69 protein-coding genes and 1 pseudogene (1 of these 70 running past the window's edge) are annotated in these 115343 nt (G+C 39.6%); 41 read left to right on the plus strand and 29 right to left on the minus strand.

Annotated features, from left to right (window positions below):
• Both F580_RS23735 and F580_RS0101955 read left to right on the plus strand, forming a co-directional pair.
• Nucleotides 1-9848, plus strand: a 9848-nt coding sequence (locus F580_RS23735; RefSeq protein WP_019026013.1) for a carboxypeptidase regulatory-like domain-containing protein, incomplete at its 5' end; no start/stop codon positions are given.
• Nucleotides 9849-10363: 515 nt separating this feature from the next.
• Complete coding sequence (locus tag F580_RS0101955) at nucleotides 10364-10624, plus strand: hypothetical protein (RefSeq protein ID WP_157442958.1); 261 nt, start codon at nucleotides 10364-10366, stop codon at nucleotides 10622-10624.
• A 732-nt stretch (nucleotides 10625-11356) separates the two neighbouring features.
• Here F580_RS0101955 and lldD read toward each other — a convergent pair.
• A complete protein-coding gene (gene lldD, locus F580_RS0101965; RefSeq protein WP_019026016.1) occupies nucleotides 11357-12493 on the minus strand; it encodes an FMN-dependent L-lactate dehydrogenase LldD in 1137 nt (378 codons plus the stop codon).
• Nucleotides 12494-12576: 83 nt separating this feature from the next.
• Here lldD and F580_RS0101970 point away from each other — a divergent pair, with 83 nt between their 5' ends.
• Nucleotides 12577-13509, plus strand: a complete 933-nt coding sequence (locus tag F580_RS0101970) for a LysR family transcriptional regulator (RefSeq protein ID WP_019026017.1) — start codon at nucleotides 12577-12579, stop codon at nucleotides 13507-13509.
• 327 nt (nucleotides 13510-13836) lie between these two features.
• Here the strand turns inward: F580_RS0101970 and F580_RS26250 are convergent.
• Nucleotides 13837-13980: pseudogene (locus F580_RS26250) on the minus strand (IS30 family transposase); the annotation flags it as partial.
• A gap of 15 nt (nucleotides 13981-13995) precedes the next feature.
• Nucleotides 13996-15069 (minus strand): ABC transporter substrate-binding protein, encoded by a 1074-nt coding sequence (locus F580_RS0101975; RefSeq protein WP_169338288.1) that lies wholly within the window; start codon nucleotides 15067-15069, stop codon nucleotides 13996-13998.
• Nucleotides 15070-15263: 194 nt separating this feature from the next.
• Between F580_RS0101975 and F580_RS0101980 the strand changes: the two genes are divergently transcribed.
• From F580_RS0101980 to htpX, 3 genes are all read left to right on the plus strand, one after another.
• On the plus strand, nucleotides 15264-17162 hold the full coding sequence (locus tag F580_RS0101980) for an ATP-binding protein (protein WP_019026019.1): 1899 nt from the start codon (nucleotides 15264-15266) through the stop codon (nucleotides 17160-17162).
• A gap of 393 nt (nucleotides 17163-17555) precedes the next feature.
• On the plus strand, nucleotides 17556-17789 hold the full coding sequence (locus tag F580_RS25840) for an aldose epimerase family protein (protein WP_083926926.1): 234 nt from the start codon (nucleotides 17556-17558) through the stop codon (nucleotides 17787-17789).
• Between the two features lie 225 nt (nucleotides 17790-18014).
• Nucleotides 18015-18911, plus strand: a complete 897-nt coding sequence (gene htpX / locus F580_RS0101985) for a protease HtpX (protein ID WP_019026020.1) — start codon at nucleotides 18015-18017, stop codon at nucleotides 18909-18911.
• A gap of 229 nt (nucleotides 18912-19140) precedes the next feature.
• On the opposite strand, the gene F580_RS0101990 is transcribed toward htpX, so the two are convergent.
• Nucleotides 19141-19857, minus strand: coding sequence for a hypothetical protein (locus F580_RS0101990; protein ID WP_019026021.1), 717 nt, complete (start codon nucleotides 19855-19857; stop codon nucleotides 19141-19143).
• A 173-nt stretch (nucleotides 19858-20030) separates the two neighbouring features.
• Complete coding sequence (locus F580_RS0101995; protein WP_019026022.1) at nucleotides 20031-23507, minus strand: DEAD/DEAH box helicase; 3477 nt, start codon at nucleotides 23505-23507, stop codon at nucleotides 20031-20033.
• Nucleotides 23508-24018: 511 nt separating this feature from the next.
• Here F580_RS0101995 and F580_RS0102000 point away from each other — a divergent pair.
• Nucleotides 24019-24900, plus strand: a complete 882-nt coding sequence (locus tag F580_RS0102000) for a DMT family transporter (RefSeq protein ID WP_019026023.1) — start codon at nucleotides 24019-24021, stop codon at nucleotides 24898-24900.
• Between the two features lie 171 nt (nucleotides 24901-25071).
• Here the strand turns inward: F580_RS0102000 and F580_RS0102005 are convergent, their stop codons facing one another.
• Nucleotides 25072-25446, minus strand: a complete 375-nt coding sequence (locus tag F580_RS0102005) for a hypothetical protein (protein ID WP_019026024.1) — start codon at nucleotides 25444-25446, stop codon at nucleotides 25072-25074.
• Nucleotides 25443-27176, minus strand: a complete 1734-nt coding sequence (locus F580_RS23740) for a S41 family peptidase (RefSeq protein ID WP_019026025.1) — start codon at nucleotides 27174-27176, stop codon at nucleotides 25443-25445. The genes F580_RS0102005 and F580_RS23740 overlap by 4 nt, the downstream gene beginning before the upstream one ends.
• Nucleotides 27177-27739: 563 nt before the next feature.
• Between F580_RS23740 and F580_RS23745 the strand changes: the two genes are divergently transcribed.
• Entirely contained in the window at nucleotides 27740-28507 is a 768-nt protein-coding gene (locus F580_RS23745) for an alpha/beta hydrolase (protein ID WP_019026026.1), read from the plus strand.
• Nucleotides 28508-28713: 206 nt separating this feature from the next.
• Here the strand turns inward: F580_RS23745 and F580_RS0102020 are convergent, their stop codons facing one another.
• Nucleotides 28714-29517: a Crp/Fnr family transcriptional regulator gene (locus F580_RS0102020; protein WP_083926927.1), complete on the minus strand. Its 804-nt coding sequence runs from the start codon at nucleotides 29515-29517 to the stop codon at nucleotides 28714-28716.
• Here F580_RS0102020 and F580_RS0102025 point away from each other — a divergent pair.
• Together F580_RS0102025 and F580_RS0102030 are read left to right on the plus strand one after the other, a co-directional pair.
• A complete protein-coding gene (locus tag F580_RS0102025; RefSeq protein WP_019026028.1) occupies nucleotides 29510-29947 on the plus strand; it encodes a hypothetical protein in 438 nt (145 codons plus the stop codon). The two genes, F580_RS0102020 and F580_RS0102025, sit on opposite strands and share 8 nt — an antisense overlap.
• Nucleotides 29947-30156 carry a hypothetical protein gene (locus F580_RS0102030; RefSeq protein WP_019026029.1) on the plus strand — a complete coding sequence of 70 codons (210 nt, stop codon included), beginning with the start codon at nucleotides 29947-29949 and terminating at the stop codon, nucleotides 30154-30156. Before F580_RS0102025 ends, F580_RS0102030 begins: the two co-directional genes overlap by 1 nt.
• A gap of 536 nt (nucleotides 30157-30692) precedes the next feature.
• Here F580_RS0102030 and F580_RS0102035 read toward each other — a convergent pair.
• Both F580_RS0102035 and F580_RS0102040 read right to left on the minus strand, forming a co-directional pair.
• A complete protein-coding gene (locus tag F580_RS0102035) occupies nucleotides 30693-31673 on the minus strand; it encodes a YecA family protein (protein ID WP_019026030.1) in 981 nt (326 codons plus the stop codon).
• Nucleotides 31666-31857, minus strand: coding sequence for a hypothetical protein (locus F580_RS0102040; protein WP_019026031.1), 192 nt, complete (start codon nucleotides 31855-31857; stop codon nucleotides 31666-31668). Before F580_RS0102040 ends, F580_RS0102035 begins: the two co-directional genes overlap by 8 nt.
• Nucleotides 31858-32159: 302 nt before the next feature.
• Between F580_RS0102040 and F580_RS0102045 the strand changes: the two genes are divergently transcribed.
• From F580_RS0102045 to F580_RS0102110, 14 genes are all read left to right on the plus strand, one after another.
• Nucleotides 32160-33338 carry an MFS transporter gene (locus F580_RS0102045; RefSeq protein ID WP_019026032.1) on the plus strand — a complete coding sequence of 393 codons (1179 nt, stop codon included), beginning with the start codon at nucleotides 32160-32162 and terminating at the stop codon, nucleotides 33336-33338.
• Between the two features lie 75 nt (nucleotides 33339-33413).
• Nucleotides 33414-34256 carry a putative selenate ABC transporter substrate-binding protein gene (locus tag F580_RS0102050; protein WP_019026033.1) on the plus strand — a complete coding sequence of 281 codons (843 nt, stop codon included), beginning with the start codon at nucleotides 33414-33416 and terminating at the stop codon, nucleotides 34254-34256.
• On the plus strand, nucleotides 34253-34939 hold the full coding sequence (locus F580_RS0102055; protein ID WP_019026034.1) for an ATP-binding cassette domain-containing protein: 687 nt from the start codon (nucleotides 34253-34255) through the stop codon (nucleotides 34937-34939). Before F580_RS0102050 ends, F580_RS0102055 begins: the two co-directional genes overlap by 4 nt.
• On the plus strand, nucleotides 34932-36422 hold the full coding sequence (locus tag F580_RS0102060) for a PhnE/PtxC family ABC transporter permease (protein WP_019026035.1): 1491 nt from the start codon (nucleotides 34932-34934) through the stop codon (nucleotides 36420-36422). The genes F580_RS0102055 and F580_RS0102060 overlap by 8 nt, the downstream gene beginning before the upstream one ends.
• A gap of 745 nt (nucleotides 36423-37167) precedes the next feature.
• Nucleotides 37168-37473 carry a UxaA family hydrolase gene (locus F580_RS0102065; protein ID WP_019026036.1) on the plus strand — a complete coding sequence of 102 codons (306 nt, stop codon included), beginning with the start codon at nucleotides 37168-37170 and terminating at the stop codon, nucleotides 37471-37473.
• Nucleotides 37470-38663, plus strand: a complete 1194-nt coding sequence (locus F580_RS0102070; protein WP_019026037.1) for a UxaA family hydrolase — start codon at nucleotides 37470-37472, stop codon at nucleotides 38661-38663. Before F580_RS0102065 ends, F580_RS0102070 begins: the two co-directional genes overlap by 4 nt.
• Before the next feature lie 14 nt (nucleotides 38664-38677).
• Nucleotides 38678-39706, plus strand: a complete 1029-nt coding sequence (locus tag F580_RS0102075) for an aldo/keto reductase (protein WP_019026038.1) — start codon at nucleotides 38678-38680, stop codon at nucleotides 39704-39706.
• A gap of 3 nt (nucleotides 39707-39709) precedes the next feature.
• On the plus strand, nucleotides 39710-40537 hold the full coding sequence (locus F580_RS0102080; RefSeq protein ID WP_019026039.1) for an amidohydrolase family protein: 828 nt from the start codon (nucleotides 39710-39712) through the stop codon (nucleotides 40535-40537).
• A 28-nt stretch (nucleotides 40538-40565) separates the two neighbouring features.
• Nucleotides 40566-41354 (plus strand): SDR family NAD(P)-dependent oxidoreductase, encoded by a 789-nt coding sequence (locus tag F580_RS0102085; protein ID WP_019026040.1) that lies wholly within the window; start codon nucleotides 40566-40568, stop codon nucleotides 41352-41354.
• Nucleotides 41355-41418: 64 nt separating this feature from the next.
• Nucleotides 41419-42897 carry an L-fucose:H+ symporter permease gene (fucP, locus tag F580_RS0102090; protein WP_019026041.1) on the plus strand — a complete coding sequence of 493 codons (1479 nt, stop codon included), beginning with the start codon at nucleotides 41419-41421 and terminating at the stop codon, nucleotides 42895-42897.
• 161 nt (nucleotides 42898-43058) lie between these two features.
• Nucleotides 43059-43421 (plus strand): L-rhamnose mutarotase, encoded by a 363-nt coding sequence (locus F580_RS0102095; RefSeq protein WP_019026042.1) that lies wholly within the window; start codon nucleotides 43059-43061, stop codon nucleotides 43419-43421.
• Nucleotides 43422-43860: 439 nt separating this feature from the next.
• Nucleotides 43861-45243 (plus strand): SEL1-like repeat protein, encoded by a 1383-nt coding sequence (locus tag F580_RS0102100; RefSeq protein WP_019026043.1) that lies wholly within the window; start codon nucleotides 43861-43863, stop codon nucleotides 45241-45243.
• 57 nt (nucleotides 45244-45300) lie between these two features.
• On the plus strand, nucleotides 45301-45483 hold the full coding sequence (locus F580_RS25295) for a type 2 periplasmic-binding domain-containing protein (protein WP_026301197.1): 183 nt from the start codon (nucleotides 45301-45303) through the stop codon (nucleotides 45481-45483).
• Between the two features lie 214 nt (nucleotides 45484-45697).
• Entirely contained in the window at nucleotides 45698-47092 is a 1395-nt protein-coding gene (locus F580_RS0102110; protein WP_019026044.1) for an ATP-binding cassette domain-containing protein, read from the plus strand.
• Between the two features lie 88 nt (nucleotides 47093-47180).
• Here F580_RS0102110 and F580_RS0102115 read toward each other — a convergent pair whose 3' ends face one another.
• A complete protein-coding gene (locus F580_RS0102115; protein WP_245560576.1) occupies nucleotides 47181-48086 on the minus strand; it encodes a GntR family transcriptional regulator in 906 nt (301 codons plus the stop codon).
• A 336-nt stretch (nucleotides 48087-48422) separates the two neighbouring features.
• Between F580_RS0102115 and F580_RS0102120 the strand changes: the two genes are divergently transcribed.
• The 6 genes from F580_RS0102120 to F580_RS25305 all read left to right on the plus strand — a co-directional run bounded on the left by F580_RS0102120 (nucleotide 48423) and on the right by F580_RS25305 (nucleotide 66030).
• The gene (locus F580_RS0102120; RefSeq protein WP_019026046.1) at nucleotides 48423-51590 is read left to right on the plus strand and encodes a TonB-dependent receptor; all 3168 of its coding nucleotides are present in this window, start codon (nucleotides 48423-48425) and stop codon (nucleotides 51588-51590) included.
• A gap of 162 nt (nucleotides 51591-51752) precedes the next feature.
• Nucleotides 51753-55025 (plus strand): putative Ig domain-containing protein, encoded by a 3273-nt coding sequence (locus F580_RS0102125; protein WP_019026047.1) that lies wholly within the window; start codon nucleotides 51753-51755, stop codon nucleotides 55023-55025.
• On the plus strand, nucleotides 55025-55696 hold the full coding sequence (locus F580_RS0102130; RefSeq protein ID WP_019026048.1) for an outer membrane beta-barrel protein: 672 nt from the start codon (nucleotides 55025-55027) through the stop codon (nucleotides 55694-55696). The genes F580_RS0102125 and F580_RS0102130 overlap by 1 nt, the downstream gene beginning before the upstream one ends.
• 137 nt (nucleotides 55697-55833) lie before the next feature.
• Nucleotides 55834-60429 carry a hypothetical protein gene (locus tag F580_RS25300; protein WP_019026049.1) on the plus strand — a complete coding sequence of 1532 codons (4596 nt, stop codon included), beginning with the start codon at nucleotides 55834-55836 and terminating at the stop codon, nucleotides 60427-60429.
• Nucleotides 60430-60795: 366 nt separating this feature from the next.
• Complete coding sequence (locus F580_RS0102140; RefSeq protein ID WP_019026050.1) at nucleotides 60796-61038, plus strand: hypothetical protein; 243 nt, start codon at nucleotides 60796-60798, stop codon at nucleotides 61036-61038.
• 123 nt (nucleotides 61039-61161) lie between these two features.
• Nucleotides 61162-66030, plus strand: a complete 4869-nt coding sequence (locus F580_RS25305; RefSeq protein WP_019026051.1) for an immunoglobulin-like domain-containing protein — start codon at nucleotides 61162-61164, stop codon at nucleotides 66028-66030.
• A 247-nt stretch (nucleotides 66031-66277) separates the two neighbouring features.
• On the opposite strand, the gene F580_RS0102150 is transcribed toward F580_RS25305, so the two are convergent.
• The 5 genes from F580_RS0102150 to F580_RS23765 form a co-directional block, all read right to left on the minus strand.
• Nucleotides 66278-66499, minus strand: coding sequence for a TIGR02922 family protein (locus tag F580_RS0102150; protein WP_019026052.1), 222 nt, complete (start codon nucleotides 66497-66499; stop codon nucleotides 66278-66280).
• Nucleotides 66500-67226: 727 nt separating this feature from the next.
• Entirely contained in the window at nucleotides 67227-67445 is a 219-nt protein-coding gene (locus F580_RS0102155; RefSeq protein WP_019026053.1) for a hypothetical protein, read from the minus strand.
• Nucleotides 67446-67574: 129 nt separating this feature from the next.
• Complete coding sequence (locus F580_RS0102160) at nucleotides 67575-70331, minus strand: PKD domain-containing protein (protein WP_019026054.1); 2757 nt, start codon at nucleotides 70329-70331, stop codon at nucleotides 67575-67577.
• Between the two features lie 125 nt (nucleotides 70332-70456).
• Entirely contained in the window at nucleotides 70457-71920 is a 1464-nt protein-coding gene (locus F580_RS0102165) for a sulfatase-like hydrolase/transferase (protein WP_019026055.1), read from the minus strand.
• Nucleotide 71921: 1 nt separating this feature from the next.
• On the minus strand, nucleotides 71922-73628 hold the full coding sequence (locus tag F580_RS23765; RefSeq protein ID WP_019026056.1) for a sulfatase family protein: 1707 nt from the start codon (nucleotides 73626-73628) through the stop codon (nucleotides 71922-71924).
• Nucleotides 73629-73938: 310 nt separating this feature from the next.
• Between F580_RS23765 and F580_RS0102175 the strand changes: the two genes are divergently transcribed.
• Complete coding sequence (locus F580_RS0102175) at nucleotides 73939-75447, plus strand: sulfatase family protein (protein WP_169338290.1); 1509 nt, start codon at nucleotides 73939-73941, stop codon at nucleotides 75445-75447.
• 433 nt (nucleotides 75448-75880) lie between these two features.
• Here F580_RS0102175 and F580_RS23770 read toward each other — a convergent pair whose 3' ends face one another.
• Both F580_RS23770 and F580_RS0102185 read right to left on the minus strand, forming a co-directional pair.
• Nucleotides 75881-77395 (minus strand): alpha-L-fucosidase, encoded by a 1515-nt coding sequence (locus F580_RS23770; RefSeq protein ID WP_019026058.1) that lies wholly within the window; start codon nucleotides 77393-77395, stop codon nucleotides 75881-75883.
• Between the two features lie 45 nt (nucleotides 77396-77440).
• Entirely contained in the window at nucleotides 77441-79318 is a 1878-nt protein-coding gene (locus tag F580_RS0102185) for an alpha-L-fucosidase (RefSeq protein WP_019026059.1), read from the minus strand.
• Nucleotides 79319-79483: 165 nt separating this feature from the next.
• Here F580_RS0102185 and F580_RS0102190 point away from each other — a divergent pair, with 165 nt between their 5' ends.
• The 8 genes from F580_RS0102190 (at nucleotide 79484) to F580_RS23785 (ending at nucleotide 94100) form a co-directional block, all read left to right on the plus strand.
• The gene (locus F580_RS0102190; protein ID WP_019026060.1) at nucleotides 79484-81052 is read left to right on the plus strand and encodes a sulfatase family protein; all 1569 of its coding nucleotides are present in this window, start codon (nucleotides 79484-79486) and stop codon (nucleotides 81050-81052) included.
• 25 nt (nucleotides 81053-81077) lie between these two features.
• On the plus strand, nucleotides 81078-83039 hold the full coding sequence (locus tag F580_RS23775) for a sulfatase-like hydrolase/transferase (RefSeq protein ID WP_019026061.1): 1962 nt from the start codon (nucleotides 81078-81080) through the stop codon (nucleotides 83037-83039).
• Nucleotides 83040-83391: 352 nt separating this feature from the next.
• The gene (locus tag F580_RS0102200; RefSeq protein WP_019026062.1) at nucleotides 83392-84849 is read left to right on the plus strand and encodes a sulfatase family protein; all 1458 of its coding nucleotides are present in this window, start codon (nucleotides 83392-83394) and stop codon (nucleotides 84847-84849) included.
• Nucleotides 84850-85148: 299 nt separating this feature from the next.
• Entirely contained in the window at nucleotides 85149-86378 is a 1230-nt protein-coding gene (locus F580_RS0102205) for an alpha-L-fucosidase (protein ID WP_019026063.1), read from the plus strand.
• A gap of 126 nt (nucleotides 86379-86504) precedes the next feature.
• The gene (locus tag F580_RS0102210; protein WP_019026064.1) at nucleotides 86505-87344 is read left to right on the plus strand and encodes a fumarylacetoacetate hydrolase family protein; all 840 of its coding nucleotides are present in this window, start codon (nucleotides 86505-86507) and stop codon (nucleotides 87342-87344) included.
• Nucleotides 87345-87664: 320 nt separating this feature from the next.
• Nucleotides 87665-89800 carry an alpha-L-fucosidase gene (locus F580_RS25310; RefSeq protein ID WP_019026065.1) on the plus strand — a complete coding sequence of 712 codons (2136 nt, stop codon included), beginning with the start codon at nucleotides 87665-87667 and terminating at the stop codon, nucleotides 89798-89800.
• A 21-nt stretch (nucleotides 89801-89821) separates the two neighbouring features.
• Entirely contained in the window at nucleotides 89822-92500 is a 2679-nt protein-coding gene (locus tag F580_RS0102220; protein WP_019026066.1) for a DUF1565 domain-containing protein, read from the plus strand.
• 88 nt (nucleotides 92501-92588) lie between these two features.
• Nucleotides 92589-94100: an alpha-L-fucosidase gene (locus F580_RS23785; protein WP_019026067.1), complete on the plus strand. Its 1512-nt coding sequence runs from the start codon at nucleotides 92589-92591 to the stop codon at nucleotides 94098-94100.
• Between the two features lie 176 nt (nucleotides 94101-94276).
• Here F580_RS23785 and F580_RS0102230 read toward each other — a convergent pair whose 3' ends face one another.
• The 3 genes from F580_RS0102230 to F580_RS0102240 all read right to left on the minus strand — a co-directional run bounded on the left by F580_RS0102230 (nucleotide 94277) and on the right by F580_RS0102240 (nucleotide 98408).
• Nucleotides 94277-95026 (minus strand): SGNH/GDSL hydrolase family protein, encoded by a 750-nt coding sequence (locus F580_RS0102230; protein WP_019026068.1) that lies wholly within the window; start codon nucleotides 95024-95026, stop codon nucleotides 94277-94279.
• 228 nt (nucleotides 95027-95254) lie between these two features.
• Complete coding sequence (locus F580_RS0102235) at nucleotides 95255-96793, minus strand: sulfatase family protein (protein ID WP_019026069.1); 1539 nt, start codon at nucleotides 96791-96793, stop codon at nucleotides 95255-95257.
• Nucleotides 96794-96881: 88 nt separating this feature from the next.
• Nucleotides 96882-98408: an alpha-L-fucosidase gene (locus tag F580_RS0102240; RefSeq protein WP_019026070.1), complete on the minus strand. Its 1527-nt coding sequence runs from the start codon at nucleotides 98406-98408 to the stop codon at nucleotides 96882-96884.
• A gap of 106 nt (nucleotides 98409-98514) precedes the next feature.
• Between F580_RS0102240 and F580_RS25315 the strand changes: the two genes are divergently transcribed.
• Together F580_RS25315 and F580_RS0102250 are read left to right on the plus strand one after the other, a co-directional pair.
• Entirely contained in the window at nucleotides 98515-100410 is a 1896-nt protein-coding gene (locus F580_RS25315) for an alpha-L-fucosidase (RefSeq protein WP_019026071.1), read from the plus strand.
• A gap of 292 nt (nucleotides 100411-100702) precedes the next feature.
• Nucleotides 100703-102934 carry a multiheme c-type cytochrome gene (locus F580_RS0102250; RefSeq protein ID WP_019026072.1) on the plus strand — a complete coding sequence of 744 codons (2232 nt, stop codon included), beginning with the start codon at nucleotides 100703-100705 and terminating at the stop codon, nucleotides 102932-102934.
• 1089 nt (nucleotides 102935-104023) lie between these two features.
• On the opposite strand, the gene F580_RS0102255 is transcribed toward F580_RS0102250, so the two are convergent.
• From F580_RS0102255 to F580_RS0102290, 8 genes are all read right to left on the minus strand, one after another.
• Complete coding sequence (locus tag F580_RS0102255) at nucleotides 104024-107206, minus strand: efflux RND transporter permease subunit (protein WP_019026073.1); 3183 nt, start codon at nucleotides 107204-107206, stop codon at nucleotides 104024-104026.
• On the minus strand, nucleotides 107196-108527 hold the full coding sequence (locus F580_RS0102260) for an efflux RND transporter periplasmic adaptor subunit (RefSeq protein WP_019026074.1): 1332 nt from the start codon (nucleotides 108525-108527) through the stop codon (nucleotides 107196-107198). The genes F580_RS0102255 and F580_RS0102260 overlap by 11 nt, the downstream gene beginning before the upstream one ends.
• The gene (locus F580_RS0102265; protein ID WP_019026075.1) at nucleotides 108520-109980 is read right to left on the minus strand and encodes a TolC family protein; all 1461 of its coding nucleotides are present in this window, start codon (nucleotides 109978-109980) and stop codon (nucleotides 108520-108522) included. Before F580_RS0102265 ends, F580_RS0102260 begins: the two co-directional genes overlap by 8 nt.
• Nucleotides 109981-110806: 826 nt before the next feature.
• Entirely contained in the window at nucleotides 110807-111160 is a 354-nt protein-coding gene (locus F580_RS0102270) for an L-rhamnose mutarotase (protein WP_019026076.1), read from the minus strand.
• Nucleotides 111161-111351: 191 nt separating this feature from the next.
• Nucleotides 111352-112365 carry a sugar kinase gene (locus tag F580_RS23795; RefSeq protein WP_083926929.1) on the minus strand — a complete coding sequence of 338 codons (1014 nt, stop codon included), beginning with the start codon at nucleotides 112363-112365 and terminating at the stop codon, nucleotides 111352-111354.
• Complete coding sequence (gene eda, locus F580_RS0102280; RefSeq protein ID WP_019026078.1) at nucleotides 112362-113012, minus strand: bifunctional 4-hydroxy-2-oxoglutarate aldolase/2-dehydro-3-deoxy-phosphogluconate aldolase; 651 nt, start codon at nucleotides 113010-113012, stop codon at nucleotides 112362-112364. The genes F580_RS23795 and eda overlap by 4 nt, the downstream gene beginning before the upstream one ends.
• Nucleotides 113006-114520: a mannitol dehydrogenase family protein gene (locus F580_RS0102285; protein WP_019026079.1), complete on the minus strand. Its 1515-nt coding sequence runs from the start codon at nucleotides 114518-114520 to the stop codon at nucleotides 113006-113008. The genes eda and F580_RS0102285 overlap by 7 nt, the downstream gene beginning before the upstream one ends.
• A gap of 21 nt (nucleotides 114521-114541) precedes the next feature.
• A protein-coding gene (locus F580_RS0102290; RefSeq protein ID WP_019026080.1) for a UxaA family hydrolase crosses the window boundary here: on the minus strand, nucleotides 114542-115343 show its 3' portion. Its footprint extends 713 nt past the window's final position; 802 of the gene's 1515 nt are visible here — the last part of the coding sequence; the start codon falls outside the window, past its right edge; the stop codon is at nucleotides 114542-114544.

Here is a 115343-nt window from a genome sequence, read left to right on the forward strand (position 1 = left end):
CAGATGGTAGCGATGGCTCAAATGGCACAGATGGTAGCGATGGCTCAAATGGCACAGATGGTAGCGATGGCTCAAATGGCTCAGATGGTAGCGATGGAACAAATGGCTCAAATGGTTCAGATGGTAGCGATGGAACAAATGGCTCAGATGGTGTCTCAAGTTTAATTAATATTACAGATGAACCTGCCGGTAATATATGTTCTGACGGCGGCATTCACATCAACGTTGGCTTAGATACCAATAATAACAATACGCTTGACCTTGATGAAGTCACACAATCAGCAACTGTTTGTTTCCCTCCCTTACCTGATACTACAGAAGAGATTGGTAATCCCGCTCTTGCAACTATTAAAGGTAATATTTCTAATACTCCTTTAATTATACAAGCAATGGCTTTTTCAAAGAATTCACTTAAGATTAGCCGAAGTAAAATTACCAGTGAAACCATAACATTAGTTCTTGCGCCGTCAACACTAGCCGCTAGTGCAACTACTGAGAGTGTCGATGCTACAACTGTAATTAGTGAACCTATAGTTGTACCGGTAGATGCCGAAGGAAATTATGAAGTTGAAGTGCCTGCAGGTACTGATTATTCTTTAATCGTTAATAATACCGGTAGTGGAACGGGGTCAAAAATTGATGATATTTCAGTTAGCCCAGGAGAGGTGCTAATACAAGATATAACAGCAGCAGAGCAAACATTAACAGGTGGTGCTACCTTAAGAATTTCAAGTTTGTTAACAGGAAATGCTTTAGAAGGAGCAACAGTAACTCTCTTAGAATTATCTTCCGAGCAACAAACAAACGTAGAGGGTATCGCAAACTTTACTGATTTACCGGCAGGTATATACCATATCATTGTAAGCCACAGCGATTATGTGAATAAATACCTAGCTTTTTCAGTTGTTTCAAATCAAGTCACTGATTTACAAACTATCGAATTGAACAATCAAAAAGGCAGTGCGGTTGGCCAAATATCATCCGATTCTACTGCTGAATTAGCTAATATTCTTGTTTATGTAAGATCAACAGATAACAGCGTATATTCAACCATTACTAACGCTAGTGGTACCTTTACATTCCCCGCTTTACCAGTAGCAGAAGGTTATCGCTTTATTATCGTTTCAAACCTCTTTGATAGCGCCAAAAGTGATGAAGTTTCAGTTTTAAAAAATCAAACCACGATTGTAGAAACGATAGAGTTAACGGAGCGAACCGATAATTTAGGTACCCTTACGGGCTATGTTAAATTTGCGGAGAAAACAGAATTACAAGAGCACGCCGGCATCCTGATTTCTATTGAAGGAACCGACAAAGAAGCGATTAGCTCGCGCGATGGTTCATTTATTATTAATGGCCTTGCAGCTGGAACATATCAGTTTAATTTTACCGAAGCTAATCACCAATCGACTAGCCAAAGTATTGAGATTACTGCTGACACAACAGTGAATTTAGAACTTGTTGAATTAACTAGTTTAAACGGAAATTTAACCGGCAGGATTATTGATAATAACGCACAACCTTTAGCAAATGTGAGTGTACTTATTCATGAAACGGGTGAAGTTACTATAACGGATAGTAGTGGTAACTTCATATTTAGTGATCATCCTATTGGTACTTATACTTTGATAACTAATAATCAAGGTTATGGCGCTATACAAATTGAAATCACTATCAGTCAAGCAAATACAACAACATTGGATATTATAGAATTAACACCATTTGTATTCAGCGGGAAAATTAGTTTAGGTAACCAACAAGCAGATCATAGCGGTGTTTCAATTACGCTTTCAGGTACAGGTTTAACAGAGCAAACTAATGACGATGGTTCGTTCGCTTTTTATGCAGTTGAACAAGGTAATTATCAATTACAAATATCACGAGCTGGTTATCAATCACAAGCTATCAGCATTGCAATTTCAGCAGACAGTAGTGAGTTAGGTTACACCATTAATATGGTGCCTATGGTAGGTATTGTCGCTGGCCAAGTGTCACTAAATAACCGTATCGACCATTCAGGTATTGAAGTTAAATTAATCGATACTGAATATAGTGCCTTCACCGACAGTACAGGTAAATGGTCTCTTAGCTTACCATTAGGTAATTTCAGCAATGGCATTAGCTATAATAAAGGTTTTTACCTACAGCAAATTAATAGCCAAACCATTACCATTACTGAAAATGGTCAGTTTATCCTTTCACCTGTTAAGTTAGTGCAAAATAATGCTAATGTTGCTTTTAATGTCAGTGCTGCGAATACTTGTTCGGGTAATTTAATTGTTTCAGCACTAGGTTTGTCTGGCCTAGCCGAGGGTTATTCCGGTAATTTATCAGTAGATGAAAGCGGTGCAATTTCTCAAGCGCTACCCTTAGGTGAATATCAGTTTACAACTTCGTGCAGTGACAGTGGCTGGGAAACCAGTATTTTCAACCTAACTTTATCCGATACTCAAGACAGCTATCAGCTCGAGGGTATTAACTTACGTCAAAGCTTTTTGATAATTAACGATGGTGCCGACTATACCAACGACCATACAGTAACCCTCGCGCTGGGAAATACCGACGCAGTACAAATGAGAATCGTTGATGGTATCAACGACAGTGGTTGGATAACTTTTGCCGCAAATTATAATCATACTCTGTCGATAGGTGATGGCCTCAAAACGGTGACCGTTAAGTTTAAAGATATTGGTGGGGTTGAGCTTTCTTCCGTTAGCGATACTATTCAATTAGACACCTTCTTAAATATTGCCTATTTCAATCAAAGTGGCGCGAGCACTAAAGGTGATTTACTACATCTAGAATTAAGCTTGTCGCAAGAGTTAGGAGCCACGGTTACCGTAACAATTTCAGGTATTGTGCAAGCGTTACCTTTATTAGATAACGGTTTTGGTGGTGACACAGTGCCTAACGATGGCATATACGAACGTGATTTTTATATTGATACGCCAATCGATGTCAATTTGCCAATAGTTGCGACGATTACCGACTTGTCAGGTAACTCTTCAACGGTAGAATCGGCGACTAACTTAGTATTGAATACCGCACCCACCATTAAAAATTTAACCAATAGCTCTAATATTGCTGCGGGTGTAATGACGCTTAATTTCTCAACCGATGAGCCGGCAACCGCGAGTCTTGTATATGGAGATAATTTAGCTAACTTAACCAACGAAGTTGAAATTAGCAATAATTTAACTAAAACTCATACTGTGCAACTTAATGGTTTATCTGCCAATAGCATGACTTATTATCGTATAACAGTAGCTGATAGCGCCAACAATAAGACTGAGCTTGAAGGGCAAGGCAAACTGGCACCAGCAGCTGTTACCGGTTTAGCCGCTTATGCGGGTAATAATGAAGTAGGGCTTATTTGGGATGTAAATGTACATGCCACAGGCTACCGAATTTATCGTTCAACCGACGGCGGCAATGTCTTTACTGTGATCAACGCGAGCGAGTTAATTAGTGAGCGTTTTTATGTTGATGCCTTAGCCACTAATGATACCGAATTGCATTATCGTGTTACTGCGGTTGATGGTGATAACAATGAGAGTGAAGAAGGTGACAGTGTTAAGGTTAAGCCAGAAGTTTCATTAGCAGGTCCAACTGAAATTGCCGGCGGCTTAATTGATGTAAATACCGTGTGGTTAAAGTCGCGCTCACCTTATAATATTTCAGCCAATATTAAAGTTAAAAAAGATATTGAGTTGTTACTACTGCCAGGTACTGCAGTTGCCTTTACCCAAGCCAATTTAAGTATTTATTTAGCAGGTACTATCTCAGCATTAGGCCAAGTAGATAATTTAGTTAAAATCAGTGCGTTTGACTCGGGTAGCTCAAACTATTCAGGTGCGATAATTTATGAACAAGGTAATAACCTTAAAAGTCAGTTTACTTTCTCCGAGTTAAATTATCTTAAAGCGTATTATGATTATGAAAGTGTTTATGACCGTAAAAATTATTTGGTGCCACTTTCATTAGAATATAGCGTAGTAAATATTTTTGTAAACTATAGTTTTTCCGATTTTTATATCAAAAGTATCAGCGATTCTACGGTTAATTTATTGGGGCAAGGATATAATGATAGCTATTACGCAAGTAAGATAAATACCGTTAAAAATGTAGTTTTCACCAGTTCTGGTTATGGCGATGAAGGTGAAGTCATCGCCGATGTTCAAAATAGTGTCCATATAGTAAATGCAGTTGACGCGACTTTTGGTAATATAGCCCTTTATTCTGATTATGGCTCAATTGATAATAGCCAATTTACCAATGCGACCATCAACAGTGCATCTTCTTTAACCAATAGCACATTAACCAATAGCGTAATTTTAGGTAGCAACTCACTGCGCGCCCATGCCAATACATTGACTAACACTCAAGTAAACCTAAGTGGCGACAATACCAAGCTAACCATGCATTACAGCACCTTAGACAGTACCTCAACGGTCAGTGCTAAATTACTTGATGTTTCCCATAACTATTGGGGCACAACTGATCTCACGACCATCATCAATAAAACCGGTTATAGCCCAGATCAAAGTAAAAACACCCACTTATATCCAATCATCACAACGAGCAGTTTATACGAGGCAGACTGGGATAATGACAGCATTCCTGATTATCTCGATTATGATAACGACAACGATGGCTATAGTGACCTGCAAGAAGATTGGCAGTCAGATCCCTTGTTTGGCAGCATCTACAATCCACTTGATGCTGAATCACATCCTGCAACCGACAAAGACAACGATATGGATGGGATCGCTGATACTGATGATCTTGATGACGATAATGACGGCTTACTAGATAGCGATGAATTAATTCGTTTAACCGATAAGTTTTTAGCCGACAGTGACGGTGATGGCATTAACGATGGTGACGAAGTGAGTTACAAATACAACCCGCTCGATAAAGCGAACTTTCCGTTGATGGGTAATATAAGCGGTAAAACCATTAATAACAGCAATGTAAACAGTGAAGGCGTGGTCTATATTGTCGGTTATAAGCAATCTAATAACAACGGCGAGGAATGGACAGAAACAGTTAGCTTAACCAATGTCACTGTCGCAGCTGGCACAGCATTGATGATTGAAAAAGATACTCACGTCAATTTTAACGATAGTGTGATTGCTGGTGACAAAGCCAACGTAGTAACAATACGATCAACGGGAGCGGGTGATGGCTCTATTATCTTTAACAATACCAAAGTTAAATTTGCAAACATTAAGGTTGCAATCAATTTAAATGTTTATGACAGTTCAGTAATTAAGAATAGTGATTTATTTTTATCTGCGGGATTATACAATTCTGGTTTGATCCAAAATAGTGCTATTACATCTACAGATTATTGGAATAATACAGGTACTATTGATGCCAGTTTTATTTCGGGAGGCTACCTTGCGAACCAAGGAGCTATCACTAAAAGTTATATCAACTCCAATCACGTATCTAATGAATCAGACATTAGCCAAAGTTATATTAATACGGTAAACGCTAATAATAACTCTCAAATTAATGGCTCTGTAATCGATTACTTATCTGCTTATAATGACGCTTCAAGAATTTCAAATTCAGATATTCACCTTGAATATGGTGACACAATGAATATCTTCTTTGATGACGTATATTTATCACTTGGTTATGAAAATAGCACCTACGCGGGTTACGGCGATCCCCTTGACCAAATTGGTGATGGTGTAGCCGAAACTGTATTTTCTGTTGACATAAGTGATGGTGGTAGTGGCATGTATACACAAACGTGGACTATTGATGGAATCAATAACCCACGTTCAACACCAAACTTCCCTGATGTAGTATTCAAACCTTACCTTGAAGCCAATGGCATTTGGTCACCTAAAAATGTTGGTGCTTGGTGGGACATGAATAACGCCAATATTTTCCCTGATAGCGACCCTTCAACCAATATGGGCACTATTTCGGGTCAAGTACAGTTAGAAGGTTTTACCAATCACTCGGGCGTAAACGTTGAAATAATGAATACCTCGTTATCAACCGTAACCGATGCTGAAGGCAATTGGTCAATTCGAGTACCAGCACGCGACTATTCAAATGGTATCAGTTTTACAAAAGCACACATTCAAACCATTACTAAAAATCGTTCTTATACTGTAGTTGCATTGCAAGATAGCGATATTGGTATTCTAGATATGAGCCAAGCCACTGCAACGGTAACAGGCGCGTTAGCTATTGATGAAGCCACTGACTATACCCTTGCCACAATTACTGCGAGTAAAAATGGCCAAAGTACGGTAATTAATCCAAGTACATCAGGTGAGTTTAAATTTGATGCTTTAATACTTGGTGACTACAGCTTTGCCATTACCTACCCTAATGGCAGCTGGGAAACGGTTAATCATGCATTAACGCTCAGTGCGGGTGATACAGAATATACCTTGCCTGTAACACGGGTGCGTAACAGCTTTGTTTACATTAACGATGGCTCAGCTTATACAAATTCAACCGTAGTAAGTCTTGCTATTACCAATGCGAACGCAACGAATATGGTTGTTACTGAAAATTCAGTCGCTTTACCACCTGAAGTATTTAGTGCAACTAAAGCGATTACCTTAAGTACTGGTGACGGTGAAAAAACAGTTCAGGTTGATTTTACCGACATTGACAGCAATGCCTTAACACAAGCGGTAACTACTATTATTCTTGATACCCAAGTGTCATTAACTAACTTAACGCTCTCAACCGTTACAACGATGGGCGATACACTTCATATCGCTTTAACGGCTAACGAAACCAGTGGTTTAGCAACAGTAACCATACCTGGATTATTCACTGATTTAGCACTTTATGATAACGGTACTCATGGAGATATAACCGCTGATGACGGTGTTTACGAGACTGATTACTTAATTACCTCAGCTGAAGATATAACGGCAACCGCTACAGCTAATTTTGTTGATAGAGCATCGAACGTTGCTACGATTGATAGTGCAACAGACATAGCCATTGCTACTTCACCAACCATTAGTGATTTATTAGTACAATCAAGTAATGGCAAGTTAGTGATCAGCTTTAATACTAACGAACTGGTTACCGCAACGATAAATTATGGCACCAGTAGCGACAACTTAGATCAATCAATGACAATCTCAGCAAGCGAGCAACTTGAGCACATTATTGAGTTAGCTGCAGTAGAAGGGCAAAGCATTTACTTTACGGTGACTACTGACGATGGTGTGACTTCGGTAACCGAATTTACCAGTGCAGGCTTATTAGCTGAAGCAGCGGTGACTGGTTTAAATATTTCAGCGGGTAATGGTGAGGTTGGTTTAGTTTGGTCTAAGCAAGACAATGCAACTGCCTACCGTATTTACCGCTCTGATGATTCAAACAGCTTTACTGAACTAGCAGAAATAACGGCTGCTACACCTTATTATGTTGATACCAGCGTGTATAACGAACAGGCATATAACTATCGTATTACTTGGGTAGATGTTGATGGCGCTGAAAGCGATCAAAGTAACTCTGTCATAGCAACGGCATCAATTGATAACGCTGGCGCTACCGAACTGAATGGTGGTGTAATAGCGGTCAATGAAATTTGGTTAGCATCACGTTCACCTTACATAATTACCGGTAATATGCTGATTAAAGATGCCGCAACACTAAGCTTAATGCCGGGCACTGAAATAGAGTTCAATGGTGCTAAGCGTCATATTATGGTGCAAGGTAATATCATGGCTTATGGTAGTGCTGATGCTTTAGTGAAAATATCTACTGACCCAGTATACAACTACAGTGGTGGTGAGAACGGCGAACAGTCAGCCATTATTTATGATACCGCTAACAATACTGCCAGTGAGTTTAATTACACTGAGCTGAATTATTTAGAGATATATAAAGATTATACAGAGTTCAGTGATCGCCATTATAACCCAGTAAATATTGCATTAAATGATAGTGTTGTTAATGGCTATTTCGGCTATTATTCGAGTTTTTATATCAACTCGATGAAAAACTCTACCTTTAATGAATTTGGAGAAGGTAATCCTTATACATATACCTCGTATGGTTTAAGCAGAATTGTCCATGTAGATAATGTGACTTTCAATAAGTTAGATAGCTACAGTGGAGAACCCTCTGCAACATCAAGGTATATAGCTCGAATTGATAATGCCAACAACTCAACCTTCAATGGTGCTAAGTTTTATTTTCAAAACGGCTCAATTGACAACAGTACCTTTAATAATTCGACAGCTGAACGTGCCGGCACTATTACTAATACTACCTTCACCAATAGTAAAGTTACTGGTGAAAACTCATTACGCTTAACTGAAAGTAACCTAATAAACACTGATGTTATTTTAACAGGTGATACTCGCCGATTAACGATGCATTACTCTGTGTTAGATGCTGACTCTTCAGTGAGCGCGAGTTTGTTAGATATTTCGTATAACTACTGGGGCAGTACTGATTTAACCGCTATTGCACAGCAAACGGGTTATAGCCCAGACAAAGCAAACGATACTCACCTGTACCCTATTATCACCAGTAGCTCTTTATATCTGGCTGACTGGGATAATGATTCTATCCCTGATTATCTAGATTATGATAACGATAATGATGGTTATAGTGATTTACAGGAAGATTGGGAATCTGACCCTGTCTATGGCGCAATCTTTAATCCATTAGATGATACCTCATACCCAAGTGTAGCTACCGATAATGATATGGATGGCCTAACTGATGATGATGATCTTGATGATGATAACGATGGTTTATTAGATACTGACGAAGTAGGCTACGGCACAGATCCATTTTTAGCTGACAGCGATGGCGATGGTGTTAACGATGGCGATGAAGTGCGTTATAACTATAATCCGCTAGATAAAACTAACTTCCCACTAATGGGGAATATCAGTGGCAAGACTATTGATAACAGTAATGCCAGCAGTGATGGTGTGGTTTATTTGGTAGGCTATGAATATAGTGACGGTATGTCTGTTCAGCCAGTACAGTTAACTAATGTTACCGTTAGTGCGGGTACCTCAATTATGATCAACAAAGATACCCCTGTATATTTTAACGATAGTGTTATTGCAGGTGATGCCGACAATATAGTAATCATTCGTAGCTCGGGCGCTGGTAATGGTTCTTTCAACCTAAGAAATACTCAAGTGAATTTTGCTAATATCAAGTTAGCGATAAGCTGGAATATTGATAGTGGCTCTGTTGTTGAACGTAGCGATTTAAGCTTGAATACAGATGGATATAATAACGGCACTATCACTAATAGTTTTATTACCACGAGTTCTTCTTGGTCTAATAATGGTGTAATAGCCCATAGTTATATTTCCGGGTCATATTTTTACAATCAAAATCAAGGGGTTATTCAATTCAGTATCATTAATTTAAGTACAAATGAATATATGAATAACTACGGCTCAATTAATAATAGCTATATTAGTAATAGGACATATCAGCGGAGTAGCAGTACCATTACTGATTCCATTATTGATAAGCTGTGGAGTGGCTCTGATAACAGCCAAGTCATTAACTCTGACATCCAGTTTTATTCAACGAATGGTAATTTCCCTATGTTCCTTGACAATAGTTTTATCGCCGATCCAAGCGGTAGTAACTTCTATGACGGTTATGGTAGTCCTGTTGATCAATTAGGTGATGGTGTAGCTGAAACGGTATTTAACTTAAATGGTTATAACTACACTGTAGATGGTATCAACAACCCTCGAAGCACTAAAAACTTCCCTAATGGTGTTGATGACATTTGGATACCTGAAGGTGTTGGTGCGCTATGGGATAAAGATGCCGCGGATCTAACAGTCTTTCCAGAGCCTACTCCGTAAAAGTGACGGGTAAAAGTTGAGATAAAATGACAAAAGGGTTGCAAGCTAAGCAACCCTTTTATGTTTACAGTTACTTAGTGGTGAGTGTTTTGGTGTGAATAATACAGCTTCATTAATACAGTCTTAGATTTTGATTTACTAATTCAACTAATGCAGATAACTTCAAAAAAACCAATAGAACTTATGAGTTGATATTTGATTTTGTAATTAAGGGTAGTAAGTGGGTGGCATATAAAATTATTTTAAATTATTTTAAATTAATTTTACGTTTCTACAGGGTGACTTTTACTTAATGTACCAATGGATGTACCAGAGTACATGTGTGTATTTTATTAATTGACGATATATCAAAGGTTTGATTCTTTTTATTGAGTCAGGGAAGGTCTCTATCGAGTCAAAAGCAGCATTTAGGCTCATTAGAAGCATTCTAACTTGTTATATGTTCAGAGCTTAGTGCTGATATGACTTACGAAGGTAAATATTTTTCATATGACTTACCTATTTGGGAATGGCTAATGGATAATGATATTTTGTATATCAAAGCTGAACCATCATCTATGATTGAAACAGATTCTGATTTACTAGCTGATACAATTGGTTCTGTTATGGCTTCTATATTTCGCATTTCAGATGGTGGGGAGTTTGCTCGGATATTTCGTTGTAAACCAGAATATCGTAATAACCTTTTAAAAATGATGCGAGGGGATAAGGCTGAAGAAGTTGATATGGATATGTTTAATACTCCCGTTGAAGACACATTTGGCGCGCGTCCCTGAAGTAGTCAAGTTAGAACTTGATCACGTATATGTAGCGTATTGTTCTATTTTGCAATCCGCTATTTCAGCCAAGTTAAAGTAAATAAATTTAGATGACTTTGTACTGATGTAACACAGGATGTAACACTTTTATTTTATTTATCTAACTTATTCGTTGTTTAACAGTTTGTTACGGTGTGTTATTGAGTCCCCCCATCCGCACCACTAGATTTATATGAATAATTAAAAAGCCGATACTTAATGTATCGGCTTTTTTGCGTTTGCTTACTAATTGCTTGCTACTTATTCCTAAGTAGTTTGGCGAACTCGGTAGTTATTTGCCTGAAATTAATATTATGTTTGTATTGAAGTACGATAAAATTTTTTCCTTTGAGGTAATAACCATTTTTATTATTCTTTATCATCCAAACCATCAAATAAATGTACTTAAGCTAAATAATGCACACTTGCTCTTAATATTCGGGGAAGTATCTAAGAATCGTTGTTGAGAGTGTTGTGATAGGCAGGGTTTAGTTAATTTAAGAATGCCAGTATTGTGCGCTTTATAGTTGACGGAAACTGTTAGTTGTTCTTCAGGTCAACTGCTTGATAAAACAGACACTGACATAGCTAAATATGTAGCGGCAGCCTATCTGCAGTATTGAACTTTGAACTTTGAACTTTGAACTTTGAACTTTGAAAATAGCGGTCGTTGATTTAACGGCCGCTACTATTCTGTTAACGGTTAACCAACTATATATTCGCCAGAGAATCTAGCGTTAAGTCCTTAATACATTTAGCGCCTGTTAATGTCATGGCGACACGCATTTCTTGTTCGTATAGATCAAGTAAATTCTCGACGCCTTGCTGTCCTTGAGCAGCTAGGGCATAGATATAGGAACGACCAAGTAAAGTACAGTCAGCACCTAAAGCCAACATTCTTACTACGTCTAAGCCTGAACGAATACCTGAGTCGGCAAATATCTTTATATCGCCTTTGACGGCATCAGCAATACTAGGCAGTGCTTTAGCAGAGGATAAAACACCATCAAGTTGACGGCCACCGTGATTAGATACCACAATACCATCAGCGCCAAAACTTACCGCATCTTTAGCATCTTGTTGATCAAGAATGCCTTTAATGACTATGGGTCCCTCCCAAAAATCTCTAACCCACTCAAGATCTTTCCAAGAAATAGATTGATCAAAGTTTTCCCCTAACCAGCCAATGTAGTCTGCTAACTTAGTTGGCTCACCTCGATATGTTGAAATATTACCTAGATCATGTGGTTTACCAAAAACACCGACATTAAATGCCCAGTGTGGGTGGCGCATCGCTTGAAATACTCGGCGAACGGCGGAATAAGGGCCACTCATGCCTGAATGCATGTCACGATAGCGGGCGCCCGGTACGGGCATATCTACTGTAAAAACTAGGGTGGTAACACCTGCGGCTTTTGCGCGCTCAAGCACGTTTTTCATAAAACCACGATCTTTAAGTACATAAAGTTGAAACCACATCGGTCGTTCAATTGCCGGAACAACTTCTTCTATTGGACAAACAGAAACGGTTGACATGATAAATGGCAGGCCTTTATTATCAGCTGCTTTCGCCGCTTGAACTTCGCCACGCCGAGCATACATGCCGGTAAGTCCCACAGGTGCAAGGGCGATAGGCAAGGCCATTTTTTCACCAAAAATTTCCGTGCTTAAGTCCAGATCAGACATATTATTTAAAACACGCTGTCTTAACGCTAATTCAGCCAAATCTTCGGTATTTTTTCTCAGGGTATGCTCACCATAGGAGCCGCCATCAATATAGTGAAATAAAAAGGGAGGAAGCTTAGCTTTTGCTGCCTTCCGGTAATCTGTTGGCGCAGAGATAATCATAGTGCAAATCCTGTTTTGTATAGTATTTATATTTTTAAACTATCGCTAGTTTACCCTTTATATTTTTACGATAAATAGAGATAATGAAAAACATTATTTCCAAAAGTTTAATAATTATGCTGGCAAATGATTTAATTTTGTTTTCACAAGTGGTAAACCTCGGTAGTTTCAGTAAGGTGGCTGAGGTTAATAATTTAACTAATTCTGTTATTAGCAAGCATATAGCTCGATTAGAAAAAGAGCTCGGCGTGCAATTATTGTATAGAACCACGCGGAGTTTAACACTGACGGAGGCTGGTAAAATACTTGCGCAACGAGCCAAAATGGTTAGTCAAATAACTTCAGAGGCTATCGACTCGGTATCGGGTTTTGGTGAGAAAATGACTGGCCATATTCGTATGACAGTACCTACTATTTCTGGTGAGTTATTTTTAGCGCAATGTATTGCTGAATTTAGTCAGCGTAACCCAGGTATTTCAGTAGAGGTACGTTTAGAGAATGACTTTGTTGACTTAGTAAAAGAAGGGATTGATCTTGCAATTAGAACTGGGGTTCTTGATGACTCCAGTTTGATTGCACAGCCATTAATAACGTCTCATTGGCTGGTATGTTGTTCACCTAAGTACATAGAGTTACATGGTCAACCGACAACTCCTGATGATTTATTGCAACATAATTGTTTAGCATATACGTATCAGCGCCAAGGTGGTCATGAGTGGCGGTTTAGTCAAGGTAATACTGAGCAGAGCATTAAAATATCGGGCAGCTTTGCCACCAATAATTCACAAGCATTACGCAAAGCCGCACTTGGTGGTTATGGTATTGCTTATATTCCCAAATGCAGTGTTTATGAAGATATTCAACAAGGTGACTTAATAGAGCTACTATCTGACTATAAAGCTAGAGAGCTTGGTGTGTATGCCGTATACCCATTTACCAAGCATTTACCCAATAAGGTTAAGCTGTTAATTGAACACATCAAACAAGGCTATGAAAATTTACATCATTACTTTTAGATATTCTCTAATGACTCTTACGTTAACTAGCATTTATACCAAGCGGACTAATTAATCGATCACAGCATGCCTTTTTCCCTTTGCCCCAATGATGACTTATGGCATTTACTACCAACTGACAGCAAAATTAATAATCAAAAAAGTGATCTATTACCAACAGAGCACAAGCTGAAACAGGTAAAATAATTCAACATGGTGGCAAATGGCTTGGCTTGATTATCAGTCTTCAGCTTCTCTTCTAATAGTAGAGCCTTCAGCGTTTTAAAGAATGAGCAGAGCAAACAATTTTTTGCAAAGGCGAATATTGCTTTTCGCCTAGTTAAGTCGAGGCCTAAAGCCACCAGTTTTGTAGATAACACCTAAAATAGAAGAATGGTAGCGGTCAAGTTGTCTAGCTATATCGTGGGCTGTATCACCACGTTTATAACGGTAGCCTATTAATGTTCTTTGTTCCGCATTATAGAAAATCATTTAAATTTTTTATAGTTAATTAAAACAAATTGAGTTGGGGTAATTTTTACAATCAAAACGGTAGAGTTCATGAAGATCTTCAGCAAACGTTGCTTGGTTGTGAATATTTTCAGGAAGTATTATTCCCCACCGCTTAAGTTGTGTACGACTAAAAATATACTCTCCTTTTTGATAATTTACGGGATATATCTCTATAGGCTTTTTGCCATTTTCAAGTATATCTTTAACAATGTCCGCGGCAGCTAAACCAATACCATAGCCAGACAGTACCCATCCACCAGCAGAAAGCTGTGGGCCGATAGAGTCTTCATAAAAACTAAACATCGGCAGTTCCGAGTTTTTTGCCATCCATTTGACCACACCGGCTTCTGGTTCTACATAGGTGCCGTTTTTATCAAATAGCAGATAACGTGAATCGAATATAATTGCATCGTAGCCAGAAGACTTGGCATCAATTACAGTTTGTTGCCATTTTTCCCATTGGCTTATAATTTTTAATTCAATGATGACATTACCAACCTTGGTTGTGGTATTACCCTTAAAAATGCTACTTATGTTGGTAACACTTGCGCCATTTTGCTCAACATCATTTAAAAATAATACCCGGTCTGCATCCACAGGCAATAGTTTAACTATGTGCCGTAGAGCACGTTCATACAGAGGGCGCTCAATTACCCCGGTAATATTACTAGGTATTACGGTGCCGATTAATGAACGAGGATTATTGTTAATTCCTAGATATACTACTGGAAGTTTATTGGCAAACCGCAACCCCATTTGGTCAAGAGCAGCATCATCACCAAGAATCACTAAGCTAGGCTCGAGTGATTGAAATAAATCCCAAGCCTTATTGCTGTTTATTTTTAATTGCTCAGGAGTAATTCGCATGGCATCAAGATCATAACGAACTAGCTGGTATTTATTTGAAAGTTTATCGTGCAACGCTTTTCCCCATAACCTATCCCAAAGAATATCATGCCAACTATGAATAACTAAAATAGTTGGCTTATTCTCAGCTATTTGGCCAAAAGTGTAAGCCGAACATAATAATAAAATGATGGTAATTGAACAATTAAAAATTAAGCGCATGAAATTATTCATTATTTTTATAGGGTAGTTTATCTATATTAAATAAAGCCTAGTATATAAACGTTCTTTTTCAACACACGCCAAATTAAATCAATTTAACTAAGTGGCAATATATTAATTTTCCATAACCCTTCTATTGAACTAATATTAAGCCAATAAAATATGATTTAAACCTTTTCGGAGACATAGCAACTGTGTTTTTTGATAAACGTGAAAAACTCTCCATGCGGTTATTATTTTGGATCCTTTTACTGAGTTCCATTTTTACTGTAATGGCAACTATGATCCAGATATATACAGATTATCGAGAATCAAGGCAAGCTTTGGAGATATCTTTAGAGAAAGTTCAAGAAACTGTCTTACCATCAATTTCGGTAGCAATGTGGAAATTAGACAAGGAAGTCATGGAGAGTATTCTTAATGGTTTATTAACTCAACGAGATACTATTTATGTTGAAATAATTGATACCTATGCAAACCCTATCATTCAAATGGGTGAAACAAGTTCAAATGATTATTTTGAACGAATTTATCCTATTATGTTTACCGATAAGTTTGAACAGCAGATAGAAATTGGTAAATTAAAGATAATTGTTACGCTCTCTGAGATTTACCGACAATTAATGGATAAAGTCTTGGTGATTTTGATGACCCAAGGGGTTAAAACATTCATCATGTCAATTTGCATTGTAATACTAATAGACTTGTTAGTGATCCGGCATTTGAATCATTTAGCCGATTGGGCTTTTAAAGTTGAGCTATTTGATCAGGATCAATTATTAACATTAAATCGAAAACAATTGGCAAAAGGCGATGTTTTAGATAGGGTGGTAAGTGGTATAAACACCATGCAATTTAACCTAATTAAAGCACTAGCAAAGCGAGAACAAGCTGAACGTCTTATTAATTCCATTGTTGAAAACTCCCCTTCATTAATTTGTTCAAAAGATGTCGATGGATATTACACCTTAGTTAATCAAAAATTTCTTAGCGTATTCAATTTAGAGCGTGGGCAAGTTATAGGGCATAATGACTCAGAGATATTCTCACAATCACAAACTTATTTATTACAAAAGTACGAACTTATTGTTAAAGAAAAAGCTAAGCCAGTGACTTTTGAGCAAGAGATAGAACGTAATGGACAACTTAAGTATTATGTTTCTTTAAAATTCCCCATTTTTGACGACAAAGGAGCGCTGCTCTATATGGGAGGGATCTCTACAGATATAACGGATAGACGCCATAAAGAGCAACAAATACTTGAGCTGAATGAAGAGTTAGAAAATAAAGTGACTATAAGAACTGAAGAGTTAAAAATTTCACTGACTAACTTACAAGAAGCTCAAAGCAAGTTGGTAGAATCAGAAAAAATGTCCGCTTTAGGTGGCTTAGTTGCGGGTGTTGCTCACGAAATCAATACACCATTAGGGGTAATAGTAACCGCATCCTCTCATATATCAGATATTATTATTGCATTTGAAAAACAATATGAAAGTAACCATCTAAGTCGATCTGCGATTACAGAATTGATCACCAATATGCAAGACTCTTCAACAATATTGATTCGAAATTTACTTCGAGTTACTAAGTTAATTCATAACTTTAAACAAATTGCTGTCGATCAAAGTAGTGAACACAAGCGACAATTTGAACTTAAAGCCTACCTTGAAGAAGTTATTCAAAGTTTAACCCCCCTGTTAAGAGAAGGCCAACACACAATAATGGTCGAATCTGATCAAGAAATAATGTTAATTAGTTTTCCTGGGGCTATTGCAAAAATTATGACTAATTTAATAATAAACTCAGTGAAGCACGGTTTTAAGGAGATGACAAAAGGCGATATTCACATCAATCTGACATTGAAAAATGAAGAAGTGCATATAGATTATAAAGACAATGGTTCTGGCCTAGATTCGGCACAAAGGAAAAAAGTATTTGACCCCTTTTACACTACCGCACGTTTCACCGGAGGATGCGGCTTAGGGATGTCAATTAGTTATAATTTAGTTACCGCTAAATTTAAAGGTCAAATAAGTTGTATTGAATCATTAAATGGGGCACATTTTAAAATCAGGTTTCCTGTTATCACTTGATATCAAAAATTAGTTTGTATTGCGTTATCATTCTTGCAGTTTTCTAAATATTTAAAATATGTTTGTGAAAGACTTAATTAAAGCCTTTAGTATTGGCATGTAAATGACTGTTGCTAAATTTGAACACTATCTAGCAACTTACTTATAACTTAAATATCACCTCCTATCGTATCAGAACGCAGACATAAGTATGAAATAGTGATTTATGTCTACAGTGTGCTGAATATTCATAACATCTCAATAAATAAAACCGATTAAATCATCTACTCAAAAGGTCACGTAACATCATGTATTGTATTATTTACAAATAATTGAGGTAACCTAGCGTCTGCTTTCAGATCATATGATCACTGTTTTGTTTTGGATAACGCGCCGTTTGAGTAACCTAAAGCAATACTTACTTCATTAAAAAATCAATTAAGTTTGTCTGTTTATACCGACCAAGCAGCAATACAGCTTTATACGGGGTCTTACTTAAGTGGCAAGTTTGGTTCATACCAAGGTTTGTGTTTAGAAGCGCAAAATTATACCGATGCGGACAATCATAATCATTTCCCCAGTAACGTATTGCAGACAAACCAGCAATATCAGCGAAAAATCGTTTATAAATTTGAGTCGATAACTTAACCAATGCTCGGTTGCTAATTCAGAGGTAAGTTATTGCTCTCAAATGACTGGAACGGGTCTCACTGAAAATAAAGTTTGCCATGGTCACGAATGCACACATTTAAGTAACTGTTGAACACATAAGCTTTTGAAAAAACTTTATACAATAACATTACTTTCAGGCTAAGGTGTTTAGCATTAACTTAACTTCTTAATTTTTACTTTAGCAATACACAAGGAAAACCAATGAAACGAATCATTCTTTTTTTAATGACCAATATTGCTATTATGCTGGTCTTGAGTATCACACTAAGTCTTTTAGGTGTTGATAGCATATTGGCGGAAAATGGCTCTGACTTAAATATTCAGTCTCTAGTGATACTTTCCGGTGTTATTGGTTTTGGTGGTTCGTTTATTTCTTTGTTTATCTCTAAATGGATGGCAAAACGCATGACAGGTGCGGTTGTAATTAAACAGCCGGCAACGAAAACCGAAAAGTGGTTAATTCATACGGTAGAAAAACAAGCCAAAATTGTTGGCATAAAAATGCCGGAAGTAGCTATTTTTCCTTCAGAAGAAATGAATGCCTTTGCAACGGGGGCAAGTAAAAATAATGCTTTAGTTGCCGTTTCTCAAGGATTACTTAATAACATGGCACAAGGCGAAATTGAAGCCGTTCTTGGCCATGAAATGAGTCATATTGCCAATGGTGATATGGTGACCTTGACACTTATTCAAGGTGTGGTAAATACCTTTGTGGTATTTTTGTCACGCATTGTTGGCCATATTGTTGACCGAGTGATACTCAAAAATGATCGAGGTCATGGCATTGGCTATTTTGTTACCGTAATGATTTCACAAGTGGTTTTATCCATTCTTGCTAGTACTATTGTCATGTATTTCTCTAGAAAGCGTGAGTATGTAGCGGATACTGGCGGTGCTGATTTAGCGGGCCATCAAAATATGATCAGTGCGTTAAAACGTTTAGCTCAAAAAGAACCAGAAGCACTGCCTGAGCAATTGGCTGCCTTTGGTATTGGTGAAAAAACTAAAAAAGGATTTTCTCATTTATGGGCTTCACACCCACCCATTGAGTCTCGAATTGAAGCACTAGAAGCGCGTGCTAGAAACAAAAATCGGTAACCGCTTAGCTTGCTTGCACTGAATGGAATTACTGCCTTGTTTATTCGGTTCAAGTTTTAGTTTAATTATTTCAAGGCAGTGTTTCGTTAGTTCAAGCTAGTGTATTATCGGTTTCAGCGTGTTTTTCATTCGTTCAGGGTATAACTTTATTCGTTTCGAATATACTCTGATCGATTTCACTCACTTAACCGAGCATAAATACGCTAAAAGATGGGCTATTTTTTTAGCTTTATGACTTATCTAAGACTGCTTTATCCGTTTTTATTTGCTCAGTATCGGGCTTCGTTTTAACGTCCTTGTTCATTTCGATAATAGGGATGAGCGCGGCAATATTATTTTGTGGAATAATAAGTAACTTATCTTGCTTGTTATCGTAAACGAATAAGTTTCGTGCCGTGGAAGTCACTATTTGTACTTCTACTAAAAGCGTTAGTTTATTTTGCTGAATAGGCTCATTTAGCGATAGGGAGTAGTTCTGCGTTATTTTATTTTTAATTTTTTTGCTATCCGACACCGCCAAGGAAAAAGAGAAAATACACAATACCAAAAATAAGAGACTGAAAATGCTATAAATAGGATTTAATAAATAAATTGGATAATTAATACTGTGATAAATTTTTAGCCAAAGCGTAGGCTTTTTAGGGTCAGGAATTCGTTTTAATTCTATAGCATAAGCAATAGCAACAAGCATTATGAAACCCGTATAGGTTAAAACAAGGACAGGGTGTGATAGCAACGCTAATAAAAAGTCGGTTAGCTCAATATGTTGAAATACATTAACTGAAAAATTGTTGAGTAAAGTCGCTAAATAGATAACGCCGGCAATACTTCCTAATAAATACAGTATGGTAATGAATACTGCGACATTGTTTTTTATATAGTGTTGCATGACGAGTAAATCTTCATGTAACTTTGAATAATACTTATGAGCAGCTTCTAATATCATATTTATTCCCTTGCAAAAATCGCTGAAACCATAGCTTAAGCAAATACTATAGTAAAGGCTAATGCATTGAAAAAAATGGCTTTAGTGTGGTTTTATATAATTATGGAAAAACCTCATGCACCACGGCTATTAAGTCATGTGGACTCCCGAGCAGTACCCTCGGAAATGACGAATTAACTTAGCGGTGCCAGCAGCGTTCCTAAAATATCATCGGTTAGACTCAATTTTTTATCACTCACTTCTTCAGATAACAACGCATTGGCTAGATCGGCTTTGTTTTGCTGGATTTTCAGAATTTTCTCTTCAATTGAATTTTCAATAATATATTTGTAAACAAATACCGGTTTATCTTGGCCAATACGATAAGCCCTATCTGTGGCTTGGTTTTCTACCGCGGGGTTCCACCAAGGGTCAAAATGAATTACCGTGTCGGCTGCGGTTAAGTTCAAACCGACACCACCTGCGCGCAAGCTAATTAAAAATACCGGTACGTCACCGCGTTGAAACTTATCAACTACCTCTTGTCGCTTAGTGGTGGCGCCGGTTAATTTAACAAAACCAATATCCGCTGCCACCAGTTCAATCTCTATCAACGCAAGCATGCTGGTGAACTGGGAAAAGATTAATATTCTACGGCCTTCATCAATTTGCTCAGGCAGGGTTTCCATTAAATAATCAAGCTTAGCGGATTTGTTTATTTTTTTAGCCCCTTCAAGTGATAATAACTTAGGGTGATTACATACCTGTCTTAACTTTAATAACGCATCTAAAACTTCTATCTGACTACGTTTTAAGCCTTTTTCAGCAATAATATTCTTTAAGCGACTATCCATGGCTAAACGCACTGACTCATACAGCTCAGCTTGTTGACCTTCAATACGCAGAGTTTGAATTATTATCGTTTTTGGCGGTAGCTCAGTGGCTATTTTGTCTTTGGTTCTACGTAAAATAAACGGCTTAATGCGCTGATTTAACAATTTTTTACGCTCTTGATCACCATTTTTTTCTATCGGTGTTCTAAACAGTTTGGAAAATTGCCTTTGTCCGCCTAAAAATCCAGGCAGTAAAAAATTAAATTGCGCCCAAAACTCACCTAAATGATTCTCCATCGGCGTACCTGTTAAGCACAATTTATGCTGCGCTTTAAGTGACATAAACGCTTGGTATAATTTAGTTTTTGGATTTTTTATATAGTGAGCTTCATCAAGAATAAGGTAATAAAATTTATGCTGACAATAAAGATCTAAGTCTTTAGTGAGCAAGGCATAACTGGTAATAATTAAATCAACCGGACTTTCGACGCATTCACTACCTTCGATCTTTTGAAGACAACCGAAGTGCTGATGACGTTTAGTACCGTGTAATACTTGATAAGAAAGTTCAGGGGTAAATTTTTCAATTTCATTGGCCCAGTTAAAAATAACACTGGTAGGCGCAACAATTAATACCGGTTTAGTCAGTCGGCCTTGCTGTTTTTCAATTAATAAATGCGCCAAAGTCTGAATGGTTTTACCTAAACCCATGTCATCAGCCAAAATACCGTTTAATTGATACTCACGTAAAAACTGTAACCAGTTGAGCCCTTGATGCTGATAAGCTCTTAAGGTCGCGTTTAAACCTGTCGGTAGTGCCACAGTGCTTACTTGTTGAAAGTCTCTCAGTTTTTCAGCCAAGGCTCTTAGCTTACTTGTGCCTGTTGCTATCATGCCTTGGTCATCTAACATCGATAACGTTTGATGTCCTTGAAAACGTGATAGCTGCATGGTGCCGTCTTTGTTTAACGCATTCGGCATAAAGAGTTCAATAAACTGTTTTAATATTGGCTGTACGCTTTGATAACGCAAGGCAACAAATTCACCATTGTCTAGGTCAACATAAATAGGGGTGTCGGGCGAAATAAGCGGCTCTTTTTCGATAGCTATACCATCATGGTCCACATTTTGGTGATTGATACTTTCATGGTCAGCTTTGTCACTATCCTCATTTTCGTGATCAACTTTGTCACGGTTCAAGAGGGCCGATCGTGGTAATTGTTCAATAGCACCCAGCAAAATAGGAAACGCGGGCATCTTTTTACCGTCAATGGTTAAGTTTAATCCTAACGAGAAAAAATCATGGTCATCGGTTTCAATCACTTCGGCATCAAATATGCTATCGGTGGCTAGCGATTTATAATAAAACGCATCGGCAAAGCTAATATGCCAACCTAGCTCTTTAAGTAAGGGGATTTCTTGATCTAAAAACTGATGCCAAGCATAACGGCCTTGCAACATCATGGAAAATTTAGGGGTTTTATCGGTAAGTGCAGCGCCTTTATTTAAATACTCGGCATTAATAAAAGCGTAACGCTTAGGTACTGGCACTAGGCTGAATTTTAAGCGGGTCAATTTATCAATAACCGCTTGCTCAAAGGTTAAGTCGCGATAAATCTTACCTTGGTTTGAAGCCTCGCTTGAGCTCTCACTAGAACTTTCGTTTTCATCCTCACTATCACTATCACTATCAGTTAAAGTTTCCGGCGTAATGGTAACACTCTCATTATGCGGATTAACGACATTGCCTTGATAGGAAAAATTAACTCTGACATTACCCGTTTGTGGATTTTTTTCTAGCGGCGTAGAAAAGTACAAATGCACTTCGGGTTTGGTTAGGTCTTGTGAGAACTGTGTTTTAGGTTTAGGCAAGCGTTTCACCGCATCACCTAACGACATAGACAGCTTACTCATTACCCAGGGCAATCTATCTTCTTCAAAAATAGGGGAGTTGAGTAAGTCGGCTTCAAAATCACAGCGAGTATTGGTATTAATTTGTCCAAAGCAATTTTTTTCTTCATCATAAAAACAAAGCGGTTGTGCTTTAATAATTTGAATACTGCTTGAGGGCTCATTAAAAACCAGCTGTAAGGTATGTAAATTGTTATCCAGAGCAATCCACTGCCACTCTGCTTCTATGGGCTCACTTAAGGTAATAGCTTGGTCTAAGTTGAAGTTTGTATGCCAAAAACAGCGATTTGTTTTTATAATCTGTGCAAATAAATCAAAATACTTAATGTCATCGCCAAATTGATTAGTACGCATAAGCTCGGTAATGACCGCCACATCCTCGTTAGTAGCATAGGCACTATTAATTAACGAACTGGTAGAATATTCACTGCCAAGGGAGCTGCTCCAACCGCCACTTTTTTTGGCGCGCGTTGATTTTATCGCCAAAGTAAAATAATCGTCTTCGTTAAAACTGTTGGGTTTTAAAAAGTACAATAACGCTTTTTGCTGAGGATTGGGCTGATATCTACTGGGCTGAGCTTGAAAGTGGCTAAGCCATCTATCAATGATTCTTTCAGGCGTGGCAATACTGTTTCTATCAAAATGTTCATTAATAAAACACTGAGCCAAGGCGGCACCATGTTTACAGTCACGGCCGACATAACAATCACAATAACTAGCAATACCATCATGTTTAATGTTTAACACTAAACGTGTTAAGTAACACGACTCCTTAGAGCGCTCACTAAAAACGACACCACGAATTATTTCACCATCAATGGCACAGGTTTTAATACCATCAGCCTGATAAATTCTCGCGCCTTTTTTCCACTCATTTTTAGTGAAGTGTTGTTCAAGTAATTTCGGGGTAAAAATGTTTTTGGCCATAAGTTCTTAATTATTAGGCGTTCAAATAGGTTACATAGCTTGAGTAGCTTAGATAGCTTAGGCAGTTATCTACACTCAATCGAATGATAAATATTAATAACACTAATGATAGCTAAGGATACCCCAGAGGGGAATGTTAATAACGAGTCAGATATTATTTTAGCCAAATAATATCATAACGACTTGTTTTTCATAAGGTGGCTAGCGATTTTTTGTTTGTTAATCGTGTATTAATTTAATATGGTCTGTTTTATTAAACTTTGATTTATATGGTTTTTAGAAAGAAAAGGAAAGACAAGCGGATATCCATGCATTAGCGCTAGTCTTGTTTTTAACACCCACTGAAATCGAGCACTTTGAATGGTAATGGGTATATGTCCCCGGTTTCACTATATTTAGCGTTGTTATTTTGCAAGGTAATCTAGGTAGATGATGATTGTTAATGCTAAATAACTACGTTTGACATTGATTGTTGTTTACAATGGTAAAAAAATTATCTAGTTAGGTTTTAGTGGCATATCTTATTTCGGTTACCTTATTGTGGGCTTTTTCATTTAGTTTAATTGGCGTGTATTTAGCAGGGCAGGTTGATGCTTGGTTCTCGGTATTAATGCGTATTGGTTTGGCTATGTTAGTCTTTTTGCCCTTTTTACGATTTAATGAAATTAGCTGGCAAACCGCCGTTAAATTAATGGCCATAGGTGCAATTCAATTAGGCTTAATGTACGTTTTTTATTATCAGTCATTTTTGTATTTGTCTGTGCCTGAAGTTTTATTATTTACCGTGATGACCCCTATTTATATCACCTTATTAAATGATGCTTTTGAGCGAAAATTTCACCTCAATTTTATGTTAACTGCCTTACTGGCAACCTCGGGTGCTATTGCCATTCGTTTTAACGCCATAGATGCTAACTTTATTGTTGGTTTGGTCTTAGTGCAAGCGGCTAATTTATGTTTTGCTACCGGGCAGGTCTGTTATAAACGGTTAATGGCTGCTCAGCAGCTAAAACAGTCAATCAATCAAAAATCAATATTTGCCTGGTTTTTCATCGGTGCATTTTGTGTGGCTGCCATTTGTTATTTGATTTTTGGTAATGCCGATAAACTACCGACAACTGAGTTGCAATGGGGCGTATTAGTTTATTTAGGCATTATCGCCTCAGGGCTTGGTTTTTTTGCTTGGAATAAAGGGGCTACTTTGGTTAATGTCGGTGCACTGGCTATTATGAATAACTTGCTGATTCCTGCGGGTATTATCGTTAATTTAGTCATTTGGAATCGTGATGCAGATATTGCTCGATTAGTCTTTGGTGGCTCACTCATTGTGCTGTCGTTATTACTGAACCAATGGTTAGAGAAGCGCAGAAACGCGTTTAAATACAGTGAATAAATAGCTGAAGCCTTAATAAAGCTATAAAGCTATAAAGTTATAAAGCGACAAGGTTTAACTTAAATTGGCCAGAGAAAGTATGCTTGTCCCCGACTTCACCCGAACAAATAAAAAAGGCCGATGCGTAATGTATCGGCCTTTTTCTCTCTATTTCAATTCTGCTATTAAACGTTATCGTTTAAAGCAAGACCTTGTTTTTAATGGCCACTCTTGATCGGTATCAAGTCGTTTAAGCAAACAAATATCGCCTTTTTTTCTTAATTCAAACACTAAAGCAGGTTTTATTTCCTTACTATAAACTTTTACACCCTGTGGTGAGGTTACCGGCGGAGTCGTCAATAATAATCGGCTCGACTGTTGAAAGACATCCTGTGCTATTGGTACCTTCTTGCCCGCCAAAGCGTTGCTAACTACAGCAACAATTTCAGCGCGGGCTTCACTACTGTTATCAGGCAGTAATGCCGCAACTGATTCATGAGCCTGCAGAGCACAAGCTGACAGAAGACTTAAAGATAGCGCAGCAAAAGTAAGTTGTTTAATGATCATTGAGCTTTACCTGCTCTGAGATGGCGGAATTTATCAAAATAAATATCATTAATAATAGCATCTTGTAGTGGCGTGCGAGTCTTAATCTTAGGTCCAAAATAATCAACCGAGTTGTTTGGTTGCGGTAACATTGATTTCGACGAACTAAAAGCACTAATCGATTTACCGCTTAACTTAACAGATTGTTCGACCATCACCGGACAAGTATTATGTGTTTGATAATAAAGCGCACTCGCGAGTAATATTTCTTGTTCATCACCTAACGAGTGCAAATAATCCTCCTCAATAGGACAACCTTGTACTTGATAAAGCTTACCTGCTTCAGGCAACTCAGCGGGTACTAAACCATCGGCATAATCACCAAAACCTGCTTCGTTTTCTCCTTTAAACTGCACCGTGAAATACGTAGAACCACAGTTATCTTGACTAACAAAACCGTATGGTTTTCCGCAGGTTGTTTCACCAATTTGAATAACTTCTATACCAACACCAATTAATGAATTGATAAATGATTCACTCGCTGAGCAGGAAGAGCCCGTGGTAAGCACATAAACCCGAGTTAAATTTAAGGTTGGCAGTGGTTGCTCCGCTTGAATAATTGAATCGCCACCAATTAAACGTCTTAAATCAATGGTCACATCAATAAACGGAATATCGTTACTGGCATTTTTATCGTTGTAAACAATTTTTTCGTATAGCTTACCCTCGGTAACATCTTTACCGGCAACCATATAAGCCAATTGCGATGACAGCGCTAAAAAACCACCACCGTTATAGCGTAAATCAACCACTAAATCTGTAATTTGATCGACAGAAAATTGCTTGAATTCGTCAAAGAGATCTTTTTCTACCGTGGCGTTATTAAAAGAATTCAACAACAAATAACCGACTTTTCCCTGTGGAGTAGCTATTGTTTTAGCTAACTGTAACGGTACTCCTGTAATGGCGGCAGTTTGCAACGTTACTTGATATTCTTCATTATTAAGATCAATAAACTTAAAGCTATGACTTTCGCCTTCGTTGCGACTAAATAGGGCATCATTAATAATATCAATGTCACTTTGCTTGGTGGTATTAACAAAATCTACACCATCAATTTTCAGCAGTTTCGAACCACGAGAAACACCCGCCGTTATTGCTTGCGTATTCGGTGTGACATTTTTTACCTGCCAACTTCTCGGTGGAGCAATACTGTTTTGTCTATCATAGTTGATACCGTAACCATAACTGACGCCTAATTGTGTGCTCTCTTCAACACCACTTGTCGGCTCCATCCAATGAAAGCTATCCTTCTGAGCGCCAGAATCTGTTACCGCAGTTGTTTTAAGTTGGTCGAAATAATCGATTAAATTAAAGTTTTTTGGATCTTTATCAATAACTTCTTTGTACCAAAGGTAAGTCTCATTAGTAAAGGCACGTTGCCAATGTTTTTCAAGTAGCTCACTGCCTTGTCTATCTGGATAAGTGATATTAGTAATAGGGCTGCTGCCACTGCGTGGATCCTTACATTGAGCAACAAAGTCACTTGACGGTTGAAATTGATCTTGCAGCCAAGTAGGCCCTGTGACGCCAGTAGTCGCTGGCGCTTTAGTAACCTTAGTTGTTCCGCCAGAGCCACCACCACAGCCAGTGAGCATAACTAACGGCAGTGCTATGGTTAACAATAAGAGCGGTTTTTTACTTTTTTTATTTATGGTACTTTGTTCATTTTTTTCAATAACAACTGTCATTTACACTATTCCCTTTTAATATGAATCCATTTAGTCGTCATTGAATAAAGTAATGTTCTATAACTTAAGCCAAAGCAACAAAAAAATCATCGTTATCTTAAATGATATTTAAATAATTAACAATCACTTACAATGATTTACAAATCACCATAAGGCCGTTTGGTGGTCTCAATAATACTTCTACATACATTGACTCTAGTTTTGTTTTTAAAGTATGGATGTCCACGATTACACCCCCGAGCTTGTTATCTGTTTGTTATCTTATTGTTATCAAGATGTTACCCGTATGTTCCCATTCTCGTCTTACTCGAGTTACGCCTTCCGTTTTTTCCTAAGTTACACCTTGCGTTTTTTCCGAAGTTACACCTTCCGTTTTTTCCGGAGTTACTGGTCGGAAATCCAATCTCTAATAGCCAGCTGTTTGAATTTTTATGTGGGTTGGTCTTGGTACCGGTGTGGGGGCTTATTGATATCGCCACGGTTAAAGCATGGTATGCATAACGTGCGCTATACTGCTTCTAGCTTTATCTTCAATATTTTACCTTCAACATAGGCAGGCGTTAATGTTAGATTTTGGCAAGTTTTTACTGGTACTTTATTTGATAATAGTAACGCTTTTATATTTTGCTCAGCGAAAGATGTTGTACTTTCCTACGGTCAATAGTCCTACTGTAAATAGCCCTACAGCACAGCAACACGAAATTGCTTTTCATGTGAATGGACAAACAATACAGGCGTGGCAAATAAACGCAGGAACAAGCCATGCCTTATTATATTTTGGTGGTAATGCTGAAGACGTTGCCGTGAATATGGAGCCATTTCGTCTACTATTTCCTCATCACACTGTTTATCTGATTAATTATCGCGGTTATGGCGCCAGTACCGGGTCGCCGAGTGAGCAAGCACTGACTCAAGATGCGCTGGCAATATACGACCAACTAGCCAGTGATTATCAAACAATCAGCGTTATGGGGCGTAGTTTAGGCTCTGGTGTTGCTGTTAATCTAAGCGCAGTTAGAACGATTAAAAAGATGATTTTAGTCACCCCTTTTGACAGTATTCTCAATGTTGCCCAAGACATTTACTGGATGTTCCCCTTATCGTTTTTGCTAAAAGACAAATTTGAATCATGGCGTAAGGTCGAAGATATTAACGCGGATAGTCTACTTATTATTGCTGAGCAAGATGAGGTGATTGCGCCTAAATACGGTCATAACTTAGCTAACTACTTTGCCACAAAGCCAAAATTGAAAGTTATTGTTGGCGCAGGTCATAATAACATCGCCGAGTTTTCAGCTTACCAGCAGGCGCTCGCAGAGTTTATGCAATGAACAAAGCCCTCCGTCATTCCCGAAGTTACTGTTCGGGTGTTTATGGTTTGGTTTTTAGTGCAACTTATTGACAAATAACAACAATTAGCTGATATTCTTTGTGTCAGAATGGAAGTAATAGCAGGCTCAATATACCAACGCGAAAGGACCACGCGCTTGCCATTAAAAGTGGGTGTCCTTGTTAATTATCTTGTTTACAAAATAGGTTATTCACGAGGATCATAAAAACACAAATTGGCTTCATCTAATAGTTTAAATAAAGCCGTAGTGCTTTGAATTATGATTTTTTTATGTTGTATTTGAATCAACTCTTGCTGCTCAAGTTCTTTCAATACTTGATTAACTCTTGGTCTAGACAAACCGCAGATATCGCTAATTTTTTGCTGGCTCGCATCAATTTCAATAAGGCTCAAATCATGCTTATTCAAAGGCAGTAAAGTTGCCAAACAATAAAGTACTCTAATATTTTTATTCGATAAGGCAATTATGGGTACTTGCAGCCATTGAGGGATATTGTGAGCAGCAATATTAAGCAACCATTTATATATTAAGGGATGTGCATCAGCAATTTTTGTTAATCGGTCTTTAGGTATATACAATAATTCAACAGGCTCAATTTCATTTATCAATAAAAACGGGTGAGGTAATTGCATCAATGTTAAGCCACCAAACCAACCGTTCTGCTCAACAATAAAACTATATAGTGTATCCAAATTCCGCTGGGGCAGAGAAAAAGAAAACCGACCTTTTTTCAGGTAAATAAGCCCTGAAAAATTAAAAAAACCGGTCGTTAGTTTAACTTTTTCCAGTGTTGTTGTTTTGAAATCTTCCTCTTCAAAATAATTAAGCAACTGCGGTGGTATATCCTGTAATAAGGTATTTGAAGAACGTGTACTTGTCATGATTTTCCCTAAAGTGTTCGGCAAGGAACATATTCCCATATTAATACAATCTACAATACTTATCCTTTTTAATCGAATGATATAGTTCTGCAATTTTACGATGAGCATTTTACTAACAAACACTATCGAAGCTACGGATAATAGAAAGACTTTATCTCAACATGGTAGCTATTCAATAACCATTCATAATCAATTTCTCACCGTAAAGGCCTATGATGCATGGAATATAGAAACGGCTATTTCATGTTTTAAAGAATTTAAAGTTCAAGCTGAAAAACTGAAACATAAAAGTTGGTCATCCCTAATCGACTTAACACATTGGGAGTTAGGGCCGCCAGAAATGCTAAATGAAATGAAAAAATTAAATATATGGTTAGAAAAAAACAATCAAAAATTTGAAGCGGTAATTGTAAAAAACTCTGTTCAAGAACACCTTCTTGAAGTTTCACATATAACATTTAGTAATACTCAATCTAACTTCTTTGACAATCATAATGATGCTTTGTCTTGGTTATCAAACTCACAAGAGAATATATAATGAAAGAAACGGCAAGCCTGGTGCTAATTTTAATTTTCGCTGGCGTCTACTCTGGTGCTATGAGTATTGCCGCAGCAGTCATATTTATGATCATAGGAGGAGGACCGTTAATCTATTTGGCTTGGATTCAAGAAAAGAAAGAAAAACTAAAAAATAAAGAACTAATCATAATGCGAAAGGAAAGGTTAGCTAGACGCAACCTAAATTAAGAACAGCTAAAAATTGTTATTAATTGTGTAGCACGTTGTCAGACAAATAATGATACCAAGGCTGCCTTCTTGGCAAAATAGCATTTCCCTCTAAAATATAATTACTTTTTAATAAATTTGTAAATTGATCTACCTCACTATGTGCCCCAGAGCACCATAGAATCATTAATTTTCAGTACACATAATCATGTTAATTAGTAATAATCAAATGTCCGTCTTCGGTATTTTCAATCAAGTTTGAGCTTTAATCATTCAAGATGAAAGTTTAGAACAACTTCGATATCTAATATTAAGGGGCTTGTAAGATCAAATGTCTCCAGTGGAACATATTCAAACGGCAGTTATGCGGAAAAGTTACATATAATTAGAAGATGCTTGAGGGGCTGTTGGACGCTGTGAATTCAATCGGTGAATGCAGACATAACCAAGCAAAACTTTAAGGCGAATGTCTTACCTTTACACTTTAATGCGCATAATAATGTAAATCACCACACTTTACTGCGCTTTGTTATGACAACTTGGCCAATAACGTTAACTTATTTAAAGCAAAATACCTGATTAAATAGCTCCGTTACCACGAAGTGCTGTGGATCATTTCGCCATTTTTTTTCAATGGTTACTAATCCAAACGAGGTTAAAAAACGTTGTAAAAATCGTAAAGAGTAAGCGTGAGTAGCTTGAACATAGGGGTTGTCATGAGTTGATTCAGCAAAGTCGTCAACCACCATTGGGAAGCTGTCAATAATGTGTTCAGCGAATTGATTGGTGGTTAATGACTGCTTTTTCAGCTGTTGCAGTTGAATGAGGGCGAAGCTGGTTGTTTGTGCAAATAACGGTACCTCAGGGTAGCCATCTTGATAAGCCCAGTTGTATTGTTGGGTATAAAAATCAAATAACCGCTGATATATTTGCACACTATTGAGTATTGTTCCTTTTTTTGTGAGGGAATAATGCTGTTTTTGGTATTTAATCACGCCAATGTCGGTCAGAAACATTCTAGCTAGTAGCAGGCAGTCAAAGTTATCTTCTCTATTTACTTTAACAAAGCTATGACACAAACCTAATGCCGTAAGTTGCTCGCTGGTTTCTGCGTAAATTTGTTTAACAATAACCTGTGGTAAGTTGCCCTTGGCGGTCGCTTTGATTGGCGCTGCAGCGAGCGAATTCATTAAACATCGAGCAACGCGGATGATCGGACTTTGTTCAATTAACCTCTCATCTATTTGTGGTTGCCAACCTAGCAATTGCTGATCTTCAAGCGGAAAATTCAGTAAAAGGTGCATTTGGGTTGGCGATAACCCATGAAATTCATCGCGAGCTTGGTTATTTTGTTGAGTAACTTGTTGATCCATAAAGCTCTGCATTTCGTCAAGGGAGCCAAAATTTTGCTCTGCCATTGCCGCACTTAGTTGTGAAGTAACTTGCGCAGCAGAGGGTTGAATGCTTAACAGGCAACATTTTTTATACTTTTTACCGCTGCCACAATGACAAGGATCGTTACGAGATAGTTTACTCATTTAATAAAATACCATTTGGTACTGAGTCCATAGCAATTTCAATAAGTCGGGTTAAGAAACGAGATAACCAAGTTGCAGCTTCACCAGCTTCCACTGAACGTTCACCAACATGGAACGTTTCTCTATCTAAGTTTTGCTCAACTAATTGGGTAATTAGCTGCTCATAGATACCCGTAGTGTTCATGAAAATCCCTTTTTTAGCGTTATGGGCTAGTAGAGTAACTAAAAAAATTGAAAGTTACAGGTTTTTATCAGTGGCTTAGCTCATTAGTTAATGACTACCAAGGTACTCACATAAATGCTGGACTCAGTAAATAGCTAAAGTTCCAATAAGCTGAGTCAATAATAGTTATTCGTAACAATACTTTTATTATCAAGGCGATAGTCACTATAATATCTCATTATTAATTTAGTTTTATTGCTGTTTTATCAATTGATAAAATAGTAGGTGTAATTGAAAGCCAGCCTCAGAGTGTCATCATCATCATGATTGAAGTAAAAACAGCTGCTTACCGCCGTGCTAGCTTTGCGTTAGCGTTAGGCTCTTTCCTTGTGTTTTGTAATTTGTACATGTTCCAACCCATGTTGCCATTGATGGCTGAAAAATTTAACGCCAGTGCGATTGAAATTAATTGGTTGCTTGCGTCATGCACATTAATGTTAGCGCTTACTCTTGTTCCGTGGGCTGTAGGCTCAGAAATTATTGGCCGTCGTAAAGTGATGATGCTGAGTCTTTTCTTATTGCCATTTACCGGCATGGCCATGTTGCTAACCGATTCATTAATAATGTTAACGTTAACGCGAGGGGTAATGGGTATTGCGCTTGCGGGGTTTGTTGCCGTTGCTGTGGCATATATGGCTGAAGAGTTCACCCAAAAAGCATTTATGATTGCCGTTGGTGGTTATATTAGTGCAAATTCATTAGGCGGTATTGCCGGGCGTTTATACGGCGGTTTTGCCACTGAATATTGGGGATGGGATATAGCCGTTATTGGGATGGCTATTGCCAGTTTAGTTGGCGCGTTATTAGTGAGCCGACTGTTGCCTGAACAACAATGTTTTACCCCTCAAAGAGGGCAGTTTCGTAACCATAATAAGCGTGTCATTGGTCATTTAAAACAGCGTGAATTATGGCTTGCTATGCTTATTGGTGGTTTAAACTTTGCGTTAATTGTTAATCTTTATACGGTAATGGGGTTCCGTCTTATCGCGCCTCCGTATTCACTGTCTATCAGCTTAACGTCGATGATTTTTCTGTGCTATTTAAGCGGTACTATTTCGGCAAAACTAAGCGGTCGTTGGAGCCAACATTACAGCCCAATAAAGGGCATGGTGTTAGGTACAACGGTAAGTGCATTAGGTATGTGGATAGCCGTTTATGATTCATTGTATGCAATGGTTGTTGGTTTATTACTTATTGGCTCAGGCGCTTTTTTCACGCACTCACTTGCCTATGCCTGGATAAGTCAGAAAGCGAAAATAGCGAAAGCAACCGCAACGGCATTATACCTTGTGCACTATTATATTGGTGGCAGCTTAGGTGGTTTTTACTTAATTGCCTGCTGGCAATATGGCGCTTGGTATGGGGTGCTTGCAGGTGGCATGGTATTATATGGCTTAATTTACCTATTATGTTGGCGCTTACATCGCCATGCGTGTTCATAGTTAGCTGGTGTTTTTGTTACCATCATCTAACCAGTTCCGCTATAATCACCAGCTCCGTATTCTACGTCGTTTATTATGAAATATTTATTATTGTGCTGTCTGTTATTCGTTAGTTCAATTAATGCTCAAACCTTTACGTTTACTGCGATCCCCGATGAAGATGAAAGCCGTCTGCGCAGTCGCTTTGACAAAGTGGCGTTGTACCTGACTGAGCAATTAGGCGTCGATGTTAAATACCTCCCCGTTAAGTCTTACAGTGCTGCGATTAGTGCTTTTCGCAACAATCAGGTTCAGCTCGCTTGGTTTGGTGGCTTGTCAGGAGTCAAAGCGCGACATCTGGTTGAAGGTTCTCGAGCTATTGCTCAAGGTTATGAAGATCAATTCTTTAAAACCTATTTTATCGCCCATCATTCAACGGGGCTGACCGAGCAAGCACAACTCAATAAAGATATCGCGAAATTTACTTTTACCTTTGGATCGAAAGGCTCGACATCTGGTCGCTTAATGCCTGAGAATTTCATCCGACAAACGTTTGGAAAATCACCCAATAAAGTGTTTAAACGGGTCGGCTTTAGTGGTGATCACAGCCGAACTATTGCGCAAGTTCAGTCGGGTGCATGGCAAATAGGGGCCGTTAATTACAAGGTTTGGCATAACGAGCTTAACGCTGGAAAAATCGATCTCTCAAAAATCAAGGTCATTTGGACCACCCCAACTTATCCTGATTATCAATGGACTATCCGTGGCGATGTCGACCAACAGTTTTCACCTGATTTTAGTCAGCGAGTGCAAAAGGCGTTACTCGATATGTCGGAGCCATCATTACTAGCAAGTTTTCCACGCCAAAAATTTGTCCCAGCAACTAATGATGATTACCAACCGATTAAGCTTGTTGCAAAGGCTATTAAGTTGCTATGACACAAGATTGTCCGACAGTGTTTAATATAACCAATCAAGCCATTGGATTTAAAAATCACCCAATATTTTCTAATCTCAGTTTAATGATTAAACAGGGTGAGAAGGTCGCCATTGTCGGGACCAGTGGCAGTGGTAAGTCAACCCTACTAAATTACCTGTATCAGTGCCGCAGTGTCGATGTTGCCTATTGCCCGCAAAAATCGATGCTGGTCGACACGCTGAGTGTTTACCATAATATTTACATGGGAATACTCAACCAACATGGATTTTTTTATAATTTCATTAATTTGATCCGACCATTTCCGCTGCATAAAACCCGAGTTGAACAGCTAACCCGACGGTTAGGACTCACTGGATTACTTTTTAAATCAATTGATAAGTTATCGGGAGGCCAGCAGCAACGATGTGCCATCGGCAGGGCACTTTATCAACAACTGCCAATATTTATCGGTGATGAACCATTCTCAGGCTTAGACCCAAAACAAAGCGTTGAACTATTAAAGGCGATTAAGGGTCAACATCAAACCGTTGTTGTTGCGCTGCATAATAAAGAAATGGCCCTCAATCAGTTTGATCGGATTATTGGTATAAAGGACGGGGCTATCGCCTTTGATACCCCGGCTACTGAGGTAAGTTCCGAGCAATTGGATCTGATATATCACCGCATAGAACACAGTGAATAACCACGTTATGATCACTGTTGACACCACTGCACGAAAGTATCGACTCATCAGCTTGTTTATCGCAAGCTTGGGTATTCTCACGTTATTGATGGCGGACATTGAAATCAGTGCAACGGATCCAATGGATGAGTTGTTAGCAATTTTAGCAGGGTTTATTAGTCCAGATCTTAGTCAAATCGACTATTTAGCCGAAGCACTACTAACCACGGTTTCTTTTGCGGTGGTCGGAATTAGCATCGCCGCGACGCTTGGGATTTTTCTGGCACCTTTACATCATCTGCCATTGATTAGCCATTTTTGTGCCTTTATTCGCTCAATTCACGAGTTATTTTGGGCATTGATATTTTTGCAAATGTTCGGATTATCTTCTATTACCGGTGTCTTGGCGATTGCCATACCCTACACGGGAATATTTGCCCGAGTTTATAGCGATATTCTGGAGCAAAGCCCACTGGATCGTCGCCATTGGATTAATGACACTAGCCTCAGTGTTTGGCTTTATAGCTGTATTATTCCCTGTTGGGCTGCGATTGCACAATATACTCGCTACCGTTTCGAATGTGGACTGCGCAGTGCCGCGATATTAGGATTCATCGGGCTGCCAACCTTGGGTTATTATCTTGAAACTGCATTTTCGCAAGGACAATATAACCAAGCCGCGGGGTTGTTATTGTTGTTCTTTGCCATGATAGCGACGTTAAAATGGTGGCTTAATATCCGCCTAGTATTGGTCTACCTCATTGCGGCCATCGTCTATTTACCTTGGCAGTCACAGCTTGAGTTTAAATACCTAGTGCGTTTTATCACTCAAGATATTGTGCCACAGCCATTGCTTGAGCCTACGCTTAATCTAAGTCACTTAAGTCAGTGGTTTGGCGATTTAGTATCAGGTCAAATTCTACCAGGGATTGGGGCTAGCTTATTACTTAGTGTTAGTGCGTTGCTGTGTTGCGGCGTGATAGCGCTGTTAACTTGGCCGCTGGCCTCTAGAGCAATTCTTGGTCGTGGTTATATATTGGGGCACGGTTTATTAATCGTCATGCGCTCGACGCCAGAAATTATCCTGGCTTTTGTGATTATGCTAATCATTGGCCCGTCAATGCTGCCTGCAATATTGGCATTGGCCCTGCATAATGGCGCAATTATTGGTTATTTGTTGGCACATCGCGCCGATAAACTCCCGCGGCGAGTCGATCGACCTAACGGTTTAAATTTGTGGGCTTATGAGCTCCAGCCACAGATATATCCAAGCTTTATCAGCCTGATTTTCTATCGCTTTGAAGTCATATTGCGTGAAAGTGCCATTTTAGGGATGCTTGGGGTCACCACGCTCGGTTTTTATATTGATTCAGCCTTTGAAGCACTATTTTTTGATGTCGCCTTGATCTTAATTTTAGTGACCGCCGCACTTAATATGTTGGTCAATAGCATCTCACTCCGTTTAAGACGTTATTTAGCGTTAGATCGTATCCTAACCGCTTAATGTCCTTAAAATTTTTGTGATAAGTAAATAACACCACCGCAAAGTAGTAATTAGCAGTAACCAAGCCCGTAGTAGAGGTTTGGTTAGATAACTGTAGCGGTAAACTTCATTTGGATACTGCGACCTGTCGCAATCAGTGATTATGACGCTGGGGTATAGGTTTTATCACCTAGATTAGTCGCTTCAAGACTGATCATCATCATGTCATCGTCGCCAAAATAACTGCCGAGGGCTAAGTTAACTGTACCCCAACCAGCGAAATTTGACTCAATGCACCACTTTGCTAAAAAGGTGGCAGAAGGTATTTAACTTAGTATGTGTAATGCCTTTTTAGTTATTTTGGCCATTTATTCTCCGCTAATTATTTATCTACTATTCCTACTTAAAAATTTATTAGTAAATTGAGATGCTGCTTTATTAAGTTGGTTATTATTTATAAACATTAAAATATTTAATGCTTGCTCCTATGGTGAATCACTGTGATTAAAATAAATTCTTTATTAAATAACCTAGTTAGCTAGGTCATGATATTTATTATTAAATTGCTAAAAACCTAGTCTCTGTTATTTTAAATATAAAAATACAGAATTTCATTGACCGAAATTAAAAATAGTGGTTAAATTAAAAATCGGTATTTAAAGGGTATTAATAAATATAACGTAGTTGTATTTTAAGTATTCATTGGCGTGCACCGCAGTAAATCAGGTGTAGTAGCCTTATAGAAGAATCTAATTAGGACGTTAAAATGATAAACAGACATTTTGTATTATTGAACCAGAGCGACAATGTTTTTGTCTGCTGTGAGCAGTTGCTTGCAGGCGCTTCAACAACATTAGAAGAAGTCAGTGTCTCAATGAACGTTGATATAACGGTAGGCCATAAGATTGCTAGACAAGCAATTTCTCAAGGTGACAAAATTATTAAATATGGTGTGTCTATTGGCTCTGCAACTGAAGATATTGCCTTTGGTGACCATGTTCACATGCACAATATGAAAAGTGATTATATTGCCAGTCACACTCGTCAAAGTAGAGTAGGAGAAGAGTCATGAAAGGATATTTAAGAGCGGATGGCCGAAAAGGCATACGTAACATTATTTTAGTCACCTACTTAGTTGAGTGTGCGCATCATGTAGCCCGAGCTATCGTCACTGATAGTCCAAGTGACAATGTCCAACTCATTGGTTTTCCAGGGTGTTACCCTAATGAATACTCTCTGAAAATTATGGAAGGGCTTTGTACCCACCCTAATGTTGCGGGCGTATTAATGGTCTCTCTGGGTTGTGAAGGATTTAATCGAGAACAGTTATCTAATACCATTAAAGCAAGTGGTCGCCCCGTAGAAACGTTAGTTATTCAAAAGTCAGGTGGTACTAAAAAGACCATTGCTGCAGGTCTAGAGCGAGTACGTGAGCTAGTTGTTAGTGCTGAAGCGGTGGAATTAGTGCCTATGGATATCAGTGAACTCATGGTTGGCACCATTTGTGGTGGCTCTGATGGTACTAGTGGTATTGGCGCTAATCCTGCCGTTGGTCACTGTTTTGACAAACTTATTGAAGATGATGCTGTTTGTATTTTTGAAGAAACCGGTGAGCTAATTGGTTGTGAACAAATCATGGCTGAACGAGCCATTACGCCAGAGCTTGGTGTAGAGATCATGGCGTCGGTGGAAAAAGCCGAGAAATACTATACTAAAATGGGCTATGGCAGTTTTGCGCCAGGTAATGCCGAAGGCGGCTTAACCACCCAAGAAGAAAAGTCGATGGGCGCTTATGCAAAGTCGGGTAGTTCAAAAATCCATGGCTTAATTAAACCTGGCGATATACCAAGCCAAGGCGGTTTGTATTTAATGGATGTTGTGCCTGATGGTGAGCCAATGTTTGGTTTCCCTAATATTGTCGATAGTGCTGAAATTGTCGAAATGATCGCTTCTGGCTGTCACCTTACCTTATTTACTACCGGCCGCGGTTCAGTGGTGGGTTCAGCTATATCCCCCGTTATTAAGGTTTGTGCAAACCCTGAAACCTATGAAAACTTATCTGATGACATGGATATCAATGCCGGAAAAATTATTAAAGGTGAAGCTACCGTTAGCCAAGTGGGTGATGAAATATATCAAATGGTTAAGCAAGTTGCCCAAGGCCAGCAGACAAAGTCAGAAGAATTAGGTCATCAAGAGTTTGTTTTAACCTACAAAAAATTTGAAGGCATAGGCCCTTCTTGTTTACCCACTGTTAGATAGTTGAGTTTAAAAGCATGTTTAAAAAACGACAAATAGGTAAAACTAATTTAAAAGTTACTGAATTAGGGTTTGGCGCTGCTACCTTTGGTAATCTTTATCGTCCGATGCCAGATGCTGCTGCACAAGAAAGTATCACTAAGGCGATGGAGCTCGGACTTAATCAATTTGATACCGCGCCTTTTTATGGGTTTGGTTTGAGTGAGCGCCGAGTCGGTGATGCTTTAAGAAAATATAATGCAAAAGATTATGTACTGTCAACCAAAGTTGGCCGAATTTTAGAGCCTTGCGCTAAAGCTGAAGATAAATATGGCTTTTGCTCTCCTATGCCATTTGAACCTAAATACGATTATTCATACGACGGTATTATGCGCTCATTTGAGCACAGCATTCAGCGTTTAGGATTATCAAAAATTGATATCTTGTATATGCACGATATTGGCCGGGTAACCCATGGTGATGATCATGATCGTTTATTCAAAATTGCGATGGAAGGTGGTTATAAAGCTATGGACGAATTGCGTTCTCAAGGGCTTGTTTCCGCGATTGGTCTAGGGGTTAATGAATATGAAGTGTGTGAACAGGCTATGGATCACGGTTATTTTGATTGTTTCTTACTAGCAGGGCGTTACACCTTGTTAGAGCAAAAGGCCTTGGAAAGTTTCTTACCCCGTTGTCTTAAAGAAAATAGCTCTATTATCTTAGGTGGTCCTTATAACTCGGGCATTTTAGCCACCGGTGTTCGCCGCGAAGGCGTAGTGCCTCATTATAATTATCAGCCGGCCGATGAAACAATCATTAAAACAGTCGCCGCCATTGAAGATGTTTGCCAAGAGTTTAATGTTCCGCTAGCCGCTGCAGCACTGCAATTCCCATTAGCCCATCCGGCTGTAGTCAGTGTTATCCCAGGGTTAAGTTCAGCACATCGTGTCGAAACCACTGTTGAGCAGATGAATATTAATATCCCCAGTGAATTTTGGCAGACCTTGCAAGACATCGGCATCTTAAACCAAGACGTTCCTGTACCAGCAAATGTTGTGGTGTAATTTATGAAACGTATCGATGCACATCAACATTTTTGGCAATTATCTCGTGGTGATTATGAGTGGTTAACCCCTGAACTTGAGTGCTTGTACCGAGACTATTTACCTGAGGAGCTAGCGCCAATATTGGCAACCTCTCAGGTAAATAAAACCGTGTTAGTGCAAGCCGCGGCAACCACAGCAGAAACAGAATTTATGTTAAAAATTGCTTGTGAAGAGGATTTTGTGGCTGGCGTTGTTGGTTGGATTGATATGGAATGTGACAATGCACTGGCCCATTTAGAGCATTTTAGTCAAAGCCCTTATTTCAAAGGGATCAGACCAATGTTACAAGATATTGAAGATGTTAATTGGATGCTAAAAGCAGAGCTAGCGCCTGTTTTTGAACTGCTAATCGAAAAAGGTTTAACCTTTGATGCCTTAGTTTTACCTCAGCACCTAGATGCACTTTATACCTTGATAAAGCGTTATCCGGCACTCAAGGTGGTTATTGATCATGGTGCTAAACCTGGCATCAGCAATAACTCAAGCCCAGAGTGGTTTGAGAAAATAGCCTTAATTGCTTCCCAAACGTCTGCTTATTGTAAATTGTCTGGACTAGTCACTGAAGCTGAAAAAAATCCTCACCTTGACCAATTAGCCCCCTATATGGAACATTTGCTGGTTTGTTTTGGCGCAGAGCGTTTAATGTGGGGCAGCGATTGGCCCGTGGTTGAAACAAGCTCTAGTTATCAAAGTTGGCTTGCGCAAGTAGACACTTTTCTTGAGCCATTAACGAACACAGAACAACAATGTATTTGGGCAGAAACTGCCCAAAAATTTTATCAGTTATAACGACTACTAACTATTTAAAGGTTTTAACATGAATACAAAGTTTGAAGGTAAGTTTGCAGGAAAAGTAGCCTTAATTACTGGTGGCGGTAGTGGTATCGGTCAAAGCACTTCTTTAAAACTTGCAGAAGAAGGTGCTCATGTCTTGATTATTGATTTAGATCTTAAAGCGGCAAAAGCTACCCAAGACTTGATTGAAAAATCTGGTGGTAAAGCCAGTGTTTATCAATGTGATATTAGTAACTCTAGCCAAGTAAAAGAGGTTGTTGCCGGTATTCTGGTCGATAACGATATTGATATTTTGGTTAACAATGCGGGTATAGCCCATGTTGGCAACTTAGAAAACACTTCAGAAGATGACTTAGACCGACTGTATAACGTGAATGTCAAAGGTACGTACAACTTTATGTCTGCGGTTATTGGTTCGATGAAAAAGAAACAAAGCGGCGTCATTATTAACTTAGCGTCAGTGGCATCCTCTGTAGGCATTGAAGACAGGTTTGCTTATTCGATGAGTAAAGGTGCGGTCTTAACCATGACTTACTCGGTTGCTAAGGATTATATTAATGATGGTATTCGTTGTAATTGTATTGCTCCAGGCCGTGTACACACGCCATTTGTTGATAACTTCTTAGAGAAAAATTATCCAGACAATAAAGAAGAAATGTTTGAAAAGTTGTCTAAAAGCCAACCTATAGGCCGTATGGGCAAAGTAGAAGAAATTGCCGGCTTAATTGTTTATTTATGTTCAGATGAAGCTGCATTTATTACCGGCAGTAATTTCCCTATTGATGGTGGTTTTGTCACGCTGAATAACTAATAGCAAACCAATTAGTCTTTTAAACTTAGTCCTAGAGCTATAAATATAATTATAAGGTTCAACTATGAATAAGCCAAGTGCAGCATGTGCAGACAGTAATGAGTCTATTGTCGAAGAGGTCAACATGACAACAACAATCGAAACCGCAGGTGAGACTAGTAATCCGTCAAACGTTGCTAAAACCCCGATAATAGCGAAAGAGTATATCCTGCCTTTTATGCTCGTCGCTGCGCTTTTCCCGTTATGGGGTTTCGCTAACGATATTACCAACCCCCTGGTAAAAGCCTTTAAAGATATTTTCCTGATCAGTAATGCACAAAGTTCAATGGTGCAATTTGCCTTTTATTTAGGCTACGGCATCATGGCAATACCCGCTGCTATTTTTATTCGTCGCTTCTCTTATAAAGCGGGAATTTTATTAGGCTTAGCGCTTTACGCTATTGGCGCGTTATTGTTCCTACCGGCGAGTATGACCGCCCAATTTAACTTTTTTTTACTGGCTTTATGTGTTTTAACCTGTGGACTTGCCTTATTAGAAACTACGGCTAACCCCTATATTCTTTCTATGGGCTCACCAGAAACCTCGACACAACGTTTGAACCTAGCACAAGCCTTTAACCCTATCGGCTCACTTGGCGGTATGTTTGTTGCCTCCAACTATATTTTAAGCGAGCTTAAAGTTGAAGAGTTTCGCGCTGCTGAAAAGTTGGCACACCCTGAATACGCTGATTTATTACCTTCCGTGGCCGATGGTAAATTAACGCAAGCACTGGTTGATTTTTCTATTGCTGACCCTGTTGCCCATCAAGCCATGCAAGCTGCAGATTTAATAACTGTTCGTGGCCCTTATATCGTGATTGCCTCAGTAGTGGCTTTGTTGTTTGTATTGTTTTTATTCCGTAAATTACCTGACACCATTACCCATGATGAGCCGTTAACGGCTAAAGTATTAAAAGCAACATTTGGTCGTTTACTGTCTAATGCAAGATACCGTGAAGGGGTTATCGCTCAAGCCTTTTATGTTGGCGCACAAATCATGTCTTGGACCTTTATTATCCATTACGGTATGACTTCAGTGGGTTTAACTGCTGCAGAGGCGCAACAATATAATATGATTGCCATGGGTATTTTCTTGGCTAGTCGTTTTATATGTACTTTCCTACTGGCTAAAATTCGCCCTGGACAACTGTTACAAGTATTAGCGCTTGGCGGTATTACCTTATCGTTTGGTACCATATTTATTGGCGGCATGACTGGTTTATATTGCCTAGTCGCGACTTCAGCCTGTATGTCATTAATGTTTCCTACCATCTACGGCATTGCCCTTAAAGATACCGGAAATGATGCCAGTTTGGCTTCTGCGGGCTTAGTCATGGCTATTGTCGGTGGTGCTTTGATGCCACCATTACAAGGTAGCATGATAGATGGTGCTTCACTTATTGCGGGTATTCCTGTAGTGCAAACCTCATTTGTATTGCCATTAATTTGTTTTATTGTTATCGCGATTTATGGCTATAGAGCGCACAATATTCATAACGCATAATAATTTTATGGCAAACGTGCACAGCAAAATTTGCCGAGCAATAACTAGCAGTTTTAACTCCGGTTTAAAGCCAGTTTAGGTCAGGTTCAGCTTTCTTTGATGGGATAAGTTGGGCTTGGCCGCCATGTTTATGTTTATGTTTATGTTTAAGAGAGTTTTTTATGAGCAACCGTTACTGTTTTGCCCTAGATTTAAAAGATGAACCCGCGCTTATTGATGAGTATATAAAATATCATAGCCCCGATGGTATATGGCCTGAAGTACTCGATAGTATCAAAGTTGCGGGCATTGAAAAATTAGATATTTACCTCATTGGTAATCGATTATTTATGATAATGGATGTCAATAAAGGTTTTTCGTTTATTGCCAAAGCCGCAGCAGATCTTCAAAATGAAAAGGTGGTCGCGTGGGAAGAATTAATGTGGAATTTTCAGCAGCGCCTGCCTTGGGCACAAGGTAATGAAAAATGGCTGTTAATGGAAAATATCTTTACTTATGATGCGGTGTGCACAGCACCTAAATAGATTGATTCATACCCAAGCGACTTCTAGATGCAGGATTCAGCTGGAATTAGAAACGACTTTAGGCAAGGCATTGATTGAAGAGAATGGTTATTCCCTTATCGAAATCAATAACGATGGATAAAGCGTTTCTAAACCAGCCATTCTGGGATGTCTGAGTAAATCACATTCATCGTTGCGTATGTCATTAAGGAAATAACCATTAATGAAATACACGCCTTGATCATGAATCGCTCAGACATCCTGAAACGAGCATTTTGAAGTCGCTTGGGTATAAGGTTCCAACCTTTATGGGCTATGTGATAACTCACATAGCCCTTTTTTTGCCCCTTTACTGATGGCCTGTCGTGTACAGAATTTACCTTCGTTATCACATAAATAACACTGAAGTATCAAAAAATAAACTACAAAAAAAACAACAATGACATAAGGATAATGTTCAATGAAATACTCCCACTCTAAATTACTACTTTTACTGATGATAACTTTTCTTGCTATTCAGGCTGAGCCAGTACAGGCAAATATCATTAAGGCGCAACAAGCTTACCAACAAAAAAATTATCAGCAGGCGTTTGACTTATACCGACAAAGTGCTCATTTAGGAAAAGTTGATGCGCAGTTAAAAATCGCCGGTTTTTATGCCAGTGGTATAGGCGTTAAAGCTGATATGGTGCAATCTTATCTTTATCTAACCTTGGCTGGGGATCATGGCAACAATGTCGCTAAGATTAACCTCGAAACTATTTTTAATTCGTTAACCGCAGCAGAAAAGTCCAAGATTAAGGCCTTATGGCCAACGATGAAAGCTGAATATGGCGTTAGCGCCTTAACCGCTGGAATTTTACCTCAGCTAAAAAAAGGCCCGTTTTACTATAAAAGTGCCAAATTATTAGCCATATCAGGTAAAGCGACCAGCTCACGTTTTTCGCCAAGACGCAGTAAAATGGGCTCTGTTATTGTCGAGTTTGATGTCGGGAAAGATGGCAGAGTCAGAGATATTGAAATAGAGCAGAACTATTATATGGACCATGTTGGTGTTGCCAATATCATTGAAAAAGTCGCCCAAGCTGAGTATCAAGCAGCTAAAAAAATGAAGGGTAATAAATCAGCCCTTAAGTCATACCATCACCGCAGTGTTTGGGCACAGAGAGAAGTATCCAAGTCTTATGTCAAAAAGGTAGTGCCAAGATTTTATCGACATTTTAAGTCATTAACAAAATCAGCCGAAGCAGGTGAAAATTATGCTAAATATCAATTGGGCATGTACGCACTAGTGTATCCAGCACTTGAAATAGAAAAAACAAATTATGTTAATTATATTACTGAGTCAGCACGCGCAGGGGTAATTTCCGCTGAGCTTGAGTACGCGCAATTATTGTTAGAAGGGAAACGGGTCAAGCGAAACAATCCTAAAGCCATGCAGTACTTAGTGAGTGCTGCTCAATCAGGTCTTGCACGTGCTCAGTACAAATTAGCGCGACAATTACTGAGTGGCAGAGTAGTGCAGCGTGATGAGAAAAAAGCCTACTTTTGGTTAAAGCAAGCCGCTAACCAACAAGAGCCTTATGCAAAATATTGGTTGGCACGTTTATCCCTGATTGCCAAAGATAAAACAGTAAGAGATGCCAAATTAGCACAATCATTACTGCAGCAAGTCGCTGAGCAGCAAAGACACAATCCGAACTGGTTTTATTTTTCTGCCATTGCACAGTGGCAGTTGGACAATAATAAAGAAGCTAAAAATTTATTGGCGCAGGGCAGAACAAAGGCCGAGGATTATCAGTGGAATTTAACAAAATTTAACCGCTTAGCTAAGAAAATTTAATAGTCATTCCCAGAAATATTGTCTCGCTTATACCTATCAAGCAAAAGGTACGTACGATTGGCTGGTTTGCCAAAACAACCAGCAACATTCCATAAAACGTCTGGAAACTTTGCTACTAACACTGCTAAGGGCTTACCTAAAACGGCATTAGCGGGTTATGGTATTGTTTACCTGCCAACATGCAGTGTTTATGATGATTTACAGCGCGGTGATTTGTGCGCAATACTAAGCGATTATTAGCCTCGTTCTTTAGGTGTCTATGGGGTATATCCTTATACCCGTCATTTACCCAATAAAATGAAGAAGTTAATTGAACACATAAAATAAGGTTACGAACAACGTAAACACAGCTTTGAAAGCTTAACTTTTAACTTACTACAGATACATTAATTATCCTAAGTTCCCGATAGCCCTTATTCTTATCCCTGGGCCTAAACGATAAAGAGCAAAGTAAATGTTAACGATTGAAAACTTGAAACATCCAAAATTAAATATTGCTCATTGGCACGTGAGTCCAAAGCAAAACTGGTGTGTAATGGGCAGGAACGGCTCAGGTAAACAATACCTAGATATGTTGCTTAGCGGTGACTTACAGCCCAAATCGGTCGATAAAATGGCGATGCCGGCGGCTAAGAATGTTGCCGTGGTATCATTAGAAAAACAACAAGAAATTTACGAAAATGAATTAAAAATTGATGCCACTAATTTCATCGATAAAAATGATGTCGGCACCAAGGTTAAAGATTTTCTGCCCGTTGATAAGCTCAGTGATCCCTTAATCGCACTCTTTGGTTTGGCCAATGATATGGAAAAAGGTTACCGGCAACTCAGTACGGGTGAAGGGCGAAAAGTCTTATTATTACAAGCGGTTTTATCTCTCGTTGATCAAGAGGGCAATAAACTCATTGTCTGTGATAATCCATTTGATAGCCTAGATAAAGCATCCTGTATTGCCTTATCAACAGCATTAGAGCATTTGTCGAACAGACAAATAACTGTGCTGCTACTGTTGAGCAATCGCCAGGATATACCCCATTGGTGTACGCATATTTCCTTGATAGCACAAGGTCAATTGAGTGCTATTGGTCAATTAACAGAAAGTGAAACTGTTAGACAACTCGATGATTTTTTTAAGCCCGTTGTTGAACAAGATGGCTGGCCTGAGCCTTATCACAAACTGTCTGATTATCAGCAGTCTTATTTAGTGAAGTTAAATAATGGTAAGGTCAGTTATGGTGGTAAATCAGTATTTGAAAACTTAGATGTTACCATCAAACCACTGCAACATACGTTAATTACCGGTGCTAATGGCAGCGGCAAGTCGACTTTATTGCAATTGATCACTGGCGATTGCCCTCAGTGTTACAGTAACGATTTACATGTACTCGGCTATAAGAGAGGGTCAGGAGAGAGCATCTGGCAGTTGAAAAAACATATGGGCATAGTCAGTGCTGAATTACATCGACAATACCGAGTAAATAGCGACTTACTTACTGTAGTTGTCTCAGGATTCTATGATTCTATCGGTTTATATCAACAACCGGAGCAGCATAAAACAGAGTTGGCTCGTCAGTGGCTAAAAAAGGTCGGCCTGTTGCAGTACCAACACACAAGTTTTCAAAGCTTGAGTTATGGTGAGCAAAGGTTAGCGTTGATCGCTAGAGCGCTAGTTAAATCCCCGTACTTATTGATTTTAGATGAACCAACCCAGGGATTGGATGAAGTAAATCGACAACGGGTGCTGAACTTTATCACACATTTAGAAAGCCAGCGTCACAGCACCATGTTATTGGTGAGTCATCGAGAAGATGAATATTTGCCGTTATTTAAACAGCGCATCAGCCTGTAAATTGCTAGCGTTTAGACAACTGAACGCTAGCTCAATGTAGTTCAGGTTAAAAATGAGCGCTTAATTCTCTATTGTTAAGTATCTAAAGTTAATTCTCTAAACCATGTACACAACGTAGTAGCGTTTCTTCTGCGCTATCTAAATGTTTTTCCAAGCTCATAATAGCGCCGGCGGTATTATGAGTAATCAAGTTGTTTAATAAATCAATATGCTCGTGAACGGCAACGGTAAAACGTTCGAGTTCACCGGTTTTATCCCATTGGTAATGGTAATGGCAAACAAATGAGACAATATCGAAAAACTGACTGGTGAATCTATTCTTGGTACTTTTTTGAATGATATAGTGTAATTCTCTGTCCATATCAGGAAACTCGAGATAACGATTTTCCATGTCAGCACCAATTTCTTCATGTTTGGCTAATAACCGTCGAAGCTCTTGCCAAACGATATGCTCTTTAGGGAATTTTAATAATTCAGTTAGGGCACGCATTTCAACCATTTGTCGAAATGATATTAATTCACGGGCAAAATCTTCATCAAATTTAACCATTTTCCAACGACCACGAGGGATTTTTTCAATCAAGCCATTATTTGAAAATTTAATTAAAAATTCCCGCACCGTTATGGTCGTACAACCTGAACTCTTGGCTAAACTTAATTCTGAAAATCTGTCACCAGGCAAAATTTTACCGGTATGAATAAGATTGAGGAAATACTTCTCTATTTGTACATCCTTAGTGGAGTTGCTGTTTTCAATATCAAAGTAATCTTGTGCCGTTGGTTGACGCAGCACTACTTTATGTGGGCCATCTCTTTTAATGATGTCAGCGTCACATAAGTGCTCAACGGCCACTCTTACAGTGGTCCGGCTAATATTGAGTGATTTAGTTAACTCAATATCGTTAGGGATTATGACTTGGTCATCATCTAAATCATCTATTAATTTCAAGATGCTATTAATAGTCTTTTTAATTAAGTAGGTTTTCTTACTCACGGTGGTCCCTTTATCTTTCATTACACTTTAATAACATAAAATCACTTGTTGTTAGCGGTATTTCGTTATAAAAAAGTACATGTTCTTTTCCATAGTGACAATTTAAATGACTTTCACCTTATAGGCAACAATTTAGTGCTATTGAGCCCTAAACAGTCGTATTTCCCTTGTTCTTGTTTTGTTTGAATAAATTTTAAAGAGGTGAAAATAAATACTTATTAACCTTTACATTTCATTACACATTGGTTAGCTTCTGTATTATTAAATATAAAAACACATTTAATCGATAACTATAATAAATGATAAAAATCATAAATTAATGCATTTGGGGGAAGTATGAAGCAACTACCGAGTAAAAAACGACTGGTTATTGCATGTGCACATGCAATGGCTTTAATGTTTGCGCAGCAGGCTATTTCAGCAGAAGAGCCGGCAAAAGATAAATTAGTGACGTCAGCAAATGATAACGCTGAGCAAATAGCTAAAAAACAGCAAACTATTAAAGATAGTGACAACCTTGAAGTAATTGAAGTCACTGGCTACCAAAGTTCAATTGAAAAAGCCTTATCAAGAAAGCGGAATGCCAATGGTGTTGTTGACGCTATTATCGCCGAAGATATAGGTAAAATGGCCGACTCGAATGTGGCTGAAGCTATGCAACGAATGACAGGTGTTTCCATTAACCGTGAAGGTGGTGAAGGTACTACGGTGAGTATTCGTGGTTTAGGCCCTGAAATGAACCAAGTATCGTTAAATGGCCAAGTTATTACCGGCGGTAGCGATGGTGGTGCGGTTAGCTTTGATACTATGTCTGCCGATATGCTTAGTTCCATTGAAATAATTAAAACCCCGAGTGCTAGTACGGAAGAAGGTAGTTTAGGCGGAAAAATTAATCTTAATACCGTGCGGCCTTTAGAACGAAAAAATGCTTCTTTTACCGGACAAGTAAAGGAAAATTATAATGATTTAGCCGATCAAGTTGATCCTAGCGTACAGTTAAACTACATAGACCAATTTCTTGATAATAGTTTTGGTATTGCTTTTGGTACAACTTATGAACGTCGCCGTAGCCGTACCGATCAAGTAGGCACTTTTGGCTGGGCCGGTAGTGAGTTTACTCATGACACCGATGGCCGTTTATATATGCAAGACGATGCGGAAAATATCTACCGCTTCGATCAATACGGCGCTAACGTATATGATTATGATGGCTCAGCGTCTGACGTCTCTTTAGATAACCTAACCGAAGCCTCCCAGTTAGGTTATATCCCGACGATATTTAATTCCAGTTATTCACTACAAGATCGCATTCGAACAGGCGCTAACTTAACGCTTCAATATAGACCGAGCGATTCTTTAGACTTCTATTTAGATGCCTCACACACCCAACTTGATACCACTCGCACTAAAAGTATCATTCGTAATAGTTTTACTAAGGGTGAAAAAGGTTTACTTGCCGATGATGCACTGAATTTATATTCGGGAGCAGAAATTGACCCTGAGAGCCAAACGGTTACAAATTTGGTCAATTATAAAGGCGGTCGTAACCAAACGTTCCAAAGTCAGCAAGAGATCACCAATACTACGGTCGCTAATTTAGGCTTTGAATATGACCTTGATGTATGGAGTGTTTCTGGGCGATTAGGGTATTCTAAAACTACCCAAGAATGGCTTGATGATAATCGTTTTATTTTTGCAAGTTATAAATCATTACATGGTTATTCCTTAGAAGATAATCCAAAAATCCCTGAATATTCATGGATGTCTCGTACGAGTACAGGTGTGCCATTAGACGGACATCCAGTAGAGCACAGTGTCGTAGACAATCCATATGGCGATCAATTAATCGATGGTGTTTGGTATAACTCACCGAACTCAGCGCATAATCCATTATCTCAGGTTTGGAACAATGAGCGTGACCTCGATGACTCAACGATAACCGCGCAGCTCGATGCTAAGTATTTACTTGATTCTAACCACTTATCGGCAATTAAATTCGGCGTTAAATATACCGATAGAGCGATGACACGTTATCAAGTTGAAAACCTTTTAAGTTTGAGTAATGCTGACAGTGTGCTCGAACCATTGAAAAACACCATTTATTTAGATGACGGTGCCCACGCAGTAGATTTTCCGGTAGACAACTTTCTTGGTGGTGAAGGGCTTAGCTCAGGTGCCACTCAAGGCGCTGTAACCAATTGGGCTTTTGGTGACTTTAACGAAATTAATAATACCTTGTTATCTGCTTATAATACCCTTGGCCTGAATGCCAATGTAGGTGCAGCACCTGCGGCGAGTGTCAGCGAACTACCATGGCAAGTGGATTTTCGAGAAAGTTATCAAGTTGATCAACAATTTTTAGCTGGTTATGTACAGGTGGACGTGGACACTCTTGATGGCAGCCTAGTGGGGGATTTTGGTGTTCGTGTTGTGCAAACTAAAAATCAGTCCTCAGGGTTTGGTGGCTCAAAAATAACCACTAATGCATGTACTTATATCCCAAGTAGCTTTGATGAAAGTGCATGTAAAGCTGAGTTCTTATCTATTGATACCAAACATGATTATACCGAAGTATTACCTACGTCAAATTTCCGTTATCTACTGACTGAAAATTTGATAACTCGCGTAGCCATCGGTCGAGCCATGGCTCGACCGACTATGCAGCAAATAGCACCCTTTATGAAGCAAAATGTTGCTACTAATTCTCCGCAAAATTCAAATCAACGTCAAGGCAACCCTTATTTAGACCCCATGACCGCGTGGCAATATGATTTAGCCATAGAATGGTATTTCGAAAAAGGTGGTTTGTTATCAGCGGGGCTGTTTTATAAAGATATTGATAGCTTTATATATAACAGTACAGAAATTATTGCGCAGCCATTACTTGATATTCATGGCAACGAATACCTTGTTGATTATGGTGAAGAGAACTTAGAGCCGTTAAGAACATATAAAAATATTACCGTCGTTAACGGTGAATCCGCTTCAATTTTCGGCCTAGAAGCCAGTTACTCGCAAAGCTTTGATCAACTACCCGGCCTTCTATCAGGTTTAGGTGTGGCCTTAAATTACACCTATGCCGATTCAGAAGCCACTTATCGTGGCTCAAATGAGGAAGGTGAAGAGATCTTTGTGGATACCGCTTTTCAGGGACAGTCAAAGAATACTTATAACACCACCTTATATTGGGAAAAATACGGTCACTCTATGCGTTTAAGTTATAACTATCGCACGGAATCTTTGTATGAACCAATTAGCTCCGGTACCCAAGATCAGATTTGGTCAGATGCTTATGGACAATTAGATTTTGCCGCACGTTTCAAAGTGAGTGACAGTTTAAGCTTTGGTTTTGATGCGATTAATTTAACCGATGAATCAGCCTATAGATTTCATACCAATGCTTGGGATGGCAACCCTGTGGACACGAATGTTTATGAAAACCGTTTAGGTACTTACACCATGACCGGTAGAACATTTCGTTTCACAGTAAATGCTAGGTTTTAATGCTAGGCCTTAAAGTTAGGCCTTCATGCTAAGTTTCATGAAAAATAAAACTTAGCCAGTTAAAGCAGAAAGCAAATAACAAAGCGCTTTATTGCCTGATGATCTTGTTAGACCAAAGGGCAATAAAACACCATAAATAAATGTAAATAAAGGGGAGCCATTATGAATGCTCACTTATGTTTAAAAAGAACAAAAATAGCAGCAGCATTGTTGTTAGCACTACCCGTTAGTTTCGTTACTAGTTTAGCGACTAACCATGTTAACGCTAAAGAAGCGGTATTTTTAAATAATTCAATACAGCAAGATGAATTAGTTAACGCCGGCAAAATTATAACTAAAGATAATAATGATGACGATGTAATCACCTTAGGGGTTAGCTCAACGGCTAAAGCGATTAAACAAGCTATAGTACTTGATGCAAATAATGTCGTTTATTCAGCTTACATATCAGACGATGATGATAAAGCCTATGTAATGAAGTTAGTTGATAATGTCTGGGTTTCTGCCAATCCGGAAAATACTACCGGTGCAGTTTCAACGGTGGAGTTATTAGCAAAGAAAGATGAAAAAAATGCCACCATCGTCAAGAATAGTTCCCTAGCACTTGCTATGGGCACTAATAATGAACCTCATCTTGCCTATGTCGATGAAAACGGTGCCGTGGTTATTGAAAAGTTGGCGATTGATGAAAATGGCATGGCTACCTCGTGGCAACAAGTTGCTAAAACTGATGGTGTATCGGCACAATTCCTTCGTTTTAAATTAGATTCAAATAACAATCCTTATGTGCTGTATGGCGCTGGCGGTGGCTCTACAGCCAATGTAACTTTGGTTAAATATGATATCGCTGGCAGTACTTGGTCGACTATTGGTGACCGTGCTATTACCAGTGTTAAGTCTAAGGGCAGTGTTGCCCAGGCAAGCTTTGCTTTAAACTCAGCCGATGTGCCGTATCTGGCCTTTAACAATGGTACTTTGGGTTTAGATAACAATAAGGTTTATGTACAAAAACTAGTTGATGATATCTGGACTACAGTAGGAACGCGCACCAGCTTAGCAACCAATTCAGGTGTAGGCCAATCGATTCGTGCCCTAGAATTTACCGTATCGAAAGATGACGTGCCGTATGTCTTGGCAGAATCGTTTGCTACACGCTTGTCGGTGGCTAAGTTTACTTCAGACAATAATGAAGATGACTGGCAAGTTATTGGTGGTCAGAAAATTAACGTACCCTTTCAAACCGGTGGTTTTTCATCAATACCCGCAGATATAAAAATTAATGTTGATGCTCAAGGTACGCCTTACATCGTTTATCAAGATATCAACTCCCGTGATGCGCTACCTAAAAACCGCATTCGTGTGCTTCGCCTTGAAAGTTTGTTAATTGATGGCGAGTTAACCGATGTTTGGCAACAAATGGACATTGGCGACGATATTATCGTACCTACCAATAGTTATAGCCATAGATATAATGATGTTGTTTTTGACTCGTACAACCGAGCTTATGTGACTTATCAAGATGTTGGTGGCAGCAGTAAAACCAAGGTATTGCGCGCCGATGTTGAAAATAATACCAACGATGAAATGCTTTTCACCCTAGATGAACGCTCTGCGGACACTAAATACCTAGGCGGTCTTGGCCGTTTTGATGTTGAAACTGATTCGCCGGTTACCCTTGAATTAGTTGATTATGATGATATTCAAGACGATTTAAAAACCGCTGATTTATTTGAAATTGACCCGGTAACTCATGAACTTCGTTTAAAGTTTATTGACGACGGGCGTTACAGTAACGGTGAAGACGATATACAAGCCAATGATGGTATTAATGACAATGTTGGTTATTTTGGCGTGCCAAGTTATCGCTTTAAAGTAAAGGCAACTAATGCCAGTGGTGTTAGTGGTGAATTGCCAGTAAGAGTTGAATTTCAAGAAGTTGAAGAGTTTAAAGATAGCAGGCCTTTTGAGTTTAAAGTATTTCCTACTTGCCCTGATACCGGCTGTGCAATCAATATAAATGAAAATGAAGTAATCCCGTTTGAAGCGATTAAAAGTAAAATTGACCACTTTGAAGTAACGGGTACTTTACCCGATGGCGTTACCGGTTTTGATGCCAGTGGTTTTATTACAGAAACTGAAGTTGACGGTGAAGTACAAATTCAACAGGGCAAGGTCAGTTATATTTCTGGTGGTACCGGACAAGCTGAAAATGAAGTAACAAACTACCCATTAACGCTCACCGCTTACCCCAATGACAGTGCCGCTGGCTCAGATCCTATCTCATTAGATATTGTTATTACGGTCAGTGATATTGAAATGAATGTGGTCTTTAATGGTGAAATTGATGCGGAAAATCCTGAAGTAGAAGTACCGCCATTAACGCCAGCGCAAGCTTATTCAACAATACTTAACGAAAAAGTTGCATACAGTGTAATACCCGATACCGCCATTGCTTTGCGTACCTTTACCATAGAAAACAAACCTGAATGGATGCAACCATTTGATGAGTCAACAGGTGAACTCACGGGCACACCAAGCTATGAGCAGTCGGGAGAATACAGCGGTATGATCACCGGCCATGGTTTTGATGGTGAACTGGTGGATTACCCATTTACCATTACGGTCGAACATGTGCCATTAAACCTTGTGCCGGTGTTTGTTAATGATGTATTTCAAGATGCCTATTTAAGTACCGAAACCAATGAACAAGATGATCCCAATACGCATAATGTCAATGAAAATCTTGATATCTCCATAGCGAACATAACCACAGTCGCTGAAGATAAAAAGTATGAGTTTACCCCTAAAGGGGAAGCTGGAAAGTCTTTTTCAATTGAAGGTATACCTTCATGGGCTGTTTTTGACCCTGATATAGGTTTGGTTTCTGGCACACCAAGTTATACCGACGAAGGTAACTATAGCTTTACCATCACAGGTTATGGTTTTAATGGTGAAGCCCCAGAAAGTGTCACGGTTGATCTAACTGTTGAACATACTAATGCGCCACCAACCATTGAACACATTGAAAATTTTACTACCGAAGAAAATAAAGCCATTTCCATTAATTTAATGGCTTATGTGCCAGCAGTCGATGTTGATGGTGATACGGTGTTTTTAGTGCCAGATAGCGTGCAGATTGTTGCCGATAAAGATGGCGAGTTGGGTATAGGTGAGTTAACGCAAACACAAAATGGCTTTATCTATACACCTGCTACTGGTGATAGGTCTTTAGTTATATTCGAATTTGCCGTATCCGATACCAACGGGGAAATTTACTACGTTAAAAACAAAGATCTACCTAGGGTTGGTATTAATGTACAAGCCTATGAAAACCAATCTATTGAGCAAACATCCACCGGTGGGTCATTTGGAGGAGCGCTATTAGCCTTCTTCGGATTAATATTTGGTGCACGTTTATCTAAGAGGAAAGTCTAATGAAACTTTTTACTGCAACTAAAATGATAAGTGCACTCACCGTGAGCTTATTGATTGCCAATTCTGCTTATGCAGCCCCAGCTAAGAAAGAAAATCCTTGGTATATACAAGGTAACATCGGTGTTGTTTTTGAAACGGATTCAAGTAAGCAATCTTTGCAAGACTTAACGGCACTTGGACATGAGGTGACTTCTATTGAGGTTTTAACACCACACAACAGCATACAGTTAGAGCTTGGTTATCAGTTGACGGAACATTTCGCTTTGACTGTTGGTTATATTGACTTTGGTGATGTTGAATACAATGTCAGTGTTAACAGTAAATACACAGACGATTTGATCAAAGATATCGCTAAAACAGGACCGAAATATGGCAATGGTAATACTTTTGGTGTGGTCTACAGTTATGAGCTTCTACCAAGCTTAGTAGCCTCTGTTGATGCGGGTGTATTGTTTTTAGAAAGTGAATACCAGGTGACATTAAACCTTGGCTCAAACCAAACGCCCATTTATTACACCCAAACAACCAGTGAGAGTTCGACAGAAAAATATGGCGGACTTGGCTTAAGTTACTTCTTTGATAAGTTTGAAGTCGGTGGCTACTACCGCTATTACGATATAAACGGTGTTGGCTCGCAATGGGCGGGTATTCGTTTAGGTTATCACTTTTAAAACGACTTAAATTTAGCGCTGGTCGAACTCATGGCCAGCTCAATATTGAACATATTCAGTTTAAACAATTGGCAATTAAAATAATGACAGCATTAGCTGCTATATAAGCCAAATACAATAAGCGTTAGGGGACAAACATGAGTACTAAATTTCCATACAAGTACAACAAATTAGCGGCAGCCTTATTTATAATGGCGCCAGTTGCTGTGGCCAATGCGGCAGCACCCGTGTTTATAAAAAATAGTGTATTAGAGAGTGAATTAAAGGTACTTTTTAATCCTAAAAATGCAAACTCTGAACATATTTCGATAGCAGTTGATAGCCAAAACAGCATTTTTACTTCCTATCAAAATGCGGTTAAATCGGCAGATATCGTAAATGTATCAAAATTCTCGCAGGGGCAAGTAACAGCTTTAGGTGAACAATCAAGCCAAGCAACAGCTAATACCTTTACACAAATTCGTGTCAGTAAGAAAGACGATAGCTTGGTGTTAGCCTTTGTTGAAAAGGGTAATTTAATTGTTAAAACCAGTGCCGATGGTCAAGTTTGGCAGGAAGTTGCCAAACAAGCAGTTACCGCAACGTCAAAGTCAGTGAAAATGGAATTGGATAGCGAAGGCACACCTTATATTTTACATGCTGGTAGTGATGGTAAAACCAACATTTATAAATTAAATGGCACTAGTTTAGACCTTGTCCTTGGCCCTCTGGTGGTACAAACAAACACCACAGTTACTGTTGCCGCTGATATAGCGATTAATAGCCAAGATGAACTCTATGTGGTGTATCGCCATTTTAACACAACACATGCTACTAAAATCAAAAACAGAACCTATATCGCTTTTCAAGACGACATGGGTGAATGGCAACATATAGAAGCTTTATCATCACCACCTACATCGATATCTATACGTACTGTATTCGATGCCAATGATGATTTGCACCTGCTAACCTTCGGTTATAATGGCCCAGCTAGTGGCGGCATGTGGAAACTTGGCGTTGATAGTTCTAACGCGCTAGAATGGTCTCAAATAGGTAATGACATTGCCTTTCCGCTAGCGGAATCTTATGGTACCAAGCAAGTTGGTAGCAACTTGATCGATTTAGCGTTTGATAGTCAAAATGTGCCTTATATCGCGTTTCAGCAAATGAACAATGACACGACGAAAAAACATGCACAAATGGCGACCTTGATCAACAATGTTTGGACAGAAATACCGTACGATTATGCTAGCGTAACGAAAACCGGTTCTGACCCTCTACAAACATCTCATAATTCTATTGATATCACTATCGACAGTTACGATCGGCCATTATTGATGTTACGATCTGGGGGGACTGGGCATAATAATTACCCCTATGTGCTGCGCGCAAACTTAATTACTTCAGATAAAACTGTCTCTTATAGTCTTAACGAAGGCGAAACGGCTGTTGGCAAGTTAACCGCCGATGACGCCGATGGTGATGCCATTACCTATGCGTTAACAGGTGCAGATCACGAGTTATTTACTATTGATGCGACGGGCGAAATTAGCTTTAAAGCCGAACAGGAAATTTCTTCGAAAGATTTAGAATATTACCTGACCGTTTCGGCAACGGCTAATAGTGACACCACCGAGCAAGATATTACAATTACCCTGATTAATAATCCAGCCAATGATAGCCCTGATACTGATGGTGATGGTATTAAGGATGACGTTGATCCCGATGACGATAATGATAAGTACTTGGATACTGATGAAATCGCTGCTGGCTCTGACCCGCTAGACAAGGATGATAAACCACTTGATACTGATGGTGACTTCATCTCGGATGTTACCGATACTGACGATGATAATGATGGCTTGTCTGACCTTGAAGAAGCAGAGTTAGGAACTGATCCGCTTTTAGTCGATACCGACGGTGATGGTGTTAATGATAAAGCGGAAGTGGATGCGGGCACCGATCCTACTGTTGCCGATACTGATAGCGATGAAGATGGTGTCAGTGATGCTACTGAGGAAGTAGACGGTACAGACCCACTTAAACCTGATACCGATGATGATGGTTTGACTGATGGTGAAGAAAAATCATTTGGCTCTGACCCACTTAACCCTGATTCAGATGATGATGGTTTAACTGATTTCGTTGAGTACGGCTTAGGCACTAACCCTAATTCAGTGGATTCAGATAATGACGGTATTGATGATGCTGATGAAGTCATCATCGCTGATGATGGCACAATTACTTTTATCACCGATCCCAATGATGCCGATTCAGATGACGACGGTTTAACTGATGGTCAAGAGCTAACTCTAGGAACCGATCCGAATAATTCTGATTCAGATAATGATGGTTTGACTGATGCACAAGAAGTGGCTTTGCAAACTAACCCTAATAATCCTGATTCAGATAATGATGGTTTGACTGATGGCCAAGAAGTGGCTTTGCAAACTAACCCTAATAATGCTGACTCAGATGGTGATGGCTTAAATGATAGTGTTGATGTTGTTTGTCCTTTAACTGCTGGTGATTGTACCGAGCCGAGCTTCCCTGAAGATGAACTGGTCATTAGTTTCGATGCCACAGATCATCTAACAAATATCACCGCTGACATGATTGCCGACAAAATAGTCGCTTTAAATATTGTGGTTACCGACTTACTTGATGATGATATTGAAATAGCAAAAGAGCATATTAGCTATAGCAAAGTAGAATTTAGCGAAGAAGAATTCAGCTCAGGTCAATATAATAATCTTATAATCTTAACGGTAACCGACAGTGAAGATTTTACGGTCACTAAACCCGTTAAGTTACATATTAACCCCGTAGTTAAAATTAACTCCAGCTTAGCGGTTGAGCCAGGTCAAACTCAAGTAGAAATACCACTGAGAGTGCTAGGTGCTATTCCAACGGATTCAAGCCAAATTAACTATAGCATTGATGTGCAAGGTGTTGTTACTGAAGGTTCACTGACGGTTACTGCCGCTATATCTGCATCTGAAGCCAGCAATGGTGAGGTTATAGAAGGTTCACCGCAAGTTGTTGAAAGCTTATTTATTGAAATCAGCGAAAATGCGGTGCACGGTGAAGAAATTGTTATTACTTTACTTAAATCTGAGCATGTCAGTATTTTAGCTAATTCTCAGTTAGCGGCTAAAGTCATTGCGGAAAATAAAACACCTCGGGTGAGCTTAGTTTTACAACAAGAAAGTGCAGTAGGGCTAGGTGATTATGAAACAGTAAGTCGTATTACACCCTCTTTAGGTTATGTCAAAGTAGTTGCCGTTGTTAAAGATGTTAATGCGCTAGATGAACATGATATTAACTTTTCTGTCAGCAATGATTTATTGGTTAATATTCCGGATGCAAACACCGAGTCTACTCTAGAAACTGAAACTGAAACTGAAACTGAAGTTATAGTTGATGAACATGATTATATTCAGAAAACCTTTGTATTTGACGCCTCAAACCTAGACCCTCTTGATTATCAAATCAGCGTTAGTGTTACAGAAAACAATACCAACGATTTATATCAAGCCAATGCTTCAATATTATTGCCGGTAGATAAGTTTGTCGCTGATGCTACTTTAATGATTGACTCTGATCAGGATGGCATTGCCGATGTGAATGAGTTTTCAGGTTTTGAAAATGATAACAGTCGACTTTATTTTGCCGGTGGCGACACTAACATTAAACGAGTCGATAGCTCAACGGGTAGTGGTGCTTTAAGGGTTACCGAAGGTTTGTCTTTTAAGTTAGGCCAGTTTGCTCAAGCTAAACTGCAGCGTAAAGCAGACGGCTCGGTTATCAGTGGCACAACGGCTCAAACCCCTAATTTACCACCAAATTCTGACGGTTTAATAAGCATTAACGATGACATAGAACAAAAATTCAAAAATCCATTAACCACAGTCACTAACTTTATTGTTGAGGGCTTAGCGGTTAATGGAGACTCTGTTTCGATTGTTATGCCATTAATTAATGTCGTTAAACAAGTGCAGATTGATGAAGAAGGTAATCCTGTAGTTAATGATAAAGACGTTGTTCAATATGAAAATATCATTACAGATGTCACTATTCCGACAGGTGCAGTGTATCGTAAATATACTCCGCAAAACGGTTGGTTTACTTTTGCCGAAGATGAAAACAATAGTTTAGCCTCGGCGATGAAAGATGAATTTGGTAATTGTCCAATACCGAGTGCAGCGGAATATTATGATGCTGATGGTCAAGCAAACGGCTTAGTTGCGGGTAACCAATGTATTCAATTAACCATTGAAGATGGCGGTCGTAATGATGCTGATGGTATGGCTAATGGTAGTGTTGAAGATCCTGGTTTCTTGGCGACACAAGATGAGAATAGAGCGCCGACAATAGATTCACTTATCCCTGTGTCAGCTGTATCGGGTGAAAATGTCTCTATTAGCGTTGTTGCCTCAGATGCAGATGAAGATGAACTTAGCTATCAATGGGTACAGCTTGGTGAACAGACGGTAAACATTGACGATGCGAGTGGTAAAACCATTAACTTTACCGCGCCAATTGTCTCAGAAACTACCATTTTATCTTTTGCTGTTACTGCTATTGACTCAGCGGGTGCTAGTAGTGTTCAACAGCAAGTAGAGCTAACCGTAACTTCTGTGGTCGCTGATAAGCCTGAGGGAGATCAGCATAGTAGTGCTGGCTCGTTTGGCTGGTTACTCGCTTTTACAAGTTTGTTTGGTTTATTTCGACGTAAACGCAATAGTTAATAGCACATTGAAGCCGTTAATTAAAAACCAGCATTTGCTGGTTTTTTTATGCCGGTGATATCGGATGTTTTTAATAGAGCGGCAGTAGTTAGTAATCAATTTTTGTTGTCTTGTTATAGGTTAAGTGTACAAATGATGGCGGTAGTGAATGATTTGGTTTTTATTGTTTTTTTGATGGCGTATTGATGGTTTTACTACTTTTTATCAATACTGCTCAGTGTTCTTATGGGTAAGTAATAATAGGTAGCTATTGTTTTTCAAGGTAAATTAAAATTTTCACAATATCAATTGATGTATGTTTATATATAATGTAATCTTTATTGTGTTTAGGTATATTAATATAATAAAATTTATGGGGAACATATTATGAATAAATTATTACTAATCACTGCAGGTGCTCTTACGCTGATATCAACGATTACTCTCGCTAATACCGGTCTTGAAAAATCGATAGATACACAAGTAAACCGTGCAAATGAAGAAATAGTTGTCATTGAAAGCTTTAAAAACTGTGTCAAAAAATCAAATGACGGTGCCGATATCAAGGCCTGTCATCAAAGTAAAAAAGTTGAGATGAAACAATTGTGGGCCGCTCGCGCTAAGAAGTAGGGCATATAGCTCAATTTTGTAAATCCGTTTATTTAGCGGATTTTTTTTGCCTAAAAATTATAAAAAAATGATTACAAGTATCGATGTTGTCGATATTTCATCCAATGGCTAAGGAAAAACTAAATGAAGTATCGTGACATGTTAATAATGAGCAGCCTGTTTTTGACTGCATGTGGTGGCGGCGAAGAAAGCTCACCGCCTGAGCAAGCTGTTGATAGAACCGTACCGATAATTACGGTAATTGGCAGTGCAACGGTGGACATATTTCAGGGACAAAGTTACCAAGAACCTGGTGTAACTGCTTTTGATGATGTTGATGGTGATATAACCAGTGCCATTATTAACAATGTTTCTGCCCTTGATATTAATACCATCGGCCAATATAGCATCCATTATAGTGTTACCGACCAAGCAGGCAATCAAGCATCTGCCAGTCGCACGGTTAGGGTGATAGCACAAGGCGAAATTGATAGTGCAGCGCCGCTAATTTCCTTAGTGGGTAATAACCCACAGCAGTTAACGTTAGGTGAAGCTTACCCTGAGTTAGGAGCGACAGCGGTAGATGAACGCGATGGTGATATGAGTAACAATATTGTTATTGACGCCTCAGCGGTTAACAGCGATAGCATAGGTAGTTATGAGGTGAGTTATACCGTACATGATGCCGCCGAAAATTCTAGCGTAGTAACCCGTGTTGTTAATGTCGTCGCTGCGGGTCTTCTCGATAGCAGTGCCGCTATTATTTCCTTATTGGGTGTTAATCCACAACAGTTAACACTAGGTGAAACGTACCTTGAGCTCGGCGCAACAGCACTTGATGAGGTTGATGGCAATTTAACAAATAATATTATTATTGATTCATCAGCACTGAACAACCAACTCGTTGGCAGTTATCAAGTGAGCTACACCGTCAGCGATAAAACCGGCAATACAGCGGTTACCAACCGTACTATTAATGTTGCTGCTGCCAATGACACAACCCCTGTTCTTTCTTTAATTGGCTCAAATCCCCAACAGTTACTGCAAGGCCAAACATATACGGAACTTAATGCTACCGCGTTTGATCAAATTGAGGGTGATATCAGCGATATAATTACTATTGATACGAGTGCTGTTGATATGCAAACCGTTGGTCATTACCGCGTGATTTATGCTGTGGTTGATAGTGCCGGCCATGCTGTTAGCGTGCAACGCGAAGTTCAAGTAATTGCCCCTCAGTTGCACACAACCGCCTTGTCGGATTTAAGTTATGTCTCGTCGGGTGCTGCTGATTTTACGGATATCGCTCTTGATAGTTTTGACAACGCTTATATAGTATTTCAAGATCAATCGAACGCTAATGTTACTCGCATAAAAAAGCAAGTTGCAGGTGTCTGGCTAAATTTGGGTGATAATGATGGTATTTTATCTACCCAAGCTGCGAGTTATCAACAAGTTGCTATTGCTAGTGATGATACCGTTTACACTGCCTTTATAGAAAACAACCAAGTTAAGTTAACGCGATTAGTAACAAATAATTGGCAAAGTTTTACTGCACCTACTATTACCGGTAATGTTGACTCATTACAATTTGCTCTTGATAGTCAGGATGTTCCTTACCTACTTTATGGTCAAGCCTCGGTTTTTTCCCTAATCAGTTATCAAAATAATCAATGGCAATCAGTGGGCAGCAGTTCGTTTAATGTTGGCAAAGTAGGTGCCGATTACGTTATTGACTTTGTGCCTTCTTCAAGCTCATCCATTGCTTTAAGTTATCGCAACTCCGATGATGCTAATAAAGCGGCACGAACAGTTGTTTACGATGGCAACGTTTGGCTAGCAACTTCAGGTTTAGGCTCAGGCTCGTCTATTTCATTAACATCAAGCAGTGAGGGGGACTTTTATGCTTTCAAAGTGTGGTTTTCTAATACTAAAGGTAAGGCTGCTGTTTATAAGCTAATGGGCACTCAGTGGCGTGTTATGGGTGAACAAGGCTTTAATCATGTATTAACCGAACATGGTATTAACGAAGCAGGTACTCCTATCAACACTGACATTGTTGTCAATGATGTTGGTGATATTTATGTTGTTTATACTGATCCACAAACGATAGATGCTATTGCTGAAAACAGAACTGTGCTGGCAAAATACAGCGCTGAAAATTGGCAACAACTCATGGGTAGTGATATCACTCCGATTGTACAAGCAAGTACTCGCTCAAATAGCTTAACGTTAACCGGTGAGGGAAATGTCTTTATTACCTTTGTTGATGGTGGTGTGAATCATTCAGGTAAGGCGGTAATGCTAAAAGAGCTTACTTTGCTCGATACTGATGGTGATGGAATTGTTGATATCGTTGATCTTGATGATGATAATGACGGTTATAACGATATTGATGATTATAAGCCTTTAGATGCCAGTGTTTGGTTAGTCCCTTTTGATCTTGCTGCGGTATTATTGAACGCACAGCCTGGTGATGTTATTACCATACCCGCTGGTAGTTATTCCTCTGGGGTGACTCTGCCAAATAATAAACCCAGTGGTAGCTCAGATGAGCCTATCCTGATTGTCGGCGAAACAGATGCCCAGGGTAATAATTTGGTTACTTTTGATGGCACGGTTAATGTTGATGATCTTGCTATAAACGAGTGGCAACAAGTTAATGGTATTTGGCAGCGCCAGTTATCAGCCACGAGTAACATATGGCAATTATTTATTGAACAAGCTGACTCATTTAGTGGTAGTGAATATAGCCAAATGGTGCCAGCGCGCTGGCCTAATGCCAAATTTACTGACGGTAGTATTTATTCGCGTTCGGTATGGGCGAAAGCGACAGATACGGGTCATAACCCAATAATGAAGCATAAAGACTTAGCGAAATTCAGTTATTCCGGCACTATGAATGCGTTGAATCAAGCCTGTTTTAGCCGCTTTGCTGATGGTGAGGCGGGTTGGGAAATGGACAATATAGGCTCGGTACAAAAGCAATGGCTATTAGCTCAAAGTTATAGTGTTGATAGTAAAATACTGCAGAAATGCGTCGGGGTAACAACCGATGCGCAAGTGAGTTATCAACCAGCAGGGCAGGCTAGTTTGAACCATGATCTTGCTCAGCAAGCTTTTGATGCCACGGGTGCTATGGCCATCTTAAACTATGGTCACTGGCGTACTTGGACACGTCCTGTACTAACCCACACTCCGGGAAGTAACCAATTTACTCATGTGTTTTCACCTGAGTATCATGGTAAAAATCATTATTATTATTTAGAAGGTGCCTTATCGTTACTCGATAGCGAAGAAGAGTGGTATTTTGATAAAAATAATCACACAATCTATTTTAAAACCCCGGATGATGTTGATCCAAGGGACTTAAATGTTCGAGTGAAAGTGCAAAGTTACGCTGTTGAAATGACTAAAGCAACAAATGTTACCTTTAAAAACCTTAACTTTTTTGCGACAACTATTAAGTGTAAATCTTGCTCAAATTTCACTATAGATAATGCCAATTTTAATTATGGCGGCGCTTCTAAACGCATGTTGAAAAAATGGGCTAATGCCGTGAATCGTTCAGCAGTAGTTAAATTGATTGATGTTGAACCAGACAATGTTTATGTTTCTGGCATCAATAACTATGAAACAGAAACCAGTGATAAATATAGCTCGGTCAGTAATGCTTTTATTAATTCAACCGTCACTAATACCGACTCACCAGCACTGCATTTAAATGGTAAAGACAGCATTATTCGTAATAATCACTTTGAAAATGTCGATTATACTTGTGCTGAAGGTTGGTCTCATCAAGCAGCGGTGAATACCTATATGGGCTTCGACACTAACTTTACTTATAACACCCTGATTAATACTGCTTGCTCGCAAGCGCTGCGTGGTCGAGCCGGCAGTGATATTCGCTATAACTATATTAAAAATGCCGGTTGGGCACAAACTGATGGTGCCTTACTTGGTGGTGGTCATAACATGGCTGCCGCTTATAACTGGACCATGGATCATAAAGAGAAAGGGCTGCGTTTTGATGCCGCATGGCCACCAACGGCAATTTCACAATGGGGCACGGACTCTTATGCGCATCATAATGTCACTATTCGTAATAAAGGTTTAGTTTTTAAAGGCTGGAAACAGCGTATTTATAACAATACCGTGGTTGATTTAGATTATATTAACCCGATCACACAAATGCCCGACGGTGTTGTTATTCCAAGGTTGGTAATTCACAATGACACTAAAAAGACCCAAGACAGTAATGATGCGGGCTCTGATATTGCTTTGTGTGTTGGTGATGATATCGATGCAGGTGGCTGTGGCGCAGGTGTTGCTACCTTATACGCCAATAACTTGAGCGCGCTTATCCTGGGTAATATTGGTCCTAGGGTCTATCGAAATGACAGTTTGGCAACCATAGGTGGACCAATATTGGCTACCGGTAGCACCAATGTTGAAACCAATGCAAATACTACAACCAATGAAGTTGCAGCTGAATATCAAAATCTAGTGCAAAAATTACTGCGAGACCCCAATAATTATGATTTCCGTCCCAAGTTAGACTCCACTAGCTTAATTGGCACGGGCTCAAATATTGGCAATACTGACTTGTTTCCTAAAACCGTAGGTTATGGTGATTATGACGGCTTACCAAGTAATGTTGATTATATTGGTGCTTATGCAGCAAGTAGCAACTATTACTCAATTCCCGGTAAACGTGAACTTAAGGCCAGTCATCCTATTCCTTTAGATAATAGCTTAACCGTCAACAGTCAAATAACCGCTAAAATCGACACTGATTTAATCTGGCGTGTCGCCCGAGATGATCAAGGGGCAAGTATTGATTATCAGCTTTACTTTGAAGGTGAATTTGTAGGTAGCTATAGCCAACAACAAAACATTCACTCGTTAGCTGATGTGACGCTAGTCTCAGGTCAAAGCTATCAATGGCGGGTTGACGTGGTGGTTGATGGTATTGTTCACGTTGGCGATAGTTGGCAGTTTATTGTTGAATAGGCCAGTAAACAGCTGAAAATAGAGAACTAAATAATGAAGGGCTGGTATTTTACACTAGCCCTTTTAGTTTTATCGGTTGAGGTGTAATACCAAACGGATTAATTAACCCGTTTCAGCAAAAGTAAATCTCAGCATTACGGGCGACAAGCTTGATAAGCGTAAATTACAGATATGGTAATGATTGGTATTAGTTATTGGTATTAGTTATTGGTATTAGTTATTGGTATTAGCCATTGATATGGCATGGTTACGCTATTTTACTCATGGGTAAAATACGGTCGCCTATCTTATTCATAATGTTGATTTCCCCTTCGCAGACCGCGATGATTGACTTACCCTTTTTAAACGTATCAGACAGAATTACTCTGCCATTTTGTTTTTTGGGGAAATAACCAACCAGGTGTAATAACTCAAGAGATTGTTCATGATAATAAATGATAGTAACTTGGCTAAGATCTTGTTCTTTCATATGGACTCTCTATAGTGGATACGTCCATGTCGTGCTCATTTAGATGTAAACATACAGTAGGGCGGTAGTTAAGTAAAGTTTGGTTTTCATACAATATCTGCTGTTTTTGTCACCATGATTATATGCTATTAGCACGTTATTATTTAGTCCGGTAAAACAACGGATTAGCAAGAGGTCATACCTTTGTGGAATAATGAGCAGGCAATAAAAAAAACTTCTACTAATCATGAAAAGTAGTAACGGTGCTGCTTTATACCATCAAATATAAATAAGTGAGCAGTTAGAGTTTACGAAAAATAAATGTATGTGTTTTTGGCAGGCTTAACTTATAGCTTTGTTGAAATAAAGTGAACACTTGTTGCTCTATTTTATCTTCCCGCTGATAATTAGCTAAGTAACCTCAACTCTGGATAAGCAAAGTTACTCAAAAAGCTATTTTAGGCGATATCAGCGTTGGTATTCCTACCAATAACCAGTTATTGGGTACGTAATACCGCCTTGTTTTCACCAAAACTATCAATATTGAGACGAATAAATAAACTTATAGCATAGGTGTTTATGCTATGTGATTGATAATAAATAAGTACTTAAAAAAATTAACATTCATTATCCAGAGTTGAGGTTAAGTAAATTTTGGCTTATTTTTGCTGAAATGCTTTTTTAGGTAAATTGGCATTTAGATAATTTTTCACAGCGATTATATCGTTAATATTAAGTTTATCGTCTCTTAATAAAAAGGCTTTAATCCAAGTGATTCCTCGTAAAATGTTGGCATCCACTCACTTGCTAGATAGCTTTTTTTGGCCACTTGCAGTGCTTGTTGATACATGGGTGTTTTAGTGTTTTCGGCTAAATTTATTCCAGTATCAAGGGTTGCTGCTAAGTAGCTACCTACCTCAATGTTATCAATATATAAAGCCCACAGACCAGTCTCTAACCCTTGCAATTGTATGTGCTGTTGATTAAGTGTTTGGCTAAAAGGGATCAGGGCTAAAGCGGGTTGTGCTTGTTCAGGAATAGGAAAAGGTAACGATGATTCTAGGCTAGTAAAACTTACTTCATTAACATTCTCTTATTATTGATAAATGAATCGATAACATCGCCTTAAACACAGTAATAATATTAGCCAGGCTGAAACCCCGCCAGAAGTCGCACCATCGCTATCGACTAAGTCAGCTTCGTTATCGGTTGTTGACGTTTCATCTTGTGCATTGTTATCTTGGTCATCAGTAGTATTTTCTGAACCGTCATCTGGTACGCTGTTTTCATCGCTATCTGTGTTTTTGGCTGACTCAGCAATATTGGGATCTGACTCTTGTAGGTATTCCTGTAAATTAGTCAGACCATCATTATCGTTATCTGCTAGCGCATCATTAGCATCAATGGGGTTAAGTTGATTATCGACTTCCCAGCCATCGGGCAGGCCATCACCGTCACTGTCTGCATTCAATGGTTTAGTATTGAGCTGATATTCTTGGAAATTGGTTAAGCCATCATTATCGCTATCTACAGCGGCATCGTTAGCATCAATGGGATTAAGTTTATTATCGACTTCCCAGCCATCGGGCAGGCCATCACCGTCACTGTCTGCATTCAATGGTTTAGTATTGAGCTGATACTCTTGAAAATTGGTTAAGCCATCATTATCGCTATCTACAGCGGCATCGTTAGCATCAATGGGATTAAGTTGATTATCGACTTCCCAAGCATCGGGCAGGCCATCACCGTCACTGTCAACATTGCCATCATCAGGTCTATTGGAGCCGCTAACCCTATTCTTACCACCTAACGCATCGTTAACTGTCAAGGTTACTGTGTAGTGACCCGAATCTTGATATTGATGACTAATCACTTGTCCGGCACCTAAGCTGCCATCGCCAAAGTCCCAAAAATAGCGATTAATGGTGCCATCTGCATCTGTGCTCGTTGTTGCATCGAAGCTAACATGACTAGAATCAACCGGCATATCTGAAATTACTGAAACAGTGAAACTGGCTACCGGCGCAGTATTCCATTCGGGGGTCCAACTGATTCCAGGCATCCAGTGAGATTTTGCTTCACTGCCGCCAAACTCATAGGCACCTGCATCTGCAGATAGACCACTGTAACCATCGGTATAACCTGAAATTTCTGCTGCTTGGTCAATGGCACTTGATGTTGAGGTGAGGCGAAAATCACCATAACTGTAACCGGCAAAGGCGAAGTTATTAGTAGTGTCTATCATGTTATCTTGCAAGATATTACCGAGGAATGGGGCTGTTGTAGCAATATTATTTTGAGTGTCGACATTAACGTATATCTCGCCATTTGGTGCAAAGTGGCCCATGGCCCATTGTGCATCAATTAACGTATTGTGGTAAAACTTCATGTTCAGTGCGTCTTTATTGGCGCGTAGACCTGTTTTACCGGTATTCCAAGTGACATTATGGTGCACAGTGAAGTTTTCTGTACCTGTGTCTAGATAAATACCATTAGCCGATTTAACAGCCTGTTGATCATGTACCCAGTTATAAGAAATACGGGTATCTAAGGCATGGTTATTGCCGGTTTTTATGCCGCCTAAGTCAGCGGTAAGGAAACCATAATTGAAAACATTATTATAATCGATGCTGCCGCCTTCAAAATTATAATGTCTTATGCCCGTGCGACCCCCGTTATACGCGGTATTGTATTGCACGCGAGTATTTTTGCCTTTGGCATTAATTAAAGCACCCCAACCAGCAGACCAGTTAACATCATGGATGAGACAATTTTCAACTACGTTATCGTAAGATGAGGCCAGCATAGTAATACCATCGCCCCATGAGTTACTGATTTCACTAAAGCGTAGCGTATTATTATGACCGGACAACTCTATGCCTTTACTTCCGCCCCAAGTCACTGAATCAACATAAGGGCCAGCATATTCTATCTTGCTGTATTCAATGATATTATTCGATCCAGTTATCTTGATATTGGCGGCTTTAAAATCAATATTTCTAATTTCAATAAAGCTTTTATTACCAAAATCTAAGCCATAATAACGGGTGCGAGCTTCAACTGAAGCTAATAAGTCTGGGTTGTTGCCGCCAGCTGCCTGAAAGTAGAGGGTATTACTTGTGGCGTCATACCAATATTCGTTATCAACATCGAGTGCTATTAGGCTATTGTAGAGATAAAATGAACCGCCGGCTTCGGGCTCTAGTTTAGAGTGGCTGCTCGGGTTTTCATGCAAATAAATACGATTACCAGATTTAGAGGCAATGGTGGTGCTCACTGAGCCCCAAGCTGCTTTAGAAATAAACCAAGCTTTGCCGCCAGTCCAGTCGCCACTGGGTATATCAGTGCCTTCAATCCAAGGGGAATCACTAGTAGGTGACATATCAGCCGCATCAACATGAGCGTTATTATGGCTTAACAAATTATCTGGCGTGTTCGGCCATCTGGCCATATCCATTTGTCTGCCATTAGCAAATAGCTGAGTTACCTCACTGCTAACGGTGGTTTTATAGATAGAACCAGCATGTTGAATCCAGCCGGAGAGTTCATCCGTGCCAGTGATAGTGACCTGTTCGTTTTGATAGCCTTCAAATCGAATGGGTGAGCCGGCAACACCGGACTCAGTTAAGTTAACCTGCTCTCGATAGACTCCGCCACGTATGTAGGCTATATCGCCAGCCACCATCATAGCGGCGGCTTTAGATATAGTTTGAAACGGGTAACTCAAAGACCCTTGTGCTGAATCACTGCCGCCGGTACTGACGTAGTAATCGGTGGCTAAAGAGGCCCCTGAATGGGCAAGCGTGGTGGTTAAGGTGAGTACAGCTAAGCTAAATTTATTTATTTTCATCATTTGTTAATCCAATACGTTTATCATTACTTACCCATTGCCTTCCATCAAGGCATTGCCTAAAGGTGTTGCTAATACTAGCTGAATCCTGAATCTTGAGGGGACATAGGTATAGTTGCTCAGTGCTATCATTTTTGCGCCATTACTTTATCCGGTACTAGTTGATCAGGTATTACTTTATTAGCTATTAGTTGATAAGGCAGCACTTTATAGGGTAAAAAAGGCAACATTTCATCTTGCCAAGCTTTTACTTTTGCCATCATTGTTTTTACAATTTCAGGATGCTTTTTGGCAACGTTATGCTGCTCACCAAGGTCCTGTGATAAATCATATAAACTGGTATTGCGATAATAAGGGCTGACTATTAATTTCCACTTGCCGGCGCGCATTGCTTTAGCTTTATCCTTGGTTAATAAATTCGTCGCCCTTAGGTTCAAGCCGCCATTGCGCCAAAATAACTCTCTTGGTTTTTTCTTATTGGCTAGGTTGCTATCAGCTATGTTGTCATCAGATAACAGTGTTGGCAGTAAACTAATACCATCAAGCTTATGGCCATTAGGTAACTTAGCTTTGGTCAGTTCAATAATGGTTGGCATAATATCTAATGAAATGGTGAGCTGTTCATTGACCGTATTCGCTTTTATAACCTTTGGCCACCAAGCGATAGTGGGTACACGATGACCGCCTTCAAATAAGCTGCCTTTTTTACCTCTAAGTGGACCCGGTGAAGATAGTTTCATTGGCCCGTTATCTGAGGTAAAGAGTATTAAGGTCTTGTCACTAAGACCGGCGAGTTTTACTGCTTTAACAATATCACCGACACTGCGGTCGAGTTCAGTAATTACTTCTTTGAATATCTCTGTTTTATCTAAACTAAAGTCTTTTTTTACTTTATTCGGACCGCGTTGGATAGCCGAGTTTGGTGCTTGCATGGGATCATGTACGGCTTCATGAGCAACATATAAAACAAAGGGGGTGTCCTTATTATCATGGATAAAATCAACTGCATGTTTGGTTATTAACTGAGTTGAATAACCCGGCTCAACCACCAATTTTTTATCGTGCCACCAGTCATAAGTGTGCATGCGATCGTAGTGCGAAATATAGTCAATATTACCGGATAAAAAACCAACAAAACGGTCAAAGCCAAAATTCATCGGATGAAAACGTTCTTGATAACCGACATGCCATTTGCCAAATAATGCTGTTTTATAACCTTGAGCTTTTACTAGATTAGGGAAGGTGATTTGTGTTTTTGGATCAACACCAAAGCCATGAGAAGGATGTTTAGGATCGGCATTTACCACACCATCAACGCCGGTTTTATGTTGGTATCGACCGGTAATTAATCCCGCACGGGTAGGGCTGCACACTGTGCCACTGGAATGAAAGTCGGTAAAACGCATACCTTCACGGGCTAACTGATCTAAATTAGGCGTCTGTTGTACGCCATTATAACTACCCAGATCGCCATAGCCTAAATCATCAGCCATGATGATAATGATATTAGGCTGTTGAGGCAGCGTTGGTTGTGCGACTACTTGGCTACAGCTAAGGAAAATAGCAGCGAATAACAACGTTTTATTCATCATGCTAATTAGCCTCTTTATTTGTCAATTGTTGATTAACTGACTTTTTATTAATAGATTCGTCATTTATAGACTTTTCATCAACAACCTCTTTATTTATAGACTTATCATCAACAGAGCGTGGCCGGCTATAACCTTGCTCTTGATAACGTTTTAATAGCGCTTTTAACAGTGCAACTTTCTCTGGCTTTTCAAGAAATAAGTTGGTTGTTTCACCGGGGTCAGTCGCCAAATTATAGAGTTGCCCAGCAGGCAGATTAGGATTTTCTTTTAAAAGTTTTCTGCGTTGTGCTTTTGAGCCAAAACCACCGGAAGTTTGTCCTTTGATATATTTCCAAGGACCTTGTTGGATAGCAAACATACCGCCAACGGCATGATAAACCGTCGCTTCACGGACATTATGCTGAGTTTTATCACCCATCAATGTCGCTAACTGGTTATAGCTATCTTCACCGGCATTATCAGGCAAATCGCTATCTACAATGGCGGCAAAGGTGGCTAATAAATCCACTAACGATAAATTTTCATCACTAACACTGCCAGCAGGGATGTTTTTTGGCCAAGAAGCAATAAAAGGTACACGATGGCCACCTTCATAAATATCGGCTTTCATGCCACGCCAATGGGCATTGGCTAAATGATTAAATTCTTCAATATCCGTTGTTTTCCAATGAGAGCCGTTATCGCTAGTGACTATCACTAAGGTATTATCGGCTAAGCCATTATCTTTTAATGCCTTCATTATTCGGCCAATAACATCATCACTTTGGTAGACGAAGTCGCCATAAACACCGGCATTACTTTTTCCGACAAATTCTGCTTTCGGTATCCAAGGAGTGTGGGGTGAAGGCAAGGGCATATATAAAAAGAACGGCTGCTGTGGTTGTTTACCTCGCTCAGCAATATAGGCCTCGGCTTTATTGGCTAGTGTTGGCAGTACTTCAAGGTGGCTAAAGTCAGGAGCTATAGCACCTTCACGCCAAAATCCTTTACCGCCATATCGCGCCAATTTTCCTCTGCTAACTTGCGCTGTTGGCGCTTGCACTACTTTTTCATTTTCAAAATATAAATAAGGCGGCATATCTAATGAAGCCGGGATGCCAAAATAATAATCAAAACCAGAACTAACCGGACCTGGATTGAGTGCCTGGCTATAATCAGTTTTTCCATTGTTGCCTAGGCCCGACCCTAAACCCAAGTGCCATTTACCTATACCGGCAGTTATATAACCTTTGTCTTGCAACATGGATTGAATGGTCATACGACCTTGTTCAATAAGCGCCGGTGATTCGCCAAACAATACGCCACGTTTTAAGCGACTACGCCAAGCATAACGTCCGGTGAGTAAACCATAACGCGTTGGTGTGCAAACAGCCGAGGGAGTGTGGGCATCAGTAAATCGTATGCCCTGCTTGGCAATAGCATCCATATTAGGGGTTGGAATTTTGCTGTCACGGTTATAAACTCCAAGATCGCCATACCCTAAATCATCGGCCAGAATAACAACAATGTTGGGTTTTATTGCTTGTTGAGTGTGTTGCGGAAGGTGATTTTGTTGAACGTAAGGCTGAGGCTTGCTTGCCTGCTCAATGTCACTTGTTGTTTCTATGAATGAGCAACCTTGAGTAAAAAGGGCGAAAGCAATGCTTATGTTTATAGTTAGGGTTATGTTTTTAATATTTGCTGGTAATTTCTGAAAATGATTTTTCATTCCATTATATTCTATGTGTTTTTATATGTAGTAATACTGAATGTATAGTAAATCTACAATAATAAAAAGCCTATAATCATTTTTATTATTTTTGACTGTTTTTACTACGATTTTCTAAAGCTAGCAGGGAAGTACCAAGAGCACTGATGCATTTGTGCTACACAGAGCAAGTGATTTGAGTTTTACTTAGTTATTGTTTATGTAAAGTTTTGTAAAAGATGACTGCCTTTATAGTAAGGTGTTCTTTTATCGTGATAGTGTTCTTTTATATTTAAAAGGTCATTATTGATCTTGCATGGAGTACATTCTGTTGGTCTCACTAAAAAAAATATTCTCATGGTGTTTGCTGGTAGCGCTAACATTTTTAGCCGTTGCTAATGTCTTCGCCGCTGAAGTGGTCAAGACAACCGCTTTTAACCAGCCTAATATTATCCTAATCATGGCTGACGATGTTAGCCCTGATATATTTGGCGCCTATGGTCAAAGTAATGCCGCGAAAACCCCCAATATAGACAGACTAGCCAAACAAGGGGTAATGTTTAAAACCGCTTATGCCACAGCAATGTGCGGGCCATCAAGAGCGCAAATTATGACTGGACGTTATGCCAATACCACGGGCGCTTATCATAATATGGTTTGGCTCAATGACAGTCATAAACGTTTGTACAAAGATAACTTAGCTTTTGCCAAGGTATTAAAACAGGCCGGTTATGCTACCGCTATTGCCGGTAAATGGCATGCGGGTAAACAAATGCCTTATGAGGCTGAGGTTGGTTTTGATGAATACTCCTTATGGGAGATGGATCATTATATAAATGCCTTACCCGGTGGCGCTAAATTTACCGGCTTACATGAAGATAAAAAAACCACCTCGCGTTATTGGCATCCTGCTTATGTTGAAAATGGTAAATTGCTGAATACCAAAGCGGATGATTTTGGTCCAGATATCGAAGCAAATTTTCTCATGGACTTTATTGAACGCAAGAGTAAAGCCAAGCAACCTTTTTTAGCATATTGGCCAACGGTAGCGCCACACGGTTCACGACAAGGCTTTCCCAGTACACCGCATAATGGCAAAGTTGGCTTTTTAGGTCAACGTAAAGACAAAAAGGCTGAGTGGCAACGCTTTTTAGCACTTAATGAATACCTAGATCACTTGGTGGGCAAAGTGCTGCAAAAAGTAGAGGACTTGGGCATTAGTGACAATACCATCATCATCTTCACTTCAGATAATGGCACTGCTGGTAAGGCAAAAACCCGAGGAGTAGAAAAGGGCGTGCAAGTTGCACATATAGTGGCGGGCGCGGGTATCAAACAAAGAGGTTTGAGCGACGAACTGACTGACTTCGCAGACATCATGCCGACTTTAATAGACTTTGCTAACGCGCAGTCTTATTTGCCGGCAGACTATCATTTTGATGGCCAAAGCCTTAAACCCTATTTAACCGGTAAAACCGATAGTCATAGACCATGGATTTATGGCTATATATCCGGTTCACAAATACTGAGAACAAAAGATTATTTACTTGAGGTGGTTAATCCTATTTTAGGCACACCTAAAGGACGATTATATAAAACCGGTGATAGCCGTTGGGGACAAGGTTATCAATTGGTTAGTGGTCAAGCTGAACATGCTCAAGCGGCAAATAAATTTGCTGAAATTTTGCAACAATACCCACCGTTAACGACTGATTTATCTTATTTCAACAGTAAACGTGGTAAGCAATTTTTAAAACAATACCTGAAGCCAAAAAATATCAAACGACATTTGCATAATCATAAAGATTATCAGTTTTATGATGAAAGTTATGTTGAATAATTTAACATGTCTATCTAGTTTACTCAGGAAGTCTTTGTAAACGTCATCTTCGAAGTATCTGATAGAAGATCTATTGCTATTTATACACTGGTTTCAGGACAATAAGCTCCATGCATTGTCTAATAAGTGCCATCCAGGGCACGTCCGATTAAAACACCACGTGCATGACGATCCTGAGCTAAGTGCATAGGCATGTAATTTAATGAAGGACTCGGTACTATTGGCAGACCAAGTTCATTAAGTTTGTCATCTTGTTGTATTCAGGACAAAATTTCAGCACAAGCCGCTCGATTGAGCAATAGCTGGCGTGTGTGATTGAGAGCAAAACTAGCTATTTTAATTGACCGTAGCTCTATTGGATAGGGCTACTTGTAATGACTTTTAAAGCCCCTGAAGTATAATCTGTAGGGGCTTATTTATCTGTTTTTAGCGACTAATTAAAGTTTACTTTGAGCGCATAACCCAGATTTTTAGACAGTGTCGTTGGTAGGTCTACTTCTACACTATGCTCGGTTTGGTTGAATGTTAACGGCTCGGACGCTCCGAGTAAGCTTACTGATGTTATTGCTTGTTGGATATTATCCTGGTTGAATGATTTTATGACAAGTTTACCGTTTGAAGGCACCTTTAATGCCAAGACATAAATAGCGCCATTTTTTTGTGTGAACCATAAATCTTCCGCGGATACTTCTGGAAATCCACTTTTAATTTTGTGTTTTATTTTAAGTGATGTAGGGCCTTCTTTCGCAATATACCAGGGTCTGGTTTGATAAATAGCCTCTTGATTTTCTTTTAACCAAAGACCTATTTCTGCTAAATGTTGCGTACTTTCTAAAGGAATCACACCTTGGCTGTCGGGGCCAACATTGAGTAAATAGTTACCGCCTTTACTGACCACATCTAATAACCAATAAAGTAATTCTGTAGAACTTTTCCAGTGGTGATCTGTCTTCCTAAAACCCCAACTGCTATTCATGGTGCCGGCTGTTTCCCAAGGTGTTAAAGTAATGTTTTCTGGAACAGTATTGTCACCCATAGATTTAAAGTCATGCCAGTTACTCGTGCCAAAATGACCATTGATGCGCGAGTTAATAATGACTTGAGGTTGACGTTCATAGATAGCTTGATAAAAGCTAAAGCTATCTTGATGAGAAATTAAACCGGTGCCATCAAACCATACCAGTAATAGTTCAGGAAATTTTTCCATCAATTCTTTTATTTGTGGTAAGGATTTACCCCAAAGGTACTCTTGATGTGACACAAGCTTGGGATCCATATAATTATTAATACGCTTACACTGTTTTTCTATATAGGCTTCTGATTTAGTAGTATATTGTGCGACTTGGCGCCACTCCTGTGTCACAGGATCACCACAACCACTGGTACCGCCATCCATCCAATCTTTACCTAAGGAATAATATAAGCCTAAACGAATACCGGCCTTTTTCGCTGCTTGGTAGAGTTCTGCAATGATATCTTGCTTAAAGGGGCTGGCATCAATAATGTCAAAATCACTGACACTGGAGTCATAAAGAGCAAAACCATCATGGTGTTTTGCCGTAATGACAATATATTTCATACCCGCATCTTTAGCGATACGTACCCACTCTTGAGCATCAAATTTTGTCGGGTTAAATTTAGCGACCACCTCTTTTCTATATACATCTCTGGGGATTTTTCCTTTAAGCATAATCCACTCTGTTACGCCTTTTACTTCTTTTCCTTGCCATTGACCACCTAAGTTGGCATAAGCGCCCCAATGAATGAACATGCCAAATTTCATGTCCATATATTCTTGTATCACTGCACTTTTGCTATTGTTCATATGCTGCCATGAGGCTAATCGGTGTTGTACTGACAAATCGGTCAGTGTCACTGCTTCGGCCTGCACGAATGTTGGAATAATCAATAACCATGGTGCAAATATTGCTTTTAATGATAATTTCATTTTTAATCCATTTTATTTTTATTTTGCAATTAATTGGAAGGACATTTATTCATAAGGCTCAATGATTAATCGCTTAACCCAAACCGCTTGTTTATTTTCTGCAACTCTTGGTATTAGGGTAATATTTTGTAGACCTAATTTAGTTAAATTTAACAAGCCAAGTTCAACCGTTTGGTAACGCATTCTTGGTTTTATTTTTCTCCCTCTATCATCTTTTGAACCCAGTAAGTTTCTTCTATAGCCAGTATCCATAGTGACAAAACTTAAAGTGTCGTCACTGGCTTGCAATTGCCATTGAGAACCATCACCAGCAAGATCGCTGGCGTATTCTATTTTAACGGTGTATTTACCTGGTTTTAGTACATTGACTTGCCATTGTGCCTTGGCGTTTTTATTTTTCCATTGTGCCTTGGCGTTTTTATTTTTCCATTGACTGATGTTTTGGCTATGCTTATGCTCACCAAATTTTTCCATCCAGCGAACTTCTTCAATTTTAGCCGCCGTTACAATAGCAAAGTCGGCAGGTAAGGATGTCGGGTAAATACCATCAATAGCGAGTGCTTGGCTACTTATGTTTGGCGTACCGTCCAGAGTGATTTCGATTACGTGAATTAAGTCATCATTTAGTTTCGTAGGCAGTGTTAATATCAGTGTTTCATTCTCTTTTTCAAACGTGACCTTGCCGATACCGCTTAACATAACAGCGCTTAATACTGAGTTTTGTAAACTTGGCAACAGTAACTTACCTTGTTTTGGTAATTCAAAGACATGTAGGTACAGTTTATTGTTTTTAACGGTAATATCGCCCCACGGGAAACCATGATAAGGGGAAGCTGTTGTTGCATAAATAGCCTTTTTATTTTTGGCTAACCATTGACCAGCTATCGTCATATTTTCTATTACTTGTGCCGGAATTGAACCATCACCTTTAGGGCCTATATTAAGTTTAAATAAACCTCCTCGAGCGATAACCCTAACCAAGTTCTGCATTAATTTTTTGGGTGATTTCCAATGCTTGTCGTACCATGCATAAGACCAAGAGTCATTGGTGGTATCAATACTCTCCCATACTCCATCATGGCCTTTAAGTGGAATATGCATATCGCCCATGGTTGAAAAATCGCCTAAACCATTGCCGATACGGCTATTGAGTAAACAATTTGGCTGATGTTTTTTGACTAAATCAACTAATGTTTGAGAATATTTTTTTGACATGTTGCCAGGGGTATCGAACCAGAACTGTGAAATCTCACCATAGTTGGTTAATAGTTCGGTAACTTGCGGGACAACTTTATTGTCAAAATAGCGTTTAAAATCTCTTTTATGTCCCTTGATTTTTGGTCCTTTATACATAGCCGCATCAGGCTCTACCCAATCAAAATTTTGTGAGTAATAAAAGCCTAAACGGATGCCATATTTTTTACAGGCTAGGGCAAGCTCTTTGAGGGGATCGCGTTTAAATGAGGTTGCTTTGGTAATGGTAAAGTCACTGACCGCAGAATCAAACATGGCAAAACCTTCGTGATGTTTGGCTGTGATTACGATTAAACTGATACCACTGTCTTTGGCTAGTTTGGCAAAAGTATCGGCATCAAATTTTTCCGGGTTAAAGTTTTTAGCGTAAGCTTTATATTCATTGGTAGGAATATTTGCCATATGCATTAACCATTCACCAATACCATAATAGGTTTTATTCTGCCATTTCCCCGCCATTTGAGAATATAGTCCCCAATGAATAAACATCGAATACTTGTCGTCTATCATCCATTGTAAGCGTGGGTCCGTAATATTTGTATGTTGTACAAATTGCCCCCATTGTTCGTCCATGCTTTTATTTTTATTCGTTGTAGCCGCATGATTAATAGTGCTTATTAATAAAGAGAATACAGTCAACATTGCATACTGGTTGATTCCTTTTCTCATGTTAATTTTCTCCTCTTGACTATGTTTTCTTTGATTATAATTAACATAACTGTAAATATTTATTTATACAACGAATTTGTGGTACTTTTATATATACACATACATAGTGATGGTTTAGAGTGTAGCGAGGTCATTAGATAAAAGGTCAATTCTTAAGGGTGTATGATGAATAAAAATATTAAAAAATCACGGCAGTTATTAGCGTTATGTCTTATTGCTGTGCCCTGGTTATTAGTTAATACCAGCTATGCCAGTAACAGCGGTGCTAGTGAAAGTGGCGCGGTTAATAAAACCAGCAAGCCCAATATCTTATTTTTACTAACCGATGATCAAACAGTTAATACCATTAATGCGCTGGGCAACAAAGCCATTAAAACACCAAATTTAGATCGCTTAGCTCGTGATGGTACTAGCTTTAGCCATGTATTTAATCAAGGTTCATGGTCTCCTGCGGTATGTGCGCCAAGCAGAGCGATGATCAATACCGGTCGTAATACTTACCGTACCGGTTTTGGTCCGAAAAAATCAGGTCGTGAGAGTTACCCGCTTTGGGGCGAAACCTTTCGTAAAGCAGGTTACGAAACTTTTATGAGTGGTAAATGGCATGTGACCAAAGATGCTTTTGTTCGTAGTTTTGATTTAGGCAAAGCGGTTTACGCCGGTGGTATGTCACGTAAAGAAGATGGCGGCCAATGGCAACCTGCGATGTGGGATTATGATGCTTCCAAAGCTAAAAAAGATAACTTTATTGTTTATAAGAAAAAGCAGCATTCCAGTGAGCAAATTGCTGCCGCTGCCGTAGATTATTTACAAACAAAAGCCAGTCGTAATGATAAACCCTTTTTAATGTATGTGGCTTTTTTAGCGCCGCATGATCCACGTCAATCGCCGCAATCTTATGTCGATATGTATCCAGGTGAAGCCATTGCTTTACCTGGCAGTTATATGGCGCAACATGATTTTGATTTAGGCGATTATACCGTTCGTGATGAGCAATTATTACCATTCCCACGCGAGCCTGAAGCCATAAAAAGCTTTATTGGTGAGTATTATGCAATGATCACCCATTTAGATGAGCAAATAGGTAAAATTTTAGACTCTTTAGAGCAATCAGAGTTTAATGAAAATACTATCGTGGTGATGACTTCAGATCACGGTTTGGCGGTAGGTAAACATGGCTTGTTAGGTAAACAAAACCAGTACGACCACAGTATTCGCGCCCCTTTCCTTATTAAAGGTAAAGGCATAGCGGCTGGCCGTGTTGCTAAAGGCATGTTTTATATCAACAGTGTTTTTCCTACTACGGCTGAATTAGCGGGTATTGAAATTCCTGACTCGGTTGATGCGCCCAGTATTGTACCGCTAATTAATGGCGAAACCGATACTATGTTCACCCATATTGTTGGCAGTTATCGCCATTTTCAACGCATGGTACGTAACGACCGTTATAAGCTGATTTATTACCCTATGGTGAAAAAAACTCAGCTTTTTGACTTAGTTAATGACCCTGAAGAATTACGTAATATTGCTGAGCTGCCACAGCATCAAAAAACAATTAAAGCCTTACGTGTTGAATTAGAAAAATTGAAAAAATGGACCGGCGATCCGCTAATCGATAGCGACCCTAAAGGCAGTTATGCTAACTATCTTGGTGAGGTACGCTGTGATTGGCAAATGACTCAGAATGACTGTACTGCTCCTAAGCAAAGAAAGAATAAAAGAAAATCACACTAAGCTAAAATTATAAAAAGAAGCTCCTATGAATATACCTATGAAAAATTTATTTAAACTGAGTCTTATTGGCCTAGTTGCTACCGGTTTAAGCGCTTGCAGTCAAAGTGATGCGACCAATACCCAAGGCGTTAAAGCCAGTACTGAGCACGTTAAAGCCAATGTTCAAAGAAAGCCCAACATTGTACTCGTTATCACCGATGATCAAGGTTATGGTGATGTCGGTGTTTATCAAAATCCGGTAGTGAAAACACCGCAAATAGATTTACTGCATGATCAAAGTGTACGCTTAACTAACTTCCATGTTTCACCAACCTGTTCGCCCACCAGAGCGGCATTGTTTTCTGGGCAAAACTCCCTGAAAGCAGGAATCTGGCATACCGTTATGGCACGCTCTATTTTAGACAGTAAACATTACACCTTAGCCGAGGCTTTGCGTGATAATGGTTATAAAACCGGTTTGTTTGGTAAATGGCATTTAGGTGACAACTATCCTAACCGTCCGGAAGATCAAGGTTTTGATGAAGTATTAATGCATGGTGGTGGCGGTGTTGGTCAAACGCCTGATTATTGGGGCAATACCCAATTTGGCGATACTTACTTAAGAAATGGCAAGCCGGAAAAATTTGAGGATTATGCTACCAAGGTATGGTTTGACGAGGGCATTAAGTTCATTAAAGAAAATAAGGATAGACCCTTTTTTGCTTATATCTCCACCAATGCTCCGCATTCACCTTTTAGAGCACCAGCAGAGTATGTTGAACCTTATTTAAAAGAAGGTTTATCGCAAGCCGGAGCGCGTTATTTTGGCATGATTGCTTATCTTGATGAACAAGTAGGGCGCTTACGTGCGGAAATTGAAAAGGCCGGCATTAGCGATAATACCATTTTCATTTTTGCTACTGATAATGGCTCAACCATGAGTGATAGCCGTTTATTTGGCAAAGAAAATATGCAAGCTTATCGTCAACGAGTAAAAGACGACCCTAAGTGGCAGTCATGGGTCTATAACGCGGGCATGAAAGGTTATAAAACCTCAATGTATGAAGGTGGTCACCGCGTACCTTTCTTTATCAGTTATCCTAATGGCAACCTAGGTCAGCCAAGAGATATTGATACGTTAACGACACACTATGATTTATATCCAACCTTGCTTGAGTTTGCGGGTATTGATGTAGAAAAAATAAAACAGCAACAAGAGCTAGATGGCCTAAGTTTAAAAGCTTTGTTTGAAGTAAAAGGTGATGAAGCTAAAGAAGCGGAAGTAAAACAAGCTTTCTTAAATCGTACCATCATGGTTACCAACCAACGCGTTGATGAGCCTAGTATTGAACGCCCTATGGTATTGATGACGCAAAAGTGGCGCTATGTCACCAATGCTAAAGACTCAAAACGTAACCCTAAGAAAAAAGAGCAATTGTTTGATATTGCTAATGACCCGCATCAAGACCATGATGTCAGTACTCAGTATCCTGGGGTTATTGCTGATTTTCGTTTGCAGCTAAAACAAGTTTGGCAAGATAACAGTATCCGTTTTGGTACTCGTCAGCTTATTGTGGTTGGCAGTGACCATGAAAATCCAACGCGATTGAACGGCATGGACTGGATTGATGCACCAACAACGTTCAGTGTTCCTGTTTACCCTGGTTTTAAACCATTACATGAAGAAAATCAGCGTAATGCTTGGTTAAATAAAGAGCAGCAATTCAAACCACTACCTTGGTCGTTAACCGCAGAACAAACCGCAAAGTATCAAATTTCCGGTTACCTTTGGGATAAACCGGCAGGAAAACCGGTTGAACGTAAGTTTATTTTTGTCAAAATAAACGACATCGTGCATCGCGGCGTAGTTTATAGCAATGCCAATGGTGGTGAAGTTGAGCTGCCGTTAATGAAAGGGCCTTTTAAAATGAAAGTGTGGTTTTCTGATGATGAAAAAGGTTTGGCAGATCAACTAGCGGCTATATATGTTTACGTGAAGCGTATTTAGCTTAATTTAATATTCATCCTCTTTATATTAGGTGAATATCATTAAGTGAACATCGGGCTAACGGCTCGTTAAGCTTTTCTGAATAAGGCTAGCCAAACGGCAAATAATAGTTAATATTATTTGCCGTTTTTTTTTGCTAATACCGTTGTAATAATGCATCTAAAGCTGAATTACGGCTGCGGTCAAATTATACCAATAATCTTTACTCTTATTTACACTCACCATATTGACTTGTTAGTTAACTACTCGTAATATCGTGTATATTCTATATATAAAAATACACGTGGTTTGGGGGTTAAACCTTTCACTTGGTATTTATAATTACCCATTAAGTTTAACTACGGAGTAAATTGTGAACACAAAACTTATTTCCATAAAGAGTCTTGTCTCTATTGTCATCATACTGTCGAGTTCTCTATACGCACAATTTGCTACCGCTAAAGACGTTAAACAACCGAACATACTGTTTATATTACTTGATGATATAGGTAAAGAATGGATCAGTGCATATGGCGCCCAAGGCATTGAAACACCCAATATCGATGCTTTAGCTAAATCAGGTATGCGTTTTGACAACTCCTATGCTAATCCTCAATGTACACCAACACGTATTTCATTTTTAACCGGTCAATATCCTTATCGCAATGGTTGGGTTAATCATTGGGATGCTCCGCGTTGGGGACATGGTTATTACGATTGGCAGAATAACCCTAGCATTGCTCGAGTAATGCAAAGTGCTGGTTATGCGACAGCCGTTGCCGGTAAATGGCAAGTGAATGACTTCCGTTTACAGCCCGATGCCATGGTTAAACACGGCTTTGATGAATATTTAATGTGGACAGGTTACGAAGAAGGCAATGAACCCAGTAAAAAACGTTATTGGAACCCTTATTTACACGGTAAAAATGGCAGTAAAACCTACCCAGGAAAATATAGCGAAGATTTATTCTCAGACTTCTTACTTGATTTTATCGAAACTAACGGCGCAAAAAATAAACCTTGGTTTGCTTATTATGCGATGAACTTACCCCATGGGCCATTAGAAGTAACACCCCATGAACCTTACGCCAAGACAAAATATGAAAAGCATAGAGCCGCAGTACGTTACGCAGATTTTATTTTAGCGAAAATGCTTAAAGGTCTAGAAAAAAGTGGTCAACGTGACAATACCATTGTGGTGTGGACTACAGATAACGGCACCGCTGGCGTTACCGGTCTTCGCAATGGTCGTAAGGTTAGAGGGGCAAAACTAAAAACTACGGAGCCAGGGGTTAACTTACCCTTTATTGTCAATTCACCTAAGTTAGTGCCACAAGGTGTAGTTACCGATGCGTTAGTGGATATTAGCGATTTATTACCAACCTTTGCCGAACTTGGCGGTGCTGAATTGCCGAAAGAATATACCTTCGATGGTAGCTCTTTTGCACCGCTCATCTTGGGTAAAAGTGACGATTCAAAACGAACGTGGATCATGGCCATGGGTGGTAGAAATAATGCCCAAGTATCAGAAAACGGTATTGAAAATGCGTGGCATTTCCGTGACCGAGTTTTTCGCGATAAACAGTTCAAACTTTATGTTAATCCAACCAACAACCGTGACTATGAAAAATTAGTGGATGTACTTAATGATCCAGAAGAAAAAATCAACTTAATTAACAGCAAAGATCCGAAAGTGCAACAAGCCTTAGAAAAATTAGCTGCTGCTGCGCAAAGCATGCCTAATAAAGATAATGATCCCACCTATAACAAAATACCGGTAAATAGCTGGGATGTGCCGGTCAGTGTTAAATCACAAAGCTGGAAGCAATAAGCTTTATACCCGTTACCAATCAAAGTGCAGGATTTCAGTGGGAATTAAAAGGGCTTTAGGCAAGGAAAATAATTTAAGCATAGTCATTCTATGGTTTGATTATTTAATGCGGTATAAAGTCATTTTAAACCCATCGAAGAAGCGTTTGAGCAACATCACTTCATCGTTGCTGTGACTTATAATGGAACAACCATTATTTCATCACAGCGCCTCGAATTGAAATTGCTCAAGCACTCTGAAACATGCATCTTGAATGGTCACGGGTATAGGTCTTTAGGAATAGAAATAGGAACAAAAGTATGAAAAAAATATCACGTCGTAATTTTATCCAGATGGCTGGCGTAGGCGCAGCATCACTGACACTGCCGAGCTTATTATCAGGCTGCGGCGTTGAAAAAACAAACAGTTCACTGTTACTACCAAGTTACTTAAAAGGTTATGAAGCGCAATATGCGCAAGATCCTAGACAAGCCGCATTAACTTGGTTTAAAGAAGCTGGCTTTGGTTTGTTTTTACATTACGGTTTATATTCAAACCTTGGCGGTGAGTATAAAGGTAAAAAAATTGTCAATAAACACAAACCCGATCATGCAATTGCCGAATGGATCCAATGGCATGGAAAAATTGATGTTGCCGAATATGCACTGTTGAAGGAGCAATTTACTGCCGCGCATTTTGATGCCGATTATATTACCGACTTAGCCTTGGCTGCCGGTATGAAGTACATCAATATTACTACCCGTCATCACGACAGTTTCTGTTTGTTTGACAGTAAATATACCGATTTTAATAGTGTTAACTCTCCTGCACGACGTGATTTAGTGGCTGAGCTGTCTGAACAATGTCAGCAAAAAGGTCTAGGGCTTTTCCTCTATTACTCTCACGGTCGTGATTGGAAACATCCACACGCACCGAGTAACCGTGATTGGGGGGTTACCGCTCGTCCACGTTATGAAAATCAGCAGGCTGAATATTTGGCGGAAGGTGAAGAAAATTTAGCTATTTATGCCGAGTTTATGCAAAACCAAGTCACCGAGTTATTAACTAACTATGGGCCTATCGCCGGTATCTGGTTAGATGGTGAAGGTGTGCCAAAACAGTTTGCTAAAAAATACGATAAAAAACATGGCGGCGGTGGTTTAGCCAAAGCCATTGAGTTACTTAAAGTGAATGAGCTTTATGAGAAAATTCGAGCTACTCAGCCTAATACCTTAATTTCTTATAAAAAAGGTTTAACCGGCACGGAAGACTTTGTTGCGCCTGAGCGTAAAGGTTTTGGTTTAGATGGTGGTGGCAAGCCAATGGAAATTTGTTCAACCTTGCAAGCGCATAGTTGGGGCTTTAATAAATTTACCCCGCACCGTTTAAATGCCGAGCAGGTGTTGGAAACTTACAATCAAGCGCAAAATATGGGCGCCAACTTATTGCTCAACTCTGGCCCTATGGGCGATGGCCGTATTGTTAAAGAAGAAGCAGAAACGTTAAAAAAAGTGGGTGAGTTATTACGCCAACAAAGACGTGCTACATAGCTAGGCCATATAAACCGGCTACACCGTTGGTGAAGAGATAATACTTATAGATAGTTAACTGGCTGTTAATTATCTATAAATTAAAGAATTTAATATTTAGCAAACTTAGTGATATAGGAATGAATTATGAAATTAGTACGATTTGGTGCACCAGGCCAAGAAAAACCCGGTTTAATCGATAAAGACGGTAAGTTACGTGATTTATCAGCAATCGTCAGCGATATTGACAGTAAGTTATTAGGTGGTGGCGGTCTTGCACAACTTAAAACCATTGATGAAACATCTTTACCTTTAGTTGCCGGCGAGCAGCGTTTTGGCAAACCTATTGCCATGGTTGGTAAATGTATTTGTGTTGGTTTGAACTATGCCGACCATGCAGCAGAGTCAGGTATGGAAGTACCTTCTGAGCCAGTATTATTTGCTAAAGCGACTTCGTCGTTACAAGGCGCAAATGATGTAGTTATTTTACCTCCAGGATCAGAAAAGTCTGACTGGGAAGTAGAACTTGCCGTGGTTATCGGTAAAGAAGCCCGTTATGTTTCAGAAGAAGATGCCATGGACCATGTCGCCGGTTTATGTGTGATGAATGATTTGTCTGAACGCGCTTTCCAACTTGAAAAAGAAGGTCAGTGGATGAAAGGTAAAGGTTGTGACACCTTTGGCCCCTTAGGCCCTTACCTAGTGACTACCGATGAAGTAGGTGATGGTAATAACCGTAAAATTTGGTTAGAAGTGAACGGTAAACGTGTACAAGATGGCAATACCAATACCATGGTTTATAAAGTGCCATTTTTAGTCAGTTATATTAGCCAGTTTATGAGTTTACAGCCGGGTGACGTTATCAGCACAGGTACACCACCAGGTGTTGGTTTAGGTTTTAACCCGCCAATTTACCTTAAAAAAGGTGATGTTATGCGCTTAGGTATTGAAGGCCTAGGCGAGCAGCAACAAACAGTTAAGCTGTAAAACAACACCTAAAGCATTTTAAACTTTAGCTCTTAAATTATTCCCCTAGTTTAAGAGCTTTATTTTACATGACTATGTAGTTTACTCAGGAACTATTTGTAAACGTCATCTTCGAAGTATCTGATCGAAGATCCATTGCTCTTTATACACTGGATTCAGGACAATAAGCTCAGGATAATGTGCTCCTGCATTATCTAATAATTCACATCCATGTGACGTCTGCATTGTCTAATAAGTGCCATCCTTAGCCAAGTGCATAGGTATGTTTTGTTAACTACTGGTCGCCAATATGCGGCTATCAATCAAGAAAAAGACAATAAATGACCATGATAAATATAAAAATAAAAAATATCGTTATTTTAACTGTCTTGTTGTCAGTCATTACCGCATGTAGCAATAAAACAACACCAGTTCAAAAGCAACCAACAAAGCCGTTAGCACGTGCTACTTGGATAGCGCCAGAATTAGAAACTGACCAGCAAAGAAACGAACGTATGGCATGGTGGCGAGCAGCGCGCTTTGGCCTATTTATCCATTGGGGCGTTTACTCTGTACCCGCAGGTGTTTACCAAGACAAGCCTGCTGCAGCTGAATGGATCATGTTACGTTCCCAAATTCCTGTTGATGATTATAAAGCCTACGCAACAGATTTTAATCCACAAAAGTATGATGCTGAAAAGTGGGTACTTGCCGCTAAAAATGCCGGCATGAAATACATTATTATTACCGCTAAACACCATGACGGTTTTGCTCTTTACGACTCTAAAGTAACAGATTGGGATGTGGTTGACGCTTCCCCTTATGGCAAAGACTTACTTAAACCCTTGGCAGAAGCGGCACGTAAACATGGCATCAAGTTAGGGTTTTATTATTCACAGGCCCAAGACTGGGTACATGCGGGTGGTGCAAAACATAAACATGTGCAATGGGATGCCAAGCAAAAAGGCTCTTTTAATCAATACATTAATGACATAGCTGCGCCACAAGTCAAAGAAATCTTATCTAACTATGGTGATATCGCGGTGTTGTGGTTCGATACGCCAGTAGGCGTACGCCAAGCTCATGTTAAGCAGTTTTATCAACATCTCGCTTTGCAACCCGACATAATCACCAATAATCGTCTTGGTGGTGGAGCACTAGGTGATACGGTGACGCCTGAGCAGTATATTCCGGCTTTAGGCATTCCAGGCCATGATTGGGAAACGTGTATGACCATGAATAATTCGTGGGGTTATCGAAGCAATGATCAACAGTGGAAATCTTCCTCAGAGCTTATCCATAAACTTGGCGATATTGCCAGTAAAGGCGGTAACTTCCTGCTTAATGTAGGTCCCACCGCGCAAGGTGAAATTCCAGCTCAGTCGTTAGTTTTACTCGATGATATCGGTCAGTGGATGAAGATAAACAGCGAAGCTATCTATGGCACAGAACAAAGTGTCTTTACTTTTCTTGATTGGGGCAGAGTAACCCAAAAAACCTTAGCCAATGGTAATACGCGTTTATATTTACATGTTTGGCATTGGCCACAGAGCCGTCAATTAACGCTACCGCTGAGCAACCAAGTCGTTGATAGTTTTTTACTTGCTAACCAAGCTAATCAAGTTGGACTTAAAGTGACCACTACTGCGGACGGTAAAATACTGATGTTACCAAAGCAGGCTCCCGATAAAGTAAGTTCAGTGATTGTACTTGATATTGTCGGTAAGCCTCAGTTAACTCAAAACCGCTTTAACCAACCACTTAACAATGGCCAGTATATTCTCGATACGAGCAGAGTGATGTTACATAACCATTTAGGTAGTCATATGTTTATTGTTGACAGTGAACATGGTGTTGCCAATGATGACAGTGATTCTAGCAATGAAAGTGCTAAAAGTGCTACCAACGCAAGCAGTGCTACCAATGCAAGCCGTGCTAAACAGACTAAAATTAGTCAATGGCAAATTAAGCCGGGTCGTAAAGCCGAAGCATGGATTGAGTGGCAAGTGGAATTTCAGCAAGTAGGTCAATATCAACTAAGCAGTTTACTAAGCAGCGATATTGAAAACAGCCAAGCAATAAAAGCTATTGTTGAGTATTTAGGCGTTGATGAAAGTCAGTTAAAGAAACTTTATAACAAACGCGGTCGGGTGATTTCCCCTAAAGGACAAGCCTTAACGATAACTACGGCTAATGTTAGTAAACAGCCTTATAGCGTTGACTTTGGTGTTATCAATATAAGTAAACCGGGTATTTATCGTTTGGCCTTATTACCTGTTGAAAGGCCTATTGAAAGTCCTGTAGAAAAGCCGGTAAAAAAACAGAAAAACAATAACTCAGCCGATATGGGGCTTGTTGCCTCAGGTAAAGGTTGGCTTGGTCCGGATGTTTATCATCTTAGCGTTAATCCAATTAAAGCCATTAAATCCGTCAACGAAAAATTAACCGTTAAACGAGCATTAGTCTCTAGTTTGTAATATAAAATAACGAGTATTCCTATGAAATTAACAATAATTAGCACTGGTATTATCACTGCATTTTCGGTGTTAGCACTTAGCTTTAACAGCCAAGCAACAGAGCACTCAGTCATTGCCAGTGATGCCATTTATGTTTCAGTGCAAGGTAAAGCCAATAATAATGGCAGCCAAACATCGCCCTATAATACCTTGGCCAAAGCCTTAAAAAAGGCCAAGCCAGGGCAAACGGTTTATTTACGCGAAGGTGTTTACCAGGGCACAGAAAAATTACGCAATATTAACGGTAAAAAAGGTAAGCGTATCACCATCAGTGCCTTTCCAGGGGAAAGGGTTGTTTTTGATGGCACACGCGGTGTTGATGAACTGGCTAGTGGTAAAAGCCTAACAGCTATTCAAGCCGGCGGCACAGGTTGGTTACCGCATCAGGGCAACATTTATAAAATACATTTGAACCAAGATGTTTGGCAGTTATTTATTTTAAATAACAAAGGTGCCCAACAAATGGTGCCGGCGCGCTGGCCCAATGCAAAATTTAGTGATGGCAGTATTTATAAACGCTCTGCTTGGGCGACCGCACGTAATGCCATTAAAGCTGAAGGGCGATATAGCACTAATCCAGTGATGAATAAGATCAAAACTGGCATCACCAACCAGCAAATGATCAACAAGTGTTTCAATGACGATGATGATTTAACCGACCTTAGTCATTTACAAGGTTTGGACAGTAAATACTGTTTTGGCGTTAGTATTGATGCGCCACCAGAAAGTAAACGTGTTTTGAGCGACGCTGAGCAAAAAATACTGAAAAAACGCCCGTGGAAAAGAATTAACAATAATGCCGATGTTTATGGTCACGATTTAGCGGCGCAAACATTTGATGCTACTGGCGCCATGGCGATACTAAACTATGGTCATTGGCGTACTTGGGCGCGTCCTGTAGTGAGCCATCAAGGAGATACTTTTACTCATCTTGCTACGCCGCATCTCTATGGCACTGGCCATTATTATTACTTAGAAGCCGCGCTTTCTTTACTTGATCAAGAAGAAGAATGGTTTTTTGATAAAGAAACGAAAATCCTTTATTTATGGGCGCCAAACAGTGCTGCTTTAACTGAGCAGTCGTTATTGGTTCGGGCAAAAGTACAAGCCAATGCTTTTACCATTAACAACGCGGATTATGTTAATTTTGAAAACTTAGATTTTTTTGCCACCACCTTTACCTGTAATAATTGTGATCAAATGGTCTTTGATAACTTAAAGCTCGAGTATGCCGGTTCTTCAAAACGTATGTTAAGGCATTGGGCTAGTGTCACCACTCGAGGTAACGGCAAAAAGAACTTGGTTGATGCGGTACCAGATATCGTTATGATCGGCGGAAAATACAAACAGAACAGTGACAAAAGTAGTAACAGTATTATCCGTAACTCTAGCTTTAGTGATAGTGATGGTCCTGCGTTACAGTTTCATGGCAATAACAATAAAATCATTAATAACCGCTTTACCAATATTGACTATAATGGCGCTGAAGGCTGGCCATTCCAAGCGGCAATCAATACCTTTTTAGGTAAAAATACCACCTTTAGTTACAACACTTTTTATAATACCGGCTTATCACAAATGTATCGTGCCCATTCCGGCGATATTACCCATAACTTCGTTGATAAAATAGGTTGGGCACAAACTGATGGCGCGGTTCTTGGTGCTAACAATACCGGCTTAGCGGTCGCCTACAACTGGGCGTTATCAGATCATGACAAAGGCATTCGTATCGATGCACCGTTTCCCCCTAAACATGTTAGTGAATGGAATACCGATAACTATATTCACCATAATGTCACCATGGGCAACCGCGGCATAGTGGTCAAAGGTTGGAAGCACAGGATATTTAATAATACTGTCGTTGATATTCCTTATATTGACGATGTGACCGGTAAAGTAGATCCCGAATCACCAAGAATAATACTTAATAATGATACCGCTTTACTTAAACGCCATAAAATTAGCGAGCAGCAACTGGGTTGTAAAGTAGGTATTGATTGTGGTGCCAACCTAGAAACCATCAGTGCCAACAATCTTGCGCCTTATATTTTAGCCGGCCTTGGAAAAAGAATAGAACGTAAAACGCCATTACTTGTTCAGCAGTCTCATGATTATGAAACTAGCCTAAAGGGTGGCTTAAGCGTTAGTGAGCTGTTGCGAGATCCGGTTAATTTTGATTTTAGAGCGAAAGCAAAAACAGCTATCGCCAAACAAGGTATTGATCTTAAAACCTTCAGTAAAACCAAGGGTTATGCAGATTATCAAGGTTTGCCTTATGGCACTCACTATATTGGCGCTTACGGTGCTAATGAAGCCCATTATAATATCCCCGGACAAAGGCAAAAATATGCCTCTTTTCCTATCCCGCTTCATGACAGCACAAAAGTAAAATCTAATACTGATCTTATGTGGCGAGAAGCTCTTGCTGCAACCGAGTACCGACTATATTTTGGAAGTGACAAAAAATCGGTTGCTGGGGCCAGTGAAGCGCAAGCCATTTATCACGCCCACGCGGAAACTTATCCTGGCATTCGTCCAAGTAACAATATTTATACGCCAAAGAGCTTAGTCGCAGGTAAAGATTACTACTGGCGGGTTGATGTCGTGGTCGGTAAACAAGTACGAAAAGGTAAGGTTTGGCAGTTTAGTGTTGAAAAATAAACGTAAAAACATAAGTGTAAATTATAAAAATAACAAAATAACAAAATAAAAATTATAAATGAATAGATCTGAGGAAGAGAGAAGCAATATGAAAATAGTTAAGCAACAAGCTAAGTTTAGAAAAACCATTGCGGTCACGACCGCAGTATTGATGGCACTCTCATCGTCAATGGTAGGAGCGGCTGAAAAAATTAGTGGCTCAGGCATTGCGGGCTCGCCAGAAATGCTAGCATTAGGTGCTAAATGGCAAGTGATGAGTGATTCTGCCGCTAAACAACGCGGTCGGGAGTTATTTAATGAAAATAAATATGGCATGTTTATCCATTGGGGTTTGTACTCGCAGTTAGGCGGTATATACCAAGGCGAGAAAATGGAAGACGGCGGCACCGGGCCAAGAGTTGCCGAGTGGGTGATGCGCCGCAAAGAAATACCTCGCGCTGAATATGAAAAATTGGCCAAAACTTTCAACCCGACCAAGTTTGATGCTGATGAATGGGTTGCCATTGCCAAAGCGGCGGGCATGAAATACATGGTGATCACCGCTAAACATCATGATGGATTCGCTTTATTTGATTCGAAAGTAACTGATTATGATGTCATTGATGCCACGCCTTTTGGCCGTGATATTATTCGTGAGTTAGAAGTGGCTTGTAAAAAATCCGGCTTGTCTTTTGGCGTATACTATTCCAATGCCCTTGATTGGCGTGATGGTGGCGACTCAGGCATGAAAGACTACGGCCCAGCAAAAAATCCTCTACAGAAGCAGTTTGTTAATCGCTTTGATCCCTCACCAGTATCTTTCGATGATTACATTGCCAATAAATCTTTGCCACAAGTACGTGAGCTAGTGAATAACTACGATTTATCGCAAGTGTGGATGGATACACCGATTTATCTTCCGGCTAAATACAGTTTTGAATTTTATAAAACCTTATATGATGCCAACCCTGAAATCCTAGTTAATCAACGTATTGGCAATGGTTTTGGTGATATTGGTACCCCGGGAGACAATGTTATTCCAGATGCCGCCAGTGCTAATACGTGGGAAGGCATTGCTACCACCAATAATTCATGGGGTTACAAGTCTTATGATACCGATTGGAAATCACCAATAGAAACATTGTATTGGCTAGTTGCCAATGTCAGTAAAGGCGGAAACTTTTTATTAAATGTTGGCCCTGATGGTACCGGTACTATTCCGGCTAAATCAGTGGAGAACCTGTTAGCGGTAGGTAAATGGTTAAAAGTGAATGGTGATGCTATTTATGGCACTAAACCATGGCAAGTTGACCATGAAGGACCGACTAATTTACAAATGAAAGGTACCGGACATCGTAGTAAGAAGAAGTTCAAATTTGAATTTAGCCAGGATGATTTTTGGTTTACTGAAAAAGAGCATAAGGTTTATGCTATTGCCCTTGCTCGTGCCGACAACAACCAAGTCTTAGTCCAAGCTTTCAAAGGTAAAACAGTGAAGAATGTTCGTTTATTAGGTACTTCTGAACTGGTGAAATGGACTAATGGTTCAAAGGGCTTAACTGTAGAATTACCAACGTTTAGTGATGATGGTATAGGTTATGCGCTAGAGATTAGCTTGTAATACTGACTTGATTAGGAATTGGCGATTAGAATCGTATTGATAGAGTTTCTTAATCGCACAATAAAAAGCCTTGTTAACTGTGTTAGCAAGGCTTTTTATTGGCTTTATGTTGAAGAAGTATGGCCCTAACTATCACTCTACTCGGTATTCTCTCGATAGGTATAGTGTCAGTAGGTTTACCCCGCTAGGTACGGTTTAATCACTTCACTGACTTTCTCGGCTAAAAACTGTGATCCTTGCTTATTGAAATGGACATTAACTGGTTGCTGTAAAGTTGTTAGGTTCGGTTTTATTTTGTTATATAAATCGTTCACTTGCACTTGATGGCGTGCCATCACTGCTAGCGCAGCTTGATTGTATAATACCGCATCATTGGGGATTCGCGATGGGGTCACGCCCGTTGGGTAGGGGGTGGTGGTGGCAAAAATCAATTTGGCACCGGTTAGCTGCAAACGTTTGACTAATTCTTCTAAATTTTTAGCATATTGTTTAATGCTCAATTTAGCGGGTTGGTTTGCATCATTACTTTTAACCCCCATACCCTTAGTAATACGCTTTAAATCGTGCAAACCCCAGTTGAAATGTATCACTTGCCATTGTTTGACCCCTTGGGTCTTCAGCCAATTTTCAATACTTCTCAGTCCTTTGCGGGTATCACCACCATTGTCAGGTAATTTACCTTGCTGTTTAATGGGTCGGTAGACATTGGCCTTGCCCTTTAATAATTCCCTAACGCCTAAGGTGTAACCAATGGAGATACTATCACCAATAATCAATACATTCGGCAGGTTAGCCTGTGGCTCAACCGCCCATGTTAATTTTCTTGCTTGCTGCTCAAAAGAGCCAGGTTCAACCGCTGCATTAGCATGGGTTAAGGTGAGCCATGTTAAGCTCAGGGTGACGATAACTACGATGTTTTTATACATAAGGATTCTCTTCTTTACTATCAAGGGGTAACAATAATTATTTATCATGCCTATGCACTTGCCTCAAGGTCGTCATCCCCGTGGTGTTTTAATCGGGGATCCAGTGTATAAAGAGCAATGGATCTTCGATAAGAGACTTCGAAGATGACGTTTACAAAAAGTTCATGAGTAATCTACATAGGCATGTTATTTATTAAGCGTTAATTTTTAATGGTTAATGGTTAATGGTTAATGTTTAAAGATATTAACCGTCACATCATTGTGTTGTTTTATACCAGGGGTCGAACGGCCTGCTGCTACTTGGGCTTGTAATAATGCGGTTAGTTCGGCAACTTTTTCTGGCATGGCGCGGGCTAAGTTATCTTGTTCACCAAGATCATGGTCGAGATTATAGAGTTGCGCGCTAATACCTTTTACTTTTTTAGGTTTACTCCAACCACCAGAGCCAGAGGCAAGGATGAGTTTCCATGGTCCTTGTCGAATAGCAAAATGACCTGATATCGAATGATGGATGATATTTTGTCGCAGTGGCTTTTTTTGTGGGATGTTATTTTTTTTAGTTTTTACCAGTAGTGGCAGAAAACTAATACTGTCTTCGGCAACATTGCCTTCAGCGACATTACCATCAGCGACACTGTTTTTAGCGGTACTGCTCTTAGTGGCATTGTTCTCATCGTTAATGTATTCAGTGTTAATGTCAGCTAGGTTAATCTTGAGCAGTTCAGCCAGCGTAGAGAAAATATCATTTAAACTAATAAGTTGGCTTGATACTGAATTAGCAGGAATAACCTTTGGCCAAGAGACAAAAAACGGTACCCGATGGCCACCATCCCATGAATCTGATTTATAACCCCGTAAATTGCCAGAAGGATAATGACCTTGGGCAACCAACGCCTTAGCATTGGCAGTTTTCTCCGACGTGCCATTATCGGCAGAGCTGATAATAATAGTATTTTCGAGTAAGTTATTACGCTTTAAGGCAGCAATTACTTGGCCGGTACTATCATCGGTTTGCATAACAAAATCGGCATGTTCATTGAGTCCACTTTTACCTAACCAGGCTTTACTCGGCTTTACTGGGCTATGCGGGGAGTTCCACGGAATATAAAGAAAGAAGGGCTGCTTGTTGTTTTTTCTACTGTCGATATATGCAACCGCTGCTTGGGTTAAACGCGGTAACATTTCTACCGGTGTTATTTTTTCACTAACTTGCTGGTTTTTGATCAGTAAGTTCATCTGCCGGGCATGATGGAACCCCAAAAACTCATCAAAACCGCCTTTATCAATGGGCCCTTCGCTAACTTTTGTGCCAACCGTAATATCAGCACTTTTATCATGCTTACCATCAAACAGCATACCTAGATGCCATTTTCCGATCATGCTGGTGTGATAACCTTGGTTTTTTAGCATTTTAGCTAAGGTCAGTCGGTTTTCTGCGATTAATGACTCTCCGCCGGTTAACACGCCTTTTTGTAAACGTGTGCGCCAAGCATAACGGCCGGTTAACAAGGCATAACGTGTCGGAGTACAAACCGAGGAGGCCGAATGAGCGTCAGTGAACGTTAAACCACTTCTGGCTAAGGCATCAAGATTAGGCGTGGGTATTTTTCCGTGCTCAGGGTTAAGATGTTGAATTTCACCATAACCAAGATCATCAGCAAGGAAAATAATAATATTAGGTTGAGTTTGCTCATTAGCAAAAGAGCAGGTTATATAACCTGCTGATAGAGTAAGTATTAAAAATATTTTTTTTGCTAACGTTTGCATGTTTACTTCCTTTTTAGCTTTAGTAAATAAAAAACCACTTGCTACAAGAGAAACAAGTGGTTTATATATTTGATAAATAAAAGTTAATTTATTTTACCGATGAAAACTTCACCGTTTGTAAGTAAAGACTAGGTACTTGAGATGGGCGTAAATTAGGCATAATAACTTCAACACCTTTGTCGGTTTGGGTGAAGCTAAGCGCTCCTGCTACACCTAACATAGTCACTTGGCTTTCTTTACTAAGTTTCAAGTCTTTAATCAGCAGTTTTCCTGACTCAGGCCAGCGCGGTAAAATAGCGTAAACATTATCAGCTTTTTTAGTAAAGTAAGCTTGTTTAACGGCATAACCCGGCTTCGGTGCTATAGTCATTTCTTTAATCGGATTACCATAGTGGTAGTCTTTTTTACTGTACTTGGCGCGTTTACCATCACTCCATTGCGCATCTTTGATCCAATCGCGAGTACCATAAATTGCTTCACCATTAACTTTTAACCAGTCACCCATTTCTAATAACCGTGCTTCCATAATTGGCGGAATTCTACCATCACCCGTTGGCCCGATATCCAATAAGAAGTTACCACCGCGACTGACGATATCAACTAAATTAAAAATTAAGTCTTCGGTGCTGGCGTATTGATCAATTGATTCATGACGGTTATAACCAAATGAATGGCCTATGCCACGCGTTTCTTCCCAAGCATGGTCACCGTTAGGGAAACCTTTGCCGTATTCGGTAGTATAATAGCCACCGTGTTTACCACGTACTTTACCCCACCTATCATTGATCACCAGTTGATCACCACGAGGGTTTTCATTCAAGATCCAAGGTAATATTTCTAACGGACGCCAAACCTCTTCACCTAAAAACCAGTCGCCATCGGTATAAAGTACACTAGGTTTATATTTAGTAATGAGCTCTTTGATTTGTGGGAAATAGACTTCGTCTATGTATTTATCTTTATCTTCTAACCATTTAGGGTTGAACCAATCCCAGATGGAATAATACAAGCCCATTTTTACATTGGCTTTTTTATTCACCGCTTCGGTTAACTCGCCAACAAGGTCACGCTTAGGACCAATTTCAACAGAGTTCCACGGTCGACCAAAAGATTCACTCGCATGTTTATTCGGCCATAAAGTGTAGCCTTCATGATGTTTTGAGGTTAATACTACATATCTGGCACCAGCTCGGTCGAAGATATCAGCCCAATGATCGGCATCAAATAACTCAGCGGTAAACTGCTCGGCAAAATCTTCATATTTTGAATCTTCTCCATAGACCTTATTTTGATAGCCTTGCACGTCTTTTTGCACACTTAAGGCTTTTTTATGTGCGGGAGAGCCATCTCTCATCGGCTGGCCATCAAAACGAACATTTTTATTGCCATCTTTATGATGCCAGTACCACTCAGCATATTGTCCGTGTGGAGAATAGGCAGGTACAGAATAAAGTCCCCAATGAATGAAAATACCAAAACGGGCATCACGCCACCATTGGGGTGTTTCACGACTGTCTATCGATTGCCAATTTGCCTGATACTCTTGCTCGGTAGCGTTAGCTGTACCACTTAAGGCGAGTAATGATGCCAGTGTGACAGAAAGTATTTTTTTCATATTAATAAGCCTATTCACTCGTTGTGTATCTTTAGATATAAAAGAACAGTATACTTTTTGATATACATCGTCAACTGAATTTATAAAGTGTTAAGAGGCAAAGTTAATGGCTAACAATAAAATCATAATCCCGTTGAACACCCAGATGAATAAATTTTATAACGCGGTAAAATACATTATCGGTGCATCAATCATAATAACGTCACTGCAAGTGAGTAGTGATGACAATGTTAGTTTGCATACTGAGCCAGATATTGATTTTTCACTGGTTGAAGGGGCACCAACTAAAACTAATTTCACCGCTGAGAGCCGGGCGTCTATGCAGCAGCTTTATCACGATAAAATTGGACTATTTATTCACTGGGGTCCCTATGCCGTATTAGGCGGTATGTACCAAGGTAAACGTAGTGCTGGTGAGTGGATTATGAATCGTGCTGTTATCCCAGTAAAAACCTATGAGCAGATAGCAGCAAAGAAAATCGACTTGGCAGGTTTTAATGCCGATGACTGGGCACAATTAGCACAAGATGCCGGTATGGGCTTTGTCGTGGTTACTGCTAAGCATCATGATGGTTTTGCGATGTTTGACTCTAAAGTCTCGAATTATGACATCACTGATTTTTCCGGCACTGGGCGCGATCCAATGAAGGAGTTAGCTGAGGCGGTCAAGGATAAAGGCATTCGTTTGGGCTTTTATTACTCGCAAACGCAAGACTGGCACGAGTCGGGCGGCATAGGTAATACGTGGGACTTTACTAAGCCTTCTAAAAAAGCCTTTTCCGCTTATCTTAATAATAAAGCCATTGCCCAAGTTGAGGAGCTGGTACAAAATTATGGTGACTTGGCGATGATGTGGTTTGATACACCAGGGCCAATTAATAGTGATGATGCTGGCAAGTTGATAGCGATGGTGAATAAAAACCAGCCGCAAGTATTAATGAATTCCAGGATTGGCGGCGGGCACGGCCACTTTGAGTCAGCAAAAGATCATGGCTTCCCTCCTGGTGTTTATGTGGATGCTAAAAATGCTATTGAAAACATTAACATTCCTTGGCAAACCCATACTTCGGTAGTTAACCCATGGGGATATACCTCTTGGGCGAACGTTAGGCCCGCAGCTGAATTTATTGATAACTTGGTGGAAGTGGTCAGTAAAGGAGGCGTATTGCTATTAAATGTAGCTCCTGATGGTCATGGCAGTATTCCTGAGGCGCAAGCCCAAGTTTTACGTGAATTAGGACAATGGCTAACAATTAATGGCGAGGCTATTTATGATGCAGATGCTAGTCCGTTTAGCCATCACAAATATCCGATGACAGTGAAAGGTAACAAACTTTATATCCACCTCATGGAGGCTATTGCCGGTGAGTCTTATGAAATTGATGGGCTATTAAGTCGTGTTAAAAAAGCCTATTTACTCGCCGATGAAAATAAAGATTCATTGAGTATTAATCAACAAGGGCGAAGTTTACAAATTACTTTACCAGCAACAATTAAAGCAGAAACCATTACAGTATTAGCTTTATCTTTAGATGAAACACCAATTCGCATTGCCGACCAAACCATGCAGGCACTTGATAATAACTTTAAGTTACCGGTTAAATTAAGTTATATCAATAGTTTGCGTTTTGGTTATGATAAAAAAAATGATGCGAGTTTTCATTGGACTCATAATGGCCAAATAATGTCTTGGCATATTAATATCTCAGTGCCGGGGCGATATCAGATATTTTCTGAACAAGCTGCCGACAATACCCGTGCAGGCATTGAATATACAGTCTCTAACGGTCAACAAACTATCACCGCGTTATCGGTAGCAACCGGTAGTAAAAAGCAATTTAAGGAAATAGAACTGGGTATTTTGAGCTTTGCTAAACCAGGGCACTATCAAATTTCTACCGAAATAACCAAACGTTTGCCTTTTGCTCAAACTAAAACATCACGACTAGATAAATTTAATCTACGCAGTTTGACCATGAAGCTTCTGGTCGAACAGCAGTAGGTTAGCGGTTTATGTTTTACAAATCAGCAGATTATGTAAATTAATGTAAGGTTTATGGCTCCTTAGCAACAATTCAGATAAATTAAATTGTTTAGGGAAGATAACGATCAATCACAAGGTGATTTTGTCTGAATATTCAATGTCAGTTATGAGTGCAGGTTTAGCCAACATTGCCATCTTACCGAACAAAAATTAATGCAAGTTTTTCATGAGATTAAAGGCTATAATCAGTCACTTATTTTTAGTTGTGTTTAGTATTTATAATAGTTACCCCATCATTTAGAGGTGTATTTTGTTTTCTAGTTTCTTTCATGTTGTATTTTGGGCTTTGTTACTCGTGTCATTTAATCAGCAATTAATATCTAAGGTGCAGGCAGCAGAGTTAAACAACGTTGATTTCCAAAAAACGAAGCCAGTATCTAATCAAGTATGTACTAGTTGTCATCAGCAGCAACAGCATAGTTGGCAAGAGTCTGATCATGCTAAAGCAATGGCTATTGCTGATAAAAACTCAGTATTAGGCAACTTCGATAATGTAAACGTTGAGCATTACGGCCAAAAAGCATTTTTCTTTATTAAAAATGAACAATATCAAGTAACGGTTTCTTATGATGATAAGTCCGATACTTATCCCGTTAAGTATACATTTGGCCATTTTCCGCTACAACAATACTTGGTTGAAACCGAAACGGGTAAGTTGCAAGTTTTACCCTTTGCTTGGGACTCTCGAGTTAAAGCTGATGGTGGTCAGCGTTGGTATCATAACTATAGCAATGAAGAAATTCGTCCCCAAGATAGACTGCATTGGCGTCAGCCTCTGCAAAACTGGAATGGTATGTGTGCTGACTGTCACTCTGATGGTTTAAAACGTAATTATAATCTTGATAAAAATAGCTTTTCTTCTAAGTGGGATAATATCAATGTTGGCTGTTTGTCTTGCCATGGCAATATGACTACCCATGCGAAAGAATCAGCAAAAACAGCAAGTTCAGTAAAACGTAATGTCAGCAAAGATATTACCTCGAGTGCACATCCAACCGGGCAATGGCTACGAGCAATAGGGCAGAAAACGGCTAGCTGGCAAGGGAAAAAACGTGATAATAGTTTTATGGATACTTGTTTTGCCTGTCATTCATTACGCGCACCATTAACCGATGGTATTAACCCTAGCAGACCGTTTCTAGATCAGTTTTCGCCACAATTATTAGCGGCGCCTTTGTACCATGCTGATGGTCAAATTAAAGAAGAAGTGTATGTTTATGGCTCCTTCTTACAGAGCAAAATGTTTGCTGCAGGCGTGAACTGCCTTGATTGTCATGACAAGCACACCATGAAGGTAAAAACCTTGGATAATGGTTTATGTTTACAGTGCCATGGCAGCGATGTGTACAACGTAAAGTCTCATCACCAACATCAGGAAGACTCCACAGGTGCACTCTGTGCTAATTGCCATATGCCAACAAACCGCTATATGGGTGTAGATGATAGGCGAGATCATAGTTTTAAAATTCCAAGACCAGACTTATCGAGTGAATTTGATACTCCGAATGCCTGTACCAGTTGCCATGATGATAAAAACAATCAATGGGCGAGTGATAACTTGAAAAAATGGCATGGTAAGCCGAAAGCATTGCCAAACAGTAAGCAATTTTTAATGCGATTAAATAGCGGTCAAGGCATTAACCTTGAAGATCACTTAACTATTATTACTGATAAAAACCTAGCGGTTATCAATCGGGCAACAGCAATTCAGCAGCTTGCTTACACCACGCAAACCATCACCAGTGAAATCTTAGGACCTTTGTTAACGGATAAAGAAAACCTTATTCGATTAAGTGCGGCCAGTGCCGCCACTCTATTGCCACCAACGGATAGAGTGGCTTTATTAGTGCCATTGTTAACCGATAAGTTTAGAGCTATTCGAGTGGCTGCTGCCCGTAGCTTAGTAGACAGCCAGGTTTCAGCCGTAGATCAAGCCGTGTTTGCTCTAGCATTTAAAGAACTACAGCAGTCAAATGATATTAGCAGCTGGCGCGGCGAAGGGCGGATGAATTTGGGCATAAATGCCCTGCAAAGCGGTGATACCATAGCAGCAGAAAAAGCCTTTAAAGCAACGATTGTTGTGGAGCCTTATTTTGATACGGGTTACATCAACTTAGCGGATTTATATCGTTCACTGCAACGACCTGCACAAGTCAGTTCTGTGTTGATGAAAGGCATGAAAAACTTACCTAAATCAGGGGCAATAAAATATTCTTATGGTTTACATCTGGTTCGTCAAAAAACGCTTCCTAAAGCAGTAAGCTATTTTTCACAGGCAATGTTGTTATCTCCTGAAAACTCTCAATATGCTTATACTTATATATTGGCAATGGATGGCACAGGGCAGAGCGCACAAGCGCTGAGCAAGCTTAAGTTGTTAATTATTAATTACCCCGACAATGGCCAATTGCAAGAGCTTGGTTTGTATCTATCACAGAAATTAAACAGTAAAGCTGACTATGACTGGTTTAGGACTTTATAATTTTATTAGGCGATTTTTTACGGTTGATGGTACGAAAATCTAAATTACTAATTTTAGTAGTTAGGTAACTGGCTGATCGAATAGGGGACTTTTGATTATTAGCCAAAATATTATTTATTACCGAAAGAACAGCTTTATACGTTGCTTGCTAACTCAAGTGTAAGTTATTGTATTTATTGGAACTATGTTATTTATATCGTTTATATTAACATTCTTGAGGGGTTGGTGACTTAGGTCGTTGGGCTTCAAATCGCCCCATGGCACCACTAGATTTAAATGATTAAATGAAAGGCCGATACCTTATGTATTGGCCTTTTTTGTCGGGAAGGTTTTTTAACTGCTTTATTCAATCACAAGTAACTATCTGAAAGTGGGAGTGAATTTATAGGGCCACTTAAAATTAATACCAAATCTAGCTATTAATCAATATTAAGTAAGTCTTGTTATGCTTTAGCCGCGATCGCTTGTAGCTGACCACTTGATTCTCGATCAGATACCTCGAGAATGACGAATTAACTTATACCAATTTCATTAACTTATACCAATTTCATTAAATTATTGCTCACTTGTGCTGGTTAAAATACGCCATGTCAGCGCGATACCAAGTACATTAATTAATTGACCACTGAGCGAGAATTAAAAGGCATAGAGGCAAGGCATTGATTGAAGATAATGGTTATTCAGGAGAATAAGCTCCTGCATTCTCTAAGAAGCTACATCCATGTAGCGTCCTTGTCGAAATCAATAACGACGCATGTAAGCCTTTACCTTTTATTAGGTACTCGCCCTTTGGGAGTTTATTAGCAAACTGATAACGGCACAAAATTAAAAAAATATAGAATAACTATGTTTAAGTAATTTTTCTTGTTCTAAGCTCCATAATATAACTCTCAGTTGATCAATATATTAGTGTAATTGGTATTACTCTCAATCCCAATAAGCCAGCTATTGCTCAATTGAGCGCATTGCCCTGATTTATTTTCCCTATGCACAACAAGATCACAAACTTAATGAAACTGGTATTACATTGCTGTAAATGCTTTATACATTAACTATTAAAGTTGAATGACTTGCCTTGGCTAATACTATTTACAAAACCTTGCTTTGCAGCAAAGCCGAACTGTCTTCTTCGACTTCAAGCTCTTGTTCAAGCTCTTGTTCACCTTCTACCTCTTCTTCATCAGTAATGGCTTTGTCATTAATCACTAGATACAAACACGGTAATACTAATAAGCACACTAGTGTGGTAAACAAAATACCAAAGCCTAATGATACTGCCATAGGTACGACAAATTGCGCTTGTCTTGAGGTTTCAAATACCATAGGTGCTAAGCCACAAAATGTGGTGATAGTTGTTAGTATAATGGGACGGATCCTGCGTCGACAGGCTTCTTTAATTGAGTCCAATGCTGAATGTCCTTGTTCAGCTTTTTTGTTGGCATATTCGACCAAGATCAAACTGTCATTAACCACCACGCCGGCTAATGCCAACATGCCCATTAAACTCACGATACTCAAGCCAAAACCTAACACCATATGGCCTAAAATAGCGCCCACTGCGCCAAAGGGAATAATAGCCATAATGACGATGGGCTGAACGTAACTTTTAAAAGCAATGGCCAATAAGATATAAATAGCCACTAAGGCAAAACCCGTGCCCAACTCTAATCTTGAAACACTCTCAGCTATCTCTTCTTGATCGCCACCAAAAACGACTTTTATGCCAGGGTATCGCCCTTGCAACTCAGGCACTAAATAATCTCGCACCATTTTAGCAACCCCAGGGATGTTTTCTTCAGGCAATATTTCCGCGCCAACTTTTTCAACTCGCTGGCCTTTTCGTCTTAAAATAAAGCCCGGCGCTAATACCTTGTTAATAGTCGCGACACTGCCTAAAGGCGCATAACCACCCGCTTTCGTACGGATGAGCAGAGATTCTATTTTATTAACATCACCACGTTCATGCTCCGGCAATCTCACTAAGGTAGTGACTTGATTACGTAACCTGTGTTGTCTTTGCGCGCGTGCTCCGTATAAAGAGGCCCGCATCTGCGCCGCTAAGTCTGTGGCGTCTAGACCCAGCGCCCGGCCATTTTCGTTAAGGCTAAGCTTCCATTGTGGTTTGCCTTCTTCCATGGTGTTAACAGTTGCCACGACATTTTCACTCATGGCTAAAAATTCCACCGCATCTTGGGCGGCAAGTGCCAGTACTTGACTATCACTATGGCGTAATTCTATTGTTAAAGAAGCTGTGCTAACAGCGCTAGAGCCACGTCTTGCGCCGCTAAACCTTAGCTTGCCAAGGTTAGGTAATGACGTAGCATGCTCGCGCCAAAACTCTTTCACTTGATTGGTAGAGTATTCACGCTCTTCGCTTTCTACCAATAACAACGCCACTTCAACGCTATTATCACGAATAATACTGCGAGTACTAACAACACTATTTTCAAGGCCATAAGCTTTGACCATAGATTCGGCGTTAGCTTCTAACGTTGCCCTAAGAAAAATCGCTTGCTGCTCTGTGGACGAGGCAGATATTTCATAATTGGCTTTAACCCAGCGACCATCCATTTTGGGGTAGAGACTAAAACCCATTTTGCCACTGAACGCATAAGCCATGACGATACAAAAAATAAAACAGGCCACTGACAGCACTAAAGCGGGACGCTGCAAACATTTATTAAGCAGGGGAGAATAAATGTTTTCAATAAAATGATTTAAACTGCCATGACATTTTTTTTGCGCTTTATTAAGCCATCGCTCTATTTTAGTGGGTTTCTTGTTGTTTATATGCGCTAAGTGAGAGGGTAAAATAAACAAGGCTTCAACCCATGAAACGGCAAAACAAAGCACTACCACAATAGGGATAGCGCCGAATAATAACTTCATGCTGCCGGGCAATAATAACAAAGGTAAAAAGGCCACAATATTGGTCAAAATAGCGTAGGTAAGTGGCTTAGCCACTTCATTGGCACCTTTTATAGCGGCTTCTTCATAGGACATGCCCTCTTGTATATGGGCGAATATATTCTCGCCGGCAATGATGGCGTCATCAACCACTATGCCTAAGGCAATAATGAAACCAAACATTGACACCATATTGATTGAAACATCAAAGCTAGGAAGAAATAACATGGCGCCTAAAAATGAACTTGGAATGCCGGCTACCACCCAAAACGCGAGTTTAAACTGCAAGAATAAACTCAAAATGATCAATACCAGCAACAAACCAATAAAGGCATTCTTAAGTAATAGGCTTAGGCGTTTTTGATAATTCTTGGCATCATCATCAACAATGGCTATGCCCGAATTAGGCGGTAACATGGCGAGTATTTCAGGCCACATGTCTTCGATGGCATCAGCAATTTGTGACGGTGTTTGATCTCCCGTTCTATAGATATTTAATTGTGCTGATAATTGGCCATTGTAAGTCACTAGATCACGTATGTCAGCAAAGCCCTCGGTGACATTCGCTATGTCACCTAACCGTAATTGATCCCCAGATTTGTCCGAAATAATAGGTACATTGGCTAAGTCTTGTGCCCAAAACTCACGTTGATCAACCGAGACCAGAATATCACCACTATTTGCTTTGATTTTTCCTGCCGATTGTTCAACGACATTCTTTTTTAGCATGCTAGCAATTTTGCTTAGCGTCAGGTCATAAGCTTGCAAGTCTGTTTGCGCCACCTCAACATGGATTTCTTCTTGGGGTATGCCCCTGAGTTTTACCTGCGAGATATAAGGCGATTGTAAAATGCGATCGCGTACCTGTTCTGTCAGTCGTTTTAAGGCGAAACGATCTAAATCTGCATGAACGATGAGTTCCATGACATCGGCAACTCGGGTGTCTAATTTAACATGAGGCCGTTCCATACCCGAAGGAAAAGACGATATTCGATTAACCGCCTGTTGGGCATCTTGATAAACTTTTTGTGGTGTTGCGCCAGCCTCTAACTCAGCTCTTACCCTAACCCAACCGGTACCAATAAAGGTGTCGATTTTACTGATACCGTCGAGGCTATAAAGCGCCGCTTCTACCGGAACGGCAATTGCTACTTCCATTTCACTCGGCGCTGCACCAGGATACGACACCCGCACAGATATAGTATCGCGAGACGTTTCGGGCATATATTCTTTGCGAATCATAAAAGACATCACCAAGCCGCCAAAAATCAAGGCAAGCATTAGCAAGTGCGGAGCCACTTTGTGTTGGATCATCCACGAGATAGCATTCATTTTCTTGGTTGAGTTAGCTTGCTTATTTTGCATAACTTAACCCTTGTTGCACTTTCTCTTGCTCTTTATTCAGTCTTTTACTTTTACTTTTACTTTTACCTTTAGCATTATCAGCAATGGCGACTGTTTCTTGCTTATTTTTGCTTTTACTCTTGGCTATTGCATTTGAAATATTTCTTCTGCTTCTAACCTCTAAACCTATACTGGCAATGCCGGGTTTTTCAGCAAGTGCTCTATCTCCTGGCTTAATATCAGTGTTGACATAAATAACATCCCGGCCTTTAAACAATATTTCAACGGGTCTTTTTTGTAGGGTATTATTTTTATCCACCACCCAAATAGTATTATCCGCTTGTAACCACGGATGTTTAATGGTCCAGGCATTTTTAATGGTTTTACCTTTTAATTGAATATTTAAAAAATCATTAATAAATACTTGTGGCTGGTTCGCTTGTGCTGTTTGCGGATGATCAATAGCCAACAGCAGTTTTACTTGCCGGTCTTTAGTATCTAACTCCGGCAATATTGAGACAAACCGTGCGGTACGCGTTTGACCTTCGCCCCATAACCGGTTTTGCGAAATTTCGGCTAATTGCTGTTTATCTAACAGGGCTAAAAATTTATGCGGGATTTTAACCTCAAGCCAATAAACAGCAGTATTTACCACAGAAAATAATGACGAGTTACTTGATACCTTACTGCCCAAGCCAACCGCTTTACTGATCACTTTACCGTCAAAGGGCATCAAAACACGAGTCCGGCTTAAATTTAACTTTGCCTTGTCAACATTGATTATCGCTACTGCTACTTTAGCCTTGGCCACCGTCAGCTGAGGTTCTCGTAAAACTAAGGATTCATCAATATTCAAACCTTCATAAGTATTGAGCAGTAATAACTCTTCTTTGGCTAATAACTGGTCTGCTTGTACTAGGGAAAAGTTGGCTTTTGCTTGCGCTAACTGAGCTTGTTGAGACTTTAACGCGAGTTCAAAATCCACAGGCTCAAGCTTGGCTAACCATTGGCCTTTTTTTAATTGGCCACCAGGTATCGCTAACGGGTTAATTGACTCAATATTGCCTGATACCCGAGCATGAATTTTCACCAACTCTGCCGGTATGACAATGCCCGAGGCATGCCAAGAAGGTACTACTGAGGCTTTAACTAACTCACTTGTTTGCACCATACGCAAACGTTTTACCTGCTTTTTTTTATAATGAGCGGGTTTTTGCTGGCCCGAATGTAAAATGTAATAACCAAGCACTGCGCCTAAAATAACAATAATTAAAGGTAGCATCTTACTTTTAAAGGAAAGGTTATTTTTAAAGAAGCTTTTATTAGATAAGAAATCACGCATTAACAGGATTTTCCTTTCTGCTTATTTTTGATGTGGCGGCTTGGTTGCTACTTACTTGCTCGATTGGAGAAAAGTCACCGTGGCTTAACTCTCGGTATAATAAAACTCGGTTAATCATTACTCTCTTATTCGCCTCGATGAATTGCCTTTCTAGTGACAAGATACTTTCCTGAGCTTTGAGCAGGTTCAAATAATTGGTTTTACCATTGAGGTATTTTATTGTGGTCAACCTCTCAGTTCGTTCAGCCAAATCTAGTTGTTCTTGCAAATTTTTAGTGATCTTTAATAGTTGAGTTTCATTTATCAGTACTTGATTCACACTCGCGATAGCCGTCAACCACACTTGTTGATAATCAAACAACAGCGCTTGTAATTCCAGTTCACGCTGCTCTACCACGGATTTTCTTTCACCACTATCAAACAGCGGCATTGCCAGTGAGGCAATTAAATTACCTGACCAGTCATCAAATAAATCAGCCACCGAATTTTTTGTTGTTGAATAATTTGCTCGTAAGGTAATTCGTGGATATTGATTTGAAATGGCCATCGCTAAATGCTCATCAGCGGCTTTTATTTTGGCGAAGGCTTGTTCAATGTCAGGGCGGTACTTTAATACTTGTGCGGGAACACCAAGTTTAGGTAACTGTGGCAATGACGGTAGTGAATGCATAATATCTAACTGCTTGCTAATAAACGCCTTGGTCGGCACACTTAACCACAGCGCTAATGTTTGTTGGTAGATGTATAAGTCAGCATGATTTTTGGACTGCAATACTTCAATAGACTTGAGTAGTTTTTGCTGCTGCCAGATGTTTGTCACAGAAATCTTTCCCATGGCGAAACGCCTAGAAATGACCTTTAAAGCATCTTGAGTACGTTGGAATTGGTCGGCCAATACTCGCTGCTTTTCTTGCTCAGACATCAAACCTAGCCAGGCATTGCTAATACTGCCGGCAACTAAAGTGGCTCGGGCGCGGTATAAAGCCAGTTGTTCTTGGTGATTCCAATAGGCTTTATTTTCGTTGGCGGCAATGCCACCCCACAAATCTAATTCCCAGCTAGAGCTCAGGCCAAATGAAGCACTATTCACCTCGCCAAAGTCATCAAACTTAGATGAAACATTGGAGGTTAGATTAAGGCTAGGGTAAAGATCTGCACTGGCAATTTTTGCATTGATAGCACTGCTTTTTAATCTTAACTCTTTTGCTTTTAACGATAAGTTATCTTGCAGTCCTTGGCTAACTAATTGAGATAATTCTTCATTGTCAAAACTATGCCACCAGTCTCTATCCAGCTTGCTGTTGCCTTCTTCGATAAATGACGTTGCCTGTGCAACATTATCAATAACAACATTGTTATTTTGAGCACAGCCAAACAACAGCATCACTGATAGAAAAGCAGGAACAAAAATCGAAAATAAAGCTCGAAGGAAAACAGGCAAGGTAATTTTCATAAAACACTAGTACTACTTAATATTCGAAGGTTTAGAGGTAAGGATTGTCGGTCATTTGGAAAAATTGAGTATCTTTATATTTAAAAGTAATCGAATTAAAGTCGTACAACAACTTAGTTTACAGTTCTTTACAATAAGCAGCATGTAGACAAAATAAGGCACTATAAGTTAAGCGGGCACGGCTAATATATTTTGAGCTCTTATCATGTATGACTTGAGGTAATATAGTCTTTAAAAATCGGCTGTATCCTTAACTTCTTTCGCATCGCGGTGACGACTACACCCCAGAGCACTATCGGGTTATGCATAAGTTAAGCTCTCTGGACTATCCACGCTGAAATAACAAAATGTCGGGAAAAAGTCCTATGAAATGGGGAAGAGGGCGATATTGCTATTAAATAGTATTGTCACTAAGCAAGCTTATAAGGAGATAAACAATACGCCGTGAATTGCGGGTCTGACCAAACATTTTCAATGCGAATGCCCTGATTTGCTAATTCATCAATATTAGGGGCTTTAATATCTTCTGCGGCGTAAGCACTTATCCATTCCTTGCCTAAATCATCAGCGAGAATAAAGAGTATGTTGGGTTTGTTTACTTCACTGTTAATTACTGAAAGTTTTTGGTTAAAAGGCGTAAACGTTACTTTTTCAACAGCTAAGTATTACTGATTTTTAACTTGTTTTAAGGTGAGTAACAAAGACTTTTAACTAATGAGATGTGGGGGCAGTCGGATAAAACCGAGTATATGGAGGGTAAATAAAAGAGGGAAGTGTAGGTACTTCCCTCTTAAATCAGCATGAAAAGAATAGCTCTCGTTAACGTTTATGGCTGCTCAGTAAGCTTGAAGATTTCTTCCATGGCTAACCATTTCTCACCCTCTTTTGCCCAAGGCAGCGCTTGTTGAAATTGCCACATTAACGTTTCCCATCGTTGTACTTCGGGACAATCTGCATCGGCTTTAGCTTTCGCTGCGCCGTCAAATGAATCATCAACATCCATAATCATAAATAAACGGTTATTAATTAAATAAATTTCCATTTCGACTATGCCAGCATCACGAATATTTTTAGCTACTGCGGGGAAACCATTACCTGGTTGGTGATATTCTTTATATTTTTTGATTAACTCAGGATTATCTTTTAAATCTGTCGCTAAACAATGGCGTGTTGTTTTCATAATTTTTCCTTAGTGAAGCTGTCTTTTTAGAGCAATAACAACGGCAGTTGTCATCTTCGAACCCTCTAGTTGTCATCTTCGAAGTCTCCTGTCGAAGATCCATGTTCTAAAAGACTCGAAATATAAGCCGTAAAACTGGATTCTCGATCAGATAACTCGAGAATGACGAATCGACATACCTAGTTGTTAACCTACATTGGATAGTCTAATAATTGCTGGGCAAATACCGATCCATCAACAATGGCGCCTTTATGTTGAATAATACATGCAGATACTTTAGCGGCAAATTTGGCTGACTGCTCGGCAGATCTTCCTATTAACCTGGCGCTAAGGTAAGCACCATTAAAAGCATCACCTGCTGAAGTGGTATCAACAACGTTATTTACTGGTTCGACATCAATATAGCTGCGGATACCATCAACACTCAATAACATGCCTTGAGAGCCATTTTTAATAATGATTTCACTAATAGAAAACTGCTCTAGAAAACCGGCAACGTCTTCAGCATTTTTGGCATTGTACAACACCATATGATCATCGACACCGGGTAGGGCGATATCGGCTAATTCAAATGCTGCAGCGTAAGCGGCTCTGGTTTCATTGAGCGTACCCCATAACATTGGACGATAGTTCGGATCAAAGATAATTTTAGTGCCTGTTGCTTTAAGTTTGAAGATAAAGCGCCATAACTTCTGTCTATCACCTTGTGACAAGATAGCAATAGAAATACCGGAAAAGAAGAAACTATCAACATTTTCAAGGGCAGGGTTATCTAAATCATCACTGAGAAACCTAACCACTTGTTTAGCTGCAGAAGTTTCACGCCAATAGCTAAAGCTACGTTCGCCTTCGTCATCCACATTGATAAGGTACAAACCCATTTGTGCACTAGACGATTGATACACTAAGCTGCTATCAAGGGACTCTTTTTCCATCATAGCGAGCATTTCTTTGCTATTTTCATCATTGCCAATAGCGGTTAAAAATTTAACATTGGCTTGCTCTTTAACGCAACGCTTGATGTAAATACCAGTATTAAAGACATCCCCAGCAAAGCTCTTTTTATAGAGATTGCGTTCATTTGAGCCTTCACCTGTACCGTCGTCTGAGCTGTTACCTGCACTGCCGCTAGTACGACCGAATTCGACCATGCATTCGCCCATTACGACGATATTGCTCGGGACTTTTTTTATACTCGTATTCATGCGCACTTGTCCAAGTCTTTGATTGCATCAATAGCTTGTTTGCTTAAAAGTGTGATAGCGTCCCAATCTTTGTTAGCAATAAGATCTTTAGGTACCATCCAAGAGCCGCCTACAGCAAAAATACTGTCATTGGCAAAGTACTCAGCCATATTGTTAAGGCTTACACCGCCAGTTGGGCAAAATTTCACTTGAGAAAAAACAGTCGATAATGCCTTAATGGTTTTTGCGCCACCGTATTGCGCAGCGGGGAAAAACTTAACTTCTGTAATGCCAAGCTCTAATGCTTGAGTGATTTCAGAAGGTGATACCACACCGGGTAACATAGGCAAACCAGTATTGATCATTGCCGTAGCTAAGGTTTTAGTAAACGAAGGGCTTACTAAAAACTGAGCTCCAGCAGCAACAGAATCTGTTACTTGTTGTGGTGTGGTTAAGGTACCAACACCAACGGTCATTTCAGGTACTTGTTCGCTAACCGCTTTAATACAATCAAGAGCGACTGGTGAGCGTAAAACGATTTCAGCACAGGTGATACCACCTTTGTACAAAGCACGACTAACATTAACAGCGTCTTCAACACTTTCCATGTGTAATACCGGTAGAATAGGGCTGTTTTTAACTAATGCTGCAAAACTTGGATTTAACATAATTCCTCCACAATGGTGTTGATTTGACGAGTTTCACCAATGCGCAAGGCAGATAAACTGTCAGCAAGTTGTCTTTTCAAAGCGGCATTATTTTTTAAATCTTGGCCGAAAACTGATTCAATACTTAAGAAGGCGGCAACCACCTCGCTGCTGTCATCACTAAGCAATGCAGGCATGTTGGAAAAATCGCTAGCAAGTGGGTCAACAATTTCTCTGTTGTCTTTTAAAGCACGACAAATAAACTCGAACCAACAAGCAAGTGATAAAGATAGCAGTTTAGTCGAGCGACCTAAGGCCAAATTATCTTCTATGATTGGCAATATACGCATTTGTACTTTTTGCGAGCCATCCCAAGCAATTTGAGCTAATAAATGGCGAATTTCAGGGTTTAAAAATCGCCCTATAATTTCTTTACTGTAACTTTCTACATCAAGTTCTTTTGGCGGTACGAAAGAGCCAATGACTTCTTCATTGGCAAGTTGACAAATAAACTGATAAAAACCATCATCACTGGTGACATCAAAAACAGTTTCAAAACCCGCAAGTGAACCCGCATAGGCTAAGGTTGAATGTAAGCAGTTTAGTAAACGTAATTTTGCTTTTTCAAAACCTTCAACATCAGAAGTAAACACCACGCCAACTTTATCCCAAGCAGGGCGTTCGCCGTTCCAGTTATCTTCAATCACCCATTGGGTGAACTGTTCACGTTGAATTGGCCATTCATCACGGGCACCAATAGCTTTTGAGACACTATCAACGGTGTAATCTTCCGTTTTAGGGGTGATGCTATCTACCATGGCATTAGGGAAAGCAACGTTAACTTCAATCCAAGTAGCCAAACCTGCATCTAATTGCGTGGCGTAATCGATTACCGCTTGACGCAACTTATCGCCATTGCCAGAAACGTTATCGCAACTTAGTACGTTAAAGGCAGCAATACCGTTAATTTTTCGTTGTCCTAAGGCTTGTGTTATATAACCAATAGCACTGATAGGTTGACTACGATTACTTAAATCGTGAACAATATCACTGTGTTGTAAATCAAGTCGACCATCAGCACCAAGGCAGTAGCCTTTTTCAGTGATAGTTAAGGTCACTAGCTTGGTCGATGCCGCGGTTAAACGAGCCATCACCTGGGCTGGCTGCTCACTAGCAACTAATACTTCTTTAATCGAGCCAATGATTTGATAGTTAATTTCTTTATCTAAAATGGCTAGGGTATATAAGTTATCTTGTTTAGCCAATACATCACGTGCGGTAGCGCTTCTTAATGAAACACCACAAATACCCCAGTTACCGCCGACTAAATTCATGGCGTTTTCTGTGTATACCGCTTGATGCGCTCGATGAAATGCGCCTGGGCCTAAATGAACAATACCTATCTCGGTATTTTCTCTGTCATATTGCGGGGTAACTATTTTAGAGCCATTAGCGACTAAGTTTTCAGCTACATTTTTTACAGTTTTGTTTGATAATTTTATACTAGATTCTTTATTAGATAAGTTCATGATTATTTATCGGCTTTGCCCTTACAGGGTAACGCCGCCTTTCCAAATTGAAATTTCTTTAAATTGATTAAGTTCGTTTTTAGTGGCTTTACCTGAGGCTATCTCGAGTATTAAATCAAAAAATTCTTGTGTACATTCATCTTGAGTTTTATCAAGACGTAATAACTGACCGGCATCGAAATCAATCCAATGTTTTTTACGCGTAGCTAAGCTGCTATTTGAAGAAATCTTCACTGTCGGCACTGGCACGCCTAGTGGTGTGCCTCTCCCGGTAGTAAATAGCACCATATTGGCGCCACTTGCAGCTAAGGCAGTACAAGATACTGCATCATTGCCTGGGCCTTGCAATAAGGTTATGCCATTTTTAGCGGTGGCTTTTTCGCCATATTTGATTACATCTTGCACCGGTGCATTACCACCTTTTTGAATGGCGCCAAGTGATTTGTCTTCTAAGGTGGTTAAACCACCGGCTTTATTGCCTGGTGATGGGTTTTCATATACCGGTTGTTTGTTTTCGATGAAATATTGTTTAAAACCATTAACAAGTTTTACTATGTCGTTATAAACGCCTTCGTTAGCGGCGTTATTCATCAATACTTGCTCAGCGCCGAACATTTCCGGTGTTTCTGTTAAAATAACGGTCGCGCCATAAGCGGCCATTTTTTCACTGATACGGCCTAATAAAGGATTAGCAGTTAAACCACTTAAACCATCAGAGCCACCACATTTCATTGCCAATGTTAGTTTCGAAACTGGGCATGCAACGCGTTTATCATTAGCCATGGTGGCTAATAATTTTTCAATATGTGCCATACCTTCGGCT

It is taken from the genome of Colwellia piezophila ATCC BAA-637, from assembly GCF_000378625.1.
GTDB classification, from domain to species: Bacteria; Pseudomonadota; Gammaproteobacteria; order Enterobacterales; family Alteromonadaceae; genus Colwellia; species Colwellia piezophila.

Excerpts from the sequence above, each read along its gene's own strand:
- F580_RS0101955 (WP_157442958.1), top strand. The coding sequence starts at position 10,364 with ATGGATAATGATATTTTGTATATCAAAGCTGAACCATCATCTATGATT.
- lldD (WP_019026016.1), bottom strand. The coding sequence starts at position 12,493 with ATGATTATCTCTGCGCCAACAGATTACCGGAAGGCAGCAAAAGCTAAG.
- F580_RS0101970 (WP_019026017.1), top strand. The coding sequence starts at position 12,577 with ATGAAAAACATTATTTCCAAAAGTTTAATAATTATGCTGGCAAATGAT.
- F580_RS0101975 (WP_169338288.1), bottom strand. The coding sequence starts at position 15,069 with ATGCGCTTAATTTTTAATTGTTCAATTACCATCATTTTATTATTATGT.
- htpX (WP_019026020.1), top strand. The coding sequence starts at position 18,015 with ATGAAACGAATCATTCTTTTTTTAATGACCAATATTGCTATTATGCTG.
- F580_RS0101990 (WP_019026021.1), bottom strand. The coding sequence starts at position 19,857 with ATGATATTAGAAGCTGCTCATAAGTATTATTCAAAGTTACATGAAGAT.
- F580_RS0101995 (WP_019026022.1), bottom strand. The coding sequence starts at position 23,507 with ATGGCCAAAAACATTTTTACCCCGAAATTACTTGAACAACACTTCACT.
- F580_RS0102005 (WP_019026024.1), bottom strand. The coding sequence starts at position 25,446 with ATGATCATTAAACAACTTACTTTTGCTGCGCTATCTTTAAGTCTTCTG.
- F580_RS23740 (WP_019026025.1), bottom strand. The coding sequence starts at position 27,176 with ATGACAGTTGTTATTGAAAAAAATGAACAAAGTACCATAAATAAAAAA.
- F580_RS23745 (WP_019026026.1), top strand. The coding sequence starts at position 27,740 with ATGTTAGATTTTGGCAAGTTTTTACTGGTACTTTATTTGATAATAGTA.
- F580_RS0102025 (WP_019026028.1), top strand. The coding sequence starts at position 29,510 with ATGAGCATTTTACTAACAAACACTATCGAAGCTACGGATAATAGAAAG.
- F580_RS0102020 (WP_083926927.1), bottom strand. The coding sequence starts at position 29,517 with ATGCTCATCGTAAAATTGCAGAACTATATCATTCGATTAAAAAGGATA.
- F580_RS0102030 (WP_019026029.1), top strand. The coding sequence starts at position 29,947 with ATGAAAGAAACGGCAAGCCTGGTGCTAATTTTAATTTTCGCTGGCGTC.
- F580_RS0102035 (WP_019026030.1), bottom strand. The coding sequence starts at position 31,673 with ATGAGTAAACTATCTCGTAACGATCCTTGTCATTGTGGCAGCGGTAAA.
- F580_RS0102040 (WP_019026031.1), bottom strand. The coding sequence starts at position 31,857 with ATGAACACTACGGGTATCTATGAGCAGCTAATTACCCAATTAGTTGAG.
- F580_RS0102045 (WP_019026032.1), top strand. The coding sequence starts at position 32,160 with ATGATTGAAGTAAAAACAGCTGCTTACCGCCGTGCTAGCTTTGCGTTA.
- F580_RS0102050 (WP_019026033.1), top strand. The coding sequence starts at position 33,414 with ATGAAATATTTATTATTGTGCTGTCTGTTATTCGTTAGTTCAATTAAT.
- F580_RS0102055 (WP_019026034.1), top strand. The coding sequence starts at position 34,253 with ATGACACAAGATTGTCCGACAGTGTTTAATATAACCAATCAAGCCATT.
- F580_RS0102065 (WP_019026036.1), top strand. The coding sequence starts at position 37,168 with ATGATAAACAGACATTTTGTATTATTGAACCAGAGCGACAATGTTTTT.
- F580_RS0102070 (WP_019026037.1), top strand. The coding sequence starts at position 37,470 with ATGAAAGGATATTTAAGAGCGGATGGCCGAAAAGGCATACGTAACATT.
- F580_RS0102075 (WP_019026038.1), top strand. The coding sequence starts at position 38,678 with ATGTTTAAAAAACGACAAATAGGTAAAACTAATTTAAAAGTTACTGAA.
- F580_RS0102080 (WP_019026039.1), top strand. The coding sequence starts at position 39,710 with ATGAAACGTATCGATGCACATCAACATTTTTGGCAATTATCTCGTGGT.
- F580_RS0102085 (WP_019026040.1), top strand. The coding sequence starts at position 40,566 with ATGAATACAAAGTTTGAAGGTAAGTTTGCAGGAAAAGTAGCCTTAATT.
- fucP (WP_019026041.1), top strand. The coding sequence starts at position 41,419 with ATGAATAAGCCAAGTGCAGCATGTGCAGACAGTAATGAGTCTATTGTC.
- F580_RS0102095 (WP_019026042.1), top strand. The coding sequence starts at position 43,059 with ATGAGCAACCGTTACTGTTTTGCCCTAGATTTAAAAGATGAACCCGCG.
- F580_RS0102100 (WP_019026043.1), top strand. The coding sequence starts at position 43,861 with ATGAAATACTCCCACTCTAAATTACTACTTTTACTGATGATAACTTTT.
- F580_RS0102110 (WP_019026044.1), top strand. The coding sequence starts at position 45,698 with ATGTTAACGATTGAAAACTTGAAACATCCAAAATTAAATATTGCTCAT.
- F580_RS0102120 (WP_019026046.1), top strand. The coding sequence starts at position 48,423 with ATGAAGCAACTACCGAGTAAAAAACGACTGGTTATTGCATGTGCACAT.
- F580_RS0102125 (WP_019026047.1), top strand. The coding sequence starts at position 51,753 with ATGAATGCTCACTTATGTTTAAAAAGAACAAAAATAGCAGCAGCATTG.
- F580_RS0102130 (WP_019026048.1), top strand. The coding sequence starts at position 55,025 with ATGAAACTTTTTACTGCAACTAAAATGATAAGTGCACTCACCGTGAGC.
- F580_RS25300 (WP_019026049.1), top strand. The coding sequence starts at position 55,834 with ATGAGTACTAAATTTCCATACAAGTACAACAAATTAGCGGCAGCCTTA.
- F580_RS0102140 (WP_019026050.1), top strand. The coding sequence starts at position 60,796 with ATGAATAAATTATTACTAATCACTGCAGGTGCTCTTACGCTGATATCA.
- F580_RS25305 (WP_019026051.1), top strand. The coding sequence starts at position 61,162 with ATGAAGTATCGTGACATGTTAATAATGAGCAGCCTGTTTTTGACTGCA.
- F580_RS0102150 (WP_019026052.1), bottom strand. The coding sequence starts at position 66,499 with ATGAAAGAACAAGATCTTAGCCAAGTTACTATCATTTATTATCATGAA.
- F580_RS0102160 (WP_019026054.1), bottom strand. The coding sequence starts at position 70,331 with ATGATGAAAATAAATAAATTTAGCTTAGCTGTACTCACCTTAACCACC.
- F580_RS0102165 (WP_019026055.1), bottom strand. The coding sequence starts at position 71,920 with ATGATGAATAAAACGTTGTTATTCGCTGCTATTTTCCTTAGCTGTAGC.
- F580_RS23765 (WP_019026056.1), bottom strand. The coding sequence starts at position 73,628 with ATGAAAAATCATTTTCAGAAATTACCAGCAAATATTAAAAACATAACC.
- F580_RS23770 (WP_019026058.1), bottom strand. The coding sequence starts at position 77,395 with ATGAAATTATCATTAAAAGCAATATTTGCACCATGGTTATTGATTATT.
- F580_RS0102185 (WP_019026059.1), bottom strand. The coding sequence starts at position 79,318 with ATGAGAAAAGGAATCAACCAGTATGCAATGTTGACTGTATTCTCTTTA.
- F580_RS0102190 (WP_019026060.1), top strand. The coding sequence starts at position 79,484 with ATGAATAAAAATATTAAAAAATCACGGCAGTTATTAGCGTTATGTCTT.
- F580_RS23775 (WP_019026061.1), top strand. The coding sequence starts at position 81,078 with ATGAATATACCTATGAAAAATTTATTTAAACTGAGTCTTATTGGCCTA.
- F580_RS0102205 (WP_019026063.1), top strand. The coding sequence starts at position 85,149 with ATGAAAAAAATATCACGTCGTAATTTTATCCAGATGGCTGGCGTAGGC.
- F580_RS0102210 (WP_019026064.1), top strand. The coding sequence starts at position 86,505 with ATGAAATTAGTACGATTTGGTGCACCAGGCCAAGAAAAACCCGGTTTA.
- F580_RS25310 (WP_019026065.1), top strand. The coding sequence starts at position 87,665 with ATGACCATGATAAATATAAAAATAAAAAATATCGTTATTTTAACTGTC.
- F580_RS0102220 (WP_019026066.1), top strand. The coding sequence starts at position 89,822 with ATGAAATTAACAATAATTAGCACTGGTATTATCACTGCATTTTCGGTG.
- F580_RS23785 (WP_019026067.1), top strand. The coding sequence starts at position 92,589 with ATGAAAATAGTTAAGCAACAAGCTAAGTTTAGAAAAACCATTGCGGTC.
- F580_RS0102230 (WP_019026068.1), bottom strand. The coding sequence starts at position 95,026 with ATGTATAAAAACATCGTAGTTATCGTCACCCTGAGCTTAACATGGCTC.
- F580_RS0102235 (WP_019026069.1), bottom strand. The coding sequence starts at position 96,793 with ATGCAAACGTTAGCAAAAAAAATATTTTTAATACTTACTCTATCAGCA.
- F580_RS0102240 (WP_019026070.1), bottom strand. The coding sequence starts at position 98,408 with ATGAAAAAAATACTTTCTGTCACACTGGCATCATTACTCGCCTTAAGT.
- F580_RS25315 (WP_019026071.1), top strand. The coding sequence starts at position 98,515 with ATGGCTAACAATAAAATCATAATCCCGTTGAACACCCAGATGAATAAA.
- F580_RS0102255 (WP_019026073.1), bottom strand. The coding sequence starts at position 107,206 with ATGCAAAATAAGCAAGCTAACTCAACCAAGAAAATGAATGCTATCTCG.
- F580_RS0102260 (WP_019026074.1), bottom strand. The coding sequence starts at position 108,527 with ATGCGTGATTTCTTATCTAATAAAAGCTTCTTTAAAAATAACCTTTCC.
- F580_RS0102265 (WP_019026075.1), bottom strand. The coding sequence starts at position 109,980 with ATGAAAATTACCTTGCCTGTTTTCCTTCGAGCTTTATTTTCGATTTTT.
- F580_RS0102270 (WP_019026076.1), bottom strand. The coding sequence starts at position 111,160 with ATGAAAACAACACGCCATTGTTTAGCGACAGATTTAAAAGATAATCCT.
- F580_RS23795 (WP_083926929.1), bottom strand. The coding sequence starts at position 112,365 with ATGAATACGAGTATAAAAAAAGTCCCGAGCAATATCGTCGTAATGGGC.
- eda (WP_019026078.1), bottom strand. The coding sequence starts at position 113,012 with ATGTTAAATCCAAGTTTTGCAGCATTAGTTAAAAACAGCCCTATTCTA.
- F580_RS0102285 (WP_019026079.1), bottom strand. The coding sequence starts at position 114,520 with ATGAACTTATCTAATAAAGAATCTAGTATAAAATTATCAAACAAAACT.